Here is a 108,719-nt window from a genome sequence, read left to right on the forward strand (position 1 = left end):
GGGCGACGACACGATCAACGGCGGGGCGGGCTCGGACTACGCGCTCTTCGACGGCGACCGGGCGAGCTACACGCTGACGCGGAGCTCGGGCACGGAGGTCACCGTGAGCGGCCCCGACGGCACCGACAGCCTGACCAACGTGGAGTATTTCCGCTTCGACGACATGGACGTGACCATCTGGGAGCTCGCGATCGTGTAGAGGGGGCGCCCTCGCGACGGATGCGACCGCGACGGGACGATCAATCCCCTGCCGTAAATATCGGCAACCGACGGCCGCGCCTGCCAGTGTCGGATGCGCCGGTCCCGTCCGCGTCGCTGGATGCAACGGCGCGACCCGCGCGCGGCGATCAAGGTCGTCGCCGGTGTGACGCCCGGAAAGCTCGACGCCGTTGCGCGCCGTTGTCCCGCAGGAGCACGGCAGGGGCAGAGGCGCGGGGGCCTGTGCCGACCTCCGGCGATGCGGCGGCGTACGTTACGTCACCCGCATGACCGCTTTAATGCCCCGATTGCGCCCCCGACTCGCAATATTCGGGTGGAATTCTCACCACTGGCGACGCCGCCCGGCCCGCCATGTACGCCCGGCCGGGCCCAGTTGCATTCCCTCGCACTCGGCCGCCGCGAGAGACAAGAAGCAGGACCGCGACCGCCGGGCAGGGAGGGCGTCGCGGCGCGCAATGGCAAGGATCGGACGTGTTCGAAGAATTGGCTAGGTGGTATCTGGAATTGCCGCGAGAGGGCACGCGCCTTCTGGTCCTCGGTCTCGCCTACCTGGGCGGGCTCATGGTCCTTCCCCGTGAAAGCAGGCAGACCGCCAGGATCGGCCGGTCGGCCTATGTCGCGCTGACGGGCGTCTTCTTCATCGCGGTGGTCGCGTCGCAGGCCCCGTGGTTCTTGGTGGGCTCATACCCTCCCGCGGGGGCGCTGGAAGCGCTGGTTCTCTGGGATCTCGTCTCGGCCGTGGGGATCGGGTGCTTCTTCGGGATCGTGGCCATGCGCCGGTCCCGTGACGGATGGGGGCACCCGGGCCGCTTTTTCCTGGCCTACGTTCCCGTCGTGAACCTTTTGCTGATGTTGAAGCCGCCGGCGAAAGAGGAGCGTGCCGCGCCGCGCCCCCTGACGGGCAGGCTGCGCGCGACGGCAAGCGTTGCCGCCGGCATTTTCCTGCTGGGCCTGGCCAGCACGTTCAGCACGGTCATGGACCGGATCGTCGACAGAACCCAGCACCTGGAACCCGTGCAGCTGAGCGCGAACACCCTCGATCTGTGATAAGGGGTATTCGCGCCCTGTGATGGGGTGAGCGCGAAACCAGGGATGCCGCGCCGCTCAGCCCACGGCCATGACCGGGACCTTCGCGACCCCGATCAGCTTGTGCGACAGGCTGCCCATGAGCAGCCCGGTGAGCGTGCCCATGCCGCGCCGCCCGACCACGATCAGGTCGGCGCCCAGCTTGTCGGCATGGGCGAGGATCGCGTCGGCGGGGCGGCCGTTCAGGACATCCGGGTCGACATCGCAACCGCGCGCGGCGGCGGCCTCCTGCGCCCGGGCGACCACTTCCTTGGTGTGGCGCTCCAACTCTTCGGTGTTGACCGGGATCTCGACCGCGCCGGCCCCCACGGCCAACGCCGTGGTTTCGGGTTCGGGCACGAAGGCCACGTGCAGCGTCGCGTCCTGGGACTTGGCCAGGTCGGCGGCAACGCTGAGCGCGTGCTCGGCCGGGTCGGAGCCGTCAAAGGGGACGAGGATCTTCTTGAACATCGGGATCTCCTTGTCGTGTGTGGCGCCTTGTTAACCGGTGCCGTCGGGCCCCTCCTTGATCGAGGTCAAGTGGCTGGGGTCAGCCTCCCAGCGATCGCAGCAGCGCCACCGATGGATCACCGGTGGCAGCCTGTCCACGGCTGCGCTGGTACTCGGCGATGGCGGCGCGGCTGTTGGGGCCGAGGACGCCGTCGGCCCCGCCGGTGTCATATCCGGAACGCGTTAGCCGGCGTTGCAGGTCCACGCGCATGTCCTTCGTCAGGCCGTATCGGTCGGGCGGGAACGCGCCCTGGATCGGCGGGCCGCCCGCGATCCGGTCCGACAGGTGGCCCACCCCGATCGCGTAGCTGTCGGAGTTGTTGTAGCGCTTGATCGCGTCGAAATTGCCCGTGACGCGGAAGCTGGGGCCGCCCGGCTGGGGCGTGATGACCCGGCCGCCCGAGGGCGCCGAGACGCCGACCTCGCCGCCCCACGGCACGCCGCGCTGCCAGCCCGACCGCGAAAGATACGCGGCGGTCGAGGCCAGGGCGTCGGTGGGATCCTCGCCCCAGATGTCACGGCGTCCGTCGCCGGTGAAATCCACCGCGTAGGCCTGGTAGGACGTGGGGATGAACTGCGTGTGCCCCATGGCGCCGGCCCAGCTGCCCACCATGCGGTCGGGCGTGGTATCGCCGTTCTGGACGATCCTCAGAGCGGCGATCAGCTGCCGCTCGAAGAACGCGCCGCGCCGCCCGTCATAGGCCAGCGTCGAGGTCGACGACACGATCGGGATATTGCCCCGGCGCGACCCGTAGTTCGACTCCAGCCCCCAGACCGCCGCGACCACCTGCGCCGGCACGCCGTAGCGCGCCTCGATCGCGTTCAGCGTGCCGCGATACTGGGCGAACTTCGCGCGGCCCGTGGCGACCTTCTCGTCCGAGGCGGCGATGGCCAGGTAATCTTCCAGCGTCCGCGTGAACTCGGTCTGGTTGCGGTCGCGGTCGATGACGCCCGGCAGGAAGCCCGCGCCCTGGAAACTGCGCGACACGACGCCCGGATCGATACCGGCGGCCACCGCACGGCCGCGGAACGCGTCGACCCAGGCCGACCAGCCGGGGTTGGGCTGCGGCCGCATCTCGGGCGGCAGGCCCGCGCGCCCGACGGGGACGCCCGCGCCACCGGCACCGCCGACCTGGCAGGCCGAAAGGCCCAGGGCCGCCGCGCCCAAGGAAAAGGTTCTGCGTGAAATCTGCATGTGAAGGGTCCGCTCGCTTGGTTTTTTGCCAGTCTAGCAAGGCCGTGCTAAACGTCGAGGGCAAGCACGCGACACTCGGCCGGGAACCGCGTGCGGGGCGGGGAACCCAGCCGCCTTGGCCCGTGTTCGGAGCAGATGACGGGACAAAACGACATGGCCGACGGGGGACATTACGTCCGTGACATTCTCGACCAGCTGGACGAGCTGAGCGGTCGCGACAAGATCTCGGTCGGCGACGTGGTCGAGGCGTTCGGCCCCACCGCCTTTTTGCCGCTGCTGCTGGTGCCCGCGCTGCTGGTCACCTCGCCGCTCAGCGGCATTCCGCTGTTTTCCAGCCTGTGCGGCATCACCATCGGCCTGATCTCGTCGCAGCTGTTCATCCAGCGTCAATCGCTGTGGCTGCCCGGTTTCCTGTGGAAGCGCACGGTCCGCGGCCAGCGCCTGCACGAAGGGATCGTGAAAAGCCGGTCCCTGGCCGACTGGGTCGACCGGCACCTGGGCGACCGGCTGCACGCCTTCACCTCGGCGCCCGGCCGGGCCATGGCCTACCTCGCCTGCATGGTCGCGGGTTTCGCCATGCCGTTTCTGGAACTGGTGCCGTTCTCGTCCTCGCTGCTGGGCCTGTCGGTGGTGTTCATCGTCACGGGGCTGCTGGCGGTGGACGGGCTGTTCGTGCTGCTGGGCTACTGCATCATCGCGCTGGCCTCGATGATCCCGGTTTTCGTGTTCACGGGCCTGCTCTCGGCTTGACTCTGCGGCAAATGGCGTGTCGCCTGCTGCCGTCTATTCTGCACTGCGGCAATGACGGGGGGACGGGGTTTGGCGCATGTAATCACGGTGGCCCAGCAAAAGGGCGGGTCGGGCAAGACGACGCTCGCGGTGAACCTGGCGGTGGCGCTGGTGCGCGCGGGCCATTCGGTGGCCGTGCTCGACACCGACCCGCAGGGATCGCTGGGGCGGTGGTTCATGGCCCGGCGCGAGGCGGGGATCGAGGATCTTGATTTCGCCACGGCCAGCGCGTGGGGCGTCAGCTATGAATGCGACAAGCTGAAGAAGACCAACGATTTCGTCATCATCGACACGCCGCCCAAGGTCGACTCGGACCTGCGGCCCGCCTTGCGGGCGACCGACCTGGTCCTGGTCCCGGTGGCCACCAGCCAGGTGGATCTCTGGGCGGTGGACTCGATCCTCGACCTGGCCGAGCGCATCCGCAAACCCGCCATGGTGGTGCTGAACCGGTTCAAGTCGGGCACGCGCGTGTCGGACGAGATCGACGGCCTGCTGAGCGAGCGCGAGCTGACCCGCGCCAAGACGGTGCTGGGCAACCGCGTGGTCTATGTCGAGACGCTGGGGCAGGGGCGTGGCGTGCTGGAGCGCGGCAAGGGCGCCTGGAGCACCGAGGTCGAATCCCTGCGCGACGAGATCATCGCCGCCCTGGGCTGATCGCCAACGAAAAAAGGCGCGGGGATACCGCGCCTTCCTCCATCGTATCGGTCTTGGCTTACGCCAGGGCCAGGTTCGTCGCCGACTGGCGGCCGTCACGGCCGGTTTCCATGTCGAAGGTGACCTTCTGGTCGTCCTTCAGGCCGGTCAGGCCGGCACGCTCGACGGCGGAAATGTGGACGAAAACGTCCTTGCCGCCGGTCTCGGGCGCGATGAAGCCGAAGCCCTTGGTGGTGTTGAACCATTTCACAGTGCCATTGGCCATGTGATGTCTCCTGTCGTTTGGTCGTCTGTTCGCGGAATTGCAACAGCGTGGCAAAAGGTGCCTTGATCGAGTTCGCTGATGCCCGCGTTGACGGGACAGGGGATCGATAGAGGTCGTCTAAGCACGTGCCTCATGACACCGGGCCTCGGGCTTTGCAAGAAAAAATCGCCGCGCACCGGGGGGCTTGCCTGGCTGCGCCGCCGAACCCAGATCAGCGGGCCGATCCGGCGGGGCCGGTACCGGGTCCGGCGGATATGCGCCGACATGGGACGCGACCGCGAAACGTGATCGGGCGCGCCGGAACAGCGGCTGCAACCACCCGTTGACCCGCCAGTGAAACGGAGGAAACGTCATGTTGAAACGCCTTTTGAGATCCCTTCTCGGCGGTCGCGGCCGTCGCCGCACCGTCCAACGTCGCCGTGACCCGAAGGTGGCCGCGGCCAAGACGGTGGCCCGCGAAGCCAGCCGGAAACTGTAAGCAACGGGCCGCGCCGATGGGCGCGGCCTTTTCCGTAGCCGGGCCCGGTCAAAGGCCCTTTATCTTCTCGCGTACATTGCCGTTGCGGCACCGCCCCCCCCCGCAATCCCGCGATCGAGAATTCTCCAGTCATTCCACGTGCCGAGGGGCCGCAAGCGCCACCCCGTAAATTTACGTTGCGGCAAGCCGCCGCAGCGCAGCATATTTCGTGCGCGGGATGGACCCAACGTGATATGTTGACCGTTAGACGAGGTATCGCGCAAAAGCCCGGTGCCGTCTCATTTCCCCACCCAGGGCCGTCTTTCCCGCGGCCATTGTCAGAAAGCCAAGATGACCGACAAGAAGATCTCTTCCAAACCCGTGGTGCTGGGCCAGGCGCCGGTATCGGACAAGGATCCGAACCGCTTCGACACGGCGCCCAGCACCGTGAAGCCCAAGGTCTGAGCCCCCGGCTCGGCTGAAACGAAAACGCCCGCGCCATCCCGGCGCGGGCGTTTCTGGTTCCGGATCGGGGCCCGGTGACGGGGCGCGGCCTACCGCGCGAACTTCTTGAACTTCACGCGCTTGGGTTCGAGCGAATCCACGCCCAGCCGCTTCTTCTTGTCTTCCTCGTAATCCTCGAAGTTGCCCTGGAACCACTCCACGTGACCCTCGCCCTCGAAGGCCAGGATGTGGGTGCAGAGCCGGTCGAGGAAGAAGCGGTCGTGGCTGATGATGACGGCGCAGCCCGCGAAATCCTCCAGCGCGTCTTCCAGCGCGCGCAGGGTCTCGACGTCCAGGTCGTTGGTCGGCTCGTCGAGCAGCAGCACGTTGCCGCCGGATTTCAGCAGCTTGGCCATGTGCACGCGGTTGCGCTCGCCGCCCGACAGGCTGCCGACCTTCTTCTGCTGGTCGCCGCCCTTGAAGTTGAACGCCCCGCAATAGGCGCGCGAGTTCATCTGCGCGTCCCCCAGGTCGATGATCTCGCCGCCGCCCGAGATTTCCTCCCAGACGGTGGCGTTGGGGTCGAGCGCGTCGCGCGACTGGTCCACGTAGGCCAGGTCCACGGTGTCGCCGAACTCGATGCTGCCCTCGTCGGGCTGTTCCTGCCCGGTCAGCATCCGGAACAGCGTGGTCTTGCCCGCGCCGTTGGGGCCGATCACGCCCACGATGCCGCCCGGCGGCAGCGAGAAGCTCAGATCCTCGATCAGAAGCTTGTCGCCCATGCCCTTCTTCAGGTTCTCGACCTCGATCACCTTGCCGCCCAGCCGCTCGCCGTTGGGGATGATGATCTGCGCCTTGCCCAGACGCTCGCGCTCGGACTGGTTGGCCATTTCCTCGTAGGCGCTGATCCGCGCCTTCGATTTGGCCTGCCGGGCCTTCTGGCCCTGGCGCATCCATTCCAGCTCGCGCTGAAGGGTCTTCTGCTTGGACTTGTCCTCGCGCGCCTCCTGCTCCAGCCGCTTGGCCTTCTGTTCCAGCCACGAGGAATAGTTGCCCTCGTATGGGATGCCGCGGCCGCGGTCGAGCTCGAGGATCCAGCCGGTGATGTCGTCCAGGAAATACCGGTCGTGGGTGACGATCAGGATAGTGCCCTTGTACTCGATCAGGTGGTTCTGCAGCCAGGCGATGGTCTCGGCGTCCAGGTGGTTGGTCGGCTCGTCCAGCAGCAGCATGTCGGGCTGTTCCAGCAGCAGCCGGCACAGCGCCACGCGGCGCGCCTCGCCGCCCGACAGGCTCGCGGGGTCGGCATCGTCCGGCGGGCAGCGCAGCGCCTCCATGCTGATGTCGATCTGCGCGTCCAGATCCCACAGGTTCTGCGCGTCGATCTCGTCCTGGAGCTTGGCCATCTCCTCGGCCGTCTCGTCGGAATAGTTCATCGCCAGCTCGTTGTAGCGTTCGAGCACGGCCTGCTTTTCCTTCACGCCCAGCATGACGTTCTCGCGGACCGTCAGCGACGGGTCGAGCTGCGGCTCCTGCGGGAGGTATCCGACCTTGGCGCCCTCGGCCGCCCAGGCCTCGCCGGTGAAATCCTTGTCCATCCCGGCCATGATCTTCAGCAGGGTGGACTTACCGGCGCCGTTCACGCCGACGACGCCGATCTTCACCCCGGGCAGGAAGTTCAGTCGAATGTTCTCGAACAGCTTCTTGCCGCCGGGGATCGTCTTGGACACGCCGTCCATGTGGTAGACGAATTGATAGGTTGCCATGGGGCCTCCGCGATGCATGCATGGGAATGTTGCGCGGGGGTGTAGGCGATATCGCGCCCGGCTGGAAGGGGGCGCGGCACGCCTTAGGCTGACGCAACGGAAATTACGGGACGCCGAGGGGGGCCGATCCGGTCGACGGGGATCTGCGATACCTGATCTACCGCTCGCGCGCCTTGTTCGCGCCGGGCAGCGCCACGGCGGACGACATGGCGCGGGGCGCGCCCGCCGCCGCAACGCCCGGCATGGCCTTACCGGCTATCTTCACATGGAAGGGGCGACGATCGTCCAGTATCTCGAAGGACCCGTTGCGCCGCTGGCCCGGCTCTTCGGCAATATCTCCCGCGACCCACTGCATACGGACCTGTCGCTGCTGGCCAACGGCATCCTGCCGGGCCGCCGGTTCTCGGGCTGGGCCATGGCCTTCTCGGGGGGCGGGCCGGTGTCGTTCGCGGCCACCCGTGCGGATCAGGATGACTGGGATATCGACCGGGCCAGTGTCGATGCATTGCTCGATTTCATGCTGCTCTGCGTGCCGGGCCTTCCCGCGGACGACCCTGCGCCTACAGGATTTCATCCTCGTCGAACATCGGATCGGCCTCGATCTCGGCCGTGAGGCGGGCCATGCGCGCCTCTGGGTCGGCCTTGACGGGCGCCAGGTGGTAGACCGCGTCGCCCTCGTTCACCACGGGCATGGTGGCGCGGCCCAGCACGATGGCGGCGGTGTCGGCCTCGATCTCGATCTCGTGCTCGCCGAACGGGTCCGACACCACGGCCAGCAGCGTTCCGGGCTCGACCCCTTCGCCCACCTCCTTGAACATCCGCAGAAGGCCGCCCGCCGGTGCGCGCAGCCAGTGCGAACTGGCGCAAGCAAGCGACGGCGCCCGGCGCCGGCCCAGCCCCTTGGAGCCGATCATGCCCATCCGGTGCATCACCCGCAGGATGCCCGACGCCCCCACGCGCGCCGCGAACTCGTCGAAGCGCAGCGCCTCGCCCGCCTCGTACAGCAGGATGTCGCAGCCCTCGGCGCGGGCGGCGGCGCGCAGGCTGCCTTCGCGCAGCTTGGCGCGCACGATCACCGGTGCGCCGAAGGCCTCGGCCCGGGCCAGCGTCTCGTCCGACGAGGCCGAGACGCGGATCTGCGGCATGTTGGTGCGGTGGATCGCGGCCGAGTGCAGGTCGATCCCGAAATCGCTGCGCGCCACCACCTCGGTCATGAACAGATGCGCGAGCCGCGCGGCCAGCGACCCGGTCTCGAACCCAGGGAAGGACCGGTTCAGGTCGCGGCGGTCGGGCATGTAGCGCGAGTTGTTGAGGAACCCGAAGGTGTTGACGATGGGCACCACCAGAAGCGTGCCGGCCAGGCTGCCCAGTTGCGGCTGGCGCAGCAGGCGGCGCGCGATCTCGACCCCGATCACCTCGTCCCCGTGCACGGCCGCACTGACGAACAGGGTGGGACCGGGGCGGCGGCCATGGACCACGTGCACCGACATGGTGACCGGCGTGTGGTCCGACAGGCGGCTGACCGGCAGGTCCACCGTGCGCGACGTGCCCGGTGCGACCTCGGTATCACCGATCCGGAAGGGCTCACGGGGCATGGGGCATCTCCTGCGCTCGGGCGCGATTTTCGCCGCGAAATCGACACCCTACAGGTGCCGAATTTCCGCGCCCCTCACAAGCGCCGCGCGATCAACCCTTGCCCCGCGTGGCCGTCTTGCCCGGTTTCGCGGTCTTTTGCAGGAAATCGATGATCTGTCCGGCGATGTCGATACCGGTGGCCTTTTCCACGCCCTCGAGCCCGGGCGAGGAATTCACCTCCATCACCACCGGGCCGTGATTGGCGCGCAGCATGTCCACGCCGCAGACGTTCAGCCCCATGGCCTTCGCCGCGCGCACCGCCGTGGCGCGCTCCTCGGGGGTCAGCTTCACGACCTCGGCCCTTCCGCCGCGATGCAGGTTAGACCGGAATTCGCCCTCGGCGCCCGTGCGCTTCATGGCCGCCACCACGCGGCCCCCGACGACCAGCGCCCGGATGTCGGTGCCGCCCGCTTCCTTGATGAACTCCTGCACCAGGATATTCACGTTGGCGCCCCGGAACGCCTCGATCACCGATTTCGCGCTGCGGTCGGTATCGGCCAGCACGACGCCGATGCCCTGCGTGCCTTCCAGCAGCTTGATGACCGTGGGCGCGCCGCCCGCGACCCGCAGGACCTCCTCGGTCTGGCGCGGGTCATGGGCGAAGGTCGTCACGGGCAGGCCGATCCCGTCGCGCGCCATCAGCTGCATCGCGCGCAGCTTGTCGCGCGACCGCCCGATGGCCACGGATTCGTTCAGAGGCCAGGTGCCCATGACCTCGAACTGTCGCAGCACGGCCAGCCCGTAGAAGGTGATCGACGCGCCGATGCGCGGGATCACGGCGTCGAATTTCGGAAGCTCGGCGCCGTTGTAATAGATCGTGGGCCGGCGCGACGCGATGTTCATGTAGCAGCCCAGCGTCTTGATGATGGTAAGCTCGTGGCCACGCGCCTCGGCGGCCTCTTTCAGCCGCCTGTGGGAATAGAGCTCGGCGTTCTGTGCCATCATGGCGATCTGCATGGGTGGGCCTTTCGACAGGAAACGGGACGGCGCGCCTAGGCAGGCGCGCCGCGACATGTGCTGGCAGATCGCGGCTTACTTGCCCAGGGCGATCCCCTCGCGGCGCGGATCGGCGCCGCCCAGCAGGCCGTCCCCGGTGATGCGGATGGCGTGCAGCCCCGAGGTCAGGTCGCGGATATTGGTCTCGTACCCGATCTCCTGCAGCGCGCCCTCCATCGCCGCGGCCGCGGTGCCCGCCTCGATGTCGAAGGTCCCGAAGCGGTTCACCAGGTGCGGGGCGACCAGCGCCTGCTGCACGTCCATGCCCCAGTCCACGTGGTTGATGATCGCCTGCGCGACGTAGCCGATGATGCGCGACCCGCCGGGCGAGCCGACGACCAGCATCGGCGCGCCGTCCTGCATGACGATGGTGGGCGCCATCGACGACCGCGGCCGCTTGCCCGGCTCCACCCGGTTGGCGATGGGATAGCCGTTCTCGTGGGTCGAGAAGCTGAAATCGGTCAGTTCGTTGTTCAGAAGGAACCCGCCCGGCGTGAACAGGCGCGAGCCGAAGCCGTTCTCGATGGTCGTCGTCATGCTCAGCGCGTTGCCGTCGGCATCGACGATCGAGATATGCGAGGTCGACGGCAGCTCGATCGCGTCGTCGTCGCCCCAAAGCTGCGCGTGCGACCATTCGGGCGCGCCGGGCGAGGCTTCATCCAGCGCTTCGGACCCGCCCAGCTGCGCCGCGCGGCCGGTCAGGTAGTCGGTGTCCAGCAGACCCTCGGTGGGCATGGGCACGAAATCGCTGTCGGCCATGTAGCGGCCCCGGTCCGCGAAGGCGAGCCGCGAGGCATCGCCGATCAGCCGCCAGGCCTGCGGGTCGTCCGCCGCCATTCCGGGCAGGTCGTACTGGTCGAGCATCCCCAGGATCTGTCCCACGGTCAGGCCGCCCGAGCTGGGCGGCCCCATGCCGCAGACCTCAAGCCCGCGGTAGGGGCCGCAGACGGCGGGGCGCTCGACCACGTCGTAGATCGCCAGGTCGGTCATCGACAGGGTGCCGGGATTCGACGCGGCCTCGGTCACGGTGGCGACGATCCCTTCCGCGATCTCGCCGGTATAGAACGCGTCGGCCCCGCCCTCGGCGATGGCGCGCAGGGTGGCGGCGTAGGCGGGGTTGCTCAGCGTGTCGCCTTCGGCGATGGGCTCGCCGCCGGGGTAGAAATAGTCCTGCGTCGCCTGGAACCTGCCCAGCCGGTCCGCGTCACCGGCGACGAGGCTCGCCAGCCGCGGCGACACGGTGAACCCGTCCTCGGCCAGCGCGATGGCCTCGGCGAACAGGTCCGCCCAGGCCGCGCGGCCCCACATCTCGTGCGCGCGCTCCATCAGGCGCGGGGTGCCGGGGGTGCCCACCGACCGGCCGCCCACGACCGCGTCCCAGAACCCCATGGTCTCGCCCGCGTCGTCCTGGAACAGGGTCGGCGAGACCGACAGCGGCGCCGTCTCGCGCCCGTCCAGCGTGGTCAGCGTGCCCGACGCGGCGTCGTAGTAGACAAGGAACGCCCCGCCGCCGAGGCCCGAGCTCTGCGGCTCGACCAGGCCCAGGACGGTCTGCACGGCGATCATGGCGTCGGCGGCGCTGCCGCCCGCATCCAGGACCGCGGCACCGGCCTCGACCGCCAGCGGGTTGGCGGCGGCCACCATCCAGTTCTGCGCCTCGACCGGGCGTCCCGCTTCCTTGGCGTCCATGGCATCGCGCGCCAGCGGAGCGAGCGGGGTGGCCGAAACCTCGGGGCCCGACGCGCCACTGCCGTCGGCGCTGGCGGCCTCGGGGTCGACCGCGTCGGCCGCCTGCTGGGCATGAAGCGGGGCGGCGAGCGCCATGAGGGTGGCGACGGTCAGGCTCAGGGGACGGCGCATGGGGATCTCCTCCGGAAAGATGGGCGGCGTCCTGTTGAGTGTGGCGCAAATCCGGTCCGCGGCAAGGCGCAGCACGGCCGTCGCACGGGCCCGACAGGCACCCACATGAGTATTTGAGGACCAGTGATGGACGGGCCGGGCGCACGGTCCCGCGCGCCGGGCGTCAGGACCGGATCCGCACCCGATGAACGCCACGGCCCCGGTCTCGCGCGGCCCCGGCATCACTGGTCCGGAAAATACTCGATGGTGCGACGCCGCGGGCCCGCGACCGGGCGGTGCGACGCGCCTAGGGATCCGGCACGTCCGGGTCGCGGCGCGCGGCGTCCTCGGCCTGTTCCAGCATCTTCATGGCCTCGTCGCGCTCGCCGCGGCCGACGACGGTGAAAGGCCGGTCGATCATGTCGTTGTAGCTGCGGAAGAACAGCTCCATGTCCCAGGCGAAGCCCTCGCGCATGTCCGACAGCGTCTGCACGTGGGCGAACATCCGCGACAGGTTGGCCACGGCGACGACGCGGTCGTTGCGCGCCATGGTGCCGTCCTCGTCGTTCTCCATCTTCAGGATGCCGATCAGCCGCGCCTCGATCAGCGCGCCGGCCGGCACCTCGCCATCGGTCACCAGCACGATGTCCAGCGCGTCGCCGTCGGGCGCCTTGGTGTTCGGCACGTAGCCGAAGCTGAACGGAAAGGTCTGGCCCTCGGGCAGCTCCAGCGCGATGCGGAAGAGCCCGCTGGCATCCACGTCGTACTTGTGGCGCGAGCCCTTCGGGGTCTCGACGAAGACGTTGACGGCCTCGCCTTCGGTGCGGGACGTCACGTGGTCGAGCGCTTGGAGGAACATGGGGGACTACCTTTCCGGGGGGCGGGGCGCCCGCTCAGCTGTCGTGGCTGTAGTAGGCGGGGATCATGCGGAACCCCTCGGTGGCCCGCTCGATCACGCCCGCGCCGGGGAAGGTGATGTGGCTGCCCAGGATCGGGGTGGCGTCCGCCGACACGCGGTCGAGCATCGCCTTGCGGGTCTCGCGCGCCGCGTCGATATCCACGTCGAAGCCTGTGCCGATCTCGGGATTGGCCAGCTGAACCGGCGCCACGTGGACGATGTCGGTCAGCAGCAGCATGGTCGCGTCGCCCGACATGATCTCGAGCCCCGAATGCCCCGGCGTGTGACCGGGCAGGTGCAGCGCGCGCAGGCCGGGGGCGATGTCGTCGGCGTCGCCGTAGGTTTCCAGCCGGTCGCCATAGGCCGACAGCAGCGCACGGGTGCTGTCCTGGGCATTGGCGTCATCGGTGAAATGGGCGTGGTCGTCGCCGTGGATGCGCAGCGCGGCGTTGCCGAAGGCTGCGTCGCCGTTGCCGTCCATCAGCCCGGCGATGTGGTCGGCATGCATGTGGGTGACGTAGACCGTGTCGATATCCCCGGGCGCGAAGCCGGCGGCCTTCAGGTTCGACATCACGCGCCCCGTCTCGGGGCCCATATTGCCCGCCACGCCGCCATCGACCAGCACCAGCCGGTCGCCTGTCCGGATCACGAAGGCGTTCAACCCCGACCGCCAAGTGGCCGGATCGGCGTGGTGCATGTGCAGCAGCCGCGCGTATTCGGGTGCGTCGATCCCCTTCAGGTGGTCCAGGCCCAAGGGCAGGGGCCCGTCGCTGAGCGCGGTGACGGTGATGTCGCCCACGTGCAGGCGCTGGGCATCGGGAAGGCGGGTCATCGGGGACTCCTCGTTGGCACGGTATCATCGCGCCCCGGCAAGGGCGCAGGACGGCAACGCGGGGCGCCCGGGCGGTGGTTCCGCCCGGGCGCGTGGCCGTCAGGCCGGGTAGGGATAGCGCGCGTCGATCATGGCGTAGCCTTCGCCCGCCTGCATGATGTGGCCCAGGCCGGGGAAGTTGATGTGGCTGCCCGCGATCATCATCCGGTCGGCCACCACGCGGTCGAGGATGTCCGCCCGCGTCGCCGCCGCCTGGTCGGGGTCCACGTCGAAGCCGATGGTCACCTCGGGGTGGCGCAGCTGCACCGGCGCCACGTGCAGGATGTCGGCCCAGATCAGCAGGCTGTCATCGCCCGAGTTGATGGCGAACCCCGTGTGCCCGGGCGTGTGGCCGGGCAGCGGCATGGCGGTGATGCCGGGCGCGACCTCGCCCTCGCCCGAGAACGGGCGCAGCCGGTCGCCGTAGACGTCCAGCACGCTGCGCGCGAGGTTGAAGAACATCGCGTTGCTCTCGCCCGCCTGCTGCATGATCGCGTCGTCGGTCCAGAAGGCGCGCTCGGCCTCGTGGAACGCCAGCTCGGCGTTGGGGAAGATCGCGCTGCCGCCATCGACCGCACCGCCCACGTGGTCGGGGTGAAGGTGGCTGGCCAGGATCATGGTGATGTCCTCGGGCGCCGTGCCGGTGGCCTCGAGATTGCCCATCAGCCGGCCCAGGTCCGGGCCCATGGCGCCGCCGGTGCCGGCGTCCACCAGCATCTTGGTGTCGCCCGCCTCGATCAGGAAGGCGTTGACCGCGGCGCGGAAATCGTCGGGCTCGATGAACTGGTCGGTCATCGCCCGGGCATAGCCCTCGGCATCGATGCCCTGCAGCGCCTCGGGCCCGATCCTCAGCGCGCCGTCCGACAGCGCGGTGACGGCCATGTCGCCGATGGTGAAGCGCTGGGCGGCGGGCAGGACGGGCGCGGCGGAATGCGCGGCGGCGCGCGCGGCGCGGGGCAGGAAGGGCAGGGCGGTCGCGGCGGCGGCGGTGCCCATCAGGTGACGGCGGGTGATCATGGTATCCTCCTTGCGGGACATGCTGTACCGAACAAGCCGGACATAGCGCGCCGCGGCGCAAATCAATCGGAGGGGCAGTCATGACCGACCTTGCGGCGATGATGGCGCGCCACGCGCGGGCGGGCCGGGTGGACTGGATCGGCCTGCGCCCGGCCCGCCGCGCGGGGGTGCAGCCGGTCGACCGCGCCGAGATCGCCGAAGACGGGCTGGGCGGCGACCACGGCCGCCCGGGCAAGCGGGCGGTGACACTGCTCCAGGCCGAGCATCTTGCGGTGATCGCCGCGCTGCTGGGCCGGGACAACCTGCCGCCCGAGATCCTGCGCCGCAACATCGTGGTCTCGGGGATCAACCTTTTGGCGCTGCGGCACGCCGAGATCGCACTGGGCGGCGCGCGGCTGCGGGTCGAGGGGCCGTGCCCGCCCTGTTCGCGGATGGAGGAATACCTCGGCCCCGGCGGCTATTCGGCAGTGCGCGGCCATGGCGGGGTCTATGCCAGCGTCGCCGCGCTGGGCCCGGTCGCGCTGGGCGATGCGGTCACGCGCGTCGGGTCTTCCGCCGATTGAGCCGGCGGGCCGGTCTCAGGCGGCGCCGTCCGCGCTCGCGGCCCAGTCCCAGTACATCTCGCGCACCCGCTTGGTGACCGGCCCCACCTGGTAGTGTCGGTCGTCGAAGGCCGTGACCGCCTGCACCTTGGACATGTTGCCCGACAGGAAGACCTCGTCCGCGTCGCGCACGTCGTCGAAGCTCAGGACCGTCTCGACCACCGGCGTGCCGTCGGCGGCGAGGTTCGCCATGTGCCGCGCGCGGGTGATGCCCGCCAGGAAGGTGCCGTTGGCGATGGGGGTCATCACCGTGCCGTCCTTGACGATGAACACGTTCGCCGTGGCGCTTTCGGCCACGTTGCCCATGGCGTCGGCGGCCAGCGCGTTGCCGAAGCCCTTCGACTGCGCCTCGCGCAGCATTCGCGCGTTGTTGGGATAGAGGCAGCCCGCCTTGGCGTTCACCACCGCCGATTCCAGCACCGGGCGGCGGAACTGCGTGGTGGTGAGCGTCGTGGTCGCCTCGGCGGTGAAGGGGATCGCCTCGAGGCAGACGGCGAAGCCGGTGGTCTCGGCGGCGGGGGCGATGGCGCCCGGCCCGCCGTCGATGCCCCAGTACATGGGCCGGATATAGACGGCCGCGTCATCGGGATAGGCGGCCAGCCCCTCGTGGATCAGCGAGACCATGGCGTCGGTATCCACGGTCGGCGTCAGCATCAAAGCCCGGGCCGAGCGGTTCACCCGCTCGCAATGGGCGCGCAGGTCGGGGGTCAGGCCGTTGACCGCCCGCGCGCCGTCGAAGACCGACGAACCCAGCCAGGCGCCGTGATCGGCCGCGCGCATGACGGGCACGTCGCCGTCATGCCATTCGCCGTTGAAATAGGTCCGGATGTCGGTGCCGACTGCCATGCGCGTGTCCCCTCGTGTCCGGCCCGTTCGTAGCCGCAGCCGGCCCCCGGGGACAAGGCCTGTCGCCCCCGCTCAGCCGGCGTCGGCCAGCAGCGCGTCCAGGTCCAGCCGCCGGGTCACCATGGCCAGCCCGCCCTCGGCGTCGCGCGGCCATTCGTTTTGCGGTCGGTCCCGGTAGATCTCGACCCCGTTGCCGTCCGGGTCGTCGAGATACAGCGCCTCGCTCACCCCGTGGTCCGACGCGCCGGTCAGGGGCCAGCCCGCCTCTTGCAGCCGGCGCAGGATCGTCCCCAGCGCCGCGCGGTCGGGCAGCAGCAGGGCCACGTGGAACAGGCCGGTGTGGCCCGGCGGGGGCGGGGTGGCGCCCGCGCTCTGCCAGGTGTTCAGGGCAATGTGGTGGTGGTAGCCGTCCACGCTTAGGAACACCGCGCCGTCACCGTAGCGCTGGGTCTCCTCGAAACCGAGGATGTCGCGCCAAAACGCAAGGCTTCGCTCGAGGTCGGCCACCTTCAGGTGAACGTGGCCGATGCGGGTGGCGGCGGGAAGGGTCGTGGTCATTGGTGGCTCCTGTGGATGCGCCGACCAGGATAAGCGCCCCGGCCTTCTGTGCACAGGTCCACGGATGCAGGGCAAACGCGCGCCCGCGCACATAGGTCGATCCGAACGCCCCATCCGTGCGCCTGGCCGCGTGAGTTCACCGCACACGCGCCGCTGGACCGTTTCCGCGCTGAAGGCGCTCCTTGCCACACGGAAGGCGGGGCGGCACCGGCCCGGCGCCGCCCGCCCGCCGGACATCAGCCCTGCGGCACCTCCAGGTCCACCGTGACGATCGTCCCGCGCAGACCGTTGGAGACGTCGATCTTTGCGCCCATCGAGTCCACCAGCGTCAAGACCAGGTTGCCCCCCATGCCCGACGCGCGCTTGGTGCCCCGGGCGACCACCGCGCCGCCATTGGTCGCGTCCGGGCCGGACTCGGTGGGGGCGGCCGGGGGCGCGGGCCAGTCACTGCCGTCGGGCATGCCAACGCCATCATCCTCCACCACTAGGCGGGCACGGCCCCCAGACTGCCGCTGGAACCGCACGTTGATGACGCCTTCCCGCCCGTCGGGGAAGGCATGCTCCAGCGCGTTGGTCAGGAACTCGGTCACCAGAAGGCCCAGCCGTGCCGCCTGGTCGACGGGCAGGGTCATCTGTTCGCATTGCACGTTCATGCGGATCGACGGGCGGCCGTCCAGAGCGCCCAGCGTGTTGACCACGCGGCTCATGTAGGCGCCTGCCGGCACGCTCTTGGTGTCGCCGCTTCCCACGCCCACGGGCGACAATTCCTCGTAGAGCATGGCGAGGCTCTGCACCCGGTGGCTCAGCGCCTCGAAGGTCTCGCGGCTGACCTCTTGCCGGGCCTGCATCCGGATCATGCCGACGATCATCGACAGGTGGTTCTTCACGCGGTGCTGCAACTCGCGCAGCATCACATCCTGCGCATCCACCGGATCGGTGAGCGGCGTGTCCGCGTCGATCTCCTTCTGGATGCCGATGAAAGCCTCGATCTCGCCGTCGGGGTCGTGGACCGGCGCGATCATCAGGTGGTTGCGAAAGGTCGATCCGTCCGCCCGGTGATTGGTCAGCTCCAGGCTCAGATCCTCGCCCGCGGCGATCGCGGCCCGCAGGCGCGCCACGTCGGCCGGGTCGGTCTCGGGGCCCTGCAGGAACCGGCAGTTCCGCCCGATCGCGTAGTCGCGGGAATAGTAGGTCTCGCGCTCGAAGGTGCGGTTGACGAAGACGATGGGGTTGTCGGGCAGACGCGGGTTGGTCACGACCATCGATACAGGCAGGAGAGACACGGCGTTGTGCAGCTCTTCCTGTCGCCTTTTGCCCGGATCTTCGGTGCGCATTACTCATGCTCCCCGAGCCACCCGTTCAATCGAACGGTCGACCCAATTGATTTCATCCTTCTCCACAAGCTGGACTAGTAGATGGGTCGGACGCGCGGATTTCAATGATGGCGCGCGGACGGCCGGCGCTCCATGCGGCGCCGCCCGCAAGATCCCAGCTTGATAGAAACGGGAAACTCGGACGTCTGGGGCATCGCGTCAAGCCGGAACGCTGCCCCTGCCGGCGCCGCCTCTCCAAATCGCGACGCCCGCTCAGCGCACCATGCCGACGATTCGGTAGGTCTCGTCCAGGATCGGCGCGGCGATGGCGCGGGCACGCTCGGCCCCGCGGGCGAGGATCCGGTCGATCTCGGCCTGGTCCTGCATCAGGCGCGCCATCTCGTCGGTGATGGGCGCCAGCTTGGCGACCGCGAGATCGGCCAGTGCGGGCTTGAAGGTGCCGAACTGCGCGCCCCCATATTCCGCCATGACCTCGTCCACGTTGCGGTCCGACAGGGCCGCGCAGATGTTCACCAGGTTGCGCGCCTCGGGCCGCTCGGCCAGGCCGGCATAGTCCTCGGGCAGCGGCTCGGGGTCGGTCTTGGCCTTGCGGATCTTCTTGGCGATGGTGTCGGCATCGTCGGTCAGGTTGATGCGGCTGGCGTCGGACGGATCGCTCTTCGACATCTTCTTGGTGCCGTCGCGCAGCGACATGACGCGGGTGGCCGCGCCCTCGATCACGGGCTCGGTCAGGGGGAAGAAGTCGACGCCGTAATCGTGGTTGAACTTGGCCGCGATGTCGCGCGTCAGCTCCAGGTGCTGCTTCTGGTCCTCGCCCACGGGCACGTGGGTGGCGTGGTAGATCAGGATGTCGGCGGCCATGAGCGCGGGATAGGCGAACAGGCCCAGAGACGCGTTCTCGGCGTTCTTGCCGGCCTTGTCCTTCCACTGGGTCATGCGGCCCATCCAGCCCATGCGCGCCACGCAGTTGAAGATCCAGCCCAGCTGCGCGTGCTCGGGCACCTGGCTCTGGTTGATGAGGATCGAGCGCTCGGGGTCGATCCCGCTGGCGATGAATCCCGCGGCCAGCTCGCGCGTGTTGCGCGCCAGGTCCGCGGGGTCCTGCCACACGGTGATCGCGTGCATGTCCACCATGCAGTAGATCGTCTCGTGCGAGCCCGCTTCCTGCATGTCGACGAAGCGGCGGATGGCGCCCAGGTAATTGCCCAGCGTCAGCCCGCCCGAGGGCTGGATGCCGGAAAAGACACGGGGGGTGAAACGCGTATCGGACATGGGGCGAGGGCCTTGCTGGATAATCGGTGCGGCCTCGCTTACCCATGGGGCCGGAACCCGTCAAGGAAACGCCGAGCGATGCACGACGACACGAACCAGAACCCGTTCAACACCCTGCCGCCGGTGGTGGTGATCCTGACCCTCGCTCTGGTGGGGATCGAGCTGGCCTTCCAGGCGGGCGCGCGCGGTTTCGGCGGCGCGGGGGCCGTGGGCTGGCGGCTCGAGGCGCTGAACGCCTTCGCCTTCCCGCCGCAGCTGTGGGACCGGATGGTCGAGACGGGCCAGTTCCCGCCGCGCGCGCTGCTGCGGCTTCTCAGCTATTCCTTCGTCCACCTGGGCTTCGTGCACATGCTGTTCGTGGTCGTGTTCCTGCTGGCGCTGGGCAAGATGGTGGGCGAGGCGTTCTCGCAATGGGCGGTGGTCGCCACGCTGGCGGTGTCGTCGGTGGCCGGCGCCTTGGTATATGGCACGCTGCTCGATCCGCAGATCGCGCTGGTGGGCGGCTACCCGGCGGTCTACGGGCTGATCGGCGCCTATACCTTCATCCTCTGGACCGGTCTCGGCGCCATGGGCGAGCAGCGCATGCGGGCCTTCACCCTGATCGCGTTCCTCATGGGAATCCAGCTGGCCTTCGGGCTGTTCTTCGGCGGCGGGCCGGAATGGGTGGCCGATCTCGCGGGCTTCTTCGCGGGCTTCGCGCTGTCCTTCGTCGTCTCGCCCGGCGGCGTGGGTCGCGTGCTGGACCGGCTGCGCCGGAGATAGCCCCCGCGCCTCTTTGCGAGGGGCGCGACATGAGTATTTGAAGACCAGTGATGCAGCAGGGCGCGGCGCCCCCCATCACTGGTCCGGAAATACTCATGTCGGTCCGGTTGGGGCCCGTGCCGCGCGTCAGCGGCGCAGCGACCGGCGGATCTGGCCCAGCGACAGCGCGCCGATCAGGTGACCGATGCCGAAATAGCTGACCGCGCCGATCGCCACCAGCGCGGCGACCCCGGCGGCGGCGTAGGGGCCGTCCAGAACCGGCGCCAGCGGCCAGAGCGACAGCCACAGGCACACCCCCATGAGCGCCGAGGCCAGCGCGATGCGGGGCAGGCGGCGCAGGAACCGGTCGTCGGGGCGGGCCGCGTCGCCCATGCCGCGCGCGCCCCGGATCAGCAGGAACGCCATGGCCCAGCCCGCCACCGTGGTGCCGATGGCCGCCGCGATGAAGCCAACCACGGGCGCCAGCCCGATGGCCACCGCCGCGTTCACGCCCAGCGACACGATGGCATAGCGCAGCGGCGTGCGCGTGTCCTCGCGCGCGTAGTAGAGCGGTTGCCAAACCTTCTGCAGCACGAAGGCCGGCAGCCCGAGGCCGTAGACCGCGACCGCCAGCGCCGTGGCGCGCGCGTCGGCGGCATCGAAGGCACCGCGCTGGAACAGCACCTCGACCAGGGGGCCCGGCACCACGAGGAAGGCCATCGTGGCGGGCACCGTCAGCATCAAAGCAAACTCGGCCGCGCGGCTCAGCGCGTCGCGCCCGCCGGGCCCGTCCTCGGCGCGCAGGCGGCGCGACAGCTCGGGCAGCAGCACCACGCCGATGGCGATGCCGACCACGCCCAGCGGCAGTTGGTACAGCCGGTCCGCGTAGCTGAGCCAGGCGATCGCCCCGTCGAAGAAACTCGCCACCTGGCGGCCCACCAGCAGGTTCACCTGCAGCACACCGCCCGCCAGCGCCGCGGGGGCGGCGATGACCGCCAGCCGCCGCAGCTCGGGCGTCAGGCGGGGGCGGCGCGGCACCATGGCGAAGCCCGCGCGCTTTGCCGCGATCCAGACCAGCGCAAGCTGCGCCACACCGCCCAGCGGCACCGTCCAGGCCAGCGTCAGGCCCGGTGGCCAGCCCATCCGGTCTCCCAGCCACAGCGCCCCGACCAGCGCCACGTTCAGCAGGACCGGCGCCGCCGCCGCCGCGCTGAACCGTTCCAGCGAGTTCAGCACCCCCGACAGCAGCGCCGCGAGCGAGATCAGCAGGATGTAGGGAAAGCAGATCCGCCCGAAGAGGACCGCAAGCTCGAACCGCTCGTCCGCGACGAAGCCCGACGCCATGAGGAAAACCAGAGCCGGCATGGCGACCTGCGCGATCAGGGTGAGGACGATCAGGATCGTCGCCAGCGCCGTGAACGCATCGCGGGCGAAGTCGCGCGCGCCGTCGCCCGCCTCGACCCGCTTGGCGAACATCGGCACGAACGCCATGTTCATCGCGCCCTCGGCGAAGAAGCGGCGGAACATGTTGGGAAGCGAAAAGGCCACCAGGAACGCCTCGGCCACCGGCCCGGCGCCCAGGAAGGCCGCGATCATCACGTCGCGGACGAACCCCATGATGCGGCTGGCGAAGGTCCAGCCGCCCACCGTCAGGAAACTCCGTATCAGCCGTGGCGGCCCCTTGGCACTCATATCCCTTCCTTGGCGGGCTTTGCGGGCCGGCGCAAGCGGGATGCGCGGCGCGGGCAGGGCGCGCGCCGCGGCCCGCTCAGAACGCGCGGTGGCGCCGCAGCTCGGGCGCGATCTCGGCCCGGAAATCCAGCGCGCCGGGCCGGGGCCGGGTCAGCAGGCTGACCCCGACGAACAGGCCCGTGCTGACCGCCGCGACCGAGAACGGCAGCACCGGGTCGAACACGCTCACCCCCAGGAAGATGGCCAGCCAGATGGCCAGCGCCGCGCCCCCGGCGATCCCGGCCATGGCGCCCGCCGCCGTGCCGCGCGCCCAGAAGAACGCGCCCACGATGGGCGGCACCGTCACCAGCAGACCGGCCGCCGACAGGGCCGCCAGCTGGTCGACGATCTGGGCCTGCTGCAACGCGAAATACCCCGCGAACAGGATCACCGCCACGATCACCGCCCGTCCCGCGAGGATCTGGCGCCGGTCGTTGCCGTCCCCGCCACCCGAGAGGAAATCGCGTGCCACCATCGCCCCCACGGTCAGCGCGATGGAATCCAGCGTCGAGACCGCCGCCGACAGGATCCCAAGGATCAGGAGCAGGGCGATGGGCACCGGGATCACCCCCGAGGTCAGCAGCGCGGGCGTGGCCAGCGACGTGTTGTCGAGCCCCGGCACCAGCCGCAACGCGGCGAAACCCCAGATCACGGCGATCAGCGTGAAGACGAAGCCGAAGCCCAGCACCCACAGGATCATCAGCCGCATGGCGCGGAAGTCGCGCAGGATGAACAGCCGCTGGCTCACCTGCGGGTTCGACAGGGCGAAGAAGAACCACGGGAAGGCGAGGGCGAGGAAAGTCGGCAGGCTCCACAACCCCGGGCCGGGAACGCTCAGATGCGCGCCGTTCTCGGCCCGCAGGTCGGACCAGAGGCCCGCGGGCCCGCCCAGGGCCGAGACCGCGAATCCCACGGCCAGCACGCCCGAGCCCAGCATCACCAGCGACAGCGCCGCGTCGGTCCAGGCGACCGAGCGCAGGCCCGCCATCAGCGCCCAGAACATGGCCAGGCCCGACCCGATCACCACCGCCTGGAACAGGCTGATATCGCCGCCGGTCACGCCCGACAGCAGCAGCCCGATCCCCGCCATCTGCGTTGTGCCGTAGGGCAGGAGGAACAGCAGGCTGACCGCCGCCATAAGCCGCGCCACCCCGCGCGAGCCGTAGCGCGCGCCGACCATCTCGGCGGGCGAGATGAAGCCCCATCGGCGCCCCACCAGCCAGAAGCGCGGCGCGAAGACGACCAGCAGCGCCAGCCCCGCGAAGTAGATCAGCTCGAACCCCAGCGCGCCGATCCCGCCGCGATAGGTCAGACCGGTTAGCACCACCAGCATGAAGGCCGAGTAGGTGGTCGCGGCATAGGACAGCCCGGCGACCACGCCCCCGAAGCTGCGCCCGCCGATATAGTAATCGCCCGCGGTGCCGCTATTGGCCCGCGCGGCGCGCAGGGCGATGGCGCACCCGGCGACCGCGAAGAGGACGATGACCGCCCAGACATACCCCGTGGCGATCATGGCTCATCCCTCCACCGCGCGACGCCCGCGACGATCAGGCCGATCACGACCAGGCCGAACAGCGTCCAGAAGACCGGCACCGCCCGGGTCGATCCGGCGGGCCCGAGGATGGCGTAGGGCACCACTACGCCCGCGAGGATCGTCACGGCGACGGCGGCCAGCCAAAGCCGCCCCGCGCCCCGGTTTCCGTCACTGGGATCCGACATTGTCCGGTTCCTGTCGATGGTTGCGTCGCAAGATGCCTAGCCAGCGGCCGCGCGAGTCTCAAGCGCCGGCCTGCCCCTGCCGGGATGCGGCGGCACCGGGCCCCCGGTCAAGACCGCGCGCGTTTCGACCCGTTCTCGATGGCCTCGCGCAGCTTGGACTCCAGTGCGCGCTGCTTCGAGTCCGAGTAGATCTTCAGCCCGAACATGTCCTTCACGTAGAAGGTATCGACCACCTGCGCGCCGTAGGTCGCGATCACGGCCGAGGCGATCGAGATGTTGGCGCCGGCCAGCACCCGCGTCAGATCGTGCAGCAGGCCCGGGCGGTCGCGGGTATCGACCTCGATGATCGTGTAGATCTCGGACCCCTCGTTGTCGAAGGCGATGTTGGTGGGCACGCGGAAATCGCGCTCGCGCTTCTTGATCTTGTCGCGGTCGTCCAGGCCCTTGCGGGCGATGACCTCGCCTTTCAGCGTCTTGTCGATGGTCGATTTCAGCCGCGTGATGCGCGCGGCCTCGTAGGGCGACCCCTCGTGGTCCTGCACCCAGAACACCGCCGTGGCGAACCCGTCGCGCGAGGTATAGGTGCGCGCGTCCACCACGTTCGCGCCCACCAGCGCCAGCGCGCCGGCGAGGCGCGAGAAGATGCCGGGATGGTCGGCCATGGCGAAACAGATGCGGGTGGCGTCGCGATCCTCGTCGTCGGTGATGTCGATCTTGATCTGGTCCGGGGCGATGTCGCGCAGCATCCGCGCGAAGGCGGTGTGGGCCAGCACGCCCAGCCCTTGCCAGTAGGGCGGGTAATGGCGCTGGGTCTCGGCGCGAATGTCCTTCTTGTCCCAGTCCGACAGGGCCTCGCGCAGGGCGGCCTTGGCCTCGTTCCCGCGGTTCTCGCGGTTCAGCGCCTCCAGCCCGTTCTCAAGCGCGTTCGCCGTCTCGCGGTAGAGGTTGCGCAGCAGCTGCGCCTTCCAGTTGTTCCAGGTGCCCGGGCCGACGCCGCGGATGTCGCACACCGTCAGCAGCAGCAGCAGGTCCAGCCGTTTCTTGGTGCGGACGGCCTTGGCGAAATCGCGCACCGTGCGCGGGTCCGACAGGTCGCGCTTCTGGGCCATGTCGCTCATCAGCAGGTGATAGCGCACCAGCCATTCGACGGTGTCCACGTCGGCGCGGCTCAGCCCCAGCCGCGGCGCGACCTTGCGGGCGATGCGCGCGCCAAGGACCGAATGATCCTCGGGCCGGCCCTTGCCGATATCATGCAGCAGCAGCGCCACGTACAGCACCTTGCGGGCATAGCCTTCCTCGATGATCGAGGTGGCGACCGGCAGCTCGTCCACCAGCTTGTGCTCCTCGATCTCGTTCAGGTGCCGCACGCATTGGATGGTGTGCTCGTCCACCGTGTAGTGGTGGTACATGTTGAACTGCATCATCGCCACGATGGGCTCGAACTCGGGGATGAAGGCGCCCAGCACGCCCAGCTCGTTCATCCGCCGAAGCGCCCGGTCGGGATTGGCGTGCTTCAGCAGCAGGTCCAGGAAGATGCGCACCGCTTCGGGGTCGCGGCGCATCTCGTCGTCGATGATGTCGAGGTTGGCCGCGATCAGCCGCATGGCGTCGGGATGCAGAAGGTATCCGGTGCGCAGCGCCTCGTCAAAGATGCGCAGGATCTGCTTGGGGTCTTCCGCGAACGGGTCGGATCCGGCGAAGGTCAGGCGGTTCTGCTTCAGCGCGAAGCCCGGCTTCACCCGGCGGCGGCGGCGGAAGAAGCCGACGAGGCTGGGCGGGGCCTTCTTGAAATCGGCCTCGAGCGCGGTGAGCAGGATGCGCGTCAGCTCGCCCACGCGGGTGGCGTGGCGGAAATAGGCCTGCATGAAATGTTCGACCGCGCGGCGCCCGGCCTTGTCGGTGAAGCCCATGCGCTCGGCGACCTCGACCTGCAAATCGAAGGTCAGCTGGTCCATGGCGCGCCCGGTGATCAGGTGCAGGTGGCAGCGCACGGCCAGCAGGAACGTCTCGGCCCGGACGAAGCCGTCGAACTCCTCGGCGGTGAAGGTGCCCTTTTCCACCAGGTCCGCGGCGTCCTGCACGTGGTTCACGTATTTCGCGATCCAGAACAGGGTCTGCAGGTCCCGCAGTCCGCCCTTGCCCTCTTTCACGTTGGGCTCGACCATGTAGCGCTGGCCGCCCTGGCGGCGGTGCCGCTCGGCCCGTTCCTCCAGCTTGGCGGCCACGTAGTCGCTGCCCGTGCCCTCGAAGAGGTCGGTCCACAGCGCCTCCTGCAACCGGTCGGCCAGCGCGTGGTGTCCGGTCAGGAACCGATGCTCGAGAAGCGCGGTGCGGATGGTGTAGTCGCCCCGGCCCAGGCGGATGCATTCCTCGACCGTGCGCGAGGCGTGGCCCACCTTCAGCCGCAGGTCCCACAGGATGTACAGCATCGATTCGATGACGCTCTCGGCCCAGCCGCTCAGCTTCCAGGGGCTGAGGAACAGCAGGTCCACGTCCGAGTGCGGGCACATCTCGGCCCGCCCGTATCCGCCCACCGCGAAGACGGCCAGCCGCTGGCCCTCGGTGGGGTTGGGGCAGGGGTGCAGACACGTCGTGACCAGCTGGAAGGTGGTGCGCACCAGGCAGTCGGTCAGGTGGGAATAGGCCGACACGCATTCCCGCGCGGCGCCCGGCTGCTTGGCGAAGGCGTCCGCTATGGCGTCGCGGCCGCGCGCTTGCGCGTCCTTCAGCCGATCGACCGCGATGCGCCGGATCTGCGCGGCGTCGGTCACGCCCTCGAGCGCGGCAGTCAGCGCGCCCAATTCGGCCGGCCGGTCGAAAATCTCGCCGGCCGGACAGATCAGGCCATCGGGGTCGCGATGGGTGTCGTCGGGACCGTCCGGCTCAGAAGCCGGAGCCACCGAAGCGTTTGGGTGCGGGGTCAAGAATCACGACCTGGTTGTTTTGTACTTGTGCGACGGCCAGCGCCCGCTGGTTGGTGCCGTTGGGCAGCAGCCGGAAGACGCCGCTGGCCCCCGAGAAGCCCGAGCCCTGGGTCAGCGCGCTTGCGCTCAGCGCGTCGGACCGGCCCTGCGCCAGCAGCGCGCCCACGGCCTGCACGGCGTCATAGCCCAGGCCGGCCAGCGGATGCGGCGCCGAACCATAGGCCGCCTGGTAGCGCGATTCGAACTGCGCCTGCACCGACCGGTCGGGCAGGGTGAACAGGCCGCCCTGCAGGCCCGGCAGCGACAGCGCCTGGGGCGCCGCGTTCCAGCGGGTGAGACCGAGATACCGCGTCTCGGCCGGGTTCACGCCGTTTTCCGGCAGGGCCGTGACGACCAGCGGCAGGTCGCTGTCCACGTTGGCGGTCAGGAACACGGTGTCGGCGCCCGTCTGCTCGATCGCGGTGGCGATGCGGGGGCCGGCCTGGGTGATGCCGTCCTGGCTCAGCGGATAGGATTGCACGGTGGCGACGCTCATCCCGCCGCGCTGGGCGGCCGAGACGATGGCGTCGCGCCCGGCCTGGCCGGCGGTGTCGGCGGCGTGCACCACCGCGAGGCTCGACCGGCCCTGACGGCGGGCGTAGCTCACCAGCCGGTTGGCCACGCTGTCGAAGGTCTGGCCGAGGATGAAGATGTTGCCGCCCGCCACGGCGGTGTTGTTCGAGAAGGACAGCACGTTGATGTTGCGGTCCGCGACCACCGGCACCATGGCGCTGGTCGACTGGGTATAAAGGGGCCCGAGGATGATCTGCGCGCCCGTGGCGATCGCCGCGTTGGCGGCGGCGGTGGCACCCGCCGCGGTGCCCTGGGTGTCATAGACCTCCAGGTCGATCTGCGCGCCCTGGACGTCGGCCACGGCCAGCCGTGCGGCGTTCTCCAGCGACCGGCCCACGACGCCGCCGCCGCCGCCCGCGCCCTTGGGCACCAGAAGCGCCACGCGCACCGGTTGCGACGTGTCCACGCGCGGCCCCGAGCTGCCCCCGCCCGCGCCGATGGCGACCGGTTCGCAGGCGGCGAGAAGGACGGCGGCGGCGCAGACCAGCGCGCCGCGGCCCACGGGCTTCAGCATGGCGCCGAGCGGTGCAAGCATGTTAGGGACCCCTTGGATTTTTCGAGGAAGCGACAGGATATGGCTCACGTTATGCGAGCGGGCTCGGGGTGTAAATCGAAGGATCGGCAATGAGCGGCCTGCCTCCGGGCCCGCCGCCCGAGCCCGGCCTACACCTGGTCGCGACCCCGATCGGCACGGCGCGCGACATCACGCTGCGCGCGCTCGACACCCTGCGCGCGGCGGACATGCTCTTGGCCGAGGACACGCGCACCCTGCGCAAGCTCATGGAAATCCACGGCATTCCCCTCGCCGGACGGCCGCTCTGGTCCTATCACGATCACAACGGCGCGCGGGTGCGGCCCAAGGTGCTCGAGGCGCTGGCCGAGGGGCGGTCGGTGGCCTTCGCTTCGGACGCGGGCACGCCCATGGTGGCCGATCCCGGTTTCGACCTGGCGCGCGCGGCGACCGAGGCGGGCCACAAGGTGACCGCCGTCCCGGGCCCCTCGGCGCCGCTGGTCGCGCTCAGCCTCGCCGGACTGCCCACCGACCGGTTCCTTTTCGCCGGCTTCCTGCCGCCCGCGCAGGGCGCGCGCGACACCGCCCTGCGCGACCTGGCCGGTGTGCCCGCGACGCTGGTGTTCTTCGAGACGGCCAAGCGGTCTTTACCGATGCTTAATCATTGTGTCGCAATCTTGGGGGATCGGGACGCGGCGATCTGCCGGGAACTGACCAAGAAATTCGAAGAGGTGCGGCGCGGGCGGCTGTCCGACCTCATCGCCGGCTGCGAGGACGATCCACTGCGCGGCGAAGTGGTGGTCGTCATCGACCGGGCGCGCGACACCGCGGATGCGGAGGACGTGGAAGACGCCATGCGCCGCGCGCTGGAAACCATGCGGGTGAAGGAGGCGGCCAACACCGTGGCCGAGGCCTTCGCCCTGAAAAAGCGCGACGCCTACCAGCTGGCGCTGCGGCTTTCGAACGAGGAGTGACGCCCATGGACGGCGCGACAAGTCACGCGGCGGGAATGGCGGCCGAAGGCCAGGTGGCCCGCCACTACGAGGATGCGGGCCTCAGCATCGCCAGCCGTCGCTGGCGCGGGCAGGGCGGTGAGATCGACCTGGTCTGCCGAGACGGCGACTCGGTCGTCTTCGTCGAGGTGAAGCGCGCCCGCGACCTGGCCCGTGCCGCGCATCGCGTCTCCCGCCGCCAAATCGACCGTCTGCTGACTGCGGCGGCCGAGTTTCTCGGCGGCGAGCCGCGGGGCGGCCTGACCGATACCCGGTTCGACGTGGCGCTGGTGGACGGGCAGGGGCGCGTCCAGATCCTCGAAAACGCCTTCATGTAACCGCCGGGGACCATTGCCGCGGGCGGTGCCCTGCGCCATGTATCGGCGGACCCATGCAGGAGACCGCCATCATGCCGCTTCGCGTTGCCATCCAGATGGATCCCATCGCGCCCATCAACATCGACGCCGACAGCACGTTCCGCATCGCGGAAGAGGCGCAGGCCCGCGGCCACAGCCTGTTCTACTACACGCCCGACAAGCTCAGCTGGCGCGACGGCCGCGTGATCGCGCGCGGCGCCGACCTGACCGTCCGGCGCGCGCGGGGCGATCATTTCTCCCTGGGCGAGATGCGGGACCAGGACCTCTCCGAGATGGACGTGGTCTGGCTGCGGCAGGACCCGCCCTTCGACATGGGCTATATCACCTCGACCCACATCCTCGACCTGCTGCCCGACAGCACGCTGGTGGTGAACGACCCCAGCTGGGTGCGCAACTGGCCCGAGAAGCTGCTGGTGCTGCAATTCCCCGAGCTGATCCCGTCGACCACCATCGCCTGGGATCTCGAGGTCCTGCGCGAATTCAAGGCCCGCCACGGCGACATCATCGTCAAGCCGCTCTACGGCAATGGCGGGGCCGGCGTGTTCCGCCTGCGCCGCGACGACGGCAACCTCGACTCCCTGCACGAGCTCTTTCGCGGCATGAACAACGAGCCGCTGATCGCGCAGCAATTCCTGCCCGACGTCTCGGCGGGCGACAAGCGCGTGATCCTCGTCGACGGCGAACCCGTGGGCGCCATCAACCGCGTCCCGGCCGAGGGGCAGACCCGGTCGAACATGCATGTGGGCGGCCGCCCCGAGAAGATCGACCTCACCGACCGCGACCGCGAGATCTGCGCCGCCATCGGCCCGCTTTTGCGCGAGAAGGGCCAGGTTTTCGTCGGCATCGACGTGATCGGCCCCTACCTGACCGAGATCAACCTGACCTCGCCCACCGGTCTGCAGGAGATGGAGCGCTTCAACGGCGACAACGTCACCGCCCGGATCTGGGAAGCGATCGAGGGCCGCAAGGCCGGCTAGCCCACCTTCGCGCAAGACATGAAAAAGGCCCGGCAACCTATTGCCGGGCCTTATTTTTTGCCAGGTATCTGGTGCCTTAACGCTTGCGGTCCCGCCGCGACGACATGGGCTGGAACGCCACGCCCACATGCGCCTCGCAATAGGGCTTGCCTGACTGGACCGGCAGGCCGCAGAACCAGAAATTCGTCGTCGCCGGATCGCCCACGGGCCATTTGCAGGTCCGCTCGGTCAGCTCCATCAGGCTGATCTTCTTGGCGTTCTTCTCGACCTCGCGCACCGAGGCCAGCGCCTCGGGCGAGATCTCGTTGGCCGAGGGTTGCGGCGGCAGCGGCTGACCGGCGGGGATGATCGCGCGTCGGTTCGTGGCCGGCGGGCTGGCCGACTGGGTCGACGGCCCTTCCTCGGCCTCCGCCGGCTCGGGCGCGGCGGTTGCGGCCGCGGGTTCGGGCGCCGCCTCGGCCTCGGCCTCGGGCTTGTCGGCGCCGGGGCCGCGGTTCGACAGCCCCAACCGGTGCACCTTGCCGATCACCGCGTTGCGGGTCACCCCGCCCAGCTCTTTCGCGATCTGGCTGGCGGACTGGCCTTCGGTCCACATCTTCTTGAGCGTCTCAACGCGTTCGTCGGTCCAGGACATGGGCTTCCTTCAAAGCAAAACAAAGGCGGGCGCCGGTCGCGCATCCGCCTTGAGATTTCTCGCACGCCCCTATTCTAATCACCGCGCGCCCGGTTACAAGCGGCGCCACCGAGACAGCAGGGGACAGGTCATGGCGAATATCGACGAAATGGGCGTGCGCCGCTTCGGGCGCTGGAACCGGACGGGCATGTTCACCCTGGCCGAGCGGGAATGCCGCCGCTTCATGGCGATCTGGAGCCAGACGGTCATGGGCCCGCTGATCAACGCGGGCCTGCTGCTGGCGGTCTTCGCCATCGCCATCGGCCCCGCGCGGGGCCAGATCATGGGCGTGGATTACGTGATGTTCATCGCGCCGGGGCTGCTGATGATGACGGTGATCCAGAACAGCTTCGCCAACACCTCGTCCTCGATCCTCGCCGCCAAGGTCCAGGGCAACATCGTCGACACGCTGATGCCGCCCCTCTCGCCGCTGGAGCTTCTGTTCGGCTACCTCGCCGGCGGTCTCGCCCGCGGCGCGCTGGTGGGTCTCGTCATCGGCGCGGTGATGATCGTGGGGCTGGGCACCGGGCTCGCCCATCCGCTGTGGTTCCTGACCTTCCTGCTCCTGGGCGGGCTGATGATGGGCGCGCTCGGGATCCTGGGCGGGATCGTGGCCAACAAGTTCGACCAGATGTCGGCCATCACCAACTTCATCATCACGCCGCTCAGCTTCCTGTCGGGCACGTTCTATTCCATCGACGACCTGCCGCCCGCGCTGACCACCGCGGCGCATTTCGACCCGTTCTTCTACCTCATCGACGGGGCGCGCTACGGTACGCTGGGGGTGTCGGATTCCTCGCCCTGGCTGGGGCTCGCGGTCTGCGCGGGCGTCACGGCGGCGCTGTGCCTGCTGGCGCTGCGGTGGTTCCAGAAGGGCTATCGCCTGAAATCCTGAACGCCGCCACTGGACAGGCGCGCCGCGTCCGGGCTATGCCCCGCCCATGGACCTGACGCGCCTCTCCTTGCGACGACGCACCCGCTGACACCGGCCCAAGCCGCCGGGCCCGCGCGCACGCGCGATTGACAGCCCATCCTCCCTTTGCCACCAATCGGGCCTCGCGCCCCGCAAGGACACGTCCATGATCCCGTCTATCCTGCCCACCTACAATCGGGCCCCCTTCGCCTTCGCCAAGGGCGAGAACGCCTGGCTCACCACCGAAGACGGCGCGCGCGTGCTGGATTTCGGCGCCGGCATCGCCGTGAACGCGCTGGGCCACGCCAACCCCGATCTCGTCGCCGCGCTGACCGACCAGGCGCAGCGGCTCTGGCACGTCTCGAACCTCTACCAGGTGCCGCAGCAGCAGCGGCTGGCCGACCTGCTGGTCGCCCACACCTTCGCCGACACGGTCTTCTTCACCAATTCCGGCACCGAGTCCTGCGAGTTGGCCGTGAAGATGGCGCGCAAGTACTGGTTCGACAAAGGCACGCCGCGCAGCACCATCGTGACCTTCACCGGCAGCTTCCACGGCCGGTCCTCGGCGGGCATCGCCGCGGCCGGGTCGGAAAAGATGACGCGCGGCTTCGGCCCGCTGCTGCCCGGTTTCACCAATCTCGCGTGGGGCGACCACGACGCGCTCGAGGCGACGCTCGACGACAGCATCGCCGCCGTCCTGGTCGAGCCGGTGCAGGGCGAGGGCGGCATCCGCCCGCTGCCCGACCAGTGCCTCAAGGGTCTGCGCGAGGCCTGCGACCGCCACGGCATCCTGCTGATCGCGGACGAGGTGCAGTGCGGCATGGGCCGGACGGGCAAGCTCTTCGCCCATGAATGGGCCGGCGTCGCGCCGGATATAATGATGGTCGCCAAGGGCATCGGCGGCGGCTTCCCGCTGGGCGCGGTGCTCGCGACCGAGGACGCCGCCTCGGGCATGACGGCGGGCACCCATGGCTCGACCTATGGCGGCAACCCGCTGGCCTGCGCGGTGGGCGCGCGGGTGATGGAGGTCATGACCGCGGACGGGTTTCTCGACGACGTGAACCGCAAGGCCGCGCGCCTGCGCCAGGGGCTCGAGGGGCTCATCGCCGCGCATCCGGGCGTCTTCGAACACGTGCGGGGGCAGGGCCTGATGCTGGGCCTGAAATGCAAGGTTCCGGCGGTCGAGCTGGTCAAGGCCGGCTACGCGCAGCACATCCTCACGGTGCCCGCCGCCGACGAGGTCGTGCGCCTGCTGCCGCCGCTCACCATCACCGACGACGACCTGACCGAGGGGCTCGCCCGGCTCGACGCCGCCGCGGCGTCGCTCGCGCCGTGATCTTCATCTTTCCATAAATACCTCTGCGGGGGCGTCCCTCTATGCGCCATGGGTGCGAACATGATGGACCACGGGTGCAAAACCCACAGCCCCCCGCCAGCAAAGGGCGATCCGATGCCGCATTTCCTCGATATCCATAAAACCGACAAGTCCGACCTGCGGGCCATCGTCGACCACGCCCGCGCCATGAAGCAAAGCCGCGACGGCCAGCCGAAAGGGCAGCCCGACGCCGACCAGCCGCTGAAGAACCGCATGGTGGCGCTGATCTTCGAAAAGCCGTCCACGCGGACCCGGGTCAGCTTCGACGTGGGCGTGCGGCAGATGGGCGGGCAGACCATGGTGCTTTCGGGGGCCGACATGCAGCTGGGCCATGGCGAGACCATCGCCGACACCGCCCGGGTCATGTCGCGCTACGTGGATCTCATCATGATCCGCACCTTCGAGGAGGCGACGCTGCTGGAAATGGCCGAACACGCCACGGTGCCGGTCATCAACGGGCTGACCAACCGCACGCATCCCTGCCAGATCATGGCCGACGTGATGACCTACGAGGAACATCGCGGCCCCATCGCCGGGCGCAAGGTGGTGTGGTCGGGCGACGGCAACAACGTCTTCGCCAGCTTCGCCCACGCGGCGCGGCAGTTCGATTTCGACCTGACCTTCACCGGCCCCGAGCCGCTGGACCCCGAACGCGCGTGGGACGGGATGTACGTGACCGAGCGGGACCCCCACAAGGCGGTCGAGGGCGCGGACCTCGTGGTCACCGACACCTGGGTGTCCATGCATGACCCGCAATCGGCCCGCGAGCGGCGCCATAACCAGCTGCGCGGCTACCAGGTGAACGCCGCGCTGATGGCCAGGGCCAAGCCCGACGCGCTGTTCATGCACTGCCTGCCGGCCCACCGTGACGACGAGGCCACGTCCGAGGTCATGGACGGCCCCCACTCGGTGATCTTCGACGAGGCCGAGAACCGCCTGCACGCGCAGAAGGCCATCATGCGCCACTGCCTGGGCGTCTAGGCCCTTCGCACGGGCCGACAGCAAAACGCCCCCGCGCGGCGCTCGCACGGGGGCGTTCTTCCATCCGGTGATCCGGTCGGCGGACAGCGCCACCCTCACTCGGCGGGCGCGCGCTCGCCTTTCATCGAAGGTTCGGCCTTGCCGATGTCGTCCAACTCGGCGGAATGGGGCTGGTCGGGCATGTTGTGATCGGCCTCGCGGTCGTTGCGATAGCGCTGCTTGTGGCGATGCACCATCAGGCTGTCCCAACGCAGCGCCCGCCACAGACCCACCGCGACGATCGCGATCACCGCGGCGAAGGGGAAGCCCGCGATGACGGCCGCCGCCTGCAACGCGTCGAGCCCGCCCATGACCAGCAGCACCGACGCCACCGCGCCCTCGCTCACGGCCCAGAACACGCGCTGGATCTTGGGCGGATCGGGATCCCCGCCCGCCGTCAGCATGTCGATCACGAAGGACCCCGAGTCCGACGAGGTGACGAACCACAGCACGATCAGCACCACCGCGAAGACCGACATGAAGCCCGAGAACGGGAAGAACGTCAGCAGCTCGAACATGGTCTGCGCGTAGTTCTCCTGCGTGGCCTCGACCAGCCGTGTCTCGCCCGCCAGCGACATGCGGATCGCCGTGCCGCCGAAGGCGGTGAACCAGAAGAACATGATCGAGCAGGGGATCAGCATGATGCCCAGCAGGAATTCGCGGATCGTCCGGCCGCGGCTGATCCGCGCGATGAACACCCCCACGAAGGGGGCCCAGCTGACCCACCACGCCCAATAGAAGATCGTCCAGCTGTTCTGCCAGGTTCCATCGCCCCAGCCCTCGGCCCAGGTGCCCAGGTCGATCAGCGAATTCACGGAGTTGCCGTAGTTCTCGACGAAGCTGTCGAAGATGAACAGCGTTGGTCCGACCACCACCATGAAGGCCAGCATCAGGAAGCTCAGGAAGATGTTCAGGTTCGACAGCCGCTTGATCCCGCCATCCAGCCCCGCCAGCACCGATGCCGTCGCCGCCGCGGTGATGAACGCGATGATGATGACCTGAACGAAGGCGGATTCGGGCAGGCCGAAGACCCGCTCCAGCCCCGAATTGATCTGGATCGCGCCAAGGCCCAGCGACGTGACGATCCCGAACATGGTGCCGAACACCGCAAGGACATCCACCAGGTCGCCCCAGCGGCCGTAGATGCGCTCGCCCAGCAACGGGTAGAGCGACGACCGGATGGTCAGAGGCAGCCCCTGGCGATAGTGGAAATAGGCCAGCGCCAGCGCGATGACGGCATAGATCGCCCAGGCGTGAAAGCCCCAGTGCATGAAGCTCAGGGTCATGGCCTGCTTGGCGCTTTCCACCGTCTCGGCCTCGCCCATGGGCGGCGAGAAGTAGTGGAACATGGGCTCGGCCACGCCCCAGTAGATCAGGCCGATGCCGATCCCGGCCGAGAACAGCATCGCCGTCCACGACAGCAGCCCGTATTCCGGCGCCTCGTCCATCTTGCCCAGCCGGATGTCACCGAAGGGCCCCAGCGCCAGGAAGATCACGAAGATCAGCAGCAGGTTGACCTCGATGATCAGCAGCCATCCCAGGTTGCTTGCCAGCACCGTCTGCGCGCCGGTGAAGATCGACTTCGCAAGGTCGTTGAACAGGGCGCCGAAGACGATGAAGCCGAGGATCAGGACGGCCGAGGCCACGAAGACCGACCGGTTCACCCTCGGGAAGATCCAAAGCGAGTCCTGCTTGATCCTGCTGTCCATCCGCCGTCCTCCGTGGCAACCGGGGGGTGTCCCCATCGGTCCTCAACCGGGGGGCCGCCAAGAGGTTCACCGGAATCGTGAATTACGGTCCGGCGTCGCGTTTCAGCTCGGCCAGCAGGGCCCGTGCCCGCGCTTCGGCGCGGCGCACGCGCACCGCGGTCAGGTAGGCCTCTTCCATGGTGGTCGAAGATGCGCCGATCGCTTCGGCCACGCGATCGATCGCGGTCTCGTCGCCGGTCGTCTCGGCCACGTGCAGGGCCTCCTGCGCCAGCTTGTCGGCCAGCTCTTCCAACAGGCTCATGGTGTCTCCTTCACTTGGCCCGGCGCTTGGCGCGCAGGGTCGGGTCGGCGGCGCGCGGGTCCTCGGGCCAGGGGTGCTTGGGATAGCGCGCGCGCATGTCCTTGCGCACATCCTCATAGCTGCCGTCCCAGAAGCCCGGCAAGTCGTCCGTCACCTGCACCGGCCGGCCCGCGGGCGACAGCAGCGTCAGCTTCAGCGGCTGGCCCGCCACGGTGGGGTGGGCGGTCATGCCGAACAGCTCCTGCACTCGCACCGCGACCTCGGGCGCGTCGCCGCCGTAATCCACGGCCAGCTTGCGGCCCAGCGGCGTGACGATATGGCCGGGCGCCTCGGCGTCCAGGCGTTGCTGCGCGTCCCAGTCCAGCCGCGCGCGCAGGGCGGGCAGAAGGTCGAACCGCTTCCACTCATCGGCGCTGCGCACCCCTTGCAGGTAGGGCAGCAGCCATTCCTCGGCGCTTTCCAGCAGCGCGTCCTCGCCCGTGTCGAACAATGCCAGCAGCCGCACCCGCGCCAGGAACCGCCGCGCGGCGGGCGAGGGGGCCAGCCCCAGCTGGCGCACCCCGTCCAGCATCGCCCGGGCCACCGCGTCGGGCGGCGCATCGGGCCGGGTCCGGTCGTCCAGCGCGATGGCGCCCAGCCGCTCCTGCCGGCGGGCCACCACGCGCCCCTCGCGACGGGACCATTCGCAGATATCGACCCACCGGATGCGGTCGCCCAGCACCCCGCGCAGCTCGGCCTCGCTGATCGCGATCGCCTGGCGCACCATCGCCTCGCGCGGGTGGCCGTCCGTGTCGGTGACCACCAGCAGGCGCGAAGCGGCCAGCGGGTCGCCCTCGGCCATCTTCACCCCCTTGCCGCCCGACAACAGCCAGCGTGGCGCGTCGCCCGGGCGGCGCAGCGCCACGCGGTCGGGATAGGCCAGCGCGGCCCGCTGCGCGACTCCCAGATCGGCCCGGGGCCCCGCCAGCCGGCGCAACCGCTTGGCCTCGTCCCGGATCCGCGCCACCGGCCCGCGCGCGACCCCGAATCCGCCGGGGTCGGCCAGCGCCCGCAGCCGCAAGGACAGGTCCACCCCGCGATCCCGCAGGATGTCGCGTTCGGACAAGAGAGCGGCCAGCTCCGCCGCCTCGGGCCCCGCCAATTGCAGCATATGTGCAAGCCGCGGATGCAGCGGCATGGCGGCCAGCGCGCGGCCGTGGTCGGTGATTTGCCCGTCCGCCAGCGCACCCAGGTCGGCCAGCAGCGCCCGCGCCTCGGCCATGGCGCCCTCGGGCGGCGCGGTGAGGAAGGGCAGTTCGCCCGCTTCCCGCGCGCCCCACAACGCCAGCTCCAGCGCCAGGGGCGCCAGGTCCGCGGTCTCGATCTCGGGCGGGGCGAAGGCGGGCAGGGCGCCGTCCTCGCCCCTGGTCCACAGCCGGTAGGCCACGCCCGGAGCCACGCGCCCCGCGCGGCCGGCCCGCTGTGTCGCCTCGGCGCGGCTCACCCGCTCGGTCACCAGCCGCGACATGCCCGAGCCCGGGTCGAACCGTGCGCGCCGGGCCAGCCCACCGTCCACCACCACGCGGATATCCTCGATGGTCAGAGACGTCTCGGCGATGGCGGTGGCCAGCACGACCTTGCGCCCCGGCGACGGCGCGATGGCCGCGCGCTGCTCGGCGAAGGGCAGGGCGCCATACAGGGGGCGCAGCGCCACGCCCGGCAGGTCCAGCTGCGCCATGACGCGCCGAATCTCGCCCTCGCCCGGCAGGAAACACAGCACGCTGCCTTGGGTCTCGTCGACGGCCCGCGCGATCAGCGCCGCCATCGCGGCCTCGAAGCGCTGCCCCTTCGGACGCGGCCGGTCCAGCCAGACGGTGTCGACCGGGTACGCGCGCCCCGCGCTGGTCACCACCGGCGCGTCCAGCAACGCGGCCACCGGCCCCGCGTCCAGCGTCGCCGACATCACCACGATGGCCAGGTCGTCTCGCAGCGCCTGCGCCACCTCCCATGTCAGGGCCAATCCCAGGTCGGCGTTCAGGGATCGCTCGTGGAATTCGTCGAAGATCACGCACCCGACGCCGTCGAGGCCCGGATCGTTCTGCAACCGGCGGGTCAGGATGCCCTCGGTCACCACCTCGATGCGCGTGGCGTCCGCAACCTTCGCCTCGCCCCGGATGCGGTATCCCACGGTCTGCCCCACCGGCTCGCCCAGGGTCTCGGCCATCCGCTCCGCCGCCGCGCGGGCGGCCAGCCGCCGCGGCTCGAGCATGACGATGCGCCCGGCGACCCGGTCCAGCAACGCCAGCGGCACGCGGGTGGTCTTGCCCGCGCCCGGCGGGGCCTGGAGCACGACCCGGCCGCGCGCGTCCAGCGCGGCCCGCAACTCGTCCAGCACCTCGTCGATGGGCAATTCCATGGCTCCCCATAGCGCGGCCCGGCCCCCCCGCGCCACGCCCCCGGCTTCATCTTTCCAAAAATACCTGGATCGCGACGCCGACGGCCCGCGCCCCCGTCTGGACATCGCGACCCCCTTCGGTCCAGATCGCGGCCATGGATCTCGACAGGCTCATCACCGGCATCAGGGACGGCGACCGCCGCGCGCTCGCCCGCGCGATCACGCTGGTGGAAAGCGGCCGCGCCGACCACCGTGCGCAGGCCACGCGGCTTCTGGACGCCGTGACCGACCCCGAGAGGCAGGCCATCCGCATCGGGCTGTCGGGCACGCCCGGGGTGGGCAAGTCCACCTTCACCGAGGCGTTCGGCCTCATGCTCACGGGGCAGGGGCTGCGGGTCGCGGTGCTTGCCGTCGATCCCAGCTCGGCCCGCTCGGGCGGTTCGATCCTGGGCGACAAGACCCGGATGGAGCAGCTCAGCCGCGACCCCAACGCCTTCATCCGCCCCAGCCCCAGCCAGACCGAGCTGGGCGGCGTGGCCCGCCGCACGCGCGAGGTCATCGCGCTGGCCGAGGCCGCGGGCTTCGACGTGGTCATCGTGGAAACCGTGGGCGTGGGGCAGTCCGAAACTCTGGTCGCGCAGATGACCGACATCTTCACGCTGCTGCTGGCGCCCGGCGGCGGGGACGAGCTGCAGGGCGTGAAGCGCGGGATCATGGAGATCGCGGACCTGATCCTGGTCAACAAGGCCGATGGCGAGATGAAGGCCCAGGCCGGCCGCACCTGCGCCGATTACGCGGGCGCGCTGCGGCTCTTCCGCAAGCGCCCCGGCGACCCCGAGGATTTTCCCAAGGCGCTGACCGTGTCGGCGGTCACCGGCGACGGGATCGCCACCGCCTGGGACGAGATGCGCGCGCTCGTCGCGCATCGCCGTGCCAGCGGGCAGTTCGACCAGACCCGCGCGCGGCAGAACCGCCACTGGTTCGACGACGCGGTGCGCCACGGCATCCTGCGCCACCTGGGGTCCGACCCCGAGACGCGCGCGCGCATGGAAAAGCTCGGCGCGGCGGTGGCGGCGGGCGACGCGGCGCCCTCGGCGGCGGCGGACCGGATGCTGGCGCTGCTCTTCGGTGGCGACCGGCCCGACTGACGCGGCGCCGCGCGGACCGTATTGCCCTTTGCCGCTTGACGCGCGCGGCGCGATTGCTTATCCGCGCCTGACTTCACAGATTCCGTCCGCCGGCCGGCCCCTCGTGGCCCGGCTCGGACACGACCAGACGAGGATAAGATCATGTCGCGCGTGTGCGAACTGACCGGCAAAGGTCCCATGGTTGGCAACAATGTCAGCCACGCCAACAACAAGACGAAGCGCCGCTTCCTGCCCAACCTGAACGACGTGTCGCTCATGTCCGAAACGCTGGGCCGCACCTTCAAGCTGCGCATCTCGGCCTCGGCGCTGCGCACCGTGGATCACCGCGGCGGGCTCGACGGCTTCATGGCCAAGGCGAAGGAAACGGACCTGTCGCCCAACGCCCTGAAGATCAAGAAAGAGATCGCGAAGGCCCAGGCCACCGCCTGATCGCCCGCGTTTTGCTCTGCATGAAGGCCCCGTCGCTTGCGGCGGGGTCTTTTCGCGTGTGCCGACCCGCTCAGTCCAGCCCGACGGTGGATGACCGGCGCTCCATCATCATCACGTCGCACCACTGTCCCGCGCGGGGCCCGTAGGTCATCCGCCCGAGCCGTTCACGCAGCCCAAGACGGACAAAGCCCGCGCGCTCCAGCGCGGCGATGGATGCGGCGTTCTCGGCGAAACACTGCGCCACGAGGGTCCAGAAGCCGGCCGGCTCGCTCGCCGCCACCGTGTCGGCGATCAGGCGAGCGCCAAGGCCCGCGCCGCGAAAGCCCGCCTCCACGTAGACCGAGATCTCGCCCACGCCGGCATAGACCGCGCGCGGCGACGTGCGGGACACGCCCGCCCAGCCGCGCGCCTCGCCGTCCACCAGGCCCAGCAGGGCCAGGCCCGCGGGCGGGTCGAAGGCGGCGAAACTCCGGGCGTCATGGGGGGTGTCGCGGAAGCTGGCCCGCCCGGTGGACAGGCCGCTTCGGTCGATCCGCGCGATCGCGTCGATGTCGGAGCGCTGCGCGGCGCGCGTTGTGATCGTGTTGGGCATGACGCGCGGCCTAGCACGAGGCCGCGACCACGCGCCATACCAGGCGGGACAAAGGGACATCAAAGCCCCGCCTGTCTGTCGGCCGCTAGAAGCTGAACTGGATCGAGGTCTGGATCCGGTCAACGTCGTAGCTGCCCCCACCGAAGGTGTCGCGGGTGCCGTGGAAATACTCCACGCCCAGCGTGGTGCTTTCGGCGACCTGGTACTGCGCGTTCAGGTGAACGGACTCCAGCGTCTCGGTGTCGCCCACCGCGCCGCTGTCGATGTCGCGCCAGCCATAGATGCCGCGGAAGGTCCAGTTCTCGCCGACCTCCTGCGCCAGGCCGATATAGGCCGCCTGGGTGTCGATGGCGTCACCCGCGCCGTCCACCGCGTCGCCCAGGAACACCATGTAGGGCGCCAGGGCCGAGCCGGTGGTGTAGGACGCGTCCAGCGTCGCGCCGTCCCACAGCTGTGCCGTGGTCGACAGGTTCACGCCCCACATGTCCTCGTCGCCGCCCAGCCCGTCGTTGACGGTGCCGCCGATGGCCGACATGCGCAGCAGCAGCGGGTCGGTGTCGTAGGCCAGCGCGGCGATGAGCACCGGATCGTCGCTATTGCCGTTATGCTCTTCCAGCGCGACCTGGCCCACGATGTTGTTGCCGAATTCGTGGGTGTACTGGATCATCTCCTGCCGGGCGAAGGGGATGCCCGCGACGCCCTGGAAGTCCAGCGTGATCGGGTAGGACGACAGCGGCATGAAGGTCGTCCAGTATTTACCGATCCGCCAGCCGTTCAGCGTGATGTTGGCGTGGCGCAGCCGCGGCTCGGCCCCGCCGGTGCTGAACGCGCCCGCGGCGCCGTAGAAGTCGATCTCGACCTGGGTGCCCAGCTCGCCGAAGGACGTGGGCGTCGTGCTGCGGAAGCCCAGGCGCGTCTGGTTCACGGTGGCGTTGAAGAAATCGCCGCTCTGCGTGCCGTCGAGCCCCACCAGCCCGAAGGTGGTGTTGCCCAGCTCGGCCCCGAAATCATAGATGAAATCGGCCTTGATGTAGCCATAGACGTCGACGGTGGTGTTCGAACTGCCGAAACTCAGCGGCTCGTCCCGGTTTTCCAGCTCGGCCACGCGGTTTTCCAATGCGGCGATACGCTGGGCGTCGCTCTGTGCAAGGGCGGGCAGGGTGCCTCCCATGATCAGCGCAGGGGCGATCAGCAACGGGGAGAGATTTTTCATGGACTGTCCTTCCTGTCGGTCCTCGTTGGGACAACCGGATCGGCCTTGATCCTCACGTCCCCGAGGCTGCGACAGGCCACCCGCCGGCGCGGGTGTTCAGCGCGCGGCGTTCAGCAGTTCATCAACCCATGCGGGAACGACTTCGGTGGCTTTTCCGTATTGTCCTGTGTCGAAAACCCCGCCCGACGGTGCGAGGTTCAGCTCATGCGTCGGAATGTCGCGGGAACGTGCGACATCGACGAAACCGGCGGCGGGATAGACGGTGCCCGAGGTGCCGATCGCGACGAACAGGTCGGCCTGCGAAAGCGCGTCCTCGATCCGGTCCAGACCGTGCGGCATCTCGCCGAACCAGACCACGTCGGGTCGGATCGCCTGCTTGCCGCATTCGGCGCAATGATCCAGCATGTCCATGACCTTGGGCGCGTCCCAGGTCGCCCCGCAGGCGTTGCACCGCGCGCGGTCCAGACGGCCGTGCATGTGCAGCACATCCGCCGCGCCCGCCCGGTCCAGCAGGCTGTCCACGTTCTGCGTCACGAGCAACGTGTCCGGCCGCTCGGCCTTCAGCCGCGCCAGCGCGTGATGCGCCGCGTTGGGCTCGGCTCCCGCCGCGTTGGCCCGCCGCGCATTGTAAAATTCGTGGACCCTGGCGGGATCCCGCGCGAACCCCTCGGGTGTCGCGACGTCATTCAGGTCGTATTGCGTCCAGACACCCCCCTCGTCGCGGAAGGTGCCAAGGCCGCTTTCGGCGGACAGTCCCGCGCCGCTCAGAACCACGATCTTTTCCATGGCCGCTCCTCCGCTAGTCTCCTCTGCAAGCGTGGTAGCGAAAGGACGAACCGGATGAAAACAGCTTCGACCCCGACCGGAACGGCCCCGGGGGCTCACCGATGACCCGGATCCTGATCGTCTGTCTCGGCAATATCTGCCGCTCGCCCACGGCCGAGGCGGTGCTGCGCGCCAAGCTCGACGCGGCGGGCATCGCGGGGCAGGTGGACAGCGCGGGCACCGGCGACTGGCACGTGGGCGACCCGCCGCACCCGCCGATGATCCGCGCGGCGGCCAAGGCGGGCTATGACCTGACGCCGCTGCGCGCGCGCCAGTTCACGCCGGCCGATTTCGATGCGTTCGACCTGATCCTGGCGGCCGACCCCGCAAACCTGCGCGATATCGAGGCGCAGCGCCCGGCGGGCCACGCGACGCCCGTGCGCCTGCTGGCCCCTTACGCGGAAACGGGCACCGAAGAGGTGCCCGATCCCTATTATACCAAGGATTTCGACGGCGCGCTCAGGCTGATCGAGCGGGCCTGCGACGGCGTCGTCGCTCAGCTGCAGTAGGTCTCGGCGCTGGCGCCGAAGGACCTGTAGCGCTTCCAGAACGTCTCGTGCCGCGGGTTGTCCGACTGCCGGACCACCTGCGCCTGGTGCGGATCCTTGAAGAACCGCGCGGCCATGCGCTGGTCGCGGCGGTCGAGCGTGACGTTGGCGACCTGCTGGATGCAGCCGCACAGGGCGCGGTTCGCGGCCTGCCGGTCCGATTGCAGGCAGGCCCGTTCGATGGGGCCGGCCTGCGCCATGCCGCCGGCGAATGCGGCTGCCGCCGCGAGGAATGCGATTTTTTTCATGATCTCTGCCCTAGTTACGCGGTCGCCCTGGTTGGCCCCGGGTCGTCCGACTTTTTGCCATGTGGATAACCTAGCAGAAAACCGCGCGGGCCTGAACGGAATTGTTGCGGCTCAGCGCCGGATTTCGAAGCCCGTGGCACCGGTGTCATCCACGTCCTCGGTCTCGACCGACGAGACGGATCCGAAGGTGGGGCCGCGCCCCAGTTCGGTCAGCAGCGACTCGATCTCGCGGTCGGGGCCTTCCACGTGGGCCTCGACCGTGCCGTCGTCGCGGTTGCGCACCCAGCCGCGCAGGTCGCGCGACCGCGCCGCGTCGCGGGTGAAGGCGCGGAACCCCACGCCCTGGACCCGTCCGCTGATGATCGTCCGTACCGCCATGGGCCGCAGCATGGCGAATGGCGCGCCGGGCATCAAGCCGTGTGCGGATCCGACGCTGGCCGCGGGGTCGGGCGGCCTTATGTGATGGGTTACGCAACCCCGGACCATGCATCATGCAGACAGACGATATGACCCGCCTCATGGCCTTCGCGCGCCACGTGGGGCGGCCCGACACGGATCCCCGCGATACCGCGATGCGCCGCGGCTGGCTGACCCGCGACGGCGCGCTGACCGAGGACGGGCGCGCCACGCTGAAAAGCCTGGCCGAGCAGGACCACACCCGCACGGTGTTCCGCGGCAATTTCTGAGGCGCGGGGGCCTACTCGGCCCACAGGCGCAACAGGTTCGACCGTGTGCGCGCCAGCCGCGACAGCTGTTCGCGGTCGCCCGCACCCGTCTCCTCGGCGGCGATGGCCGTGTCGAGGTCGAACAGGATGTCGCGGTGCTGTGGCGAGCGGATCCAGCTCGTGACCCAGCCGACGATGGCCATCCGTTCGCCGGTCGTGACCGGTTGCACCTCGTGCAGGGTGTCGGAGGGATACAACACCAGTTCCCCGGCGTTCAGTCGGAACCCGCGCGATTCCACGCGGTCCTGGATCACCAGCGCGCCGCCCTCGTAGTCCTCGGGCGGGGTCAGGGCCAGCGTGAAGGACAGGTCCGTCCGCGCCCCCTGCATCAGCGCGTCGTCCACATGGGCGCCGTAGGCCTGCCCCGGCCCGTAGCGCGAGATCAGGATGCGCGCGAAGGCCTTGGGCCGCGCGGCGGCGGCGAAGACCGGGTGGCGCAGCAGCGCCGCCTCGACCTGCGCCACGACCGCGTCGCGCGCCGGGCCGGGGCCCGCCTGGGCGTTGCGCTTGACCTGCCGCGCCAGGCGGCCCGCGCTCGCCGCCCCGTCCTCGAAGGGCAGGGCGGCGGCGGCCTCGCGCAGCGCGGCAAGGCCGTGGCGGTCGAAGATATCCTCGATCAGGATCATCAGGTGGCCGGGATTGCGAAATCGATCCGTGCCGCCGCGCCGTAGAGCACGTCGGCGCTGCCCTCGACCGTGCCCTGGGGCAGGATGGCCGGGAACACGTCCGCCGTGGGGGCCAGCGCCGCCACGACCTTGTCGCGGGTCTCGCCCGGCTCCAGCCGTTCGGCCATGCGGTTCGCCACCTGGATGAAGCCCCAGGCGTCCTGGTACTCGTGCAGGTTCGAGATCGACCCGTCCGCGGCGATGCCGATATCGTATTCGTCGGCGGCCACGCGGGTCAGCGCGGCGATGGCGCGCACGCGGTCGGCCTGGGTCGCGTCGGCGGCGTCGCGCGCGGCCTCGATCTTGGCCTGGGCCGCGTCGCGGGCGGCCTCGACGTCGCCACCGTCCTGCACGGCGGCGGTCAGCGCTTGCAATTCCGCGGCGAAACCCTCGGCGCCCGCGGCCTCGAGCTGCGGAACCAGGTCGGAATAGATCTCGTCCTCGGGGTGCTTCATGTGGGTCATGGCGATCTCGGTCTCGCCCTCGGCCCGGACGGCGGCGCCCGCGGTCAGGTGCCCCTCGATCAGCCCCAGCGCCAGCAGCAGCTGCGCCGCGTCGCTGGGTCCGGGCATGGCGCCGCGCTCGCCGCCTTCGCCACCCTCACCGCCTTCGCCGCTGCCCTGGGCAAAGCCCGGCCGCGCGGCCAGCATCGCCACGCCGCCAAGCCCCGCGCCCGCCAGAAGGCTGCGCCGTCCAATCACCATGCGAACCCCGCCGCGTTCCCCGTCACTCATGTCGTTCTCCGATTCCTGACAAATTTAGTCGGTAAATCGCTGCTACGCCCGCCGCGCCGGGGAGTCAAAGTAATTTTGTCAGGTATTCGGACGGGCGGGATGGCTTTGCCTGCGCAGGACGCTTCGCTCCGAGTGAGAAGGACATGCGGCCATGGGCTGCGCTGGCCCCTCGAGCCGGGGTGGTCGGCGGGCCGAGGCCGGCGATCCGCCGTGCCGCCCGGGCGCTTCATGGCGGCCAGGCACATGGCCCCGACACGGTGTGCGCTTGGCGCGGCCCATCGGCGGCCCGATGATCGCCAGGCGCCTGCGGCGGGGGTAGGGTGGGGCAAGGCGCTCCCCTTGAACGCGCCACGGCGTCCGCCGCGCTCAGGTCTCCGAGTAATCCGGCGGCGCCCAAAGCTCTGGCGGATAGATCGCGTCGGGGCCGATCAACGAGTCGTAGCAATCGCCTAAAGCCCCGATCTGCTCAGCCTGCGACGGTCCGACCAATTCGCCCATGGCCGAAAGTATATAGCCCCACGTATCCGGCGCGAACAACGTCCCCAAGGCAACGCCACCGAAAGCCGCGATGCCCGCTCCAACCGAACGATACGCGCCTTCCCGGACAAGGGTTGCTGCCGATGCTTTCTCTGGGCGAGTTGCAAGTTCCTGATGCACAGCGGTGAGCCGACGATTCAACTCGCCAATCGTATCCGCCATTGCCACGACCAATTCCGCGATCTCATCGCCTGGCCGTTCATTGAGCAATGTTCCTGCCGTCTGATCCAAAAGCCCCGGAAGCCGGTCAAGCGGCTCAAGAGCGCCTGGTAGCGCATTGCATACTGTCCGCCGATACTCGTCCAGTGCCGTCTGGATCTGTCTGGCAAGACCTTTGGCGACTATGGACTTCAATCTCGATTGTCGCTTCAGCCGCTCGACCTGCCTCAGAGCCGTCTCAAGCCGCATCCTGTAGAATTCGCGCTCAATGTCCGCGATGATCCTCGTGATCCGCTCGGCCACCTGCTGCCACGTCTCGCCCTCGGCCTTCTGCCACGCCTCGTCCGGGATCAGCGCGATCTGCGTCTGCAACTCCCAGTCCAGCGGCGCGCCCTGCAGGAACCCGTCATACCACCGCGCCCAGAAGGACCAGACCGGGTTCGCCTCGGCCGCGCGGTGAATTTGGTTGGGATATATTCCATCGAAGCCCAATCCCTCCGGCCAGAGCGGGCGCGTTATGAGGATCAACACACTGGATACATCCCGACTGTCAGCGGAAAGCGCGTGGAGCGAGGCGGTCTCGGCGGTCGATAATTCAGCGTAGTGTCCAAGATATACGACCGACTTATCTGCAGAATGGGCTGTGTAGCTAGCAGCCTTGAAGGCGGCCTCGGCAGCATCAGTAGAAGTTATGGCAGACCCTGAATCTCCGGCTTGAGCGGCGGCTTCCGCTGCGGCCCTTGCAGCGCCCGTCAGGTCGGTTTGTTCGACATGTGCTTCCGCCGACGAGTCAGCGGCAATTCTTGTTTCCCGATTCGGTATTATTGCCGCGACTGATGCGGCCAAGATCGCGCGAAGGCTGCAAAGTGAGACGCCCATTTCTGAAGACTGAAAAGATGTGAATAGCGTAGGTAATGACCGCAACGCCGACCGCGCGGCCATCGCCACCACCACCTCGCGCGGCTGCTCCCGCAGCCACGCCTCGTAGGCGTCCCAGTCCCCGAACTCCGGCATCCACCACCCTCCGCGCGCCCGCACCGTGCCGCAGCCGCGGGCCATGGACAACCGCCCGAAATCGCCCCATATCCTCAGCCCATGACCGAGCTCAAATATATCCGCAATTTCTCCATCGTGGCCCATATCGACCACGGCAAGTCGACGCTCGCCGACCGGCTGATCCAGCTGACCGGCACCGTGGCCGAGCGCGACATGAAGGACCAGCTGCTCGACGCCATGGATATCGAGCGCGAGCGCGGCATCACCATCAAGGCCAACACCGTGCGGATCGAGTATCCCGCCAAGGACGGCCACACCTACGTCCTGAACCTCATCGACACGCCCGGCCACGTGGACTTCGCCTACGAGGTCAGCCGCTCGATGAAGGCGGTCGAGGGCTCGCTGCTGGTCGTCGACGCCTCGCAAGGGGTCGAGGCGCAGACGCTCGCCAATGTCTATACCGCCATCGAGGCCGACCACGAGATCGTGCCGGTCCTCAACAAGGTCGACCTTCCGGCCGCCGAGCCCGACCGCGTGCGCGAGCAGATCGAGGACGTGATCGGGATCGAGGCGCATGACGCGGTCGAGATCTCGGCCAAGACCGGCGTCGGCATTCCGGATGTCCTGGAAGCCATCGTCACCCGCCTGCCGCCGCCCCACGGGGGCGACCGCGACAAGCCGCTCAAGGCCATGCTGGTGGACAGCAAGTACGACCAGTACCTGGGCGTCATCTGTATCGTCCGCATCATCGACGGCGTCCTGAAGAAGGGCGACCGCATCCGCATGATGAAGACCGGCGGCACCTACGACGTGGACGACGTGGGCATCTACCGCCCCGCCATGACCGCCGTGAAGGAGCTGGGCCCGGGCGAGATCGGCTATCTCAACGCCTCGATCAAGCAGGTCAGCGACACCCGCGTCGGCGACACCATCACGACCGAGAAGCACCCCACGCCCGAGGCGCTGCCGGGCTTCAAGCCGTCGGTCCCGGTGGTCTTCTGCGGGCTCTTCCCCGTGGACACCAACGATTTCGACGACATGCGCGACGCGATCGAGAAGCTCGCGCTCAACGACGCCTCCTTCACCTACGAGATGGAGACCTCGGCCGCGCTGGGCTTCGGCTTCCGGTGCGGCTTCCTGGGGCTGCTGCACCTCGAGGTGATCCGCGACCGGCTCGAGCGCGAATACGATATCGACCTCATCACCACCGCGCCGTCGGTGATCTACCACATCTACACCCGCGACGGTCAGATGACCGAGCTGCACAACCCCGCCGACTTCCCCGATCCCGGCACCATCGACCGGGTGGAAGAGCCGCGCATCAAGGCCACCGTCCTGGTCCCGGACGAGTACCTGGGCGACGTGCTGAAGCTCTGCCAGGACCGGCGCGGCATCCAGCTCGACCTGACCTACGCGGGCACCCGCGCCATGGTGGTCTATGACCTGCCCCTGAACGAGGTGGTGTTCGACTTCTACGATCGCCTGAAATCGGTAACGAAAGGTTACGCCAGCTTCGATTACCAGATGATCGGCTACCGCGCCGACAAGCTGGTGAAGATGCAGATCCTGGTGAACGACGAGCCGGTGGACGCCCTGTCGATGATGGTCCACCAGGACCGGGTCGAGGGCCGCGGCCGCGCCATGTGCGAGAAGCTGAAAGAGCTCATCCCCCGCCACATGTTCAAGATCCCGATCCAGGCGGCCATCGGCGGCCGCGTCATCGCGCGCGAGACCTTGTCGGCCATGCGCAAGGACGTGACCGCCAAGTGCTATGGCGGCGACGCGACCCGGAAGAAGAAGCTGCTGGAGAAGCAGAAGGCCGGCAAGAAGAAGATGCGCCAGTTCGGGAAGGTCGAGATCCCGCAGGAAGCGTTTATCAACGCACTGAAAATGGACAGCTAAGGCTGTCCTTTTTCAGTGCGCGTGCGCGAAAGAGTCTTGCGCAGCAAGGCGCGCAGCGGCACCCGGTTGCAGTGATTTTTTTTTCAGATAGCCATGGATGAGAAATATAGTGCCTAAATATGACTTGAAGCCTTCTGATGTTTTTACACCCCGGAATGCGGTGGTTAATCGTGATATGTATGTGTCGCGGAGGGAGATCGAAGGTCGATTCGAGTCTGCGCTTGGCACGAGCCATGCTATCCTCATTTATGGCGAGAGTGGAAATGGAAAGAGCTGGCTTTACAAGGAGTTCTTTTCAAGTAGAGATGTATTTTTCTGCGTTGTTGATTTAAATACAGCTCGTTCAGAGGGCTTTGATGTAGCCTTGGAGGAGGCCTACATATCAGAGCCTACTGACATCAAAAAAAAGCGCACGAGGAAGAAAGGGGTTGGGTTAAGATATGTGTTTACGGCAGCGGCGGAGGTCTCATCAGAAAGCGAATTACTAGATGTTCGGGTGTTCGAAAGGCTTTTAAGGTCCATTCGAACTCTTGCTGGCGATCGTCAGGCTTTTGTCGTTTTCGATAACCTTGAGCAAATTGCTCACTCTGAGGACGAGCTACGTAAACTCGCTGACTGTATTATTCGTGTCGATAACGAAAGGTATGCAGCATATGAGGTTCGAATGTTGATTGTCGGTACGCCCGGCGACCTTCGCGAGATCATTGCGAGGCATGGCGATGTTAACACCTTAACTAACCGGATGAGAACCCTTCCGGAAGTTGGCCGAATGACGCCTCAGGAAGCTAAAAAACTATTACAGAGAGGTTTCAAGGAATTTCTCGGTTTGAGAATTGAATCCGAACAGAAAACACTAGATAAGATTTTGTTTTTGTCGGACAGAGTGGCTGAGCAAGTTCATGCGCTTGCACTGGAGATTGCAAATTTCGCGGTTGAAGAGGGCGCGGTTTCGAATCGGGTGGTCAAGCTCGGAACTGATGCATGGCTCTCTGATTCTCTTGCGGCCGTTAAGGACCAGATCAGACCGTTGATGAACAAGAAAAAGAAAGATATTCAAAGAGTTGATCAAGTAATTTTCTCACTTGGTCAAATTCAATCGGAAAATTTCTCGCACAATGACGTCGAGTCGATAATCGAGAAGAATTTTCCTGATACCGTTTCGGGTCGAAGCGGGCTTGGGGTTAGCCATATCATGAAAAATCGACTTTCCGATGGCGATGGCCGGATTATTGTTCCTAATCCAAACTCCCCGACATATCGCATTTCTAATGCAAAAATCAGAATGGCGATCAGGGCCTGCGTCGTTATCGAAAAAGATGGTACGATTTCGATGAAGGACTAACAGGCTGCTGAAAAACCCCGACCTCGACGTGCTTCTTGGGACGTGATTCACTTTCGCCGTGGTGACGGCGGGGGTTGTGATGCGCGGGACGGATCGGGCGACGGGATCGCTGTTCAGCTATGTCGACCTGGAGGAGCGCGTGCCGGTGGGTCATCCGCTTCGGGCGATCCGGCGGGTGGTGAACGACGCGCTGGCGAGCTTGGACGGGGAGTTCGCGGGGCTCTACGCCGCCCATGGCCGGCCCTCGATCCCGCCCGAGCGGCTGATCCGGGCGAGCCTGTTACAGATCCTCTACTCGGTCCGCTCCGAGCGGCAGCTGATGGAGCAGATGGACTACAACCTGCTGTTCCGCTGGTTCGTGGGGCTCGGCATCGATGACCCGGTCTGGGTCCCGACGGTGTTCACGAAGAACCGTGACCGGCTGCTGACGACGGAGATGTCGCGCAAGGTGATGGCGGCGATCCTCACGCATCGCGAGGTAGCGCACTTGCTTTCGGACGAGCACTTCTCAGTCGACGGCACGCTGGTGAAGGCTTGGGCCTCGATGAAGAGCTTCCAGCCGAAGCGCGGAAACGAGCCGCCGGGCGGGGACGGTAGTTCAGGCGACCCGCCTCAGGATGCAGCCCCCGCCGATGCCGACCAATCCCCTGCCAAGTCCGAGACCGACCCGATGTCCCAGCCCCACCGCACCAGCCGCAACGCCGAGGTCGACTTCCGCGGCACGAAGCGCTCGAACGCGACGCATGCGTCCACGACCGACCCGGACGCGCGGCTCTACCGCAAGTCGGCGGGCACGGGGGCCATGTTGTGCTTCATGGGGCATGCGCTGATGGAGAACCGCTCGGGCCTGGTGGTCCAAGGCGACCTGACGCAGGCCGACGGCCATGCCGAACGCCGCGCAGCGCTCGGCATGATCCACGACCACTCGCCCGGCTCGACGCGGCGCCTGACATTGGGCGCCGACAAGGGATACGACAGCGCCGACTTCGTCCGTGACCTCCGACAGGCCTGCGTCACACCCCACGTGGCGCAGAAGGCCCGCCATTCGGCCATCGACGGGCGCACCACCCGCCACGCGGGCTACGCACTGTCCCAGAAGCATCGCAAGCGCATCGAGGAGCCGTTCGGCTGGGCCAAGACCGTCGGCGGCATGGCCCAGACCGCCTACCGCGGACTCGAACGCGTCCGATCCCGCTTCATCCTGACGATGGCCGCCAACAACCTCGCAAGGCTGCCACGCCTACTCGCAGGGTGATGGCGACAGGGCCGCTCAGCCGACTCGACCGGCAGGCCAAACTGCACGAACGAACCGGCCAGACGGCCCAGGGATCAGGAAACCGTCCCTCGCCCACTGCTTTTTCCGCAGCCTGCTAATAGTGCAGTGTTGACGGATTGACTGTCGGCGAGCGGTTCACCCCGCTACGCGCTCCCTCCCAACCCCATACACCCCCACAGCCACAACCGCATAGACCCCGTTCACCGTCAGCACGAAGCTCCATGGCGCGCCCGCGCCCCAGATGAGCTTCGCCGACAGCGACGCCAGCGCCTCCAGCACCACGAACCCGGTGATCCATGCCGCCGCGCCGCTCAGCCGCGCGAAGATCGGGATCAGCGCCAGGGCGAAGACCACCGACCAGAATTCGCGCCCCGCCGACAGGATCAGCGGCATCAGCGCCGCCTCGGCATTCAGGGCCACGATGGCCAGCGCATTGGCGATGCAGCCCAGCACACCGGCAAGGGCGGCGATCAGGATGTTGCGGGGGGTGAACATGGGCGGGCCTCCGGTTGCGTCGGTCGCTCAACGGCCGGGGCGGGGCAGGGGTCCCGCGGCGGATCGCCCCGCCCGGTCGGCCCCCGTCACTTCGGACGGCGCGATCGGTAGTCGTAGAACATCCGCAGCACCGCGTTCAGCCGCGTCTGCCAGCCCGGCCCCATGTCGCGGAACCAGCGGGCCACGTCGCTGTCCAGGCGGATGGTGACGCGGGTCTTGCCGGGGCGGTTGTCGGTGGCGATCTCGACCCAGCCCGGCGGCTCGGCGGGCAGGCGCTTGGGCTCGATGATCTCCTCGCGGATATCCTTCAGGTCGGCCATCAGCGCCTCGAAGGTCGACGTGGGATCGTAGTTCTTCATGGGCGGGCCTCCGGTTGCGGACAGCCTGCCGCGCCGTGCTTGCCAGCGGGTGAGCGCTGCGTGCGCAGGCCGCGCCGGTCCGACGCCCGGTGTACGCGCGGTGCCGTCCGGTGCACGCCATGTGCCCCCTGGCCGACGCGGGGCCGACGGGGCAGGCCCCGCGGCGCACGGCCGGTGCACGCGGGCTGCACGGGCCGGGGACGCGCGGTGCACGCCGGTCCGACGGATCAGGCGTCGAGGAAGGCCCGCACGCTCGCCTCGACCTCGCGCGGCTTTTCCGCGTGCAGCCAGTGCCCGGTTCCGGGGATCTTGGCGAACCGCGCCTTGGGGAAAAACGCCCTGATATCAGCGCGATGGGCGTCCTGGACATAGTCGCTGTCGCCCCCCGACAGGAACAGCACCGGCCGCTCGAACGTGCCCTCCAGGTCGTCGGGCCAGCCCACGATCTTCGGCATCTCGGCCTCCAGCACGTCCAGGTTCAGCCGCCATTTTTTCTCAGCGATATCAAGGGATTGCAGGAGAAACGCGCGGATCCCGTCCTCGGGCACCAGCGCCCGGAACCGCTGATCCGCGTCCCGCCGGCTCTCGACTCCGCTCAAATCCAGCGCCCGCATCGCGTCGATATACTGCTGCTGGCTATGCGCGTACCCCACCGGCGCGATGTCCGCCACGACCAGCCGCCGCACCTTCTCGGGGTGCCGCAGCGCCAGCGCCATCGCCGCCTTGCCGCCCATGGAGTGCCCCAGCACATCCCATTGATCTTCAATGGTTTCCGCCAGGTCGTCGGCCAGGGCGGGGTACGCGTGATCCGCGTCCCAGCCCGACCCGCCGTGGTTGCGCATGTCCACCGCGGTGACCTGTCCCCGGTCCGAAAGCCGCTTGGCGATCACCCCCCAGTTCCGCGCCGAGCCGTATAGCCCGTGCGCGATCAGCAAGGGCGTGCCGCCCGCGCCTTCCGTCCGGGTCTCGAGCTTCACAGGTCGGGATAGATCGGGAAGCGCTGGCACAGCGCCTCGACCTCGTCCTTCACCGCCGCTTCGACCGCGCCATTGCCGTCCTCGCCATTGGCGGCCAGCCCGTCCACGACCCGCACGATCCAGTCGGCGATCTGGCGGAATTCCGGCTCGCCGAAGCCGCGGGTGGTCCCGGCGGGCGAGCCCAGGCGGATGCCGCTGGTGATGGTCGGCTTCTCGTCGTCGAAGGGGATGCCGTTCTTGTTGCAGGTGATGTGCGCGCGGCCGAGCGCCTTTTCGGTGGCGTTGCCCTTCACGCCCTTGGGGCGCAGGTCGACCAGCATGACATGCGTGTCGGTGCCGCCGGTCACGATGTCCAAGCCGCCCTTGATCAGCTGGTCGGCCAGCGCCTGCGCGTTCCGGATCACCTGACCCTGGTAGGTCTTGAAGCCGGGCAGGAGCGCTTCGCCGAAGGCGACGGCCTTGGCGGCGATCACGTGCATCAGCGGACCGCCCTGGATGCCGGGGAAGATGGCCGAGTTGAACTTCTTCGCCAGCGCCTCGTCATCGGTCAGGATCATGCCGCCGCGCGGGCCGCGCAGGGTCTTGTGGGTGGTGGTGGTCGCGACATGCGCGTGGGGGAAGGGCGAGGGATAGTCGCCCGAGGCCACCAGCCCCGCGAAATGCGCCATGTCCACCAGCAGGTAGGCGCCCACGCTGTCGGCGATCTCGCGCATCCGGGCGAAGTCGATGATCCGCGGAATGGCCGAGCCGCCGGCGATGATCATCTTGGGCTGATGCTCGGTCGCGAGCTGCTGCACCTGGTCGTAGTCCAGCGTCAGGTCCTCGCGGCGCACGCCGTATTGCACGGCGTTGAACCACTTGCCCGACTGGTTGGGACGTGCGCCGTGGGTCAGGTGGCCGCCCGCGTCGAGGCTCATCCCCAGGATCGTGTCGCCGGGCTGCAGCAGCGCGCTGAAGACGCCCTGGTTGGCCTGGCTGCCCGAGTTGGGCTGCACGTTGGCGAAGCCGCAGTTGAACAGCTTGCAGGCCCGGTCGATCGCCAGGTTCTCGGCGATGTCCACGAACTGGCACCCGCCATAGTAGCGACGACCGGGATAGCCTTCGGCGTACTTGTTGGTCAGGACGCTGCCCTGCGCCTCCATCACCGCGCGGCTGACGATGTTCTCGGACGCGATCAGCTCGATCTCGTGGCGCTGGCGGCCCAGCTCCTGGTCCATGGCGCGGGCGAGCTCGGGATCGGTCTCGCCGATGGACTTGGTGAAGAAGCCTTCGTCGCGGTGGGGGGCGTTCATGGCGGCAATCCTTTCGGCGCGATTGACGGGGTTGGGCGCGGTTTAGCCCATCGCAGCCCCCCGCAAAAGACCGTTTGCGACGATGGCGCGATCCGTCGCGGCATCGCGCTTGTCAATCGGGCCCGGCCCCGGCAGGTTGCCGCTGGATGCAGCGGCGAAAGGGCCGGCCATGTACGACAAGATCGCCTTCGTCGCCAGCAGCGTCGCGCAGGCGCAGGACGCGCTGGCGCGGCTGACCGACCGGTATGGCCAGTGCGAGATCCACGAGGCCGACGTGATCGTCGCGTTGGGCGGGGACGGGCACATGCTGCGCACCCTGCACGAGACCGAGAAGCTTTCGGCGCCGACCTATGGCATGAACTGCGGCACCATCGGTTTCCTGATGAACGAGTTCGGCGAGGACGATCTGCCCGCGCGCCTGGCCGCCGCCGAGGTCGAAACGATCAATCCGCTGTCCATGCATGCAACCTGTCATGGCGGCACCATGCACGAGGCGCTGGCGATCAACGAGGTCTCGCTGCTCCGGGCGGGACCGCAGGCGGCCAAGCTGCGCATCAGCGTCGACGACAAGGTGCGCATGTCCGAGCTGGTCTGCGACGGTGCCATGGTGGCGACCCCCGCCGGGTCCACCGCGTATAACTACAGCGCGAACGGCCCGATCCTGCCCATCGGTGCGGACGTGCTGGCGCTGACCGCGATGGCCGCGTTCCGGCCGCGCCGCTGGCGCGGGGCGCTGTTGCCCAAGAACGCGACCGTGCGCTTCGACGTGCTGGAAGAAGAAAAGCGTCCCGTGATGGCCGATGCCGACGGCCGGTCGGTGCGCGACGTGCTGTCGGTGACGGTCCGGTCCGAGCCCAGCGTGGTCCACACGATCCTGTTCGACCCCGGTCACGGGCTGGAGGAGCGTCTGCTTCAGGAGCAGTTCACCTGAGGTCGAAGCGGACCTCGATCAATTGGACCGAGGCGGTCACCCCCCGAAGGTGATGACCGGCGCGGGCCCCAGCGGGATGGGGCCCAGCGACATGCGGCCCGCGTCGAAGACCAGCGGCAGCGACAGCTCACCGCTGCCCGACAGGCCCGACAGCAGCGTCAGACCCTGCTGCACGGCGCTGCGCTGTGCTTCTGGCACCAGCCCCAGCGCCACGGCGACCCGCAGGGCATCACGCCAGTCGTTCACCGTCAGCAGCAATTCGCCCTCGGGCTGGTTGGCGGCGTTCACGTCGACCGCGCCATCGGCCTCGACCGTCACGTCGCCCCAGTCGAGCGACAGGTCGTGCAGTTCGATCCGCTGCGGCGCGGGCGGGGTTTCCAGTGCGCTGCGGTCCAGCGGCGCGTCCAGCTCGATGGTCGCGTCCAGCCGCAGGGCCTCGATCGCCCCCAGGCCGGCCGCGTCCAGCTGCTCCATGAGCGTGTCGGGCAGGACCACGTTCTCGACCGCGAGGCCGATATTCTGGTGGCTGGGGTCGGGCGCACCTTCGGGCAGGCGGGTCGCGAACCGCAGCTGACCGATCCGAAGGGTGCGGCCCGCGCTTTCCACGGCCAGGCCGTCGACCACCAGCGACGAGTGGTCCAGCGGCAGGCGCGGGCTGGGTTGCACGGTCATCGAGGCGCGGGCCTTGTCGTTGGTGATGATCGCGGTGCCCAGCACCGACTCGAGCCCGATCTGCGGCGGCAGCGCGGCGATCACCTGGTTCGGGCGATAGCTGAGCGCCAGCAGCTGGAAGAACGGCGCGACCAGCGTCAGGCCGCCCGGCGTCGTCACCTGGACCTCGTCGAAGGTGGTGTCGAAGCGGTTCGGAAAGCCGCGCGTTTCGCGCGACTGCACGTCGATCTGCCAGCCCGCGGCGCGCATGGTGTCCAGTTGTTCGGCGATCGCCCGCTCGGTGGTCCGGGCGCCCCAGAACCAGTAGCCCGACCAGACCAGCGCGGCGGCAAGCACAAGAATGACCAGTTTACCCATGACGACCGCTCCTTGCCTGTTGGCGCGGCGGACCTTTTCACCGCCTGCCGCATCGTGTCTATAGGCGCCATGACGCATGTTCCAGAGTTTCAACGGGGCGGCATGTGGGTCTTCGGCTATGGCTCGCTTGTCTGGAACCCCGAGTTCCCGGTCGCCGAGCGGGTGGTCGCCTCGCTCCATGGCTACGCGCGCACTTTCTGCATGCGCTCGGTCCACCATCGCGGCACCCACGAGGATCCGGGCCTTGTCCTGGCGCTGGATGCGCAGCCGGCGGCGCGCTGCTCGGGCGTGGCGTTGCGGGTCGAGAACGGACACGAGGCGGCGACGCTGACCGCCCTGCGCGCGCGCGAGTTGATCTCGTCGGCCTACCTGGAACGGATGGTCACACTGGACCTGACCGACGGCCGGGTGGTCGACGCCGTGGCCTACGTCATCGACGCCGACCACGAACAATATTGCCGGCTGAGCCTCGAGGAGCAGGCCCAGATCATCGCACGTGCCCATGGCGGGCGGGGCCCGAACGACGAGTACCTGATGAACACTGCCGCGCACCTGCGCGAGCTGGGCATCGGCGACGATGATCTGGAGTGGCTGTGCAACAGGGTCGCGGCAATTGGCTAGCCCGCTTCCGCAGCCCCCGACCATGGCCTATGCTGCCGCTGCGAAATAAGGACCGCCAGATGTCGCTGACCGACCGCCCCGGATCCGAGGGCCAGCCGCTTTTCACCCAGCCCGTGCGCCAGATCACCACGATGGTGCTGGTGCTCGTGCTGGTGGCCGTGGGCATCTACGTGGCTTACCCGAACGTCGCGCCGGTCTTCCTGGCCAACCCGCTTCTGAACGGCTTCATCGCCTTCGTCTTCGTGGTGGGGGTATTGGCCTGCTTCTGGCAGGAATGGCAGCTGATCCAGTCGGTCAACTGGATCGAGGGCTTCGCCGACGACACGCCCGGCCACGACATGACCCGCGCGCCGCGGCTGCTGGCGCCCCTTGCGGCGCTGCTGCGGTCGCGGCGGAACCTGCAGATTTCGCCCACCTCGGCGCGCTCGATCCTCGATTCGGTCGCCACCCGGATCGACGAGGCGCGGGATATCACCCGCTATATCGTCAGCCTGCTGATCTTCCTGGGCCTTCTGGGGACGTTCTACGGCCTTGCCACCACCGTGCCGGCGATCGTCGAGACCATTCGCGCGCTCGCCCCCACCGAGGGCGAGGACGGCATGGCCGTGTTCGGCCGCCTGATGGCCGGGCTGGAAAGCCAGCTGGGCGGCATGGGCGTGGCCTTCGCCTCGTCCCTTCTGGGCCTGGCCGGGTCGCTGGTCGTCGGCCTGCTGGAGCTGTTTGCCAGCCACGGCCAGAACCGCTTCTACCGCGAGCTCGAGGAATGGCTGAGCTCGATCACCAAGCTGGGCTTCGCCGGTCCCGATCTCGACGGCGGAACGGGCAGCGACGCGGGCATCGTCGCCGCCGCGATGGAGGCGATGGCCGGCCAGATGGACCGGATGCAGGATATGTTCGCCCGGGCCGACGCGACCCGGTCCGACCTGGACGAGAAGCTGGGACAGATGGTCGATCACATGGTGCGCCTGTCCGATCGCGACGACGCGGCCGCCCGGCTGGCGCCGGCGATGGAGCGGATGATCGACGGTCAGGCCAAGCTGGCCGAGGCCCTGGAAGGCGCGAGGGAGGCGGGGGGTGGCAGCGGGCTCGACGCCGAAAGCCGGATGCGCCTGCGCTCGATCGACGTGCAACTGCTGCGCATCTCCGAGGAACTCGCCGCGGGCCGACAGGAAAGCACCTCCGAGCTGCGGCAGGAACTGCACCGGATCGGACGCCTGCTCAGCCGCGGGGCGCGCGCCGACGGCGAAGGCCGGGGCTAGGCGATGGCGCTGACGCGACGCTCCACCCGCGCGGTCAACAGCTCGATCTGGCCCGGGTTTGTGGACGCGATGACCGCGCTTCTGCTGGTGATGATGTTCGTGCTGACCATTTTCATGGTGGTCCAGTTCGTGCTGCGCGAAGAGATTTCGGGGCAGGCGAACGAGCTCGACAATCTCACGGCGCAGGTCGCCGGCCTCACGCAGGCGCTGGGGCTGGCCGAGGGGCGCGCCGACCGGCTGGAAGGCGAACGCGACGACCTGCTGTCGCAGACCGCCAGCCAATCCGACCTGATCGCCGACCTCCAGGCGCAGGGCGCCCGGCAGGCCGATCTCATCTCAAGCCTCCAGGCGCAAAGCGCGGACCAGGCCGAGCGTATCGCCGGTTTCGAGGAGCGGGTCGCCGCCCTTCTGACCCAGCGGGACGACGCCCGCGCACAGGTCGCCACGCTCGAGGATCGCGAGGCCGAGCTGGTGTCCGAGCGCGAGGCGCTGAACCTCGCGCTGGCCAGCGCACGGGACGAGATCGACGCCGCGGCCGAAGCCGCACGCCTGGCCGCCGCGCGGCGCGAGGCGCTCGAGGCGCTGGCCGCCGACCTGCGCGCCGACCTGGAGGAGGGGGCCGAGACAACCGCTGCGCTGACCGCCGAGATCGGCACCCTGGAAGACGCGCTGAGCGAGGAGGAGACCGCCCGGCTGGCCGAGGCGGCGGCGGCCGAGGCCCTGCGCGCCCGACTGGAAGATGCGGATGCCGAGCTGTCGGCCATGACCCTCGCGCTGGAAGAACAGCGGCGGGAGGCCGAGGACACCCTGAGCCTTCTGGCGGCCGCCCGCGCCGCCGAGGCCGAACTGGACGAACGCCTTCTGGCCGCCTTGCTCGAGCGCGACACGGCGGTCCAGCAGGCAGAAACCCTGAGCGACGAGCTGACCGAGGCGCAGGCCCGCAACGCCGACTTGCAATCCGCGGCGGCCGAGCTGGAGCAGGTGCAGGCGGACCGCGCCGCGGCCGAGGACCGGATCGACCGGACCGAGGCGGCGTTGCGCGCCGCGATCGCGCGCGAGTCCGACAGCCAGGCCGAGCTGGCGGCGATCACGGATGCGCTGGAGGCGGCGAAGGCCGCGCAGCAGACATTCCAGGGGGATCTCGAGTCCGCCCGCGCCCGGCTCGCCGCCGCCGAGGACGAGGTTGCCGAACTGCGCGCGGCCGCCGGTCGCGAGGCCGATGAACGAGACCGCCTGGCCGCCGCCCTGAGCGCCGCGCGCGCCGAGGCTGCCGCGCTTGAAGGGGCCGAGGCGGACCGTGCCGATCTGCGCAGCCAACTGGAAGAGGCCCTGGCCTTGCGGCTGGCCGCCGAGAACGAAGCTCAGTCCCAGATGAGCCGGGCCGAGCGGCAGTCGCGCCTGCTGGAAACGGCGCGGTCCGAGCTCGCCGATGCCGAGGCGGCGTCGACCGAGGCGCAGCGCCGGATGGAGGCCCTGACGCAGCAGGTCGCGCAACTGCGTCGCCAGATCGGCAGCCTGCAAAGCCTGTTGCAACTCGCGGAAGAGGAAGACGCGGCCCAGGAGGTGCAGATCGCCAATCTGGGCGCGCAGCTGAACCAGGCCCTGGCCCGCGAGGCGGTGGAACAGCGCCGCCGCGCCGAGCTGGAAGCTGCCGAGCGCGAACGTCTGGAGCGCTACCAGTCCGAATTCTTCGGCCGCCTGCGCGATCTCCTGGGCGACCGCGAGGGCGTGCAGATCGTGGGGGACCGGTTCGTTTTCGACAGCGAGGTCCTGTTCCCGTCGGGCTCGGCCGAGCTGTCGGGGGCGGGCCGTGCGCAGGTGGCACAGGTGGCCGCGCTTCTCGAAGAGATCTCGGACGAAATCCCCGACAGCATCGACTGGGTGATCCGGGTCGACGGCCATACCGACTCCGTCCCGATTGTGGGCAGCGCCGAGTTCGCCGACAACTGGGAACTGAGCCAGGCGCGCGCCCTGTCGGTCGTGCGCTTCATGTCCGAGACCCTGGGCTTCCCGGCGCGGCGCCTGGCGCCCACGGGCTTCGGCAAATACCGCCCGATCACCCCGGGCGACAGCCCCGAGGCGCGCGCGCTCAATCGCCGTATCGAGCTGAAGCTGACCGAGCGCTGAGCCAAGATTATCCGGGATAATCTCCTGCAGATCATCCCGGATGATCTGTCGGGTTCCGGCACCTTGCTAGTCCAGCGCCGAGTCGACCTCCACCTGATCCACCGGGCGCCCGTCGCGCAGCAGCGTCGCCGTACCGGTCACGCGACCCCTGGGCCAGCCGCCCTGGGGCGCGCGTTTGCCCACGGCGCGGAACAGTTGCGCCTGCGTGCGGTCCAGCGTCACGTCCTGGACCAGGATCGGCCCGTCCGCGCCTGCCAGCGATAGCTTCAGCACGTCACCCGCGCGCGCGCCGAAGAGATAGGCCCAAAGCACAACCGGTGCATCGGGGCCAAGATCGCGCGCGGCCGTTCCCGCCTTGATCGCGTCGTAGTCCGGCACCGCGTCGCTGAACCCCGCGGCGATGATCCCGCCCGGGCGATAGGCCGGGGGATCGGACCAGAGCGTTTCGTCCGCCGGGCCGCCGCAGCGCGCCTCGCCGCCGGGGTCGAAGGGGTCCACGACCTCACCGTCGCGTCTGACAGACAGGTGGACGTGGGGGAACGCTGTTTGGCCGCTGAGACCGACCTGGCCCAGCCGCTGCCCGGCCGTTACGGCGGCGCCTTCGATCACGGCGATCGAGCCAAGCTTCATGTGGCAGTACTGGGTTTCCCAGCCATCGCCGTGATTCAGCACGACGCCGTTGCCGCATTCGCGCCCGGTCACGTCCGAGCCCGCGCCGCTGCCGGCCGGACGGTCTGCCATGCCATCGCGCGTTGCACGGACCAGGCCCGGCGCCGCCGCGACCACGTCGACCCCTTCCTCCATCATCGCGCGCGACGGGAGCGCGAAATCGGTGCCCTTGTGCCCGTCATAGCTGAGCGAACCGCAGGTGAAATCGCGGGCACCGGGGCCCGGATCCGTATCGACATATTGCTGGATGTAACACGCCGCCGCCGGATCGCAGTCCAGCGGCGGCGTCAATGTCAGCTCCTGCGCGTGGAGGGGCAGAGCGCAGGCCAGCGCGGCCGGAACGAGGCCGCGCCACATATCAGTCGGCGGTCAGAAGCGGCGGCTTCTTCGAGCCGAGGCGCCGGGTTTCGGGCGGATCGATCCGAAGATCGATCTCACCGTCCTTGACGCTCACCTGCACGACGCCGCCCTTCGCGAGCTTGCCGAACAGCAGTTCCTCGGCCAGCGGCTTCTTGATGTGCTCCTGGATGACGCGGCCCAGCGGACGCGCGCCCATCTTGTCGTCGTAACCGCGATCGGCCAGCCACTCGGCTGCGGGCTTCGTCAGCTCTATGGACACGTTACGGTCCATCAGCTGGGCTTCGAGCTGCAGCACGAATTTCTCGACGACTTGCAGGATAACCTCTTTCGGCAGGGCGCCGAAGCTGATCACCGCGTCCAGGCGGTTGCGGAACTCGGGCGTGAAGGTCCGCTCGATCGCGGCTGTATCCTCGCCCTCGCGGCGGTCGCGGCCGAAGCCCATGGCGGATTTCGACATCTCGGCGGCGCCCGCGTTCGAGGTCATGATCAGCACCACGTTGCGGAAGTCGACCGAGCGGCCGTTGTGATCGGTCAGCTTGCCGTGGTCCATCACCTGCAGAAGGATGTTGAACACGTCCGGGTGCGCCTTCTCGATCTCGTCCAGCAGCAGCACGCAGTGCGGGTGCTGGTCGACGCCGTCGGTCAGCATGCCGCCCTGGTCGAAGCCGACATAGCCCGGAGGCGCGCCGATCAGGCGGCTGACCGCGTGCTTCTCCATGTATTCCGACATGTCGAAGCGCAGCAGTTCCACGCCCAGCGTATCGGCCAGCTGCTTGGCGACCTCGGTCTTGCCGACGCCGGTGGGACCCGCGAACAGGTAGTTACCGATGGGCTTTTCCGGTTCGCGCAGGCCCGCGCGGCTGAGCTTGATCGCCGACGAAAGCGCCTCGATCGCGGTGTCCTGGCCGAAGACCACGCGCTTCAGCGTGCCTTCGAGATCCTTCAGCACCGCGGCGTCGTCCTTGCTGACGTTCTTCGGCGGGATGCGGGCGATCTTGGCGACGACGGCCTCGATCTCCTTGGTGCCGATGGTCTTGCGCCGCTTCGATTCGGCCACGAGATGCTGGGCCGCGCCGGCCTCGTCGATCACGTCGATTGCCTTGTCGGGCAGCTTGCGGTCGTTGATGTAGCGCGACGACAGTTCCACCGCGGTCTTGATTGCGTCGTTGGTGTACTTGATGTCGTGGTGATCCTCGAAATACGGCTTGAGGCCGCGCAGGATTTTCACGCTGTCTTCGACCGAAGGCTCGGTCACGTCGATCTTCTGGAACCGCCGCGACAGGGCGCGGTCCTTCTCGAAGTGCTGGCGGAACTCCTTGTAGGTGGTCGAGCCCATGCAGCGCAGCTTGCCGCCCTGGAGCGCGGGCTTCAGCAGGTTCGAGGCGTCCATCGCCCCGCCCGAGGTCGCGCCGGCGCCGATCACGGTGTGGATCTCGTCGATGAACAGCACGGCGTCGTCATGATCCTCCATCTCGGACATGACGGCTTTCAGCCGCTCTTCGAAATCGCCGCGATAGCGGGTGCCGGCCAGCAGCGCGCCCATGTCGAGCGAGTAGATGGTGGTCTTCGACAGGACCTCGGGGGTCTGCCCCTCGACGATCTTCTTGGCAAGACCCTCGGCAATGGCCGTCTTGCCCACGCCGGGATCGCCCACCAGAAGCGGGTTGTTCTTGCGGCGACGGCACAGCACCTGGATGCAGCGCTCGACCTCGTGCTCGCGGCCGATCAGCGGGTCGACATCGCCCTGCTGCGACTTCTCGTTCAGGTTCACGCAGTACTTGGCCAGCGCGGATTCCTTGCCGTCGCCGTCCTCGACCTGGGTGTTCATCTCCTCTTCCGAGTCCGACGACCCGGTGATCGGGCGCGGTTCGGAATGGGCGGCGTCCTTCGCAACGCCGTGGGCGATGTAGTTCACCGCGTCGTAGCGGGTCATGTCCTGTTCCTGCAGGAAGTAGGCGGCGTTGCTTTCCCGCTCGGCGAAGATGGCGACGAGCACGTTGGCGCCGGTCACCTCGGTCCGGCCCGAGGACTGGACGTGGATCGCGGCGCGCTGGATCACGCGCTGGAAGGCGGCGGTCGGCACGGCCTCGGAGCCCTCGACCTCGGTCACGAGGGTCGACAGGTCGTCCTCGATGAATTCCACCAGCGTCTGGCGCAGTTCTTCCAGGTCGACCGAGCAGGCGGTCAGCACCTTCGCCGCGTCGGGCTCGTCGGTCAGCGCGAGGAGCAGATGCTCCAGCGTGGCGAGCTCGTGGCGGCGGGTGTTGGCTAGCGCCAGGGCTGCATGAATGGCTTGCTCGAGCGTGTTGGAGAATGACGGCACGAGGGTGCTCCTTTTATTGGGCGGGCGCTGCGAGCGGGCCACAACGCCACCGTGACCTCATAGGGTTAAAGCTTGGTTGTTTGTGCCAAGGCTTCAAGGTTTTTCTTTGTCGCATCGGTCACAAAATCGGGGACTGCGCGGATGCGGCTCAGCGACGGCTTACGAATGCGGCAGTTCAGAAATCGTCCTTGCGGGACCGGATTTCCGCGAACACCGCCGCATCGTCTGACTGCTCCATAGATAGGGCCTGTTTCACCGCGTCCAAGTGGGCGCGCAGGAACGGATTGGTGGCCTTCTCGTCGCCGAGGTTCGAGGGCACGGTGGGCCGGTTCTCGGCGCGCGCGGCCTCGATCCGCAGCACCCTTTCGCGCAGCACGGTGTTCTCGGGTTCGATGGTCAGCGCGAAGCGGCCGTTGGTCATCGTGTACTCGTGGCCCGAGTAGACCGTGGTGTCGTTCGGCAGGTCGAGGAACTTCTGCAGGCTGCCCCACATCTGCTCCATCGTGCCCTCGAACACCCGGCCGCATCCCAGCGCCATCAGGCTGTCGGCCGTGAAGGCGGCCTTCTGCGCGGGCATGATGAAGGCGACGTGGTTGATGGTGTGGCCCGACACGTCCCAGACCTGCACCTCGTCCGTGCCGAAGGTGAAGCTGTCGCCGTCGTTGACCGCGCGGTCCAGCGGCGGCAGGCGGTCGGCATCCGCGCCGCAGCCCGTGACCGTGAGCCCCGGGAAGGCGTCGCGCAGGCCGGGCAGGCCGTCGACATGGTCGAAATGGTGGTGGGTGATCCAGACCTCGTCCAGCCCCCAGCCACGGTCGTTCAGCGCGGCGACGATCGGCGCTGCCTCGGGGGCGTCGACCACGGCGGTGCGGTTTCCGTCGTGAATCGCGAAGGCGTAATTGTCTTCCCGGCAGGGAATTGTCAGGATTTCGGTGGGCATGGTGCAGGCTCCGGGATCTGGGTCTTGCGTCTGCCTTGGAGACTAAGGCGCGCGAAGGGGCCGACAATGCATCTGGACGTCCGCGATCTGCGCAGTTTCTACTATCGCACCGCGCTGGGGCGTGCCGCGCAGAAGGCGGTGCGCGACCAGGTGGTGCGCATGTGGCCCGTCGCGCGGGGCGAGTCGGTGGCCGGCTTCGGCTTCGCGGTGCCGGTGATGCGCCCCTACCTGGCGGGGGCGCGTCGGGTCATCGGGCTGATGCCGGGGCCGCAGGGGGTCATGCCCTGGCCCGCGGGCCAGCCCAACGTGTCGGTCCTGTGCGAAGAGACCCTGTGGCCGGTGCAGACCGGGCAACTGGACAAGCTGATCCTGCTGCACGGGCTTGAGACGTCCGAAAACGCCCACGCCGTGCTGCGCGAATGCTACCGTACGCTGGGACCGGGGGGCAGGGCGCTGTTCATCGTGCCGAACCGGGCGGGCCTGTGGTCCAGCAACGACCGCACGCCCTTCGGCTATGGCCGGCCCTATTCACTGGGCCAGCTCGAGGCGCAGCTGAAGGATTTCGATTTCATCCCCCTGCGCCACGCCGCCGCGCTGTTCCAGCCGGCCACGGACCAGCGGTTCTGGATGCGCGCCGGCCCGCTGCTGGAACGGGCGGGGCGGTCGATCACCGGGCGCTTTGCCGGGGGGGTCCTGATGGTCGAGGCCAAGAAGCAGGTGCCCGCGCGGGCCGGGGGCACCGGCGTGGCCGTGCGCCGCAAGAGCAGGGTGCTGGAGGGGCTGGGTGGTCCCGCGCCCGAGCCCGCGCGCAGCGTGGGTGGCATGCGCTGAGGCCGGACGGCCCGCGGGTGCGAACAGGATCGGCACAGGCGGCTTTTCCTGCCCGGAAAGGATGCTAAAACCTTGACCAGACCCGGTCGTCGGCGATCACGATGGCGTGGATTGACCGGTTGCGGGGGGGCGGGGGCTCTGCTAGAGCAAGCCCGATTTTGATGCGCGCCGCGCCCTGGCGCCGGAAACCATCGCGTCTCGCAAGGCTCCGGCGGCTGGGTGAGGTGCGCAATACATCGAAAGGGTTGACGTGTCCGAACCAGCTTCGATCTCAACCGGCATTGCCGACCGCTATGCCACCGCCATCTTCGAGCTTGCGCGCGACGAAGGCGCGCTGCCCCAGATCAAGGCCGATTGCGATACGCTGGCCGGCGCCCTGGACAGCTCGGAAGATTTCCGCGACCTGATCCATTCGCCGCTCTACAGCCGCGAACAGCAGCAGTCCGCGATCGCCCAGCTCGCTGACCAGATGGGTCTGCACCAGATCACCGGCAACACGCTGAAGCTGATGGCCTCCAAGCGCCGTCTGTTCGTGCTGCGGGCGCTGATCTCGCAGCTGCGCGACATGATCGCCGAGGAAAACGGCGAGGTGACCGCCGACGTGACCGCCGCCGCGCCGCTGAACGACGATCAGCGGGCCGCGCTGACCGAGACCCTGAAGAAAAGCGTCGGCCGCGACGTGAACATCAATCTGAGCGTCGATGAAACTCTCATCGGCGGTCTTGTCGTCAAGGTAGGCTCGAAGATGATCGACACCTCGATCCGCTCGAAGCTCGCCGCTCTCCAGAACACCATGAAAGAGGTCGGATAAATGGGCATCCAAGCTTCCGAGATTTCTGCGATCCTGAAGGATCAGATCAAGAACTTCGGGCAAGAGGCCGAGGTGGCCGAGGTCGGCCGCGTGCTGTCGGTGGGCGACGGTATCGCGCGGGTCTACGGCCTGGACAACGTCCAGGCGGGCGAGATGGTCGAATTCCCGGGCGGCGTCCAGGGCATGGCGCTGAACCTCGAGACCGACAACGTCGGCGTCGTGATCTTCGGCTCGGACCGGGACATCAAGGAAGGCGACACCGTCAAGCGCACGAATTCGATCGTGGACGTGCCCTGCGGCGACGCGCTGCTGGGCCGGGTCGTGGACGGCCTGGGCAACCCCATCGACGGCAAGGGCCCCATCGAGGCGACCGAGCGTCGCGTGGCGGACCAGAAGGCCCCGGGCATCATGCCGCGGAAATCGGTGCACGAGCCCATGCCGACCGGTCTGAAGGCCATCGACGCCATGATCCCGATCGGTCGCGGCCAGCGCGAGCTGATCATCGGCGACCGCCAGACCGGCAAGACCGCCGTGGCTCTGGACGCCATCCTGAACCAGAAGAGCTATAACGACGCCGCAGGCGATGACGAGAGCAAGAAGCTGTATTGCGTCTATGTCGCCATCGGCCAGAAGCGATCGACCGTGGCCCAGCTGGTCAAGAAGCTGGAAGAAACCGGCGCGATCGATTATTCCATCGTGGTCGCCGCCACCGCGTCCGAGCCTGCACCGCTGCAGTTCCTGGCGCCCTATGCCGCGACCGCGATGGCCGAGTTCTACCGCGACAATGGCCGCCATGCGCTGATCGTCTACGATGACCTGTCGAAGCAGGCCGTGGCCTATCGCCAGATGTCGCTGCTCCTGCGCCGCCCGCCGGGCCGCGAAGCCTACCCGGGCGACGTGTTCTACCTGCACTCGCGCCTGCTGGAGCGTTCGGCCAAGCTGGGCGACGATTACGGCAACGGGTCGCTGACCGCACTGCCGATCATCGAAACCCAGGGCGGCGACGTGTCGGCCTTCATCCCGACCAACGTGATCTCGATCACCGACGGCCAGATCTTCCTGGAAACCGACCTGTTCTACCAGGGCATCCGTCCCGCCGTGAACACCGGTCTGTCGGTGTCGCGCGTGGGCTCGTCGGCCCAGACCAACGCCATGAAGTCGGTCGCCGGCCCCGTGAAACTGGAGCTTGCCCAGTACCGCGAGATGGAAGCCTTCGCGCAGTTCGGCTCGGACCTCGACGCCGCGACCCAGCGCCAGCTGAACCGCGGCAAGCGCCTGACCGAGCTGATGAAGCAGCCGCAGTACTCGCCGCTGACCAACGCGGAAATCGTCTGCGTCATCTTCGCCGGCACCGAGGGTTACCTGGACGATGTGAAGGTCAGCGACGTGGGCCGGTTCGAGCAGGGCCTGCTGAACCATATGCGCACCAAGCACAAGGACGTCCTGGATTGGATCACCGACGAGGATCCCAAGATCAAGGGCGATGCCGCCGACAAGCTGAAGTCTGCCCTGGACGCCTTCGCCAAAGACTTCGCCTGATTGTCCTTAAAGGGAAAGCACCATGCCTAACCTCAAGGATCTGAAAAATCGGATCGACTCGGTCAAATCGACCAAGAAGATCACGAAGGCCATGCAGATGGTGGCCGCCGCGAAACTGCGGCGGGCCCAGGAAGCGGCCGAGAACGCCCGGCCCTATGCCGAGCGGTTCGACGCCGTGATGAGTCAGCTGGCCGCCAGCGTCGGCGACAGCGAAACCGCGCCCAAGCTTCTGCGCGGCACCGGCAAGGACGACACGCACCTCCTGGTGGTGATGACGTCCGAGAAGGGTCTGTGCGGCGGGTTCAACACGAACATCGTCAAGAAGTCGATCGTGCGGATCAAGCAGTCGCTGAACGACGGCAAGACCGTTAAGATCATCACCGTCGGCAAGAAGGGCCGTGACGTGCTGCGCCGCCAGTACCGCGAGCACCTGATCGACCACGTGGACCTGTCCGAGGTCAAGCGGGTGGGCTACGGCGACGCGCAGGACATCGCGCGCGGCGTGCTCGAGCGTTACGATGCGGACGAGTTCGACCGCTGCTTCATCTACTACGGCGAGTTCGAGAACGTCGTGTCCCAGCACCCGCGCGAACAGCAGGTGATCCCGGCGACCTTCGACAAGCCCGAGGATGACGCCGACGCCGGCCAGACGCTCTACGATTACGAGCCGGGCGAGGAAGAGATCCTGGCGGACCTCCTGCCGCGCGGCGTGGCCACCCAGATCTTCGCGGCGCTGCTGGAAAACGCCGCGTCCGAACAGGGCGCCCGGATGACCGCGATGGACAACGCAACGCGCAACGCCGAGGACATGGTCGAGGACCTGAACCGCGAATATAACCGCACGCGCCAGGCCGTGATCACCAACGAGCTGATCGAAATCATTTCGGGCGCCGAAGCGCTCTAAGACGAACCGGAGAAACCAAAAATGGCACAAGCAAAAGGCAAAGTGACCCAGGTCATCGGCGCCGTCGTCGACGTCCAGTTCGACGATCACCTGCCCGAAATCCTGAACGCGCTGGAAACCGACAACAACGGCAAGCGCCTGGTCCTGGAAGTCGCCCAGCACCTCGGCGAAAGCACCGTCCGCACCATCGCCATGGACGGCACCGAGGGCCTCGTGCGCGGGGCCGAGGTGGTCGACACCGAAAGCCCGATCATGATGCCCGTCGGCGACGCGACCCTGGGCCGCATCCTGAACGTCATCGGCGAGCCGGTGGATGAGGGCGGCCCGGTCGAGGCGACCGAGACCCGCGCCATCCACCAGCCGGCCCCCGAGTTCGCCGCGCAGTCCACCAGCTCGGACATCCTGGTGACCGGCATCAAGGTCATCGACCTGCTGGCGCCCTATTCCAAGGGCGGCAAGATCGGCCTCTTCGGCGGCGCCGGCGTGGGCAAGACCGTTCTCATCATGGAACTGATCAACAACATCGCCAAGGTGCACTCTGGCTACTCGGTGTTCGCCGGCGTGGGCGAGCGGACGCGCGAAGGCAACGACCTCTACCACGAGATGGTGGAATCGAACGTCATCAAGCCCGACAACCTGTCGGAATCGCAGGTGGCGCTGGTCTACGGCCAGATGAACGAGCCGCCGGGCGCCCGCATGCGCGTCGCCCTGTCGGGCCTCACCCTGGCCGAGCAGTTCCGCGACCAGTCGGGCACCGACGTGCTGTTCTTCGTCGACAACATCTTCCGCTTCACCCAGGCGGGCTCCGAGGTGTCGGCGCTGCTGGGTCGTATTCCCTCGGCCGTGGGCTACCAGCCGACGCTGGCCACCGACATGGGCGCCATGCAGGAGCGGATCACCTCGACCAAGGGCGGCTCGATCACCTCGATCCAGGCCGTGTACGTTCCCGCGGACGACCTGACCGACCCCGCGCCGGCCACGACCTTCGCCCACCTCGACGCCACCACCGTGCTGTCGCGCTCGATCTCCGAGCTGGGCATCTACCCGGCCGTGGATCCGCTCGACTCGACCAGCCGGATCCTCGATCCCGGTGTCGTCGGTGAAGAGCACTACAATGTTGCGCGTGACGTGCAGGGCATCCTCCAGCGCTACAAGTCGCTGCAGGACATCATCGCCATCCTGGGGATGGACGAACTGTCGGAGGACGACAAGCTGACCGTGGCCCGGGCCCGGAAGATCCAGCGTTTCCTGTCGCAGCCCTTCGACGTGGCCAAGGTGTTCACCGGGTCCGACGGCGTTCAGGTGCCGCTGGAAGAGACCATCGCGTCCTTCAAGGCGGTGGTGAACGGCGAATACGACCACCTGCCCGAAGGCGCCTTCTACATGGTGGGCGGCATCGACGACGTGAAGGCCAAGGCCGAGAAGATGGCCGCCGACGCCTGATCCTGCGGGGGCCGGTTCCGGCCGGCCCCGCCAACTGACACAAAGGACGAGACATGGCCGACACGATGAAATTCGACCTGGTCAGCCCCGAGCGGCGCGTTGCGTCGATGCAGGTGACGGCGGTGCGCATCCCGGCCACCGAGGGCGACATGACCGCCATGCCCGATCACGCGCCGACCCTGACCACCCTGCGTCCGGGCGTCCTGCACGTGGAAGGCCCCGACGGCACCGTGGAATTCGTGGTGACCGGCGGCTTCGCCGAGATCGGCACCGAGGGCGTTTCGGTCCTGGCCGAGGAAAGCCTGCCGCGCGACGAGGTCACGCAAGAGACCATCGACCGCATGGTCGAAGAGGCGGCGCGGGCCCACGCCAAGGCCAAGGACCAGTTCGACAATCAGCCCGGTCCCGTGGACGACGCGGCCAAGCTGCTGTCGGACATGGTCGCCATGGGCGAGCATATCGGGCTGTCGCCCAAGCAGCCGTCGCTGTAAGCGGCGAGCGTCGCGGGCCACGCCACCGTGGCCCGCCCGTCGCCCCGTTGTCGCGATCCCGCGGATGAGGCGCTTTTCACCCCATAGCATCGGCATTCAGTCCGGACAGAAGATGCTATTCTCGGATTTCGCGCATAGCGGTCCCATGTGGACGGGCGAGGGGCCGCGCGAAGTGACCCAGCCGGTCGTCTTCGTCGAGCCCTTCCTCGAGGCGCCGCACGTCATGGTGTCGGTGGCGCTGTGGGACATCGACAGCGCGACGAACATGCGGGCCGATATCTCGGCGCAACGGGTGACGCCGGAGGGTTTTTCCATCGTCTTCAAGACTTGGGCCGACTCGCGCCTCGCGCGCGTGCGGGCCGACTGGACCGCGATCGGCGCCGTCGACGATCCCGATCTCTGGGACGTGGATTAACCTTAAAGGCACCGAATGCCATATCTTGGCCGCTTTGCCGCGTTACACCATGGCAGGTTCCAAGCACGACAGGCCATTTCCGGTGTCATTTCCCACCGCCCTTCGACGACCCTCCATTCCGCACCTCGCCATTCTCGCGACATGTCTCAGCCTGTTTGGCTACCTGATCACGGGATACTACGCGGCGCAGGATGCCGCGGCGCGGAAACTGGCGTTGCGCAACGCGCCGCCCGAGACCGTTTCGGTCGTGGATTTCGAACCCGCTCGCGATACCGGGCTGGCGCGCGAGGTTTCGATCCGCGCGCAGATCGAAACCTCCTTTGCCATGCGGCGGCCGATGATGCTGTACGGCCAGGCCGTTCACGCGCTGATCGTCCCCTTGCTGGCGCCGGATGCCACGATGTCGGCCAAGGCCGATCTGATTTTCGGCTATACCGTCATTCCCCTGCGCCGCGGCGAATCCGATAGCGAGGCGCTGCGCCGCGTCCTTCCCGAGACCGAGTTGGAGGGCCGCTATGGCCCCATCGTTTCGCTGGCCGGTCAGCGGCTGAGCCACCCGCGGCTGGCGACCCGCATCGCGAAACGCATTGCCCTGTGGGGTCGCGACGCGGTGCGCCAGGGGCCGATGATCCTGCCCTTCGAAGGCCCACGGGCCGCCGCCCTGTCGAAGGTGCCGCACAGCAACTTCCGCCAGTTCTTTCTGTGGCTGACCTTCGCCGGGATCACGGCATCGGCGGTCCTGCTCCGGGCGCAGTCCCAGATTGCACGTGACCGGCGGCTTTCGCGGGTGGATCGTCACAGGGCCTGGTCGAAGGACGTGACCTCGGCCAAGGGGGCCCACAGCTTCGTACCGTTGATCGAGCAGGAAAGCCTGGGCCGCAGCCCCGACAAGGACCAGCGGTCCGGCCCGGCGGCAATTTTGCAGCGGATCTGGCCGCTGCGCGGACGCTAGAAGTCGATCTCGACCCCCGGCAGGTCCAAGGCCTTCAGAAGGTCGCGCACCTCCTGCCGGGCAGCGACATTGGACAGGTTCATGCCGCCCACGCCGATATCGCGCAGGTCCAGCAGCGTCAGGCCGCGGGGGAACAGCTCGCGGAAGATCACGCGCTCGGAAAAGCCGGGGGCCACGCGGAAGCCGATGCGCTTGGCGAGGTTCGTCAGCGCTTCGCCCATCTTCTTCTTGTTGTGCATCTGCTGCGCGCCGACGCGGTTGCGCACCACGATCCAGTCGATAGGCTTCAGCCCGGCCCGCGCCCGCAGCTGGCGGGCATTCCAGACCATTTCCGAGTAGACCGACGGCCCGAGGATCTTGTTGGTGGTGCCGTCCACCCGGGCCAGCAGGTCGAAATCGACGAAACTGTCGTTGAGCGGCGTGATCAGCGTGTCGGCCAGCGAATGGGCCACCTGGCTCAGGCGGGTGTGCGAGCCGGGGCAGTCGATCAGGATGAAGTCCACGTCTTCCTCGAGCCCCGCCACGGCGGCCGAGAGACGCCGATCGTGTATGTTCTCGCCCGGCTCGAGCGCGTCCTGCGCGATGTCGGGCAACTGGCGAAAGCTGGGGGAGGGCAGGTCGACACCCGACTTCGCGATATAGGCCAGGCGGTTTTCGACGTAGCGACCCAGGCTCTGTTGCCGCAGGTCGAGGTCCAGCGCGCCGACCCGGTGCCCCATGCGAACCAGGGCGGTGGCCACGTGCATCGAGGTCGTGGACTTGCCCGACCCGCCCTTTTCGTTCCCCACAACGATAATATGCGCCATGTCCGCCCCTTGCCCGTGCCCGTCGTCCGGTTGTCCCGGTTTGGCGCGACTATATGGGCGCCCGCCGCGCGTTGGAAGCGATGGCGGGCGCGGGGAGGCACCATCGTTGCGTTAATGATGCCCGATTGCCCCGCGCTGCCACGGGGCCGCAACGAAAAACGCCGCCCCGGTCGGGGGCGGCGTCGCAATCTCGAAAAGGCGAAAGGCTCAGAAGCCCAGGCCTTCGTACTTCTTCTTGAACTTCGACACGCGGCCGCCGGTGTCCATCAGGCGGGTCGAGCCGCCGGTCCAGGCCGGGTGCACCGAGGGGTCGATGTCCAGCGCCAGCTGGTCGCCTTCGCTGCCCCAGGTCGAGCGCATCTGGACCACGTCGCCGTTGGTCATCTTGACGTCGATGACGTGATAGTCGGGATGGGTGTTCTTTTTCATGGGGCTGCTCCTCAGGCTTCGGCGCCGCGGCCCTTGGGGGCGCGATAGTTGGTGACCTCGGCGATACGGGCGGATTTGCCGCGACGCGCGCGCAGGTAATACAGCTTCGACCGGCGGACCTTGCCGCGGCGCACCACGGTGATGCTGTCGATATTGGTCGAGTGCAGGGGGAACACGCGCTCGACGCCTTCGCCGAAGCTGATCTTGCGAACGGTGAAGCTGCCCGCGATGCCGGCGCCGTTCTTGCGGCTGATGCAGACGCCTTCGTAGGCCTGCACGCGGGTCCGCGTGCCTTCCGTCACCTTGTAGCCGACGCGGATGGTGTCACCCGCCTTGAAATCGGGAATGTCCTTGCCAAGCTCGGCGACTTGCTCGGCTTCGAGTTGTGCGATCAGATCCATCCGAAACGCTCCTTCATGATGTGCCCGCGGTTTTTCCGCGAAGATATGCGCTGCGCGAGAGCTCTGGTCTTCGTCCCGGGTCCATGGCGCGGTATCGGCCCGCGCGATGCCCGCCAGAGGTCAGGCCGCTTTCCTTTCCGAACTGTCCCCCTGGAACCCGCATCGGCCGAAGGTGCCGGAGCCACAGGACAACAGGCCCGACGACTCGATCCGAGCCGCAGACAGGCGCGGTATAGGGGCAGTGGGTCGTGGGATCAAGCCCGCTCAGGCGTCGTCATCGCCCTTGTTCGCAAGGTACTCGGCCCAGAGATCCGGACGCCGTTCGCGCGTCAGGCGCTCGGCCTCGGAGTGCCGCCACGCGGCCACGCGGCCGTGGTGGCCCGAGGTCAAAACCTCGGGGATGTCGCGCCCGTTCCAGGTGGCTGGACGGGTGTAATGGGGCGCTTCGAGCAGGCCGCGCGCGAAGCTTTCCTCCTCGGTGCTGGCCTCGTTGCCCAGCACGCCGGGCAGCAGGCGCACGGTGGCGTCGATCATGGCCTGCGCTGCGATCTCGCCCCCGGTCAGGACAAAATCGCCGAGGCTGACCTCCTCGATCTCCCATTCGTCCAGCACCCGCTGGTCGACGCCCTCGAACCGGCCGCAGAGCATCGTGATGCCCCTTGCCGCGGACCAGCGGCGGGCGGTGGCTTGGTCGAAGGGTTTGCCGCGCGGGCTGAGATAGACGATGGGCCAGGCGGCCCGGTCCATGGGCGCGCCGCGCATGGCGTGGCGTAGCGCGCGGTCGACCACGTCGGCGCGCAGCACCATGCCCGCGCCACCGCCCGCGGGCGTGTCGTCGACGTTGCGGTGGCGGCCCTCGCCGAAGGGGCGCAGGTCCACGGGGTGAAGCTGCCACACCCCTTCCTGCAACGCGCGGCCGGTCAAGGACGCGCCCAGCACGCCGGGAAAGACATCGGGGAACAAGGTCACGACGCGGGCGTGCCAGGCGTCCTTCAGCACCGGGCGTTCGCCCATCAGCTCGGACGGGCGGCGCGAGGCCGTGACGCTGACCCGACCGTGGGACCGGCTAGGGGCGTCACTCATCGGGGAACAGCCCGTCGGGCGGGTCGGCCACGATGCGGCCCGCCGTCACGTCTACCGTTGGCACCGCCTGCCGCGTGAAGGGCAGCAGCACGGTATCCGACCGGCCCTTCAGCGCGATTTCCAGCAGGTCCGACGCGCCGTGGTTCAGCACGGCCTTCACCCGGCCAAGCGCGGTGCCGCCGGTATCGACCACCGAAAGGTTGATCAGATCGGCGTGGTAGTATTCGTCGTCGTCCGGGGCCGGGAGCCTGTCGCGCGGAATGTAAAGCCGCGTGCCCTTCAAGCTCTCGGCGGCCTCCTTGCTGGTGACGCCTGAGATGCGGGCGGCGAAGCCGTTCTTGATCGGGCGGTCGAGCGTCACGTCGAAGCTGCGCGATCCGTCCTCGGTGGTCAGCGGAGAATAGTCGCCGATGGCGTCGGGCTCGGCGCAGAAGCTTTTCAGCCGCACGTCCCCGCGCACGCCGAAGGCGCCCGCGATCGCACCGACGCAGACACGTTCACCCATGGATCACTCCGGGGAAGGGATGGGGGCGGTGTGAACCGCCCCCGGTCCAAGGATCATTCGGCATCGGCCGCGGCGGGCGCCTCGGCGGCGGCAGCGGCCTTGTCGGCCTTCTCCTGCGCGCGCTCCTGCGCCTTCTTGCCGGGCTGGGCCTTCTTCATGTTGGCGCGCTCTTTCTTCTCGCGCAGGCCGGCGGCCTCGAGGAATCGCTGGATGCGGTCGGTGGGCTGCGCGCCCTGATCCAGCCAGTACTGGATGCGCTCGGCGTTCATCTTGACGCGGTCCTCGCTGTCCTTGGGCAGCAGCGGGTTATAGGTGCCCAGCTTCTCGACGAAGCGGCCATCGCGGGCGTAACGGCTGTCGGCCGCGACGATGGAGTAGTGGGGGCGCTTCTTGCTGCCGCCACGGGCAAGACGGATTTTCATGGCCATATCAGTGGTCTCCTGAGATTTTCTTGTGGTGTTGGATGACTTCCGCAATGACGAAAGCCAGAAGTTTCTTCGCGAAATCGGGGTCCAGATCCGCCTCTTTCGCCAAGGATTCCAGCCGTGCGATTTGCCGGGCCTCGCGGTCCGGGTCGCTCGGGGGAAGGTCGTGCTGGGCCTTCAGATGGCCCACGTCCTGGGTGTGCTTGAACCGCTCGCCCAGGGTGTAGATGAGGATCGCGTCCAGCCGGTCGATGCTGGCGCGGTGCTTGGCCAGCAGCTCGGCGGCGCGTTCGGTATCGGTGGGGCGCGTCGAGGTCATGCCGCCACCCCCTTGCGCGCGTCGCGCCACTGGAAGCCGATCATGCCCAGCACCATCGACGCGAAGAAGACGAGGCCCGGCCAGCCGCCGAAGGACAGCGACGCGATGGCGGGACCGGGGCAGAGACCCACGAGCGCCCACCCGGCGCCGAAAAGGGCCGCGCCCCCCAGCAGCCGCGCGTTGATGATCGCGGCGGGACGCGCGGGCAGGGGCTCACCCGTCAGCGACAGGCGGCGGCGTCCCGCGACGACCCACGCGACGGCCATGGGCAGGATCGCGCCGCCCATCACGAAGGCCAGCGTCGGGTCCCAAGCGCCGAACAGGTCGAGGAAGCCCTGCACCTTCGCGGTGTCGGTCATGCCCGACACCAGGAGGCCCAGCCCGAACAGGGCGCCCGAAAGAAGCGAGATCGCGGCGCGCATCAGATCACCCCCAGGACGTGACGGCCCACGGCCATGACGACGACGCCGACCGCGACGAAGGTGACGGTGGCGGCGATCCCCCGGGGGCTGAGGCGCGACATTCCGCAGACCCCGTGACCCGACGTGCAGCCGTTGCCCAGCCGTGTGCCGTAGCCCACCAGGAGGCCCGCCAGAACCAGCAGGACCGGGTTGGTGGTGGCGTTGGTCTCGGCCCCGCCCATGGCCCAGGCGGCGATGGCGGGCGCCCCCACCAGGCCGACAACGAACAGCGCCCGGCCTTGCCAGACGGTCGAGCCCACGCTTTGCCACAAGCCCGCGATGACGCCCGAGGCACCCATGATGCGCCCGTCACCCAGCAGGTAGATGGCGGCCGCGATGCCGATCATCAGCCCGCCCAGCAGGCCGTATATCCAGTCCATCGGGATCATGCGGCCTCCAGCGGGTGCTGCCAGACCTCGCACCCGGCGTCATGCGCGGCGCGGGTGCCATCGGTCGTGGCGCCCAGCTTGCGCGCCAGGGCCTTCGACGGGGCATTGCCGGGGTCGATATAGCTGACCAGCCGTTCGGGGCCGAGGGTCTTCACCGTCCAGTCACGCGCGGCGATCGCGGCCTCGTGCCCGAAACCGCGTCCCTGCGCCTGCGGGTAGATGACCCAGCCGATTTCAATGTCGTCCACATGCGGCGGGAAATGCGGCCCGACGAAACCGACGCTGGCGCCGCTGTCGCGCTCATCGACCCAGAACCAGCCATAACCCTTCAGCGTCCAATGCCCGGCCATGGCCGAGAACCAGCGATACGCCGTCCGATCGTCGAGCGGTCCGCCGACCCAACCGGCATCGTCCGACCCGTAGTACGCGGCGAAGGGCCCGAAATCGTCCATGACGGGCTGGCGCAGGGTCAGCCGTTCGGTCGTAAGGGTGGGACCGGTGATATGGGCGTGCAGCGACATCAGCGATCCACCACACCCATGACCACGGCGCCGCGCGCCGCGGGGCGCAGGCGGATGGCGTCATTGCGCGTCTGAAGATCGCGGCCCAGTCTCATTTCTTCTTCCCGAAGCCGGAAAGGCCGGGGGGCAGGCCGCCCGCGCCGCCGAAGGGGTTGCCACCCATGCCACCCATGCCGCCGGGGCCACCCATCTTGCCGAGCTGGGATTGCGCCTCGGCCATCTGCTCCTCGCTGGGGCCGCCCTTGCCGAACATGCCGGCCATGGCCTTTTTCAGCATGCCGCCCTTGCCCATTTTCTTCATCATGTCAGCCATTTGGCGGTGCATCTTGAGAAGCTTGTTGAGGTCGCTGACCTCGAGCCCCGCACCCTTGGCGATCCGCTTCTTGCGGCTGGCCTGGAGGATCTGCGGATTGGCGCGCTCCTTCTTGGTCATGGACTGGATCAGCGCGATCTGGCGGGTCAGGATCTTGTCGTCGAAGCCCGCGTCCTGCACCTGCTTGGCCATCTTGCCCATGCCGGGCATCATGCCCATCATTCCTTCCATGCCGCCCATCTTGATCATCTGTTCAAGCTGTTGGCGCAGGTCGTTCATGTTGAACTGACCCTTCTGGAAACGCTTCATCATGCGCTCGGCCTGCTCGGCCTCGAGCGTTTGCTGCGCCTTCTCGACCAGCGCGACGATGTCGCCCATCCCGAGGATGCGGCCGGCGATGCGCTCGGGCTCGAAGGTCTCCAGCGCGTCCATCTTTTCGCCCAGGCCCACGAACTTGATGGGCTTGCCGGTGACCGCGCGCATGGAGAGCGCCGCGCCGCCGCGACCGTCGCCGTCCATCCGGGTGAGGACCACGCCCGAGACGCCGATCTTGTCGTCGAACTCGGTCGCGACGTTCACGGCGTCCTGGCCGGTCAGGCCGTCCACCACCAGCAGCGTTTCGCGCGGGTTTGCGACGTCGCGCACCTCGGCGGCCTGGGCGATGAGCTCGGCGTCGATATGCAGCCGGCCCGCGGTGTCGAGCATGTAGACGTCGTAGCCGCCCAGCGTCGCCTGCTGCTTGGCGCGCTTGGCGATCTGCACCGGCGTCTCGCCCTTCACGATGGGCAGGGTGTCGACGCCGATCTGCTGGCCCAGCACCTGGAGCTGTTCCATGGCGGCGGGGCGGTTGGTGTCGAGCGAGGCCATGAGCACGCGCTTGCGCTCGCGCTCGTGCAGGCGCTTGGCGAGCTTCGCGGTGGTCGTGGTCTTGCCCGAGCCCTGCAGGCCCACCATCAGGATGGGGGCGGGGGCATTGTCGATGCGCAGTTTGCCGGGGTCGGGGTCGTCGCCCGCCAGCACGTGCTTCAGCTCGTCATGGACGATCTTGATGACCTGCTGGCCCGGGGTGACCGACTTTGTCACCGCGGACCCGGTGGCCTTGGCCTGCACGGCCTTCACGAAATCGCGGGCCACGGGCAGCGACACGTCCGCCTCCAGCAGGGCCACGCGCACCTCGCGCAGGGCGGTCTTGACGTCGTCCTCGCTCAGCGCACCCTGCTTGGTCAGCCGGTCGAACACGCCGCCAAGGCGCTCTGACAGATTCTCGAACATGCGAGATCCTTTCAATGTCTTGCGAACCTATCCCCGCAGATAAGGTCCGACCGGCCAAACGACAAACGCTCCCACGGGCGCAACGCGCTGGTGGGAGGCGATCCCCCCGCAAACCGGGGGGACCGGAAGTGACGGGACTTCCGGAATACGTCGGGGCGTATGCAGAAGCCCGCGCGTGGTGTCAACCCGCGCGGGCCACGTGGGATCAGTCGCGCATGTCCTGCGCCGCGCCTGTGACGGCCTCGAAGGCGTCTTCGCGCTGTTCCTCGATGTCGTCCTCGAGGTCGGCCAGGTCATCGGCGAAACCGCCGCCGGGGGCCTCGCCGGTGCTGCGGTAGCGGCGGGCCGTGTCGGCGATGCGGCCGCGGTTCATCCAGGCGGTCAAAGCGGCGGGCACCAGCAGGACGGCGCCCGCGATGGCGGCGATGCGACCCATGTCGGCCATGCGATCGTTGCGGGCACTGTGGAAATCCAGGTCGTCGCCCAGATCGGTCAGCCGCGATTCGAGCCGCCTCAGCTGACCCTCGACGCTGTCGTCGTGCATGACGTCGCGCACCCGGGCGGGCAGGCGGCGCATGCGTTCGGGGCCGGCGGCGGCGGCGAGGGCGGCGGGCAGAGCGACGGCGGCGGCGGCCAGGGCGATGTTGCGGGTCGTTGGTGTCATGATGCGATCCTTTCCCGGTTTCGGCTTTGGCGTCCCAACATGCGGCGCAAGCGCGCGGTTCCGGCGCGCGGTGTCCGTCTTCGCGAAGGGGTGATTGGATCTGCGCTGAAAAACGTATAATTATGAAAACGGCAATTCAGTTCACGGACGCACACATGACGATCACAGCCTGGGATGAAATCAGAACCGCCTACCACGTGGCACGGCTCGGCACCGTTTCAGGCGCGGCGGAGGCTCTTGGCGTTCACCACGCCACCGTGATCCGCCATGTCGACGCGCTGGAGGCGACGCTGGGCGTGAAGCTTTTCCAGCGCCACGCACGCGGCTACACCGCGACCGAGGCCGGGATGGACATGCTGCAGGTGGCGCAGGCGACCGATGACCAGTTCGCCCAGCTCGTCAGCCGGATCAAGGGGCAGGGCGACGGGGTCGAGGGCGAACTGATCGTCACGTCCTTGGGCGCCTTTTCCTACCTGGTCACCCCGGCGCTGGTGGATTTTCAGTTGCAGCATCCGAACCTGGTGGTGCGGTCGTTGACCGACGAACGGGTCTATCGGCTGGAGTACGGCGAGGCCCATGTCGCGATCCGGGCGGGGGCCGCCCCCGAGGAGCCCGACAACGTGGCCCAGAAATTCGGGTACCAGAATTACGCGCTTTACGGGTCCGAAGCCTATGTCGCGCGGTGCGGCATGCCCGAATCGCAGGCAGACCTACAGCAGCACACCTTCGTGGCCCATGATGACGAATCGATGCGCGCCCCGTCGCACCGCTGGCTCACCGCGAACATACCGCAGGAAAACAGGCGATTCCGGGCAACCGACGATCGGGTGATCCGGGACGCCATCGCCGCCGGTGCAGGTTTGGGATTCCTGCCTGAAATTTGTGCAAACGAGATCGGTGGCCTGGTGCAGGTGGCGCCGTCACGCCCGGAATGGGCCGTGCCGCTGTGGCTCGTGACCCATGTGGATCTGCATAGAACAGCCAAAGTTCAGGCTTTGCTGTCCTATCTCAAGGATCTCAGCCGCTCGTGGTAGGCCGCCCGGGCAGTCAAGAAAAATTACCGCGAAGGCGCGGCTTTCTGCCGAGCGTGCCGCAAAGCAGCAGACAGGCCGGCCAAAACGTGCTACTTCTGCACCTGCATGATTTGGGAACTTGCGTCGTTTTCTGCCCACAACTATAGTGTTGGACACCCCATTATTTTCGACACCGAGGGGACCATTATGGACATCAAGAAAATTGCGATCGGCCTGACCGCTGCGCTTCTCATCACCCAGCCCGCGCTGGCTCAGGACGCCGATGACGACGATCAGACGGTTCTGCTGGCGCCGAACTCGAGCGGGCCTCAGGGCTTCGCTGGCCTCGGCGGTGCCGAGAGCGGTGTCGTGATCGGCGGCGCCATCGCGTTTGCCGCACTGCTGGCGATCATCGCCAACGACAGTTCCAGCACGACCACCACGCCGACGGCGGCTCCTGGCTCCTGATCCTCGCCCGTCCAGGGCAAGGCTTGACCGGAAAGGAAAAAAGCACCTCGGTCGGGTGCTTTTTTTCGTTTTTGGGGGTCTCTCCGGTGCGGCGGGGAACCACGCTGGCGCGGCGGCGTTTCGTCGCAGACTGACCCAAAAGAAAGCGCCAGCCGTGAACCAGATCATCTATCTCGTCGGACTTGTCGTCATCGTCGTCGCCATCGTTCAGTTCGTCCTGTGATGCGACGCGGCGGGAGTTAATCTCCCGCCCGGTCCGCCTCGACCAGGCTTTGCGCGGCGAGGAACTGTTCGAAGGCGTCCAGGTGCACGGGCTCGAACTGGCCGAAACCCTGCATCCAGGTGCTGGCCGCGGCCAGCGCGCCGGGATCGAGCTTGCACCACACCACGCGCCCGCGCCGCTCCTGCACGATGAGGCCCGCGCGGCTGAGCGTCGCCAGGTGCTTGGACACGGCCGCCAGCGAGATGTCGAACGGCGCGGCAACGTCGGTCACCGCCATGTCGTCCTCCAGCAACATCGACAGGATCGCGCGTCGCGTGGGGTCCGCGAGCGCGGCAAATACCTGGTCCAACCTGTCCGTCATGGTCTTGTCTCGTCGCACCGCGGGGCAGGGCGGTCAAGCGTTCCGGCGCGATGCTCAACGGCGGGGTTGAATATGGGGCATCGGCCCGGCCGTGAACCGGGAATCCTTTCGGCGCCTAAAATCCAAGAAAGTCAATGGCTTGGAGGGCGCTCCCCTCGCCTTGACTATTCCGGTGCCTCCGGCATAGGGTCCGCGCGTCTGGAAGGGGCTTTTGGTGGTCGACGACGAAATGCGGGACCGGATGCAGGCGCTGGAGCAGCGGCTGGCGGCCGCGCGGAAGGCGCAGGATCCCAAGCCCAGGACGGACGAACACTATTCCATGGCCAACATGGCCTGGCGCATGGTGACGGAACTGGTGGCCGGTCTGCTGATCGGCTTCGGCATCGGATACGGGCTGGACACGGTCCTGGGGACGATGCCGATCTTTCTCGTCATCTTCGTGCTGCTGGGCCTGGCCGCCGGCATCAACGTGATGCTGCGCACCGCGAAAGAGATCGGGGCCGAGGCGACTGACGCGCCGCCCAAGACGAAGGAAGACTGAGCATGGCGACAGCGAGCGACGGCGGATTCAACATCGCACCGATGGACCAGTTCGTGGTCCAGCCCCTGTTTTCCGATGGGCCCTTGGGCATGTTCACCGTTTCCAACGCGACGCTGTGGATGGCGCTTGCGGTGGTCTGCACCGTGCTGCTGCTGGTCGTGGGTTCGCGCGGGCGGGCCGTGATCCCTAGCCGCGCGCAATCGGTGGCCGAGCTGGCCTACGGTTTCGTCTACAAGATGGTGGAGGACGTGACCGGCAAGGACGCCGTGCGCTACTTCCCCTACATCATGACGCTGTTCATGTTCATCCTGATGGCGAACATGCTGGCGCTGATCCCGACCTCGTTCTCGCCCACGTCGCATATCGCCGTGACCGCCGTGCTGGCGCTGGCCGTGTTCATCGGCGTGACGGTCCTGGGCTTCGTCAAGAATGGCGCCTCGTTCCTCAGCCTGTTCTGGGTCTCCTCGGCCCCGCTGGCGCTGCGCCCGATCCTCGCCATCATCGAGCTGATCTCGTATTTCGTGCGCCCCGTCAGCCACTCGGTTCGTCTGGCCGGCAACATCACCGCGGGCCACGCCGTGCTGAAGGTCTTCGCGGGCTTCGCCGCGGCGCTGGGTGTCTTCTCGTTCCTGCCGATCCTCGCCATCACCGCGATCTACGCGCTCGAGGTTCTGGTGGCCTTCATCCAGGCTTACGTCTTCACGATCCTGACCTGCGTGTACCTGAAGGACGCGCTGCATCCGCATCACTGAGCACCGGCGGGGGGGAACCCCGCCAAACGCATCCCGGCGGTTCCCACCGCCACTGACACGAACTTCCAATTCAAGGAGAAAGATCATGGAAGGCGATATCGCAAACATGGGTCAATTCATCGGTGCCGGCATCGCGGGCCTCGGCGCCGGCGTGTCCGCTCTCGGTGTGGGCAACGTGGCCGCCAACTTCCTGTCGGGCGCCCTGCGCAACCCGTCGGCCGCCGCCGGCCAGACCGCGACGCTGTTCATCGGCATCGCGTTCGCCGAAGCCCTGGGGATCTTCTCGTTCCTCGTCGCGCTGCTGCTGATGTTCGCCGTCTGAGCGATCCCGATCTGCCGCAGACGCTGGGCGGGCCGCGCAGGTCCGCCCGGTCGCGTTATCGGATATCGAGGATAGACAGATGGCAACCGAACCCACCACAGCGGTCCTGACACCGGGCGACGCGCCGGCCGACGCCACCGGCATGCCGCAGCTGAACGTCGAGTCGTTCCCCAACCAGATCTTCTGGCTGGTGCTCGCGCTCATCGCGATCTACTTCGTGCTGTCCCGCGTGGCCCTGCCGCGCATCGCGTCGGTCCTGGCCGAACGCCAGGGCACCATCACGAACGACATCGCGGCGGCCGAAGAGCTGAAGCAGAAGGCGGCCGAGGCCGAGAAGGCCTACGAGAAGGCGCTGGCGGATGCCCGGGCCGAGGCCAATCGCATCGCCGAGGAAAACAAGGCCGAGATGCAGGCCGAGATCGACGCGGCCAACGCCCGCGCCGAGGCCGAGATCGCCGAGAAGATGGAAGCCTCTGAGGCGCGCATCGCCGAGATCCGCGACGGCGCCATGCAATCGGTCGAGACGGTCGCCAAGGAGACCGCCTACGCGGTCGTCGAGAGCCTGGGCTTCGACGCCGACCAGGGCCAGACCGATGCCGCCGTCGAGAAGCAGATGAAGGGAGCCGCGTGATGCGCAAGCTGACCATTTTGGCCGCGGCTCTGGCCCCGGCGCCCGCACTGGCCGCTTCGGGCCCGTTCTTCTCGCTGGCCAACACTGATTTCGTCGTGACCTGCGGCTTCATCGTGTTCCTGGGCATCCTGGTCTATTTCAAGGTGCCGCAGATGCTTCTGGGCATGCTCGACAAGCGGGCCGAGGGCATCAAGTCGGACCTGGCCGAGGCACGCGAGCTGCGGGAAGAGGCGCAGTCGCTGCTGGCCTCTTACGAGCGCAAGCAGAAGGACGTGCAGAACCAGGCCGACCGCATCGTCGCGGCCGCCCGGGAAGATGCGAAGGCGTCGGCCGAGAAGGCCAAGGCCGATCTAGAGGCGTCGCTGGAGCGGCGGCTTGAGGCGGCGAAGGACCAGATCGCCAGCGCCGAGGAAGACGCCATCCGCAGCGTCCGCAACCGTGCGGTTAACGTGGCCATCGCCGCCGCGCGCGACGTGCTGAGCTCGAAGATCGACGGCGGCAAGCAGTCCGCCTTGATCGACGACTCGATCAAGACGGTGGACGCCAAGCTGCACTGACCACCTTCTTCGGACCACAAAGAAAGGCCCGGCCGCATCGCGGGAGCCATTCCGAGTTGTAGGACATGGGCGGCAGGGAACTGTCGCCCGCTTGCATTCGTCATGCTGTCACGCGAACTGCGAGGATTAGTGCGGGTGATCGTGAGAGCATGGAGGGCTTGTCAAAACCTGTGCTGGCATCATGAGGGGAAAGATCAGCGAAAGCTGTTCAAAGAGTTGCTGATATTTTGTCGCGGCTGACTTTCGACGCAATCGAACAGGGACGCTCCTATTCTTGGGCCCTCCCGGCAACGCCAAGACGTTTCAACCACAAGGTCATCAACAGCATGCAGTGCGTTCAGCAACCCTTCAGCATTAGGTGGGTCGTCGACGGACCAGTGGACGGTCCAGAGGTGGTCTTGATCGGCCTCTATTGCTCGAAATGCTTCACTGACGATAAAGAGGGTCGTGGATGTTCCCGCTGGCTTCGGACCCACAACAGACCTTAGAACCCTGGGCACCTCCTCGTATCGAATGTAGAGAAGCGCGGTGTGAAGATCACTCAGACGGGGGTCGATCACCATGACTCCTTTGGTGCGCGGTATAGGGTGGCTGAGGGCCGCGAAGACCTTGGCGGCAGGGCTGTTTGGGTCCATGAGATACTCAAGGCGAGGGGCAGTCTCTCCGTTCTTGCGCGCCTCGGAGTTCGCCGACGAGGATCTGGCAAGGCCGGGCGGGTCGTCGTCGCGCGTCCATCGCCCATGGTGGCACAGGACGGCACCTTCCCACAGCTGCCAGCACGGTGACGGATTTTCGCCCGCACGTAGCACGGGATTTCCGTCAATTTCCCAGGTCCGCGTGCCTTCAGACTGAGCGGTGCCGGGCATACCGAGTAGGGCCGCAGAAAGAAGTATTGAAAGTGCGATCCATTGGGCCATGAATGAGATGTAGGACCAAGCATCACGGCACTGGAATCCTGGCCACCGCGCGGGAAGTTCGATCTTCCCGCTGTTGCACTCCCTGATGGCGGAAGAATCGGGTGAGGTTAGGTCGTAAAAACAATTGCCTGCCGACATCTTGGTCGGCAGGCTGGTAGGGCGCGTGTCCTACAAGTCGGAATGGCTCCCGCATCGCGCGACCGGGCTTTTTTCGTGTCCAGGCTGCCGTGGCGCGCCCGGCTTTGGGGCGCGCCACGCCGGACCGTTACTGGTTGATCGGGCGGATGATGATTTGCACCCGGCGGTTCTGCGCGCGACCCTCGGGCGTCGCGTTGCTGGCGATGGGCTGCGAGAAGCCGTAGCCGACCGAGGTCAGGCGCCCCGAAGCCACGCCGTTCTGCAGCAGGATCGAGGTGACGGACTGCGCGCGACGCTCGGACAGGTCCTGGTTGTAGGCGGCGCTGCCGGTGTTGTCGGTGTGGCCCTGCACCTCGACCAGCGACTGCGGATAGCGGTTCAGGCTCGCGGCCAGGACGCGCAGGTCGCTTTGCAGGGTGGGGGCGACGCTGGCGCTGTCGGTGGCGAACAGGATGTCCTGCGGCATCCGCACGATCAACTCGTTGCCGGTGTTGATGACGTCGATCTCGCCGTTGGCGAAGTTGTTGCGCAGGTCGGCGGCCTGGCGGTCCAGGAAGGTGCCGACCACGGCGCCGGTGCCGGCGCCGATCACGGCGCCCACGGCGGCGTTGCGCAGCCGGTCATCGCCGGATTCGCGGGTGGCGCCGGCCAGGGCGCCCAGGCCCGCACCGACAAGCGCGCCGGTGGCGGCGCGATTGCGCTCGCCCGTCGCGGGCTGGTTGACGCAGGCCCCCAGCGCCAGAAGGCTGGCCGAGGCCAGCAGGATCGGGGTGTTCAGAATTCGCATTGTGTCCTCATGGATGGGGAATAGTCGCACATCTCGCAGGCGAATATAGAACAGGCACCGCCCAGTGCACGCCGAATCCGCAGTCTGGCGAAGTCTTGCCGGTTTCCCGACCGGCAAGGAACCGGTCACTCGGCGGGGGCGAACCCGGTCTGGGCCGCCTCGACCGCCAGCATGGCGCGCTTCACGGGCAGCCCCCAGTGATAGCCGCCGAGGCCCCCGGATTTGCGCACCGCGCGATGGCACGGGATCAACCAGCTGATCGGGTTGCGGCCCACCGCCGTGCCCACGGCGCGCACGGCCTTGGGGTTGCCGATGCGCGCCGCGATCTCGCCGTAGGTGGTGACATGGCCCGAGGGGATGGAAAGCAGCGCCTCCCAGACCTTGATCTGGAACGGGGCGCCGATGAGGTGCAGCTCGCTTTCCGCCCCCTGGGTCACCGCCGCGTGCAGGTGCGGGGCCAGCGCCGCGTCGTCCCGGGAATAGACCGCATCGGGCCAGCGCGACTGCATGTCGGCCAGCGCGGCGGCGTCGCCGGTCTCCTCGGTGAAGGCCAGCCCGCACAGGCCCCGCGGCGTGGCAAGGCCCAGCATCCGCCCGAACGGCCCCGCGCCGTAGCCATAGGTGATCTCGAGTCCCGCACCCCGCCGGGCGTATTCGCCGGGGCTCATCGCTTCCCACCGCACGAACAGGTCGTGCAGCCGTCCCGCTCCCGACAGTCCGACCGCATCGGCGGTGGCCAGCGTGGTGAAGCGGCTGTCCAGCAGCCGCTTGGCGTGGCCCAGCGTCAGGTATTGCTGGAACCGCTTGGGGCTGACCCCGACCCAGCGGCTGAACAGGCGCTGGAAATGCGCGGGCGCCAGGTTCATCTCTTCGGCGATCTCGGCCAGGGTCAGGTCGCGCCCGTCCTCGGCATCCAGCCGGTCGATGGCGCGGCGCATGATCGGCCAGTAATAGCTGTCTTCGGTGCTGCCGGTCATGGCGGGCGGTCCCCTGAAATCGGTGTTGTCCCAGATCTAGCCGCGCGGCGCCGGTGGCGCGACCCGGATGTTGCGCATTGGGGGCGCGGTCGCCCGGGCCGGGATGCCGACAATTGTGATCACGCGCGCCGGGCGTGTGATCGCAAATCGCATGTTAGCGACCGTTGCGTCGAATTAGCCCGTGAATCCATGCGCCAACGGGCGTGACAGCGCCGTGGAAACCGTTAGATATGACGCAACGGCGACGGCCCCGGCCGCGCGCACCGATGCAAGGAGGTCCCATGGCCGACGTGAACCGCGGCAACCGCCCGCTGAGCCCGCATATCACCATCTACCGTCCGCAGCTGAACTCGATCACGTCGATCCTGACGCGGATCACCGGCAACGGTCTGATCGTGGGTGGCCTTCTGATGACCTGGTGGTTCGTCGCCGCCGCGATGGGTCCCGACGCCTTCGCCACCGCCGACGCGGTGCTGACCTCGTGGTTCGGCGACCTGGTGATGTTCCTGTCGCTCTGGGCGCTGTGGTATCACACGCTGACGGGCCTGCGGCACCTGATCTGGGACACCGGCCGGGGGCTGGACCTGCCCACCGCCGAGAAGCTCGGCTGGGCCTGCGTCGGCGGCTCGGTCGTCCTGACCATCCTGACCGCGCTCGTGATCTGAGGAGACCCGCCATGGCATACATGACCGACCGCAAGCGCGCCGAGGGGCTGGGATCCGCCAAGTCCGGCACCGATCACTTCTGGTCCATGACCAAAAGCTCCATCGGCCTTCTGATCCTTGTGCCGCTGTTCATCTTCACCTTCGGATCGGCGCTCGGCAGCGGCTACGAGCAAGTTGTCGCATATTATTCTCAGCCGTTTCCGGCCATCGTGGCCGCGCTGACGATCACGGTGGGCTGGGTGCACTTCAAGTCCGGCGCCCAGACCATGATCGAGGATTATTCGCACGGGCTGACCCGCCACCTGCTGATCGCCGGGGTCACCTGCATCTCATACGCCGCCATCGCCGCCGGGCTGTTCGCCCTTGTGCGGCTGGCGATCTGAACGGGAGTTTCCCATGGCCGCTTACGATTATACCACCCACAACTACGACGCCATCGTGGTGGGCGCGGGCGGATCGGGCCTGCGCGCCACGCTGGGCCTGGCCGAACAGGGCCTGCGCACCGCCTGCATCACCAAGGTGTTCCCGACCCGCAGCCACACGGTGGCCGCGCAGGGCGGCATCGCCGCGTCGCTGGGCAACATGGGCGACGACAACTGGCAGTGGCACATGTACGACACCGTGAAGGGGTCGGACTGGCTGGGTGACACCGACGCCATGGAATACCTCGCCCGCGAGGCGCCCAAGGCGGTCTACGAGCTCGAGCATTACGGCGTGCCGTTCTCGCGCACCGAGGAGGGCAAGATCTACCAGCGGCCCTTCGGCGGCCACACCACCCAGTTCGGCGAAGGCCCCCCGGTCCAGCGCACCTGCGCCGCCGCCGACCGCACCGGCCACGCCATCCTGCACACGCTGTATGGCCAGTCGCTGAAGAACGACGCCGAGTTCTACATCGAATACTTCGCCATCGACCTCATCATGTCCGAGGACGGGCAGTGCCAGGGCGTGGTGGCGTGGTGCCTGGAAGACGGCACGATCCATGTCTTCAACGCCAAGATGACCGTGCTGGCGACCGGTGGCTACGGCCGCGCCTATTTCAGCGCGACCAGCGCCCATACCTGCACCGGCGACGGCGGCGGCATGGTGGCCCGGCAGGGCCTGCCGCTGCAGGACATGGAATTCGTGCAGTTCCACCCCACCGGCATCTACGGCGCCGGCTGCCTGATCACCGAGGGCGCGCGGGGCGAGGGCGGTTACCTCACCAACTCCGAGGGCGAGCGGTTCATGGAGCGCTATGCGCCCACCTACAAGGATCTCGCCAGCCGTGACGTGGTCAGCCGCTGCATGACCATGGAGATCCGCGAGGGCCGCGGCGTGGGCAAGGACGGCGACCACATCCACCTGAACCTGAACCACCTTCCGAAAGAAGCGCTGCAGGAACGCCTGCCGGGCATCTCGGAATCGGCGCGCATCTTCGCCGGTGTCGACGTGACGAAGGAGCCGATCCCGGTTCTGCCCACCGTGCACTACAACATGGGCGGCATTCCGACGAACTACATGGGCGAGGTGCTGAACCCCATTGCCGACGATCCCGACCGGGTCGTGCCCGGCCTGATGGCCGTGGGCGAGGCCGGCTGCGCGTCGGTGCACGGCGCCAACCGCTTGGGCTCGAACTCGCTGATCGACCTCGTGGTGTTCGGCCGGGCGGCCGCCATCCAGGCCGGCAAGGTCGTGGACCGCAATTCGTCGAACCCCACGCTGAACCAGTCCTCGGTCGATGGGGCGCTGGCCCGCTTCGACGGCCTGCGCCACGCCAAGGGCGATACCTCGACCGCCGAGCTGCGGCTCGAGATGCAGAAGACCATGCAGCAGGACGCTGCCGTCTTCCGTGCCGACGAGACGCTGGCCGAGGGCGTCAAGAAGATGGAGAAGGTGGCCGACAAGCTGGACAATATCAGCGTGACCGACCGCTCGATGATCTGGAACAGCGACCTGATGGAAACGCTGGAGCTGACCAACCTGATGCCGAACGCGCTGGCCACCATCGTCAGCGCCGAGGCCCGGAAGGAAAGCCGCGGCGCCCACGCGCAGGAGGATCACCCCGACCGCGACGACGAGAACTGGCGCAAGCACACGCTGGCCTACGTCAATGGCGGCGTGAAGCTGGAGTACCGACCGGTGCACCTGAACCCGCTGCTGGGCCACAACGAGGGCGGCATCGACCTGGACAAGATCAAGCCGAAGGCGCGGGTATACTAAGCGGGCAGGGGGCTTTCCCCACCATGGATAGGAGATCCGGTATGAAAACGCTGATTCTGAGCTTGGTCGCGGGCCTTGCCCTGTCCGGCCCCGCGCTCGCGGGTGGATGGGGCGGTGGCGTCGGTGGCACGGGGCAATACGCCAGCTGCGCCGACCTGGCCGCTGCGGGTGCCGTGGCCGCGGGGACGACCTGCGTGGATGCCAGCGGAACGCTGGTCACGGTGTCGGCCGGGACGCATCGCCGGTTCTTCTGTCCCTATCCGCACCGCCCGTCGGACACGATCTTCGTGAACGGGTCGGGCTATATCATCAAGGACACGCTCCGCCGCCAACAGGGATGCCTGTGATCGCCCGTGCGGCGATCATATCCCTGGCCGGGCTGGCCGCTTGCGGTCCCATGTCTCCCGAAGCCGCGCAACGGGTGTGCGCCGACCGGGCGCGCGCCGCGGCGGGCCCGACCGGCACCGTCGGCATCGGCGTCGGCTCCGGTGGGGTCGCCACCGACCTGGAGATCGGCATCAGCAGCGATTTCATCCGCGGCCGCGATCCGCAGGCCGTCTACGACGACTGCATGGCGCGGCGCACGCAGGTCGGCGCCACGGTGAATGTCGAACGATGAGAGCACTCGTCACGAGCCTGTGCCTGGCCGGGCTGCTGGCGGCGTGCACGCCCGCCGACCGCGATCAGGTCACGCGCTCGGCCGCGCGCAGCGTGGTCAGCCGGGTGGTCGTGCAGCAGTTCCCGGGCGTCCCGGTGCAGCCTGCCATCGACTGCATCATCGACAACGCGACGACGCCCGAATTGGTGGGCCTGGCCTCGGACGCCGTGACCGGCCCGACGGCGGCCACGACCGAGGTCGTGACGCGCATCGCGTCGCGCCCGCCAACGATACAATGCCTGGTTGGCCAGGGCCTTCCCGCCCTGTTGCGCACCGGCGCCTGAGCTAAAGAGAAGAGGATGTCATGGTTCAACTGACCCTGCCCAAGAATTCCAAGATCCGGACCGGCAAGACCTGGCCCAAGCCCGAGGGCGCGACCAACATCAAGAAGTTCGAGATCTATCGCTGGTCCCCCGAGGATGGCGAGAACCCGCGCGTCGACACCTATTTCGTCGATCTCGATACCTGCGGCCCGATGATGCTGGACGCGCTGATCAAGATCAAAAACGAGATCGACCCGACCCTGACCTTCCGCCGCTCGTGCCGCGAAGGGATCTGCGGGTCCTGCGCGATGAATATCGACGGGATCAACACGCTGGCCTGCATTTACGGCATGGACGAGGTGAAGGGCGACGTGAAGATCTACCCGCTGCCGCACATGCCGGTGGTCAAGGATCTGATCCCCGACCTGACCCATTTCTACGCCCAGCACGCCGCCGTGATGCCCTGGCTGGAAACCAAGACGCAGCGCCCGCAAAAAGAATGGCGCCAGAGCATCGAGGACCGCAAGAAACTCGACGGTCTTTATGAATGCGTGATGTGCGCCTCGTGCTCGACCGCGTGCCCCAGCTACTGGTGGAACGGCGACAAGTTCCTTGGACCGGCCGCGCTGCTCCACGCGTATCGTTGGATCATCGACAGCCGGGACGAGGCCACGGGCGAGCGTCTCGACGACCTCGAGGATCCGTTCAAGCTCTATCGGTGCCACACGATCATGAACTGCGCGCGGACCTGCCCCAAGGGCCTGAACCCGTCCGCGGCCATCGCCGAGATCAAGAAACTGATGGTCGAACGCGCGGTCTGATCCCGCTTCCGAGCTTCAATTCCAACGCTGCCGCGCGCGATCGCGGCAGCGTTTCTTTTTTCAAAGCTCTTTTCGTCGTGTCGGGTGGGCTGGAACGAATTCCCGGGCGCACTGACTCGCGCGGTCCTTTCTCGCCAATGATCCGGCGGGAACGGTCCGAGCGATCGTATTGGCTAAATCCTAGCCATTTGAGACAAGTCTTATCCAATCGGATAGGATTGGCCGGTCCGCGATCCGGCCTGCCCAGGGAATGGACGGTGGCGATCGCGTCCGCCACGCGGGGCCAGCGACTGCCTTCGAATAGAAAAAGCCCGGCGATCCGGCCGGGCCCTTTCGAAATGCGCAGCGTGTGCGTTCGTCAGATCAGGAAATCGTCCAGCGACTTGCCTTGGGCCAGCGCGTCCTTGATCCAGGCCGGCTGACGGCCGCGTCCGGTCCAGGTCGCGCGGGGATCTTCCGGGTTGCGGTATTTCGGGGGAGACTTGCTCCCTTTCTTTTCCGCTTTCACGATATCGTCCAGCGAGAAACCGTGTTCGCGGGCGGCCTTTTCGGCGGCGGCGCGGGCTTCGGCCTTGCGCCGGGTTTCGAGCGAGGCAAGAGCCTTGTCGATATCCTTCTTCAGCGATTCCAATTCCTCGCGGGACATCTTTTCAAGATCGATGGCCATTTTCTGTCCTATCACTCCGAGATACTAATCGGATCGTTAGGACATGTTTTTGTCCATTCCAAGGAAAATCGTGCCGCGACGTCACGCGCAGCGCAATTTCGCCGATAATTGCCCGATTTTATTATTCCGCGGCTATCCTATCTGGATCGGCCAGAGTTACGATATCCGCCATGATTGTATTCATGCGGAAATCCTTGGGCGTGTAGACCCGCGCCACCCCCGCGGCCAGAAGCGTTTGCGCATCGGATTCGGGGATGATTCCGCCCACCACGATCGGGATTTCCCGGTGGCCGGATTGTTGCATCAGCCGCAGGATCTCGGTGACCAATGGCACGTGGCTGCCCGACAGGATCGACAGGCCCAGGACGTGGGGCCGTTCCTCGTCCACGCGGGCGACGATTTCGGCAGGGGTCAGGCGGATCCCTTCATAGCTGATCGCCATGCCGCAATCGCGGGCCCGGGCGGCGATCTGCTCGGCACCATTGGAATGGCCGTCGAGGCCGGGCTTGCCCATCATGAACTTCAGGCGCTGGCCCAGCCGCGTCGACACCATGTCGACGCGCTCGCGGATATCGTCGAGGTTCTGGACCCGGTTGGAAGGCGCGGCCGACACGCCGGTTGGCCCGCGATACTGGCCGAAGGCGGCGCGCACCATGTCGCCCCATTCGCCGGTCGTGGCGCCCGCCTTGGCCGCGGCGATCGACGGCGGCATGATGTTGGTGCCCTCGCGCGCGGCACGACGGAGATCCTTCAACGCGGCGCGCACGGCGGTCTCGTCCCGGGACGCGCGCCAGGTGTTCAGCCGCGCGATCTGGTCGGCCTCGGCGTCCTTGTCGGCAACCATGATCGCGTCGGGACCCGAGGTCAGCGGCGACGGCTCGCCCGTCTCGTAGCGGTTCACGCCGATCACGGTCGTCTCGCCGCCCTCGATGCCGGCGATCCGCTCGGCGTTCGATTCCACCAGCCGCGACTTCATGTAGTCGATGGCACCCACCGCGCCGCCCATGGAGTCGATGGTCGAAAGCTCGGCGCGGGCACCGTCCTTCAGGTCGGCCACCTTGCGCTCGACGGCCGGATTGCCGTCGAACAGGTCGTCGTATTCCAGGAGGTCGGTCTCGAACGCCATGATCTGCTGCATCCGCAGGGACCATTGCTGGTCCCAGGGGCGCGGCAGGCCCAAAGCCTCGTTCCAGGCGGGCAGCTGCACGGCGCGGGCGCGGGCCTTCTTCGAAAGCGTGACGGCCAGCATCTCGATCAGGATGCGGTAGACGTTGTTCTCGGGCTGCTGCTCGGTCAGGCCAAGGCTGTTGACCTGCACGCCGTAGCGAAAGCGGCGATAGCGCTCGTCCTCGACGCCGTAGCGGTCGCGGCAGATCTCGTCCCACAGGTCGGTGAAGGCCCGCATCTTGCACATCTCGGTCACGAACCGGATGCCCGCGTTCACGAAGAAGCTGATGCGCCCGACCATGGCCGGGAAATCCTCGGGGGCGACCTTGCCCTTCAGGTCGTCCAGCACCGCCGTGGCGGTGGCCAGCGCGAAGGCCAGTTCCTGCTCGGGCGTCGCGCCGGCCTCTTGCAGGTGGTAGGAACACACGTTCATCGGGTTCCACTTCGGCAGATGCTCGCGCGTGTAGGCCGCGACATCGGTGATCATCCGCAGGGACGGCTGCGGCGGGCAGATATAGGTGCCCCGGCTCAGGTATTCCTTGATGATGTCGTTCTGCACGGTGCCCTGAAGCTTCGAGACATCGGCACCCTGTTCCTCGGCCACCGCGATATAAAGCGCCAGAAGCCAGGGCGCCGTCGCGTTGATGGTCATCGAGGTGTTCATCTGCTCCAGCGGGATCTGGTCGAACAGCGCGCGCATGTCGCCCAGATGCGCCACCGGCACGCCGACCTTGCCGACCTCGCCCGCCGACAGCTCGTGGTCGCTGTCGTATCCCGTCTGCGTGGGCAGATCGAACGCGACCGACAGGCCGGTCTGTCCCTTCGCGAGGTTGCCGCGATAAAGCGCGTTCGACGCGGCGGCGGTGGAGTGGCCGGCGTAGGTGCGGAAAAGCCAGGGCTTGTCTTTGGTCATGGCGCGGTCCTTGGCGTAATAATATTGCTTCGCCAGGCTTTAGACGGAAATAAAATGCCGTTGTCAACGGGAATGCCGCGCCGCGGCGGTACGGTCGCTGCACGCGCCGCATTTACCAGGGCGCGCTTTGTTGCCATGGTCGCCGCCATGTTCGGAACCATTACGCTTCCATTATGGCTGTTCTGGCTGATCCTGCTGTTCGCGGCGGTCACCTTCGCCAGCCATTTCTTCATCCCGCCAGTGCGCTGGTTCCTGCGCCGCCGGATGGAGCGGGCGGTGGCCGAGCTGAACAAGCGGCTCGAACGGCCGATCCAGCCTTTCAAGCTGGCCCGACGGCACGACATGATCCAGCGGCTGATCTACGACCCGCAGGTGATCGCGGCGGTGGCCCACCACGCCCGCGAAACCGGCGTGCGCGAGGACGTGGCATTCTCCGAGGCCAAGCGCTACGCGCGGGAAATCGTGCCCAGCTTTTCCGCCTCGGCCTATTTCACCTTCGCGATCCGCGCGGCGCGATTCCTCAGCCGACAGCTGTTCCACGTCCGGCTGGTGCGGATCGACAACGACGCGCTGGCCGGCATCGACCCCGAGGCCACGGTGGTCTTCGTGATGAACCACCGGTCGAACATGGATTACGTGCTGGTCACTTACCTTGCGGCCGAGCGCTCGGCGCTCAGCTACGCGGTGGGGGAATGGGCGCAGGTCTGGCCGCTCAGCCGCCTCCTGCGGGCCATGGGCGCCTACTTCATCCGCCGCCGCTCGCGCAACACGCTCTATCGCCGTGTCCTGGCGCGCTATGTGCAACTGGCGATCGAGAACGGTGTGACCCAAGCCATATTTCCCGAGGGCGGCCTGAGCCTGGACGGCCGCGTGGGCGACGCCAAGCTGGGGCTGCTCAGCTACATCGTGCAGGGCGTTGACCTGTCGAAGCGGGATGTCGTCTTTATCCCGGTGTCGCTGAACTACGACCGGGTGATCGAGGATCGCATCCTGATCGAGGCCGGGCGCACGGGCAATCGGCGCTTCCGCGGCTCATTTCTTACGGGAACGGCCTTCGCGCTGCGCTGGCTGTGGCGCCGGGTGACGCTGCGGGCGCGGCGGTTCGGCTATGCCGCCGTCAGCTTCGGGCGGCCGGTCTCCCTGAAAGAGTTGCGGGCTACCGACCGGGGCGAGGTCACGGCCGTGGCGACCCACCTTATGAACCGCATCCGCGAGAACGTGCCGATCCTTCCGGTGCCCATGGTGGCCGCCGCGCTGCTGGACGGGGCGCGGTCCCACGACGCGGTGCGCGACTGGATCTCGGGCCGGGTGCCGGCCTGGATCGACGCGGCCTATCCCGTGCATCTGCGGCGCGGCAGCATCGAGCGCACAACCGATGCCGGCATCGACATGCTCAAGCTGCGCCGGCTGGTCGAGGAGCGTGAGGACGGCACGCTGATCCTGGCCGAAAAGTCCGACCGCGTCCTTCAGTTCTACGCGGCATCCGCGCCCCTGATCGATGCTGCGCTGCAGGAGCCTGAGCCCGCCGAAACTGCCGTCGGGTCATAAAATTACAAAAACACCTTGGTGGTAGTTGCATTATTTCGGCTTTCCGCCTACTTCGTTCCGGGAATGCCGCTGCAGCGCGGCGACAACTGGAAGGAATCAGCGCATGTCCGGGGATGTCGACACCATGACGCGGCCGTCCGAGGCCAAATCTCTTTACGCCGTGGGCGAGATGCCCCCCCTGGGCCACGTGCCCGAGAAGATGCATGCCTGGGCCATCCGGCGTGACCGCCAGGGCGAGCCCGAGCAGGCGTTCCAGCTTGAAGTCGTGGACGTGCCCAAGCCCGACAGCCACGAGGTGCTGGTCCTCGTGATGGCGGCCGGGGTGAACTACAACGGGATCTGGGCCGGTCTCGGCATCCCCATCTCGATGTTCGACGTTCACAAGGCCGATTACCACATCGCTGGATCCGACGCCGCGGGCGTGGTCTGGGCCGTCGGCGACAAGGTCAAGAACTGGAAGGTGGGCGACGAGGTCGTTATCCACTGCAATCAGGACGACGGCGACGACGAGGAATGCAACGGCGGCGATCCCATGTTCTCGCCCAGCCAGCGGATCTGGGGCTACGAGACGCCGGACGGCTCGTTCGCGCAATTCACCTGCGTGCAGGCCCAGCAGCTGATGCCGCGGCCCAAGCACCTGACCTGGGAAGAGTCGGCCTGCTACACCCTGACGCTGGCCACCGCCTACCGGATGCTGTTCGGCCACCACCCGCACGAGCTGAAGCCCGGCCAGAACGTGCTGGTCTGGGGCGCCTCGGGCGGCCTCGGCTCCTATGCCATCCAGCTGATCAACACCGCAGGTGCGAACGCCATCGCGGTGATCTCGGAAGAGGACAAGCGCGATTTCGTCATGGGGCTGGGCGCAAAGGGCGTCATCAACCGCAAGGATTTCGATTGCTGGGGGCAGCTGCCCAAGGTCGGCACCGACGAGTACAAGGCGTGGTTCGCCGAGGCGCGCAAGTTCGGCAAGGCGATCTGGGACATCACCGGCAAGGGCGTGAATGTCGACATGGTCTTCGAACACCCGGGCGAGGCGACGTTCCCGATCTCGACCTTCGTGGTCAAGCAGGGCGGCATGGTCGTCATCTGCGCCGGCACCACGGGCTATAACCTGACCATGGACGCGCGTTATGTCTGGATGCACCAGAAGCGCATCCAGGGCAGCCATTTCGCCCACCTCAAGCAGGCCGCGTCGGCCAACAAGCTGATGGTCGAGCGGCGGCTGGATCCCTGCATGTCCGAGGTGTTCCCCTGGGCCGAGATCCCGGCCGCGCACACCAAGATGCGCAAGAACCAGCACAAGCCCGGCAACATGGCCGTCCTGGTGCAGGCGCCCAAGACCGGCCTGCGCACGATCGAGGACGTGATCGAAGCCGGCCCGACCGGAGTTTGATTCAGCGGGCGGGAGCGGACGAAAGGGTCCGGTCCCGCCCACGCGTCTTCGACAGCGTTGCGAAGGGGCCCTGCGCCCAGATCGCCGCTGGGCATCCCGCGCCCGCGCCATTATGAGGGGGCGATGTCCGTTCCCGCCCATGTCCTGTCCCAAGACCAGCAGACCGCCCGCGACCGGGTGTCCGAGTTGCTGGCCGGTGCCGGGATCGACCTGGACACGGGCGGCACCCGCCCGCTGACCGACGGCAAATCGGCGATCATGGCGATCACCGGCAAGGCCGGGTCGGGCAAGACGCTGCTTCTGGCGCAGCTCTACGCCGCGCTGAAAGAGGCCGGGGTCGACGTGATCTCGGGCGATTACGAGTCGCGGCGCCGCAAGGACCGCCGCACGCTGGCGATCCTCGCACCGACCAACAAGGCCGCGTCGGTGCTGCGCACGCGCGGCGTGCCGGCCACAACGATCCACCGCATCCTCTACACCCCGGTCTACGATCCCGAATACGAGCGGATCGCCGAATGGCTGTCGGGGCAGGGCGACCGGCCCACGATCGAGGGACTGGAGGAGATCATGCTGGACCGGGCCCACGCTTTCTTCCAGCAGCACAACTCGATCCCAGGGGCGCTGGCGGCGGCGGGGCTGCGCGGATCGGACTTCATCACCGGCTGGAAACGCCGGGAAGAGCTGCTGGATATCGGCATGGTCGACGAGTCGTCGATGCTGGACAAGAAGCAGTTCGAGGACCTGCAGGAGATCTTTCCGACGCTCATCCTGTTCGGCGACCCGGCGCAGCTGGCCCCGGTGCAGCAGTCGGGCAGCATGGTCTTCGACGACCTGCCCGCGCCGCGCATCGCCAACCTCAACCGTGTGCACCGCCAGGACGCCGACAACCCGATCCTGGACCTCGCCCACGCGCTGGCCGATCCCGACCTGGGGTTCGAGCAGTTCGAGCGCATGGTCGAGGACGCATCGCGCAAGGACGACCGCGTGGTCATGGGAAGCCGGGTCGAGGCGGCGCTGATGGCCCGCAGCCCCGTGCTGGTCTGGCGCAACGCCACGCGCGTCCGCCTGATCCACGCCTTCCGCACCGCCTATTCCGCGCCGACCGACCAGCTTCTGCCGGGCGAGCCGCTGATCTGCGATGGGATCGAGCTGCCGCTGAAGCACCGCAAGAAACGCATCGACCTCGAGGCGCGGGGCCTCATCAAGGGCGCTCAGGTGATCTATCGCGGGGCCGGATCGCGGCCCGGCTTTTCCAAGCTGCACGTCGTGGGCGCGCCCGACCCGCAGGTGAACGTAGCCTCCATCGTGAAGATCGAGATGCCCGGCGAGGACGAGCCGTTCATCCCCTTCGCCGCGCGCATGGGCGCGACCTTCCTGCACGGCGCGGCGGTGACGATCCACAAGTCGCAGGGCTCGCAATGGCCCGACGTGCAGGTCTTCGCCCCCGATCTCTACGCCGCCGCGCGCGTCGGGCGGATGGAGGCGGGCGTGCCGCTGTGGAAGCGGCTCGCCTACGTGGCGATCACCCGCGCGGAAGAGCGGCTGTTCTGGGTCATGCGCAACCGTCTCGGCCGTCCGACCGAGCCGCTGGGCATCGACGACCTGAAAACGCCCGCTGCGGCCCTGGAGCTCGACGGCGAAGACGCGCCCGAGACGCCCTAAACCCCGGTTATAGGGCCGCTGAGAAGCGGCTTTCGGCACCGCTCTGCAACTGCGGTGCAATGGCGCCGTGCGCGATCAGAGCGCAGGTCATGGGGGGCCGGGACGCTGGTCGTTCCGCGCCACAGCCACAACGCATCGAAAGAGACATCCCATGTTCACGAAAACCCTCACCACCCTTCTTCTGGCCGGCACCATGGCCGGGGCGGCCTTCGCCAGCTCCGACGTCAAGCTGAGCGATGACACGACCGCCCAGATCCGCCAGATCCTGGCCGAGCAAGGCTACGAGGTCGGGAAGATCAAGATCGAGGACGGCCTGTACGAGGCCTACGCCCGCAAGGACGGCCACAAATACGAGGTCTTTCTCGACGCCGATCTCGCGGTGGTCCGCACCGAGAACGACGACTGACAGCCGGGCCGCCGGGATCCGCTCCGGCGGCCAGCTTCATCTCGGTCAAGAGGGAGATGACACCATGAACCGTATTCAGGTCTGGGACCCGGCGGTCCGCGTCTTTCACTGGTCCCTTGTCCTCGCGTTCGCCGCCAACGCGCTGGTCATCGACGACGACAGCAAGCTGCATCAATGGGTGGGCTATTTCGTCGTGGGGCTGCTGCTGCTGCGCGTCCTCTGGGGCTTCGTCGGCAGCCGCTACGCCCGCTTCGCCAGCTTTCCGCCCAGCGTGTCCGGTGCCCGGCAGCAGGCGGCGGACATGCTCTCGGGGCGGCGCGACGCCCATGCGGGTCACACGCCGCTGGGCGCTTTGATGATCTACAACCTGTTGCTGGCGCTGCTGGTGGTGGGCGTCTCGGGCTGGCTGATGACCACCGATGCCTTCTGGGGCGTCGAATGGCCCGAGGAGCTGCACGAGATCGCCGTGAGCTGGACCGAGATCTCGGTGATGGTTCACATCCTGGCGGTGCTTTACGAAAGCCATCGCACGGGCGTGAACCTGCCGGGCGCCATGGTCCGGGGTTACAAGGACATGCCGCCGGGATAATCTGGCACCCATGATCCGCCTTGTCCCCGACACGCGATTGCCGGCCGGTCTGACCGCCATGATGGCGGTGCAGGCCGGCTGTGTCGTGTTCTTCCTCGGCGATCTGGTGGCAGACGCGCGCGCGCAGCTGGGCACGGAGGGCGCCAGCTTTCACCTGAGCATCGAGGCGGTCGCGACCTTCGCCCTGCTGGCGGCCATCGGTTTCGAGGCCCGGTATCTGCGCGACCTGATGCGCAGCAAGGCGCGGCTGGAGCGGAACCTGCAAATCGCCAGCGCCGCCGTGCACGAGGTGATCGAGGCGCATTTCACCCGCTGGAAGCTGTCACCGTCCGAGACGGACGTTGCGACCTTCCTGGTCAAGGGTTTCGAGATCGCGGAAATCGCCCGGATCCGCGGCTGTGCCGAGGGCACGGTCAAGGCGCATCTGAACGCGATCTACCGCAAGTCCGGCACCCACAATCGCGGGCAGTTGCTGAGCCTTTTGATCGACAGCCTCATGGCGGGCCCGACCGATGGCGCGCCGCACACGGAAGGTCATGTCGCCGCGCAGTAGCGGCCCATCGCCCTCAGCTTTGCAGGTAGCGGAACATGGCCGACGCGCCCCAGCCCGCGGCGATGGCGATGGCGAGAGACATCAGCCCGTAGATCAGGGCATTTTCGTGGGCCAGCGTGTAGAGAAAGCGCTCCAGCCCCACCTTGGCCACGTCGATCGTGGCGGCGTATTCGGCGACCACGGCGCCCTCACGCGTGAGGAAAATGCGCGAGGTATAGTCGCCCTCGACCAGGTTCGCGGGCAGCTCGACCCGGGTTTTGAACAGCGTCTGGTCGCTGACCTCGACCGCGCCGATGTTCAGCTGGTAAAGTTCCTGCCGCTCGCGGATGCGCACCAGCGCGTCGGTGAAGGCGGACGCGTCCTGCACGTCCATGGGCGCGCCCACGGACCGGATCGCCTGTCGCACGGTGATCCGGTGGCGCAGGTCGGACGTGTTGCTCAGCACGTCGTCCAGGGGCCCCGAGGTGTTCACGGCATAGAAGCTGGGCGCGTGGTCGATCTCGACCGCGGCCGAGTTCACCCAGATGATCGCCTGCTTGTCCTTGCGGCGCACGGTGAGCGGCCTTTGCGGCCCCTCGACCGTGACGATCATGCCCAGCTGTCCCTCGGGAATGGGGGCCTGCCGTTTCACCGCGCCGAAGATCAGGATCTCGGAGCCGTCGAAGCTGGACGAAATGGCGATGCGGTTCTGCGACAAGCCCGCCACCAGGTCTTCGGCCTTGGCGGGCAGGGCGAGCGCCAGCAGGAAGATCAGCGCCCGGATCAATGGCCCGCCGTCCCGATGGAATACAGCTCGGCCGGTTCGATCAGCAGGTCCAGCGCCAGCTTGCCGCAGACCAGCAGGACCATCACCGCCAGCAGGATGCGCAACTGCTCGGCCTTCAGGTACACGCCGATACGCGCGCCCACCTGCGCGCCCACCACGCCGCCCACCAGCAGCAGCACCGCCAGGATCATGTCGACGGTGTAGTTCGTGGTGGCGTGCAGAAGCGTGGTGAAGGCCGTCACGAAGATGATCTGGAACAGCGACGTGCCGACCACGACCTTGGTGGGCATCCCCAGCAGGTAGATCATCGCCGGCACCATGATGAACCCGCCGCCCACGCCCATGATCGCGCTCAGCACGCCAACGAAGACACCGACCAGCGCGGGCGGGATGACCGAGATGTACAGCCCCGATGTGCGGAACTTCATCTTGAAGGGCAGGGCGTGGATCCAGGTGTGGTGCTTGCGCTTGGGCGCCTTGCCCTTGCGGGTGTTGCGGATGGTGTTCAGCGACTCGATGAACATCAGCCCGCCGATCGCGCCCAGGAAGATCACGTAGCTGAGCTTCACCAGCAGGTCGACCTGGCCCATGGACCGCAGGATGTTGAACACCCAGACCCCCAGGGCCGATCCTATGAGACCGCCCACCAGAAGGACCGTGCCCATCCTCAGGTCCACGGTCTTGCGTCGCAGATGCGCGAGGACAGCCGAGAAGGACGAGGCCACGATCTGGTTCGCCTCGGTCGCCACGGCCACGGCGGGGGGAATGCCGATGAAGAACAGCAGCGGCGTCATCAGGAACCCGCCGCCCACACCGAACATGCCGGACAGCACACCCACCAAGCCGCCCAGCCCGAGGAGCAGGAAGGCATTGACCGACACCTCGGCGATGGGAAGGTAGATCTGCATGGAAAGCCTCGGTGGGGCCGTTATCCCTTCAAAGCATTGCCGATGCGAAAAATCCAGAGCGTCGGACGCGATAAATCACAGGCGCGACAGGAAGCTGCGCAGGATTTTCTCCAGTTTCGCGGCGCCGAGGGGGGCCATTTCCTTGGTGTGTTCGTGGCCGATCTTCTCGGCCGACAGGCCCGCCGCCATGTTGGTGATCGCGCTGATCGCCGCGACCCGCAGCCCCAGGAAGCGTGCGAGGATCACCTCGGGCACGGTGGACATGCCCACCGCATCCGCACCCAGGATCCGCAGGGCCCGGATCTCGGCGGGCGTTTCGAAACTGGGACCGGAGTACCAGGCATAGACGCCTTCGTGCAGATGCGTGTCGGTCTCCTTGGCCGCGTCGCGCAGCGCCGCGCGCCAGTCGGGATCGTGGGCATCGGTCATCGGCACGAATCGCGCGTCGGTCGGCTCGCCGATCAGCGGGTTCAGGCCCGAGAAATTGATGTGGTCGTTCAGCAGCATGGCGCTGCCCGTGGGCATCTCGGGGTCGAGCGATCCGGCCGCGTTGGTGGCGATCAGCCCCTCGGCCCCCAGCGCCTTCAGCACCTCGAGCGGCAGGCGCATGGCCGACGGGTCGCCCTTCTCGTAGTAATGCGCGCGCCCGCCCAGCACGGCGATGCGCTGGCCCTCCAATTCGCCCACCACCAGCTTGGGGTTGTGGCCCGACACGCCCGCGTGCGGAAAGCCCGGCAGCTGGTCGTAGGGGATGGCGACGCCGTCCACCTGCTCGGCCAGATGGCCCAGCCCCGAGCCCAGGATCAGGCCCAGCCGCACGGGCGCGTCGCCCGCCCGGTCGCGGATGAAACGGGCGAGGTCGTCTGCGGCGCGGGACATCTCAGCGCTCCTTCACGTAGGGTTGCCCACCGGCGCGGGGCGGGACGGCCTTGCCGACGAAGCCCGCCAGGATCACCACGGTGAGGATATAGGGCAGGGCCAGGACGAAGGCATTGGGGATCTCGAACAGCACGAGGTCGATCGACGAATAGCGGTTGGAAATGGCCTGAAGCAGACCGAAGAGCAGGCACGCCCCCAGAGCGTACCACGGCCGCCATTTGGCGAAGATCAGCGCGGCCAGCGCGATGTAGCCGCGCCCGGCGCTCATGTTCTGGGTGAAGCTCGCGGCCAGCCCGGTGGCGAGGAAGCTGCCCGACAGCCCGCACAGCACGCCGCAGATCGCCACGGCGGCGTAGCGCAGCCGCACGACGTTGACGCCGGCCGTGTCCACCGCGCCGGGGTTTTCGCCCACCGCGCGAAGGCGCAGGCCGAAGCGGGTGCGGAACAGGACGTACCAGGTCAGCGGCACGGTCAGCAGGCCCACATAGACAAGGATAGTGTGACCCGACAGCGCATCGGCGTAAAGCGGGCCGATGAAGGGCACGCCCGACAGCGCCTCGGCGAAGGGGAGTTCGATCGGCGAGAAGCGCGCGCCCCCCGACAGTTGCGGCGTGCGCCCGCCCTGCGAGAACCAGTCCTGCGCGATCAGCACCGTCATGCCCGCCGCGAGGAAGTTGATCGCCACGCCCGAGATCAGCTGGTCGCCCCGGAAGGTGATCGAGGCCAGCCCGTGGATCATCGAGAACACCATCGAGGACGCGATGCCGGCCAGGAGCCCCAGCCAGACCGACCCGGTCAGCGCGGCGACGGCGGCCGAGAAGAAGGCCGAGATCAGGATTTTTCCTTCGAGCCCGATGTCGAAGACGCCCGCCCGCTCGGAGAACAGCCCGGCGAGGCAGGCGAACAGCAGCGGCGTCGCCAGCCGGATCGACGAATCGAGGATCTGGATCAGGTCGAGATAGTTCATTCCGCGGGCACTCCGGGTTTGTCGGGTTGGCGCCGGAAGCGCAGGAAGGCCTTCTCGAGCGGGCTGCGCACCATGCCGTCCAGCGCGCCGGTGAACAGGATGACCAGCGCCTGGATCACCACGATCATCTCGCGCGGGATCGAGGTTTCGAACTCCAGCTCGGCGCCCCCCTGGTACAGCGCGCCGAACAGGACCGCGGCGATGAATACGCCCACCGGGTGCGAGCGCCCCATGAGCGCCACGGCGATGCCCACGAAGCCCGCGCCCAGCACGTTGTCCTGCAACAGCCGCTCCTGCTCGCCCATCACGGCATTGATGGCCATGAGGCCGGCCAGGGCGCCCGAGATCAGCATCGTGATCATGGTGATCCGCACCGGGTTGATGCCGGCATAGACGGCGGCCTTGTCGGAGTGGCCGAAGGCGCGGATTTCGTATCCCAGCCGGGTGCGCCACAGCAGAAGCCACAGGCCCCAACAGGCCAGCAGGGCCACGATGAAGCTGACATTCATCGGCGTGCGGGCGAAGTCGATGCCGATGGCCCCCAACACCTCGCGCGCTGTCGGCAGGTGCGAACCCTCGACGAAACGGGCGGATTCGGGCGCCATGCCCGGCGCCTTCAGCGCGCTCACCAGCAGGTAGACCAGCAGCGCCGAGGCGATGAAGTTGAACATGATCGTGGTGATGACAATGTGGCTGCCCCGCGTCGCCTGCAGGTAGGCGGGTATGGCGGCCCAGGCCGCGCCGAAAAGGCCACCGCCGAGGATCGCCACCGGCAACGCGATCAGCCAGTGCGGCCACGGCACCATCAGGCAGACCAGCGCGACGCCCAGGCTGCCCAGCTGAGCCTGGCCTTCACCGCCGATGTTGAAAAGCCGCGCGTGGAAGGCGATGGCGACGGCCAGGCCCGTGAAGATGAAATTGGTGGCGTAGAACAGCGTGTAGCCCCAGCCATAGGTCGAGCCCACGGCGCCGTTCACCATGATCGCCAGCGCCTCGAACGGGTCCTGGCCGATCAGCGCGACCACGAGGCCCGAGACGATCAGGGCGAGGATCAGGTTGATCAACGGGATCAGGGCCACGTCGGCCCACTTGGGAAGCTTGTCCATCAGCCGGCCTTTCCAGTGGCGTGGGCGAGGTTTTCCTCGATCTCGTCGACCGAGTGGTCCTTGTCGGTATCCGTGATCCCGGCCATGAGCAGGCCAAGCTCGCGCTCGTCGGTTTCGGACGGCAGGCGCTCGCCCATGATACGACCGTCGAAAATGACGGCGATACGGTCACTTAGCGACAAGATCTCATCCAGTTCCACCGACACCAGCAGCACCGCTTTCCCGGCATCGCGCAGGGCGACGATCTGCTCGTGGATGAACTCGATCGCGCCGATATCGACGCCGCGCGTGGGCTGGCCCACCAAGAGCAGGTCGGGATTGCGCTCGAGCTCGCGGGCGATGACGATCTTCTGCTGGTTCCCGCCCGAGAAATTCTTGGCCTTCAGCCAGCAATTGGCAGGCCGCACGTCGAACTTGGCGATCTTGGCCTCGGCGTCCTCGCGGATGGCGTCGTTGTTCATCATCGCGCCGCGCTGGTAGCGCGCGTCGTCGTGATATCCGAAGGCCACGTTCTCCCAGGCAAAGAAGTCCATGATCAGGCCTTCTTCCTGCCGGTCCTCGGGGACGTGGGCGATGCCGCGGCGGCGCCGGGTGCGGGCGTCGGATTCGGCGCCGGTCAGGTCCAGCTCCTGCCCGTTGACCGTGACGCGGCCCTTGCCGGGGCGCATGCCGCCCAGGACCTCGAGCAGTTCGGACTGCCCGTTCCCGGCCACGCCGCAGATGCCAAGGATCTCGCCACGCTTGACGTTTAGCGATATTCCCCGCAGCCGTTCGACGCCCGAGCCGTCCACGACTTGCAGATTTTCAACATTCAGCACGGTTTCGCCCGGCGTGGCGGCCTGCTTGTCCACGCGCAGCAGGACCTCGCGGCCCACCATCAGTTCGGCCAGTTCCTGCGGCGTGGTCTCGGCGGTCTTCACCGTGGCCGTCATCTCACCCCGGCGCATGACGCTGACCGTGTCGGTGGTCTCCATGATCTCGCGCAGCTTGTGGGTGATCAGGATGATCGTCTTGCCCTCGCGCTTGAGCCCTTCGAGAATGCGGAACAGGTGATCGGCCTCGGCGGGGGTCAGCACGCCGGTGGGTTCGTCCAGAATCAGGATGTCGGCCCGGCGATAGAGCGCCTTCAGGATCTCGACCCGCTGCTGCATGCCCACGCCCAGATCCTCGATCTTGGCGTCGGGGTCGACATGCAGTTCGTATTCCTCGGACAGCTGCTTCAGCAGGGTGCGCGCCTTGGACAGCGAGCCCTTCAGGAGCGCACCATCCTCGGCGCCCAGCACGATGTTTTCCAGCACGGTGAAGTTCTGCACCAGCTTGAAATGCTGGAACACCATGCCGATGCCCGCGCGGATGGCGGCCTGGCTGTCGGGAATCTCGGTCCGCTCGCCGCGGATGAAGATCTCGCCCGTGTCGGCCTTGTAGAAGCCGTAAAGGATCGACATCAGCGTGGATTTGCCCGCGCCGTTCTCGCCGATGATGCCGTGGATGGTGCCGGGCATCACGCGGATCGCGATGTCCTTGTTGGCCTGCACGGGGCCGAAGGACTTCGAGATGCCCTTGAGTTCGATGGCCGGTGCCGTCATGGAGCCCACCCTTCGGGGATCTAGTAAAACGGCCCCCGCGCGGGGTCGCGCGGGGGCCGGTGTCGTCAGGTCGCGATCAGAACGTCAGCGCGGGGCAGCTGTCGTCGCTGGTGTAATCGTGGACTTCCAGCTCGCCCGACACGATGGCGGCGCGCGCTTCTTCCACGGCGGCCATCATTTCCTCGGTGACGAGGTCCTCGTTGAACTCGTCCATGGCGACGCCGACGCCGTCGTTGGACAGGTCCTTGACCACGATGCCGGTCTGCAGCTCGCCCTCGGCGGCGGCGGTGAAGGCGTCGTAAACGGCGTTGTCCACGCGCTTGACCATCGAGGTCAGCATGTTGCCCGGGTGCAGGTAGTTCTGGTTGCTGTCCACGCCGATGGCCAGCTCGCCCTCGTCGGCGGCGGCCTGCAGCACGCCCACGCCGGTACCGCCGGCGGCGGCGAAGACCACGTCAGAACCCTGGCTGATCTGCGAGCGGGTCAGCTCGCCGCCTTTTACCGGGTCGTTCCACGCGGCGGGGGTGGTGCCGGTCATGTTGGCGATCACTTCCACGTCGGGGTTCGCCGCCTTGGCGCCCTGGGCATAGCCGCAGGCGAACTTGCGGATCAGCGGAACGTCCATGCCGCCCACGAAGGAAACGGTGCCCGTCTCGGAGGCCATGGCGGCCATCATCCCCACGAGGTAGCTGCCCTGGTGCTCGGCGAAGACGATGGATTGCACGTTGGGCTGGTCCACCACCATGTCGACGATCACGAAGTTGGTCTCGGGGTAGTCGGGGGCCACCTGTTCCAGCGTCGAGCCGTTGGCGAAGCCCAGGACCACGACCGGGTTCGCGCCACGGTCGGCCATGCGGCGCATGGTCTGCTCGCGCTGCGCTTCCGAAGCGAGCTCGGTCTCGAGGTAGTCGGCGCCGTCGTTGTCCTCGACCCAGCGCTGCGCGCCGTTATAGGCGGATTCGTTGAACGACTTGTCGAACTTGCCGCCCAGGTCGATGATGAGGCCCGGCTCGGCCATGGCAGCGCCGGCGGCCAGCGCCGAGGCGGCGACTGCACCCAGAAGGGTTTTCATGGTGGTCATTGGGGGTGTCTCCCTTGTGTTGTTCTTTGGCCAAGGGCTTTGGCGCCCATGGCCCGGGGTCGCCCGAGGGCGCCCGCGACAGCCGCGATTAAGGGCCGTGCGGACCCGAGAATCAAGACGGGATTGTGGATGAATCGCCGCGCGACGGGGCACCTGCCGTGGATTGAGGCAGATGACGTTTCGTCATGGGACCAGATCCCGGCCCAGCACCAGCGCATCCACCGACCCCGCGGCGGGATCGCGGTAGTAGCCACGGCGCAGGCCCAGTTGCTCATAGCCCATGGCGTCGTAAAGCGCCCGGGCCGCCGCGTTGGTCTCGGCCACCTCGAGAAAGACGCGCGTTGCACCGTATGCGCGCA

At 67.8% G+C, this 108,719-nt stretch carries 117 protein-coding genes (1 of these 117 running past the window's edge); 53 read left to right on the plus strand and 64 right to left on the minus strand.

The window, feature by feature from the left end; translation table 11 throughout:
* Positions 1-199 (plus strand): hypothetical protein (locus BUB76_RS17935; protein ID WP_175550296.1); only part of this gene is annotated, 199 nt, incomplete at its 5' end.
* A 491-nt stretch (positions 200-690) separates the two neighbouring features.
* Positions 691-1,266: a hypothetical protein gene (locus BUB76_RS09960; RefSeq protein WP_073128636.1), complete on the plus strand. Its 576-nt coding sequence runs from the start codon at positions 691-693 to the stop codon at positions 1,264-1,266.
* 57 nt (positions 1,267-1,323) lie between these two features.
* Here the strand turns inward: BUB76_RS09960 and BUB76_RS09965 are convergent, their stop codons facing one another.
* Complete coding sequence (locus tag BUB76_RS09965) at positions 1,324-1,755, minus strand: universal stress protein (protein WP_084140619.1); 432 nt, start codon at positions 1,753-1,755, stop codon at positions 1,324-1,326.
* Between the two features lie 79 nt (positions 1,756-1,834).
* A complete protein-coding gene (locus tag BUB76_RS09970; protein WP_073128638.1) occupies positions 1,835-2,989 on the minus strand; it encodes a lytic murein transglycosylase in 1,155 nt (384 codons plus the stop codon).
* Between the two features lie 135 nt (positions 2,990-3,124).
* On the opposite strand from BUB76_RS09970, the gene BUB76_RS09975 reads away from it, so the two are divergent.
* Entirely contained in the window at positions 3,125-3,739 is a 615-nt protein-coding gene (locus BUB76_RS09975; protein WP_236736912.1) for an exopolysaccharide biosynthesis protein, read from the plus strand.
* A gap of 51 nt (positions 3,740-3,790) precedes the next feature.
* Entirely contained in the window at positions 3,791-4,432 is a 642-nt protein-coding gene (parA, locus tag BUB76_RS09980; protein ID WP_073128640.1) for a ParA family partition ATPase, read from the plus strand.
* Positions 4,433-4,490: 58 nt separating this feature from the next.
* Here parA and BUB76_RS09985 read toward each other — a convergent pair whose 3' ends face one another.
* Entirely contained in the window at positions 4,491-4,697 is a 207-nt protein-coding gene (locus BUB76_RS09985) for a cold-shock protein (protein ID WP_073128641.1), read from the minus strand.
* A gap of 1,011 nt (positions 4,698-5,708) precedes the next feature.
* Positions 5,709-7,364, minus strand: a complete 1,656-nt coding sequence (gene ettA / locus BUB76_RS09990) for an energy-dependent translational throttle protein EttA (protein WP_073128642.1) — start codon at positions 7,362-7,364, stop codon at positions 5,709-5,711.
* Positions 7,365-7,629: 265 nt separating this feature from the next.
* On the opposite strand from ettA, the gene BUB76_RS18135 reads away from it, so the two are divergent.
* Positions 7,630-7,977 carry a BLUF domain-containing protein gene (locus BUB76_RS18135; RefSeq protein WP_236737896.1) on the plus strand — a complete coding sequence of 116 codons (348 nt, stop codon included), beginning with the start codon at positions 7,630-7,632 and terminating at the stop codon, positions 7,975-7,977.
* On the opposite strand, the gene BUB76_RS10000 is transcribed toward BUB76_RS18135, so the two are convergent.
* The 6 genes from BUB76_RS10000 to BUB76_RS10025 all read right to left on the minus strand — a co-directional run bounded on the left by BUB76_RS10000 (position 7,925) and on the right by BUB76_RS10025 (position 14,620).
* Entirely contained in the window at positions 7,925-8,959 is a 1,035-nt protein-coding gene (locus BUB76_RS10000; RefSeq protein ID WP_073128644.1) for a succinylglutamate desuccinylase/aspartoacylase family protein, read from the minus strand. The genes BUB76_RS18135 and BUB76_RS10000 overlap by 53 nt on opposite strands.
* 91 nt (positions 8,960-9,050) lie before the next feature.
* The gene (gene rimK / locus BUB76_RS10005) at positions 9,051-9,956 is read right to left on the minus strand and encodes a 30S ribosomal protein S6--L-glutamate ligase (RefSeq protein WP_073128645.1); all 906 of its coding nucleotides are present in this window, start codon (positions 9,954-9,956) and stop codon (positions 9,051-9,053) included.
* Between the two features lie 75 nt (positions 9,957-10,031).
* Complete coding sequence (gene ggt / locus BUB76_RS10010) at positions 10,032-11,855, minus strand: gamma-glutamyltransferase (protein WP_073128646.1); 1,824 nt, start codon at positions 11,853-11,855, stop codon at positions 10,032-10,034.
* Between the two features lie 286 nt (positions 11,856-12,141).
* Positions 12,142-12,693, minus strand: coding sequence for an inorganic diphosphatase (locus BUB76_RS10015; protein WP_073128647.1), 552 nt, complete (start codon positions 12,691-12,693; stop codon positions 12,142-12,144).
* Positions 12,694-12,727: 34 nt separating this feature from the next.
* Entirely contained in the window at positions 12,728-13,564 is an 837-nt protein-coding gene (locus BUB76_RS10020) for an MBL fold metallo-hydrolase (protein ID WP_073128648.1), read from the minus strand.
* A gap of 99 nt (positions 13,565-13,663) precedes the next feature.
* Entirely contained in the window at positions 13,664-14,620 is a 957-nt protein-coding gene (locus BUB76_RS10025; protein WP_073128649.1) for an MBL fold metallo-hydrolase, read from the minus strand.
* An 80-nt stretch (positions 14,621-14,700) separates the two neighbouring features.
* Between BUB76_RS10025 and BUB76_RS10030 the strand changes: the two genes are divergently transcribed.
* Positions 14,701-15,183, plus strand: a complete 483-nt coding sequence (locus BUB76_RS10030) for an MOSC domain-containing protein (RefSeq protein WP_073128650.1) — start codon at positions 14,701-14,703, stop codon at positions 15,181-15,183.
* A 15-nt stretch (positions 15,184-15,198) separates the two neighbouring features.
* Here the strand turns inward: BUB76_RS10030 and BUB76_RS10035 are convergent, their stop codons facing one another.
* The 4 genes from BUB76_RS10035 to trpS all read right to left on the minus strand — a co-directional run bounded on the left by BUB76_RS10035 (position 15,199) and on the right by trpS (position 19,232).
* Positions 15,199-16,068, minus strand: coding sequence for a branched-chain amino acid aminotransferase (locus BUB76_RS10035; RefSeq protein WP_073128651.1), 870 nt, complete (start codon positions 16,066-16,068; stop codon positions 15,199-15,201).
* A 72-nt stretch (positions 16,069-16,140) separates the two neighbouring features.
* Positions 16,141-16,626, minus strand: coding sequence for a VOC family protein (locus BUB76_RS10040; RefSeq protein ID WP_073128652.1), 486 nt, complete (start codon positions 16,624-16,626; stop codon positions 16,141-16,143).
* A 236-nt stretch (positions 16,627-16,862) separates the two neighbouring features.
* Complete coding sequence (locus tag BUB76_RS10045; protein ID WP_073128653.1) at positions 16,863-17,960, minus strand: PAS domain-containing protein; 1,098 nt, start codon at positions 17,958-17,960, stop codon at positions 16,863-16,865.
* 252 nt (positions 17,961-18,212) lie between these two features.
* On the minus strand, positions 18,213-19,232 hold the full coding sequence (trpS, locus tag BUB76_RS10050; RefSeq protein WP_073128654.1) for a tryptophan--tRNA ligase: 1,020 nt from the start codon (positions 19,230-19,232) through the stop codon (positions 18,213-18,215).
* Between the two features lie 78 nt (positions 19,233-19,310).
* Here trpS and BUB76_RS10055 point away from each other — a divergent pair, with 78 nt between their 5' ends.
* Positions 19,311-19,994 carry a rhomboid family intramembrane serine protease gene (locus BUB76_RS10055; RefSeq protein WP_073128655.1) on the plus strand — a complete coding sequence of 228 codons (684 nt, stop codon included), beginning with the start codon at positions 19,311-19,313 and terminating at the stop codon, positions 19,992-19,994.
* Positions 19,995-20,120: 126 nt separating this feature from the next.
* Here the strand turns inward: BUB76_RS10055 and murJ are convergent, their stop codons facing one another.
* From murJ to BUB76_RS10080, 5 genes are all read right to left on the minus strand, one after another.
* On the minus strand, positions 20,121-21,665 hold the full coding sequence (gene murJ, locus BUB76_RS10060) for a murein biosynthesis integral membrane protein MurJ (RefSeq protein ID WP_073128656.1): 1,545 nt from the start codon (positions 21,663-21,665) through the stop codon (positions 20,121-20,123).
* Between the two features lie 76 nt (positions 21,666-21,741).
* Positions 21,742-23,217, minus strand: a complete 1,476-nt coding sequence (locus BUB76_RS10065; protein ID WP_073128657.1) for a sodium:solute symporter family protein — start codon at positions 23,215-23,217, stop codon at positions 21,742-21,744.
* Positions 23,214-23,423, minus strand: coding sequence for a hypothetical protein (locus tag BUB76_RS10070; RefSeq protein ID WP_073128658.1), 210 nt, complete (start codon positions 23,421-23,423; stop codon positions 23,214-23,216). The genes BUB76_RS10065 and BUB76_RS10070 overlap by 4 nt, the downstream gene beginning before the upstream one ends.
* 107 nt (positions 23,424-23,530) lie before the next feature.
* A complete protein-coding gene (locus tag BUB76_RS10075) occupies positions 23,531-26,323 on the minus strand; it encodes a [protein-PII] uridylyltransferase (RefSeq protein WP_073128659.1) in 2,793 nt (930 codons plus the stop codon).
* The gene (locus BUB76_RS10080) at positions 26,307-27,494 is read right to left on the minus strand and encodes a penicillin-binding protein activator (protein WP_073128660.1); all 1,188 of its coding nucleotides are present in this window, start codon (positions 27,492-27,494) and stop codon (positions 26,307-26,309) included. Before BUB76_RS10080 ends, BUB76_RS10075 begins: the two co-directional genes overlap by 17 nt.
* 89 nt (positions 27,495-27,583) lie before the next feature.
* Here BUB76_RS10080 and rsmI point away from each other — a divergent pair, with 89 nt between their 5' ends.
* The 3 genes from rsmI to gshB all read left to right on the plus strand — a co-directional run bounded on the left by rsmI (position 27,584) and on the right by gshB (position 29,816).
* Positions 27,584-28,444: a 16S rRNA (cytidine(1402)-2'-O)-methyltransferase gene (gene rsmI, locus BUB76_RS10085; protein WP_073128661.1), complete on the plus strand. Its 861-nt coding sequence runs from the start codon at positions 27,584-27,586 to the stop codon at positions 28,442-28,444.
* Between the two features lie 5 nt (positions 28,445-28,449).
* On the plus strand, positions 28,450-28,800 hold the full coding sequence (locus BUB76_RS10090) for a YraN family protein (RefSeq protein ID WP_073128662.1): 351 nt from the start codon (positions 28,450-28,452) through the stop codon (positions 28,798-28,800).
* Positions 28,801-28,871: 71 nt separating this feature from the next.
* Positions 28,872-29,816 carry a glutathione synthase gene (gene gshB / locus BUB76_RS10095; protein WP_073128813.1) on the plus strand — a complete coding sequence of 315 codons (945 nt, stop codon included), beginning with the start codon at positions 28,872-28,874 and terminating at the stop codon, positions 29,814-29,816.
* Positions 29,817-29,892: 76 nt separating this feature from the next.
* On the opposite strand, the gene BUB76_RS10100 is transcribed toward gshB, so the two are convergent.
* Entirely contained in the window at positions 29,893-30,450 is a 558-nt protein-coding gene (locus BUB76_RS10100; RefSeq protein WP_073128663.1) for a GcrA family cell cycle regulator, read from the minus strand.
* Between the two features lie 130 nt (positions 30,451-30,580).
* Between BUB76_RS10100 and BUB76_RS10105 the strand changes: the two genes are divergently transcribed.
* The 3 genes from BUB76_RS10105 to argF all read left to right on the plus strand — a co-directional run bounded on the left by BUB76_RS10105 (position 30,581) and on the right by argF (position 33,758).
* A complete protein-coding gene (locus tag BUB76_RS10105; RefSeq protein ID WP_073128664.1) occupies positions 30,581-31,384 on the plus strand; it encodes an ABC transporter permease in 804 nt (267 codons plus the stop codon).
* Between the two features lie 184 nt (positions 31,385-31,568).
* Positions 31,569-32,738, plus strand: a complete 1,170-nt coding sequence (locus tag BUB76_RS10110) for an aspartate aminotransferase family protein (protein ID WP_073128665.1) — start codon at positions 31,569-31,571, stop codon at positions 32,736-32,738.
* A 114-nt stretch (positions 32,739-32,852) separates the two neighbouring features.
* The gene (gene argF / locus BUB76_RS10115; protein WP_073128666.1) at positions 32,853-33,758 is read left to right on the plus strand and encodes an ornithine carbamoyltransferase; all 906 of its coding nucleotides are present in this window, start codon (positions 32,853-32,855) and stop codon (positions 33,756-33,758) included.
* 95 nt (positions 33,759-33,853) lie between these two features.
* On the opposite strand, the gene BUB76_RS10120 is transcribed toward argF, so the two are convergent.
* The 3 genes from BUB76_RS10120 to hrpB form a co-directional block, all read right to left on the minus strand.
* The gene (locus BUB76_RS10120) at positions 33,854-35,506 is read right to left on the minus strand and encodes a BCCT family transporter (RefSeq protein WP_073128667.1); all 1,653 of its coding nucleotides are present in this window, start codon (positions 35,504-35,506) and stop codon (positions 33,854-33,856) included.
* An 82-nt stretch (positions 35,507-35,588) separates the two neighbouring features.
* Positions 35,589-35,807: a hypothetical protein gene (locus BUB76_RS10125; protein WP_073128668.1), complete on the minus strand. Its 219-nt coding sequence runs from the start codon at positions 35,805-35,807 to the stop codon at positions 35,589-35,591.
* A gap of 10 nt (positions 35,808-35,817) precedes the next feature.
* Positions 35,818-38,202 carry an ATP-dependent helicase HrpB gene (hrpB, locus tag BUB76_RS10130; protein ID WP_073128669.1) on the minus strand — a complete coding sequence of 795 codons (2,385 nt, stop codon included), beginning with the start codon at positions 38,200-38,202 and terminating at the stop codon, positions 35,818-35,820.
* A 134-nt stretch (positions 38,203-38,336) separates the two neighbouring features.
* Between hrpB and meaB the strand changes: the two genes are divergently transcribed.
* Positions 38,337-39,329 carry a methylmalonyl Co-A mutase-associated GTPase MeaB gene (gene meaB / locus BUB76_RS10135; protein WP_073128670.1) on the plus strand — a complete coding sequence of 331 codons (993 nt, stop codon included), beginning with the start codon at positions 38,337-38,339 and terminating at the stop codon, positions 39,327-39,329.
* A gap of 141 nt (positions 39,330-39,470) precedes the next feature.
* Positions 39,471-39,758: a 50S ribosomal protein L28 gene (rpmB, locus tag BUB76_RS10140; RefSeq protein WP_073128671.1), complete on the plus strand. Its 288-nt coding sequence runs from the start codon at positions 39,471-39,473 to the stop codon at positions 39,756-39,758.
* A gap of 70 nt (positions 39,759-39,828) precedes the next feature.
* Here the strand turns inward: rpmB and BUB76_RS10145 are convergent, their stop codons facing one another.
* The 3 genes from BUB76_RS10145 to BUB76_RS10155 all read right to left on the minus strand — a co-directional run bounded on the left by BUB76_RS10145 (position 39,829) and on the right by BUB76_RS10155 (position 42,349).
* Entirely contained in the window at positions 39,829-40,350 is a 522-nt protein-coding gene (locus tag BUB76_RS10145) for a GNAT family N-acetyltransferase (protein WP_073128672.1), read from the minus strand.
* A gap of 85 nt (positions 40,351-40,435) precedes the next feature.
* A complete protein-coding gene (locus BUB76_RS10150) occupies positions 40,436-41,563 on the minus strand; it encodes a DcaP family trimeric outer membrane transporter (RefSeq protein WP_084140622.1) in 1,128 nt (375 codons plus the stop codon).
* Between the two features lie 96 nt (positions 41,564-41,659).
* Positions 41,660-42,349, minus strand: coding sequence for an NAD-dependent deacylase (locus BUB76_RS10155; RefSeq protein WP_073128673.1), 690 nt, complete (start codon positions 42,347-42,349; stop codon positions 41,660-41,662).
* A 101-nt stretch (positions 42,350-42,450) separates the two neighbouring features.
* Between BUB76_RS10155 and BUB76_RS10160 the strand changes: the two genes are divergently transcribed.
* A complete protein-coding gene (locus BUB76_RS10160) occupies positions 42,451-42,897 on the plus strand; it encodes a low molecular weight protein-tyrosine-phosphatase (RefSeq protein ID WP_073128674.1) in 447 nt (148 codons plus the stop codon).
* Here BUB76_RS10160 and BUB76_RS10165 read toward each other — a convergent pair.
* Together BUB76_RS10165 and BUB76_RS10170 are read right to left on the minus strand one after the other, a co-directional pair.
* Positions 42,885-43,184 (minus strand): hypothetical protein, encoded by a 300-nt coding sequence (locus tag BUB76_RS10165; RefSeq protein ID WP_073128675.1) that lies wholly within the window; start codon positions 43,182-43,184, stop codon positions 42,885-42,887. The two genes, BUB76_RS10160 and BUB76_RS10165, sit on opposite strands and share 13 nt — an antisense overlap.
* A gap of 111 nt (positions 43,185-43,295) precedes the next feature.
* Positions 43,296-43,562: an acylphosphatase gene (locus BUB76_RS10170; RefSeq protein WP_236737897.1), complete on the minus strand. Its 267-nt coding sequence runs from the start codon at positions 43,560-43,562 to the stop codon at positions 43,296-43,298.
* 113 nt (positions 43,563-43,675) lie between these two features.
* On the opposite strand from BUB76_RS10170, the gene BUB76_RS10175 reads away from it, so the two are divergent.
* Entirely contained in the window at positions 43,676-43,870 is a 195-nt protein-coding gene (locus BUB76_RS10175; protein ID WP_073128677.1) for a hypothetical protein, read from the plus strand.
* A gap of 11 nt (positions 43,871-43,881) precedes the next feature.
* On the opposite strand, the gene BUB76_RS10180 is transcribed toward BUB76_RS10175, so the two are convergent.
* From BUB76_RS10180 to BUB76_RS17665, 3 genes are all read right to left on the minus strand, one after another.
* Positions 43,882-44,535: a Fe2+-dependent dioxygenase gene (locus tag BUB76_RS10180; RefSeq protein ID WP_214607531.1), complete on the minus strand. Its 654-nt coding sequence runs from the start codon at positions 44,533-44,535 to the stop codon at positions 43,882-43,884.
* Positions 44,535-45,308, minus strand: coding sequence for a 4-helix bundle domain-containing protein (locus tag BUB76_RS10185; protein ID WP_139250841.1), 774 nt, complete (start codon positions 45,306-45,308; stop codon positions 44,535-44,537). The genes BUB76_RS10180 and BUB76_RS10185 overlap by 1 nt, the downstream gene beginning before the upstream one ends.
* 366 nt (positions 45,309-45,674) lie before the next feature.
* Positions 45,675-47,063, minus strand: a complete 1,389-nt coding sequence (locus tag BUB76_RS17665; protein WP_139250842.1) for a hypothetical protein — start codon at positions 47,061-47,063, stop codon at positions 45,675-45,677.
* Positions 47,064-47,099: 36 nt separating this feature from the next.
* Here BUB76_RS17665 and lepA point away from each other — a divergent pair, with 36 nt between their 5' ends.
* The 3 genes from lepA to BUB76_RS10205 all read left to right on the plus strand — a co-directional run bounded on the left by lepA (position 47,100) and on the right by BUB76_RS10205 (position 51,499).
* Complete coding sequence (gene lepA, locus BUB76_RS10195) at positions 47,100-48,902, plus strand: translation elongation factor 4 (protein ID WP_073128681.1); 1,803 nt, start codon at positions 47,100-47,102, stop codon at positions 48,900-48,902.
* 109 nt (positions 48,903-49,011) lie between these two features.
* Positions 49,012-50,244 (plus strand): AAA family ATPase, encoded by a 1,233-nt coding sequence (locus BUB76_RS10200; RefSeq protein WP_175550297.1) that lies wholly within the window; start codon positions 49,012-49,014, stop codon positions 50,242-50,244.
* 79 nt (positions 50,245-50,323) lie between these two features.
* The gene (locus BUB76_RS10205; RefSeq protein ID WP_073128683.1) at positions 50,324-51,499 is read left to right on the plus strand and encodes an IS5 family transposase; all 1,176 of its coding nucleotides are present in this window, start codon (positions 50,324-50,326) and stop codon (positions 51,497-51,499) included.
* Between the two features lie 156 nt (positions 51,500-51,655).
* On the opposite strand, the gene BUB76_RS10210 is transcribed toward BUB76_RS10205, so the two are convergent.
* The 4 genes from BUB76_RS10210 to glyA form a co-directional block, all read right to left on the minus strand.
* Complete coding sequence (locus tag BUB76_RS10210) at positions 51,656-52,015, minus strand: hypothetical protein (RefSeq protein ID WP_073128684.1); 360 nt, start codon at positions 52,013-52,015, stop codon at positions 51,656-51,658.
* 86 nt (positions 52,016-52,101) lie between these two features.
* The gene (locus BUB76_RS10215) at positions 52,102-52,374 is read right to left on the minus strand and encodes a BrnA antitoxin family protein (RefSeq protein WP_073128685.1); all 273 of its coding nucleotides are present in this window, start codon (positions 52,372-52,374) and stop codon (positions 52,102-52,104) included.
* A 227-nt stretch (positions 52,375-52,601) separates the two neighbouring features.
* Positions 52,602-53,351 (minus strand): alpha/beta fold hydrolase, encoded by a 750-nt coding sequence (locus BUB76_RS10220; protein WP_073128686.1) that lies wholly within the window; start codon positions 53,349-53,351, stop codon positions 52,602-52,604.
* Positions 53,348-54,643 (minus strand): serine hydroxymethyltransferase, encoded by a 1,296-nt coding sequence (gene glyA, locus BUB76_RS10225; RefSeq protein ID WP_073128687.1) that lies wholly within the window; start codon positions 54,641-54,643, stop codon positions 53,348-53,350. Before glyA ends, BUB76_RS10220 begins: the two co-directional genes overlap by 4 nt.
* A 169-nt stretch (positions 54,644-54,812) precedes the next feature.
* On the opposite strand from glyA, the gene BUB76_RS10230 reads away from it, so the two are divergent.
* Entirely contained in the window at positions 54,813-55,574 is a 762-nt protein-coding gene (locus tag BUB76_RS10230; RefSeq protein ID WP_073128688.1) for an NAD kinase, read from the plus strand.
* Positions 55,575-55,610: 36 nt separating this feature from the next.
* Here the strand turns inward: BUB76_RS10230 and BUB76_RS10235 are convergent, their stop codons facing one another.
* Positions 55,611-56,603 (minus strand): DUF2125 domain-containing protein, encoded by a 993-nt coding sequence (locus tag BUB76_RS10235; protein WP_073128689.1) that lies wholly within the window; start codon positions 56,601-56,603, stop codon positions 55,611-55,613.
* A gap of 69 nt (positions 56,604-56,672) precedes the next feature.
* Between BUB76_RS10235 and BUB76_RS10240 the strand changes: the two genes are divergently transcribed.
* The 3 genes from BUB76_RS10240 to BUB76_RS10250 are packed head-to-tail and all read left to right on the plus strand — an operon-like array spanning position 56,673 to position 60,610.
* Complete coding sequence (locus BUB76_RS10240; RefSeq protein WP_236737898.1) at positions 56,673-57,224, plus strand: gamma-glutamylcyclotransferase; 552 nt, start codon at positions 56,673-56,675, stop codon at positions 57,222-57,224.
* A 59-nt stretch (positions 57,225-57,283) separates the two neighbouring features.
* Positions 57,284-58,483: a biopolymer transporter ExbB gene (locus BUB76_RS10245; RefSeq protein ID WP_073128815.1), complete on the plus strand. Its 1,200-nt coding sequence runs from the start codon at positions 57,284-57,286 to the stop codon at positions 58,481-58,483.
* 3 nt (positions 58,484-58,486) lie between these two features.
* Positions 58,487-60,610: a peptidoglycan -binding protein gene (locus BUB76_RS10250; protein WP_073128691.1), complete on the plus strand. Its 2,124-nt coding sequence runs from the start codon at positions 58,487-58,489 to the stop codon at positions 60,608-60,610.
* Positions 60,611-60,676: 66 nt separating this feature from the next.
* On the opposite strand, the gene BUB76_RS10255 is transcribed toward BUB76_RS10250, so the two are convergent.
* The 3 genes from BUB76_RS10255 to gloB all read right to left on the minus strand — a co-directional run bounded on the left by BUB76_RS10255 (position 60,677) and on the right by gloB (position 64,902).
* The gene (locus tag BUB76_RS10255) at positions 60,677-61,636 is read right to left on the minus strand and encodes a M23 family metallopeptidase (protein WP_073128692.1); all 960 of its coding nucleotides are present in this window, start codon (positions 61,634-61,636) and stop codon (positions 60,677-60,679) included.
* A gap of 1 nt (position 61,637) precedes the next feature.
* A complete protein-coding gene (clpA, locus tag BUB76_RS10260) occupies positions 61,638-63,962 on the minus strand; it encodes an ATP-dependent Clp protease ATP-binding subunit ClpA (protein WP_073128693.1) in 2,325 nt (774 codons plus the stop codon).
* 175 nt (positions 63,963-64,137) lie between these two features.
* Positions 64,138-64,902, minus strand: a complete 765-nt coding sequence (gene gloB, locus BUB76_RS10265) for a hydroxyacylglutathione hydrolase (protein WP_073128694.1) — start codon at positions 64,900-64,902, stop codon at positions 64,138-64,140.
* A 66-nt stretch (positions 64,903-64,968) separates the two neighbouring features.
* Here gloB and BUB76_RS10270 point away from each other — a divergent pair, with 66 nt between their 5' ends.
* The 8 genes from BUB76_RS10270 to BUB76_RS10305 all read left to right on the plus strand — a co-directional run bounded on the left by BUB76_RS10270 (position 64,969) and on the right by BUB76_RS10305 (position 72,288).
* Entirely contained in the window at positions 64,969-65,733 is a 765-nt protein-coding gene (locus tag BUB76_RS10270; protein ID WP_073128695.1) for a class I SAM-dependent methyltransferase, read from the plus strand.
* Between the two features lie 250 nt (positions 65,734-65,983).
* Positions 65,984-66,544 carry a F0F1 ATP synthase subunit delta gene (locus BUB76_RS10275; protein ID WP_073128696.1) on the plus strand — a complete coding sequence of 187 codons (561 nt, stop codon included), beginning with the start codon at positions 65,984-65,986 and terminating at the stop codon, positions 66,542-66,544.
* On the plus strand, positions 66,545-68,083 hold the full coding sequence (atpA, locus tag BUB76_RS10280) for a F0F1 ATP synthase subunit alpha (RefSeq protein ID WP_073128697.1): 1,539 nt from the start codon (positions 66,545-66,547) through the stop codon (positions 68,081-68,083).
* Between the two features lie 22 nt (positions 68,084-68,105).
* Complete coding sequence (locus BUB76_RS10285) at positions 68,106-68,987, plus strand: F0F1 ATP synthase subunit gamma (RefSeq protein WP_073128698.1); 882 nt, start codon at positions 68,106-68,108, stop codon at positions 68,985-68,987.
* Between the two features lie 21 nt (positions 68,988-69,008).
* A complete protein-coding gene (gene atpD, locus BUB76_RS10290; RefSeq protein WP_073128699.1) occupies positions 69,009-70,430 on the plus strand; it encodes a F0F1 ATP synthase subunit beta in 1,422 nt (473 codons plus the stop codon).
* A gap of 53 nt (positions 70,431-70,483) precedes the next feature.
* Positions 70,484-70,921, plus strand: coding sequence for a F0F1 ATP synthase subunit epsilon (locus BUB76_RS10295; protein ID WP_073128700.1), 438 nt, complete (start codon positions 70,484-70,486; stop codon positions 70,919-70,921).
* A gap of 112 nt (positions 70,922-71,033) precedes the next feature.
* On the plus strand, positions 71,034-71,336 hold the full coding sequence (locus tag BUB76_RS10300; protein ID WP_236737899.1) for an H-type lectin domain-containing protein: 303 nt from the start codon (positions 71,034-71,036) through the stop codon (positions 71,334-71,336).
* 82 nt (positions 71,337-71,418) lie between these two features.
* Positions 71,419-72,288 (plus strand): hypothetical protein, encoded by an 870-nt coding sequence (locus tag BUB76_RS10305; RefSeq protein WP_139250844.1) that lies wholly within the window; start codon positions 71,419-71,421, stop codon positions 72,286-72,288.
* Here the strand turns inward: BUB76_RS10305 and BUB76_RS10310 are convergent.
* The 12 genes from BUB76_RS10310 to BUB76_RS10365 all read right to left on the minus strand — a co-directional run bounded on the left by BUB76_RS10310 (position 72,285) and on the right by BUB76_RS10365 (position 79,876).
* Positions 72,285-73,094 carry a division plane positioning ATPase MipZ gene (locus BUB76_RS10310; RefSeq protein WP_073128703.1) on the minus strand — a complete coding sequence of 270 codons (810 nt, stop codon included), beginning with the start codon at positions 73,092-73,094 and terminating at the stop codon, positions 72,285-72,287. The two genes, BUB76_RS10305 and BUB76_RS10310, sit on opposite strands and share 4 nt — an antisense overlap.
* A 207-nt stretch (positions 73,095-73,301) precedes the next feature.
* Entirely contained in the window at positions 73,302-73,523 is a 222-nt protein-coding gene (gene rpmE, locus BUB76_RS10315; RefSeq protein WP_073128704.1) for a 50S ribosomal protein L31, read from the minus strand.
* An 11-nt stretch (positions 73,524-73,534) separates the two neighbouring features.
* Complete coding sequence (gene rplS, locus BUB76_RS10320; protein ID WP_073128705.1) at positions 73,535-73,924, minus strand: 50S ribosomal protein L19; 390 nt, start codon at positions 73,922-73,924, stop codon at positions 73,535-73,537.
* Positions 73,925-74,188: 264 nt separating this feature from the next.
* On the minus strand, positions 74,189-75,007 hold the full coding sequence (trmD, locus tag BUB76_RS10325; RefSeq protein WP_073128706.1) for a tRNA (guanosine(37)-N1)-methyltransferase TrmD: 819 nt from the start codon (positions 75,005-75,007) through the stop codon (positions 74,189-74,191).
* Positions 75,000-75,512, minus strand: coding sequence for a ribosome maturation factor RimM (rimM, locus tag BUB76_RS10330; RefSeq protein ID WP_073128707.1), 513 nt, complete (start codon positions 75,510-75,512; stop codon positions 75,000-75,002). The genes trmD and rimM overlap by 8 nt, the downstream gene beginning before the upstream one ends.
* Before the next feature lie 53 nt (positions 75,513-75,565).
* Entirely contained in the window at positions 75,566-75,940 is a 375-nt protein-coding gene (rpsP, locus tag BUB76_RS10335) for a 30S ribosomal protein S16 (protein WP_073128708.1), read from the minus strand.
* Position 75,941: 1 nt separating this feature from the next.
* The gene (locus tag BUB76_RS10340) at positions 75,942-76,256 is read right to left on the minus strand and encodes a chorismate mutase (protein ID WP_073128709.1); all 315 of its coding nucleotides are present in this window, start codon (positions 76,254-76,256) and stop codon (positions 75,942-75,944) included.
* Positions 76,253-76,678: a DUF6691 family protein gene (locus BUB76_RS10345; protein ID WP_073128710.1), complete on the minus strand. Its 426-nt coding sequence runs from the start codon at positions 76,676-76,678 to the stop codon at positions 76,253-76,255. Before BUB76_RS10345 ends, BUB76_RS10340 begins: the two co-directional genes overlap by 4 nt.
* Positions 76,678-77,106: a YeeE/YedE family protein gene (locus BUB76_RS10350; RefSeq protein ID WP_073128711.1), complete on the minus strand. Its 429-nt coding sequence runs from the start codon at positions 77,104-77,106 to the stop codon at positions 76,678-76,680. Before BUB76_RS10350 ends, BUB76_RS10345 begins: the two co-directional genes overlap by 1 nt.
* The gene (locus tag BUB76_RS10355; protein WP_073128712.1) at positions 77,103-77,627 is read right to left on the minus strand and encodes a GNAT family N-acetyltransferase; all 525 of its coding nucleotides are present in this window, start codon (positions 77,625-77,627) and stop codon (positions 77,103-77,105) included. The genes BUB76_RS10350 and BUB76_RS10355 overlap by 4 nt, the downstream gene beginning before the upstream one ends.
* 91 nt (positions 77,628-77,718) lie before the next feature.
* Positions 77,719-79,212, minus strand: a complete 1,494-nt coding sequence (gene ffh / locus BUB76_RS10360) for a signal recognition particle protein (RefSeq protein ID WP_073128713.1) — start codon at positions 79,210-79,212, stop codon at positions 77,719-77,721.
* A 205-nt stretch (positions 79,213-79,417) separates the two neighbouring features.
* Positions 79,418-79,876 carry a hypothetical protein gene (locus BUB76_RS10365; RefSeq protein WP_073128714.1) on the minus strand — a complete coding sequence of 153 codons (459 nt, stop codon included), beginning with the start codon at positions 79,874-79,876 and terminating at the stop codon, positions 79,418-79,420.
* A 161-nt stretch (positions 79,877-80,037) separates the two neighbouring features.
* Here BUB76_RS10365 and BUB76_RS10370 point away from each other — a divergent pair, with 161 nt between their 5' ends.
* From BUB76_RS10370 to BUB76_RS17940, 3 genes are all read left to right on the plus strand, one after another.
* Positions 80,038-80,910: a LysR family transcriptional regulator gene (locus tag BUB76_RS10370; protein ID WP_139250850.1), complete on the plus strand. Its 873-nt coding sequence runs from the start codon at positions 80,038-80,040 to the stop codon at positions 80,908-80,910.
* Between the two features lie 186 nt (positions 80,911-81,096).
* Complete coding sequence (locus tag BUB76_RS10375) at positions 81,097-81,357, plus strand: hypothetical protein (RefSeq protein ID WP_139250845.1); 261 nt, start codon at positions 81,097-81,099, stop codon at positions 81,355-81,357.
* Positions 81,358-81,412: 55 nt separating this feature from the next.
* Positions 81,413-81,580 carry a hypothetical protein gene (locus BUB76_RS17940; protein ID WP_175550295.1) on the plus strand — a complete coding sequence of 56 codons (168 nt, stop codon included), beginning with the start codon at positions 81,413-81,415 and terminating at the stop codon, positions 81,578-81,580.
* A gap of 16 nt (positions 81,581-81,596) precedes the next feature.
* Here the strand turns inward: BUB76_RS17940 and BUB76_RS10380 are convergent, their stop codons facing one another.
* Complete coding sequence (locus BUB76_RS10380; protein ID WP_073128717.1) at positions 81,597-81,941, minus strand: ArsR/SmtB family transcription factor; 345 nt, start codon at positions 81,939-81,941, stop codon at positions 81,597-81,599.
* A gap of 229 nt (positions 81,942-82,170) precedes the next feature.
* Here BUB76_RS10380 and BUB76_RS10385 point away from each other — a divergent pair, with 229 nt between their 5' ends.
* The 5 genes from BUB76_RS10385 (at position 82,171) to BUB76_RS10405 (ending at position 84,744) form a co-directional block, all read left to right on the plus strand.
* Positions 82,171-82,482: an AtpZ/AtpI family protein gene (locus BUB76_RS10385; RefSeq protein ID WP_373280052.1), complete on the plus strand. Its 312-nt coding sequence runs from the start codon at positions 82,171-82,173 to the stop codon at positions 82,480-82,482.
* Between the two features lie 2 nt (positions 82,483-82,484).
* Positions 82,485-83,234, plus strand: a complete 750-nt coding sequence (locus tag BUB76_RS10390) for a F0F1 ATP synthase subunit A (protein ID WP_073128718.1) — start codon at positions 82,485-82,487, stop codon at positions 83,232-83,234.
* A gap of 85 nt (positions 83,235-83,319) precedes the next feature.
* Complete coding sequence (locus BUB76_RS10395) at positions 83,320-83,556, plus strand: F0F1 ATP synthase subunit C (protein ID WP_073128719.1); 237 nt, start codon at positions 83,320-83,322, stop codon at positions 83,554-83,556.
* A 79-nt stretch (positions 83,557-83,635) separates the two neighbouring features.
* Positions 83,636-84,187, plus strand: coding sequence for a F0F1 ATP synthase subunit B' (locus tag BUB76_RS10400; RefSeq protein WP_073128720.1), 552 nt, complete (start codon positions 83,636-83,638; stop codon positions 84,185-84,187).
* The gene (locus tag BUB76_RS10405) at positions 84,187-84,744 is read left to right on the plus strand and encodes a F0F1 ATP synthase subunit B (protein ID WP_073128721.1); all 558 of its coding nucleotides are present in this window, start codon (positions 84,187-84,189) and stop codon (positions 84,742-84,744) included. Before BUB76_RS10400 ends, BUB76_RS10405 begins: the two co-directional genes overlap by 1 nt.
* A 1,182-nt stretch (positions 84,745-85,926) precedes the next feature.
* Here the strand turns inward: BUB76_RS10405 and BUB76_RS10410 are convergent.
* Both BUB76_RS10410 and BUB76_RS10415 read right to left on the minus strand, forming a co-directional pair.
* The gene (locus BUB76_RS10410; RefSeq protein WP_073128722.1) at positions 85,927-86,586 is read right to left on the minus strand and encodes a YiaD family glycine zipper/OmpA-like lipoprotein; all 660 of its coding nucleotides are present in this window, start codon (positions 86,584-86,586) and stop codon (positions 85,927-85,929) included.
* Between the two features lie 125 nt (positions 86,587-86,711).
* Positions 86,712-87,563: a bifunctional helix-turn-helix domain-containing protein/methylated-DNA--[protein]-cysteine S-methyltransferase gene (locus BUB76_RS10415; RefSeq protein ID WP_073128723.1), complete on the minus strand. Its 852-nt coding sequence runs from the start codon at positions 87,561-87,563 to the stop codon at positions 86,712-86,714.
* 281 nt (positions 87,564-87,844) lie between these two features.
* Here BUB76_RS10415 and sdhC point away from each other — a divergent pair, with 281 nt between their 5' ends.
* The 7 genes from sdhC to BUB76_RS10450 are packed head-to-tail and all read left to right on the plus strand — an operon-like array spanning position 87,845 to position 92,169.
* Positions 87,845-88,228, plus strand: a complete 384-nt coding sequence (gene sdhC, locus BUB76_RS10420) for a succinate dehydrogenase, cytochrome b556 subunit (RefSeq protein WP_073128724.1) — start codon at positions 87,845-87,847, stop codon at positions 88,226-88,228.
* Between the two features lie 11 nt (positions 88,229-88,239).
* Entirely contained in the window at positions 88,240-88,611 is a 372-nt protein-coding gene (sdhD, locus tag BUB76_RS10425) for a succinate dehydrogenase, hydrophobic membrane anchor protein (protein ID WP_073128725.1), read from the plus strand.
* A 13-nt stretch (positions 88,612-88,624) separates the two neighbouring features.
* Positions 88,625-90,427 (plus strand): succinate dehydrogenase flavoprotein subunit, encoded by a 1,803-nt coding sequence (gene sdhA, locus BUB76_RS10430; protein ID WP_073128726.1) that lies wholly within the window; start codon positions 88,625-88,627, stop codon positions 90,425-90,427.
* A gap of 41 nt (positions 90,428-90,468) precedes the next feature.
* Positions 90,469-90,774 (plus strand): hypothetical protein, encoded by a 306-nt coding sequence (locus BUB76_RS10435; RefSeq protein ID WP_073128727.1) that lies wholly within the window; start codon positions 90,469-90,471, stop codon positions 90,772-90,774.
* On the plus strand, positions 90,765-91,046 hold the full coding sequence (locus BUB76_RS10440) for a hypothetical protein (RefSeq protein ID WP_073128728.1): 282 nt from the start codon (positions 90,765-90,767) through the stop codon (positions 91,044-91,046). The genes BUB76_RS10435 and BUB76_RS10440 overlap by 10 nt, the downstream gene beginning before the upstream one ends.
* A complete protein-coding gene (locus tag BUB76_RS10445) occupies positions 91,043-91,369 on the plus strand; it encodes a hypothetical protein (RefSeq protein ID WP_073128729.1) in 327 nt (108 codons plus the stop codon). The genes BUB76_RS10440 and BUB76_RS10445 overlap by 4 nt, the downstream gene beginning before the upstream one ends.
* A 20-nt stretch (positions 91,370-91,389) precedes the next feature.
* Entirely contained in the window at positions 91,390-92,169 is a 780-nt protein-coding gene (locus BUB76_RS10450; RefSeq protein WP_073128730.1) for a succinate dehydrogenase iron-sulfur subunit, read from the plus strand.
* 358 nt (positions 92,170-92,527) lie between these two features.
* Here BUB76_RS10450 and BUB76_RS10455 read toward each other — a convergent pair whose 3' ends face one another.
* Both BUB76_RS10455 and BUB76_RS10460 read right to left on the minus strand, forming a co-directional pair.
* Positions 92,528-92,836 (minus strand): H-NS histone family protein, encoded by a 309-nt coding sequence (locus BUB76_RS10455; RefSeq protein WP_073128731.1) that lies wholly within the window; start codon positions 92,834-92,836, stop codon positions 92,528-92,530.
* Positions 92,837-92,957: 121 nt separating this feature from the next.
* Entirely contained in the window at positions 92,958-94,916 is a 1,959-nt protein-coding gene (locus BUB76_RS10460; protein WP_073128732.1) for a methylmalonyl-CoA mutase family protein, read from the minus strand.
* Positions 94,917-95,063: 147 nt separating this feature from the next.
* On the opposite strand from BUB76_RS10460, the gene BUB76_RS10465 reads away from it, so the two are divergent.
* The 6 genes from BUB76_RS10465 (at position 95,064) to BUB76_RS10490 (ending at position 101,067) form a co-directional block, all read left to right on the plus strand.
* Complete coding sequence (locus tag BUB76_RS10465) at positions 95,064-96,464, plus strand: 1-acyl-sn-glycerol-3-phosphate acyltransferase (RefSeq protein ID WP_073128817.1); 1,401 nt, start codon at positions 95,064-95,066, stop codon at positions 96,462-96,464.
* A gap of 103 nt (positions 96,465-96,567) precedes the next feature.
* Complete coding sequence (ccrA, locus tag BUB76_RS10470) at positions 96,568-97,857, plus strand: crotonyl-CoA carboxylase/reductase (RefSeq protein ID WP_073128733.1); 1,290 nt, start codon at positions 96,568-96,570, stop codon at positions 97,855-97,857.
* A 123-nt stretch (positions 97,858-97,980) separates the two neighbouring features.
* Entirely contained in the window at positions 97,981-99,519 is a 1,539-nt protein-coding gene (locus tag BUB76_RS10475) for an ATP-dependent DNA helicase (protein ID WP_073128734.1), read from the plus strand.
* Between the two features lie 151 nt (positions 99,520-99,670).
* Positions 99,671-99,925: a PepSY domain-containing protein gene (locus BUB76_RS10480; RefSeq protein WP_073128735.1), complete on the plus strand. Its 255-nt coding sequence runs from the start codon at positions 99,671-99,673 to the stop codon at positions 99,923-99,925.
* A 64-nt stretch (positions 99,926-99,989) separates the two neighbouring features.
* The gene (locus BUB76_RS10485) at positions 99,990-100,514 is read left to right on the plus strand and encodes a cytochrome b/b6 domain-containing protein (RefSeq protein WP_073128736.1); all 525 of its coding nucleotides are present in this window, start codon (positions 99,990-99,992) and stop codon (positions 100,512-100,514) included.
* 10 nt (positions 100,515-100,524) lie between these two features.
* Positions 100,525-101,067, plus strand: a complete 543-nt coding sequence (locus BUB76_RS10490) for a helix-turn-helix transcriptional regulator (RefSeq protein WP_073128737.1) — start codon at positions 100,525-100,527, stop codon at positions 101,065-101,067.
* A gap of 13 nt (positions 101,068-101,080) precedes the next feature.
* On the opposite strand, the gene BUB76_RS10495 is transcribed toward BUB76_RS10490, so the two are convergent.
* The 8 genes from BUB76_RS10495 to BUB76_RS10530 form a co-directional block, all read right to left on the minus strand.
* Positions 101,081-101,833: a TIGR02186 family protein gene (locus tag BUB76_RS10495; RefSeq protein ID WP_073128738.1), complete on the minus strand. Its 753-nt coding sequence runs from the start codon at positions 101,831-101,833 to the stop codon at positions 101,081-101,083.
* Entirely contained in the window at positions 101,830-102,741 is a 912-nt protein-coding gene (locus tag BUB76_RS10500) for a sulfite exporter TauE/SafE family protein (RefSeq protein WP_073128739.1), read from the minus strand. Before BUB76_RS10500 ends, BUB76_RS10495 begins: the two co-directional genes overlap by 4 nt.
* A gap of 75 nt (positions 102,742-102,816) precedes the next feature.
* A complete protein-coding gene (locus BUB76_RS10505) occupies positions 102,817-103,620 on the minus strand; it encodes a purine-nucleoside phosphorylase (RefSeq protein ID WP_073128740.1) in 804 nt (267 codons plus the stop codon).
* Position 103,621: 1 nt separating this feature from the next.
* Positions 103,622-104,587, minus strand: coding sequence for an ABC transporter permease (locus tag BUB76_RS10510; RefSeq protein WP_073128741.1), 966 nt, complete (start codon positions 104,585-104,587; stop codon positions 103,622-103,624).
* Positions 104,584-105,693 carry an ABC transporter permease gene (locus tag BUB76_RS10515; protein ID WP_073128742.1) on the minus strand — a complete coding sequence of 370 codons (1,110 nt, stop codon included), beginning with the start codon at positions 105,691-105,693 and terminating at the stop codon, positions 104,584-104,586. Before BUB76_RS10515 ends, BUB76_RS10510 begins: the two co-directional genes overlap by 4 nt.
* Complete coding sequence (locus BUB76_RS10520) at positions 105,693-107,279, minus strand: ABC transporter ATP-binding protein (protein WP_073128743.1); 1,587 nt, start codon at positions 107,277-107,279, stop codon at positions 105,693-105,695. The genes BUB76_RS10515 and BUB76_RS10520 overlap by 1 nt, the downstream gene beginning before the upstream one ends.
* A gap of 76 nt (positions 107,280-107,355) precedes the next feature.
* On the minus strand, positions 107,356-108,360 hold the full coding sequence (locus BUB76_RS10525; protein ID WP_073128744.1) for a BMP family lipoprotein: 1,005 nt from the start codon (positions 108,358-108,360) through the stop codon (positions 107,356-107,358).
* A 183-nt stretch (positions 108,361-108,543) separates the two neighbouring features.
* Positions 108,544-108,719, minus strand: partial view of a GNAT family N-acetyltransferase gene (locus tag BUB76_RS10530; protein ID WP_073128745.1) — the end only. It continues 241 nt past the right edge of the window; the window shows 176 of its 417 coding nt (coding positions 242-417); the start codon falls outside the window, past its right edge; it ends in the stop codon at positions 108,544-108,546.

The organism is Palleronia salina (assembly GCF_900141995.1).
GTDB lineage: Bacteria > Pseudomonadota > Alphaproteobacteria > Rhodobacterales > Rhodobacteraceae > Palleronia > Palleronia salina.

What these genes read in the sequence shown, in the direction of transcription:
- BUB76_RS09965 (WP_084140619.1), bottom strand. Translation starts at nt 1,755, where the DNA reads ATGTTCAAGAAGATCCTCGTCCCCTTTGACGGCTCCGACCCGGCCGAG.
- BUB76_RS09970 (WP_073128638.1), bottom strand. Translation starts at nt 2,989, where the DNA reads ATGCAGATTTCACGCAGAACCTTTTCCTTGGGCGCGGCGGCCCTGGGC.
- BUB76_RS09975 (WP_236736912.1), top strand. Translation starts at nt 3,125, where the DNA reads ATGACGGGACAAAACGACATGGCCGACGGGGGACATTACGTCCGTGAC.
- parA (WP_073128640.1), top strand. Translation starts at nt 3,791, where the DNA reads ATGACGGGGGGACGGGGTTTGGCGCATGTAATCACGGTGGCCCAGCAA.
- BUB76_RS09985 (WP_073128641.1), bottom strand. Translation starts at nt 4,697, where the DNA reads ATGGCCAATGGCACTGTGAAATGGTTCAACACCACCAAGGGCTTCGGC.
- ettA (WP_073128642.1), bottom strand. Translation starts at nt 7,364, where the DNA reads ATGGCAACCTATCAATTCGTCTACCACATGGACGGCGTGTCCAAGACG.
- BUB76_RS18135 (WP_236737896.1), top strand. Translation starts at nt 7,630, where the DNA reads ATGGAAGGGGCGACGATCGTCCAGTATCTCGAAGGACCCGTTGCGCCG.
- BUB76_RS10000 (WP_073128644.1), bottom strand. Translation starts at nt 8,959, where the DNA reads ATGCCCCGTGAGCCCTTCCGGATCGGTGATACCGAGGTCGCACCGGGC.
- rimK (WP_073128645.1), bottom strand. Translation starts at nt 9,956, where the DNA reads ATGCAGATCGCCATGATGGCACAGAACGCCGAGCTCTATTCCCACAGG.
- ggt (WP_073128646.1), bottom strand. Translation starts at nt 11,855, where the DNA reads ATGCGCCGTCCCCTGAGCCTGACCGTCGCCACCCTCATGGCGCTCGCC.
- BUB76_RS10015 (WP_073128647.1), bottom strand. Translation starts at nt 12,693, where the DNA reads ATGTTCCTCCAAGCGCTCGACCACGTGACGTCCCGCACCGAAGGCGAG.
- BUB76_RS10020 (WP_073128648.1), bottom strand. Translation starts at nt 13,564, where the DNA reads ATGACCCGCCTTCCCGATGCCCAGCGCCTGCACGTGGGCGACATCACC.
- BUB76_RS10025 (WP_073128649.1), bottom strand. Translation starts at nt 14,620, where the DNA reads ATGATCACCCGCCGTCACCTGATGGGCACCGCCGCCGCCGCGACCGCC.
- BUB76_RS10030 (WP_073128650.1), top strand. Translation starts at nt 14,701, where the DNA reads ATGACCGACCTTGCGGCGATGATGGCGCGCCACGCGCGGGCGGGCCGG.
- BUB76_RS10035 (WP_073128651.1), bottom strand. Translation starts at nt 16,068, where the DNA reads ATGGCAGTCGGCACCGACATCCGGACCTATTTCAACGGCGAATGGCAT.
- BUB76_RS10040 (WP_073128652.1), bottom strand. Translation starts at nt 16,626, where the DNA reads ATGACCACGACCCTTCCCGCCGCCACCCGCATCGGCCACGTTCACCTG.
- BUB76_RS10045 (WP_073128653.1), bottom strand. Translation starts at nt 17,960, where the DNA reads ATGCGCACCGAAGATCCGGGCAAAAGGCGACAGGAAGAGCTGCACAAC.
- trpS (WP_073128654.1), bottom strand. Translation starts at nt 19,232, where the DNA reads ATGTCCGATACGCGTTTCACCCCCCGTGTCTTTTCCGGCATCCAGCCC.
- BUB76_RS10055 (WP_073128655.1), top strand. Translation starts at nt 19,311, where the DNA reads ATGCACGACGACACGAACCAGAACCCGTTCAACACCCTGCCGCCGGTG.
- murJ (WP_073128656.1), bottom strand. Translation starts at nt 21,665, where the DNA reads ATGAGTGCCAAGGGGCCGCCACGGCTGATACGGAGTTTCCTGACGGTG.
- BUB76_RS10065 (WP_073128657.1), bottom strand. Translation starts at nt 23,217, where the DNA reads ATGATCGCCACGGGGTATGTCTGGGCGGTCATCGTCCTCTTCGCGGTC.
- BUB76_RS10070 (WP_073128658.1), bottom strand. Translation starts at nt 23,423, where the DNA reads ATGTCGGATCCCAGTGACGGAAACCGGGGCGCGGGGCGGCTTTGGCTG.
- BUB76_RS10080 (WP_073128660.1), bottom strand. Translation starts at nt 27,494, where the DNA reads ATGCTTGCACCGCTCGGCGCCATGCTGAAGCCCGTGGGCCGCGGCGCG.
- rsmI (WP_073128661.1), top strand. Translation starts at nt 27,584, where the DNA reads ATGAGCGGCCTGCCTCCGGGCCCGCCGCCCGAGCCCGGCCTACACCTG.
- BUB76_RS10090 (WP_073128662.1), top strand. Translation starts at nt 28,450, where the DNA reads ATGGACGGCGCGACAAGTCACGCGGCGGGAATGGCGGCCGAAGGCCAG.
- gshB (WP_073128813.1), top strand. Translation starts at nt 28,872, where the DNA reads ATGCCGCTTCGCGTTGCCATCCAGATGGATCCCATCGCGCCCATCAAC.
- BUB76_RS10100 (WP_073128663.1), bottom strand. Translation starts at nt 30,450, where the DNA reads ATGTCCTGGACCGACGAACGCGTTGAGACGCTCAAGAAGATGTGGACC.
- BUB76_RS10105 (WP_073128664.1), top strand. Translation starts at nt 30,581, where the DNA reads ATGGCGAATATCGACGAAATGGGCGTGCGCCGCTTCGGGCGCTGGAAC.
- BUB76_RS10110 (WP_073128665.1), top strand. Translation starts at nt 31,569, where the DNA reads ATGATCCCGTCTATCCTGCCCACCTACAATCGGGCCCCCTTCGCCTTC.
- argF (WP_073128666.1), top strand. Translation starts at nt 32,853, where the DNA reads ATGCCGCATTTCCTCGATATCCATAAAACCGACAAGTCCGACCTGCGG.
- BUB76_RS10120 (WP_073128667.1), bottom strand. Translation starts at nt 35,506, where the DNA reads ATGGACAGCAGGATCAAGCAGGACTCGCTTTGGATCTTCCCGAGGGTG.
- BUB76_RS10125 (WP_073128668.1), bottom strand. Translation starts at nt 35,807, where the DNA reads ATGAGCCTGTTGGAAGAGCTGGCCGACAAGCTGGCGCAGGAGGCCCTG.
- hrpB (WP_073128669.1), bottom strand. Translation starts at nt 38,202, where the DNA reads ATGGAATTGCCCATCGACGAGGTGCTGGACGAGTTGCGGGCCGCGCTG.
- meaB (WP_073128670.1), top strand. Translation starts at nt 38,337, where the DNA reads ATGGATCTCGACAGGCTCATCACCGGCATCAGGGACGGCGACCGCCGC.
- rpmB (WP_073128671.1), top strand. Translation starts at nt 39,471, where the DNA reads ATGTCGCGCGTGTGCGAACTGACCGGCAAAGGTCCCATGGTTGGCAAC.
- BUB76_RS10145 (WP_073128672.1), bottom strand. Translation starts at nt 40,350, where the DNA reads ATGCCCAACACGATCACAACGCGCGCCGCGCAGCGCTCCGACATCGAC.
- BUB76_RS10150 (WP_084140622.1), bottom strand. Translation starts at nt 41,563, where the DNA reads ATGAAAAATCTCTCCCCGTTGCTGATCGCCCCTGCGCTGATCATGGGA.
- BUB76_RS10155 (WP_073128673.1), bottom strand. Translation starts at nt 42,349, where the DNA reads ATGGAAAAGATCGTGGTTCTGAGCGGCGCGGGACTGTCCGCCGAAAGC.
- BUB76_RS10160 (WP_073128674.1), top strand. Translation starts at nt 42,451, where the DNA reads ATGACCCGGATCCTGATCGTCTGTCTCGGCAATATCTGCCGCTCGCCC.
- BUB76_RS10165 (WP_073128675.1), bottom strand. Translation starts at nt 43,184, where the DNA reads ATGAAAAAAATCGCATTCCTCGCGGCGGCAGCCGCATTCGCCGGCGGC.
- BUB76_RS10170 (WP_236737897.1), bottom strand. Translation starts at nt 43,562, where the DNA reads ATGGCGGTACGGACGATCATCAGCGGACGGGTCCAGGGCGTGGGGTTC.
- BUB76_RS10175 (WP_073128677.1), top strand. Translation starts at nt 43,676, where the DNA reads ATGCAGACAGACGATATGACCCGCCTCATGGCCTTCGCGCGCCACGTG.
- BUB76_RS10180 (WP_214607531.1), bottom strand. Translation starts at nt 44,535, where the DNA reads ATGATCCTGATCGAGGATATCTTCGACCGCCACGGCCTTGCCGCGCTG.
- BUB76_RS10185 (WP_139250841.1), bottom strand. Translation starts at nt 45,308, where the DNA reads ATGAGTGACGGGGAACGCGGCGGGGTTCGCATGGTGATTGGACGGCGC.
- BUB76_RS17665 (WP_139250842.1), bottom strand. Translation starts at nt 47,063, where the DNA reads ATGGCCCGCGGCTGCGGCACGGTGCGGGCGCGCGGAGGGTGGTGGATG.
- lepA (WP_073128681.1), top strand. Translation starts at nt 47,100, where the DNA reads ATGACCGAGCTCAAATATATCCGCAATTTCTCCATCGTGGCCCATATC.
- BUB76_RS10205 (WP_073128683.1), top strand. Translation starts at nt 50,324, where the DNA reads ATGCGCGGGACGGATCGGGCGACGGGATCGCTGTTCAGCTATGTCGAC.
- BUB76_RS10210 (WP_073128684.1), bottom strand. Translation starts at nt 52,015, where the DNA reads ATGTTCACCCCCCGCAACATCCTGATCGCCGCCCTTGCCGGTGTGCTG.
- BUB76_RS10215 (WP_073128685.1), bottom strand. Translation starts at nt 52,374, where the DNA reads ATGAAGAACTACGATCCCACGTCGACCTTCGAGGCGCTGATGGCCGAC.
- glyA (WP_073128687.1), bottom strand. Translation starts at nt 54,643, where the DNA reads ATGAACGCCCCCCACCGCGACGAAGGCTTCTTCACCAAGTCCATCGGC.
- BUB76_RS10230 (WP_073128688.1), top strand. Translation starts at nt 54,813, where the DNA reads ATGTACGACAAGATCGCCTTCGTCGCCAGCAGCGTCGCGCAGGCGCAG.
- BUB76_RS10235 (WP_073128689.1), bottom strand. Translation starts at nt 56,603, where the DNA reads ATGGGTAAACTGGTCATTCTTGTGCTTGCCGCCGCGCTGGTCTGGTCG.
- BUB76_RS10240 (WP_236737898.1), top strand. Translation starts at nt 56,673, where the DNA reads ATGACGCATGTTCCAGAGTTTCAACGGGGCGGCATGTGGGTCTTCGGC.
- BUB76_RS10245 (WP_073128815.1), top strand. Translation starts at nt 57,284, where the DNA reads ATGTCGCTGACCGACCGCCCCGGATCCGAGGGCCAGCCGCTTTTCACC.
- BUB76_RS10250 (WP_073128691.1), top strand. Translation starts at nt 58,487, where the DNA reads ATGGCGCTGACGCGACGCTCCACCCGCGCGGTCAACAGCTCGATCTGG.
- BUB76_RS10255 (WP_073128692.1), bottom strand. Translation starts at nt 61,636, where the DNA reads ATGTGGCGCGGCCTCGTTCCGGCCGCGCTGGCCTGCGCTCTGCCCCTC.
- gloB (WP_073128694.1), bottom strand. Translation starts at nt 64,902, where the DNA reads ATGCCCACCGAAATCCTGACAATTCCCTGCCGGGAAGACAATTACGCC.
- BUB76_RS10270 (WP_073128695.1), top strand. Translation starts at nt 64,969, where the DNA reads ATGCATCTGGACGTCCGCGATCTGCGCAGTTTCTACTATCGCACCGCG.
- atpA (WP_073128697.1), top strand. Translation starts at nt 66,545, where the DNA reads ATGGGCATCCAAGCTTCCGAGATTTCTGCGATCCTGAAGGATCAGATC.
- BUB76_RS10285 (WP_073128698.1), top strand. Translation starts at nt 68,106, where the DNA reads ATGCCTAACCTCAAGGATCTGAAAAATCGGATCGACTCGGTCAAATCG.
- atpD (WP_073128699.1), top strand. Translation starts at nt 69,009, where the DNA reads ATGGCACAAGCAAAAGGCAAAGTGACCCAGGTCATCGGCGCCGTCGTC.
- BUB76_RS10295 (WP_073128700.1), top strand. Translation starts at nt 70,484, where the DNA reads ATGGCCGACACGATGAAATTCGACCTGGTCAGCCCCGAGCGGCGCGTT.
- BUB76_RS10300 (WP_236737899.1), top strand. Translation starts at nt 71,034, where the DNA reads ATGCTATTCTCGGATTTCGCGCATAGCGGTCCCATGTGGACGGGCGAG.
- BUB76_RS10310 (WP_073128703.1), bottom strand. Translation starts at nt 73,094, where the DNA reads ATGGCGCATATTATCGTTGTGGGGAACGAAAAGGGCGGGTCGGGCAAG.
- rpmE (WP_073128704.1), bottom strand. Translation starts at nt 73,523, where the DNA reads ATGAAAAAGAACACCCATCCCGACTATCACGTCATCGACGTCAAGATG.
- rplS (WP_073128705.1), bottom strand. Translation starts at nt 73,924, where the DNA reads ATGGATCTGATCGCACAACTCGAAGCCGAGCAAGTCGCCGAGCTTGGC.
- trmD (WP_073128706.1), bottom strand. Translation starts at nt 75,007, where the DNA reads ATGAGTGACGCCCCTAGCCGGTCCCACGGTCGGGTCAGCGTCACGGCC.
- rimM (WP_073128707.1), bottom strand. Translation starts at nt 75,512, where the DNA reads ATGGGTGAACGTGTCTGCGTCGGTGCGATCGCGGGCGCCTTCGGCGTG.
- rpsP (WP_073128708.1), bottom strand. Translation starts at nt 75,940, where the DNA reads ATGGCCATGAAAATCCGTCTTGCCCGTGGCGGCAGCAAGAAGCGCCCC.
- BUB76_RS10340 (WP_073128709.1), bottom strand. Translation starts at nt 76,256, where the DNA reads ATGACCTCGACGCGCCCCACCGATACCGAACGCGCCGCCGAGCTGCTG.
- BUB76_RS10345 (WP_073128710.1), bottom strand. Translation starts at nt 76,678, where the DNA reads ATGCGCGCCGCGATCTCGCTTCTTTCGGGCGCCCTGTTCGGGCTGGGC.
- BUB76_RS10350 (WP_073128711.1), bottom strand. Translation starts at nt 77,106, where the DNA reads ATGATCCCGATGGACTGGATATACGGCCTGCTGGGCGGGCTGATGATC.
- BUB76_RS10355 (WP_073128712.1), bottom strand. Translation starts at nt 77,627, where the DNA reads ATGTCGCTGCACGCCCATATCACCGGTCCCACCCTTACGACCGAACGG.
- ffh (WP_073128713.1), bottom strand. Translation starts at nt 79,212, where the DNA reads ATGTTCGAGAATCTGTCAGAGCGCCTTGGCGGCGTGTTCGACCGGCTG.
- BUB76_RS10365 (WP_073128714.1), bottom strand. Translation starts at nt 79,876, where the DNA reads ATGACACCAACGACCCGCAACATCGCCCTGGCCGCCGCCGCCGTCGCT.
- BUB76_RS10375 (WP_139250845.1), top strand. Translation starts at nt 81,097, where the DNA reads ATGGACATCAAGAAAATTGCGATCGGCCTGACCGCTGCGCTTCTCATC.
- BUB76_RS10380 (WP_073128717.1), bottom strand. Translation starts at nt 81,941, where the DNA reads ATGACGGACAGGTTGGACCAGGTATTTGCCGCGCTCGCGGACCCCACG.
- BUB76_RS10385 (WP_373280052.1), top strand. Translation starts at nt 82,171, where the DNA reads ATGCGGGACCGGATGCAGGCGCTGGAGCAGCGGCTGGCGGCCGCGCGG.
- BUB76_RS10390 (WP_073128718.1), top strand. Translation starts at nt 82,485, where the DNA reads ATGGCGACAGCGAGCGACGGCGGATTCAACATCGCACCGATGGACCAG.
- BUB76_RS10395 (WP_073128719.1), top strand. Translation starts at nt 83,320, where the DNA reads ATGGAAGGCGATATCGCAAACATGGGTCAATTCATCGGTGCCGGCATC.
- BUB76_RS10400 (WP_073128720.1), top strand. Translation starts at nt 83,636, where the DNA reads ATGGCAACCGAACCCACCACAGCGGTCCTGACACCGGGCGACGCGCCG.
- BUB76_RS10405 (WP_073128721.1), top strand. Translation starts at nt 84,187, where the DNA reads ATGCGCAAGCTGACCATTTTGGCCGCGGCTCTGGCCCCGGCGCCCGCA.
- BUB76_RS10410 (WP_073128722.1), bottom strand. Translation starts at nt 86,586, where the DNA reads ATGCGAATTCTGAACACCCCGATCCTGCTGGCCTCGGCCAGCCTTCTG.
- BUB76_RS10415 (WP_073128723.1), bottom strand. Translation starts at nt 87,563, where the DNA reads ATGACCGGCAGCACCGAAGACAGCTATTACTGGCCGATCATGCGCCGC.
- sdhC (WP_073128724.1), top strand. Translation starts at nt 87,845, where the DNA reads ATGGCCGACGTGAACCGCGGCAACCGCCCGCTGAGCCCGCATATCACC.
- sdhD (WP_073128725.1), top strand. Translation starts at nt 88,240, where the DNA reads ATGGCATACATGACCGACCGCAAGCGCGCCGAGGGGCTGGGATCCGCC.
- sdhA (WP_073128726.1), top strand. Translation starts at nt 88,625, where the DNA reads ATGGCCGCTTACGATTATACCACCCACAACTACGACGCCATCGTGGTG.
- BUB76_RS10435 (WP_073128727.1), top strand. Translation starts at nt 90,469, where the DNA reads ATGAAAACGCTGATTCTGAGCTTGGTCGCGGGCCTTGCCCTGTCCGGC.
- BUB76_RS10440 (WP_073128728.1), top strand. Translation starts at nt 90,765, where the DNA reads ATGCCTGTGATCGCCCGTGCGGCGATCATATCCCTGGCCGGGCTGGCC.
- BUB76_RS10445 (WP_073128729.1), top strand. Translation starts at nt 91,043, where the DNA reads ATGAGAGCACTCGTCACGAGCCTGTGCCTGGCCGGGCTGCTGGCGGCG.
- BUB76_RS10450 (WP_073128730.1), top strand. Translation starts at nt 91,390, where the DNA reads ATGGTTCAACTGACCCTGCCCAAGAATTCCAAGATCCGGACCGGCAAG.
- BUB76_RS10455 (WP_073128731.1), bottom strand. Translation starts at nt 92,836, where the DNA reads ATGGCCATCGATCTTGAAAAGATGTCCCGCGAGGAATTGGAATCGCTG.
- BUB76_RS10460 (WP_073128732.1), bottom strand. Translation starts at nt 94,916, where the DNA reads ATGACCAAAGACAAGCCCTGGCTTTTCCGCACCTACGCCGGCCACTCC.
- BUB76_RS10465 (WP_073128817.1), top strand. Translation starts at nt 95,064, where the DNA reads ATGTTCGGAACCATTACGCTTCCATTATGGCTGTTCTGGCTGATCCTG.
- ccrA (WP_073128733.1), top strand. Translation starts at nt 96,568, where the DNA reads ATGTCCGGGGATGTCGACACCATGACGCGGCCGTCCGAGGCCAAATCT.
- BUB76_RS10475 (WP_073128734.1), top strand. Translation starts at nt 97,981, where the DNA reads ATGTCCGTTCCCGCCCATGTCCTGTCCCAAGACCAGCAGACCGCCCGC.
- BUB76_RS10480 (WP_073128735.1), top strand. Translation starts at nt 99,671, where the DNA reads ATGTTCACGAAAACCCTCACCACCCTTCTTCTGGCCGGCACCATGGCC.
- BUB76_RS10485 (WP_073128736.1), top strand. Translation starts at nt 99,990, where the DNA reads ATGAACCGTATTCAGGTCTGGGACCCGGCGGTCCGCGTCTTTCACTGG.
- BUB76_RS10490 (WP_073128737.1), top strand. Translation starts at nt 100,525, where the DNA reads ATGATCCGCCTTGTCCCCGACACGCGATTGCCGGCCGGTCTGACCGCC.
- BUB76_RS10500 (WP_073128739.1), bottom strand. Translation starts at nt 102,741, where the DNA reads ATGCAGATCTACCTTCCCATCGCCGAGGTGTCGGTCAATGCCTTCCTG.
- BUB76_RS10505 (WP_073128740.1), bottom strand. Translation starts at nt 103,620, where the DNA reads ATGTCCCGCGCCGCAGACGACCTCGCCCGTTTCATCCGCGACCGGGCG.
- BUB76_RS10510 (WP_073128741.1), bottom strand. Translation starts at nt 104,587, where the DNA reads ATGAACTATCTCGACCTGATCCAGATCCTCGATTCGTCGATCCGGCTG.
- BUB76_RS10515 (WP_073128742.1), bottom strand. Translation starts at nt 105,693, where the DNA reads ATGGACAAGCTTCCCAAGTGGGCCGACGTGGCCCTGATCCCGTTGATC.
- BUB76_RS10520 (WP_073128743.1), bottom strand. Translation starts at nt 107,279, where the DNA reads ATGACGGCACCGGCCATCGAACTCAAGGGCATCTCGAAGTCCTTCGGC.
- BUB76_RS10525 (WP_073128744.1), bottom strand. Translation starts at nt 108,360, where the DNA reads ATGACCACCATGAAAACCCTTCTGGGTGCAGTCGCCGCCTCGGCGCTG.